Origin of the sequence: Streptomyces sp. NBC_01216, assembly GCF_035994945.1 — a bacterium.
In the GTDB taxonomy this organism is placed as follows: domain Bacteria; phylum Actinomycetota; class Actinomycetes; order Streptomycetales; family Streptomycetaceae; genus Streptomyces.
In genome coordinates, this window is the sequence record NZ_CP108677.1 from 3,943,323 (window position 1) to 4,056,224 (window position 112,902).

General features: G+C 71.6%; 104 protein-coding genes and 3 rRNA genes (2 of these 107 running past the window's edge). 63 read left to right on the plus strand and 44 right to left on the minus strand.

Translation table 11 applies throughout. From position 1 onward, the window contains the following. The 3 genes from hpt to folE form a co-directional block, all read left to right on the plus strand. A protein-coding gene (gene hpt, locus OG393_RS17385; RefSeq protein WP_132917781.1) for a hypoxanthine phosphoribosyltransferase crosses the window boundary here: on the plus strand, positions 1–376 show its 3' portion. 164 nt of this gene lie to the left of the window's left edge; the window shows 376 of its 540 coding nt (coding positions 165–540); its start codon lies beyond the left edge, outside the window; its stop codon occupies positions 374–376. Between the two features lie 159 nt (positions 377–535). Then, complete coding sequence (ftsH, locus tag OG393_RS17390; protein ID WP_327375567.1) at positions 536–2,566, plus strand: ATP-dependent zinc metalloprotease FtsH; 2,031 nt, start codon at positions 536–538, stop codon at positions 2,564–2,566. A gap of 85 nt (positions 2,567–2,651) precedes the next feature. Continuing rightward, complete coding sequence (folE, locus tag OG393_RS17395) at positions 2,652–3,257, plus strand: GTP cyclohydrolase I FolE (protein ID WP_327375568.1); 606 nt, start codon at positions 2,652–2,654, stop codon at positions 3,255–3,257. An 87-nt stretch (positions 3,258–3,344) separates the two neighbouring features. On the opposite strand, the gene OG393_RS17400 is transcribed toward folE, so the two are convergent. The 6 genes from OG393_RS17400 to OG393_RS17425 all read right to left on the minus strand — a co-directional run bounded on the left by OG393_RS17400 (position 3,345) and on the right by OG393_RS17425 (position 8,416). Next, positions 3,345–3,827, minus strand: a complete 483-nt coding sequence (locus tag OG393_RS17400; protein WP_327375569.1) for a DUF3180 domain-containing protein — start codon at positions 3,825–3,827, stop codon at positions 3,345–3,347. A gap of 72 nt (positions 3,828–3,899) precedes the next feature. After that, complete coding sequence (gene folK / locus OG393_RS17405; RefSeq protein ID WP_327375570.1) at positions 3,900–4,499, minus strand: 2-amino-4-hydroxy-6-hydroxymethyldihydropteridine diphosphokinase; 600 nt, start codon at positions 4,497–4,499, stop codon at positions 3,900–3,902. Continuing rightward, positions 4,496–4,855: a dihydroneopterin aldolase gene (gene folB, locus OG393_RS17410; RefSeq protein WP_327375571.1), complete on the minus strand. Its 360-nt coding sequence runs from the start codon at positions 4,853–4,855 to the stop codon at positions 4,496–4,498. The genes folK and folB overlap by 4 nt, the downstream gene beginning before the upstream one ends. A gap of 204 nt (positions 4,856–5,059) precedes the next feature. Next, positions 5,060–5,518, minus strand: coding sequence for a nuclear transport factor 2 family protein (locus OG393_RS17415; protein ID WP_327375572.1), 459 nt, complete (start codon positions 5,516–5,518; stop codon positions 5,060–5,062). Continuing rightward, positions 5,515–6,375: a dihydropteroate synthase gene (folP, locus tag OG393_RS17420; protein WP_327375573.1), complete on the minus strand. Its 861-nt coding sequence runs from the start codon at positions 6,373–6,375 to the stop codon at positions 5,515–5,517. Before folP ends, OG393_RS17415 begins: the two co-directional genes overlap by 4 nt. Positions 6,376–6,559: 184 nt before the next feature. Continuing rightward, positions 6,560–8,416, minus strand: a complete 1,857-nt coding sequence (locus OG393_RS17425) for a phosphatidylglycerol lysyltransferase domain-containing protein (RefSeq protein WP_327375574.1) — start codon at positions 8,414–8,416, stop codon at positions 6,560–6,562. A gap of 169 nt (positions 8,417–8,585) precedes the next feature. Between OG393_RS17425 and OG393_RS17430 the strand changes: the two genes are divergently transcribed. After that, a complete protein-coding gene (locus OG393_RS17430) occupies positions 8,586–9,698 on the plus strand; it encodes an alpha/beta hydrolase (RefSeq protein ID WP_327375575.1) in 1,113 nt (370 codons plus the stop codon). On the opposite strand, the gene OG393_RS17435 is transcribed toward OG393_RS17430, so the two are convergent. Beyond that, positions 9,685–10,803: an ABC transporter ATP-binding protein gene (locus tag OG393_RS17435; protein ID WP_327375576.1), complete on the minus strand. Its 1,119-nt coding sequence runs from the start codon at positions 10,801–10,803 to the stop codon at positions 9,685–9,687. The genes OG393_RS17430 and OG393_RS17435 overlap by 14 nt on opposite strands. A gap of 141 nt (positions 10,804–10,944) precedes the next feature. Here OG393_RS17435 and OG393_RS17440 point away from each other — a divergent pair, with 141 nt between their 5' ends. The 4 genes from OG393_RS17440 (at position 10,945) to OG393_RS17455 (ending at position 14,392) form a co-directional block, all read left to right on the plus strand. Next, positions 10,945–11,631, plus strand: a complete 687-nt coding sequence (locus OG393_RS17440; RefSeq protein ID WP_327375577.1) for an ABC transporter permease — start codon at positions 10,945–10,947, stop codon at positions 11,629–11,631. Between the two features lies 1 nt (position 11,632). Next, positions 11,633–12,295, plus strand: coding sequence for an ABC transporter permease (locus OG393_RS17445; protein ID WP_327375578.1), 663 nt, complete (start codon positions 11,633–11,635; stop codon positions 12,293–12,295). A 31-nt stretch (positions 12,296–12,326) separates the two neighbouring features. After that, complete coding sequence (locus OG393_RS17450) at positions 12,327–13,289, plus strand: ABC transporter substrate-binding protein (protein ID WP_327375579.1); 963 nt, start codon at positions 12,327–12,329, stop codon at positions 13,287–13,289. Positions 13,290–13,408: 119 nt separating this feature from the next. After that, entirely contained in the window at positions 13,409–14,392 is a 984-nt protein-coding gene (locus OG393_RS17455; protein ID WP_327375580.1) for a hypothetical protein, read from the plus strand. Positions 14,393–14,473: 81 nt separating this feature from the next. Here OG393_RS17455 and OG393_RS17460 read toward each other — a convergent pair whose 3' ends face one another. Both OG393_RS17460 and OG393_RS17465 read right to left on the minus strand, forming a co-directional pair. Further along, complete coding sequence (locus OG393_RS17460; RefSeq protein ID WP_327375581.1) at positions 14,474–15,616, minus strand: NADH-quinone oxidoreductase subunit D; 1,143 nt, start codon at positions 15,614–15,616, stop codon at positions 14,474–14,476. Positions 15,617–15,788: 172 nt separating this feature from the next. After that, entirely contained in the window at positions 15,789–16,901 is a 1,113-nt protein-coding gene (locus OG393_RS17465) for an SAM-dependent methyltransferase (RefSeq protein ID WP_327375582.1), read from the minus strand. Between the two features lie 97 nt (positions 16,902–16,998). Here OG393_RS17465 and OG393_RS17470 point away from each other — a divergent pair, with 97 nt between their 5' ends. Both OG393_RS17470 and OG393_RS17475 read left to right on the plus strand, forming a co-directional pair. Then, positions 16,999–18,204, plus strand: coding sequence for a sensor histidine kinase (locus OG393_RS17470; RefSeq protein ID WP_327375583.1), 1,206 nt, complete (start codon positions 16,999–17,001; stop codon positions 18,202–18,204). Positions 18,205–18,223: 19 nt separating this feature from the next. Next, a complete protein-coding gene (locus OG393_RS17475) occupies positions 18,224–18,898 on the plus strand; it encodes a response regulator transcription factor (RefSeq protein WP_327375584.1) in 675 nt (224 codons plus the stop codon). 65 nt (positions 18,899–18,963) lie between these two features. On the opposite strand, the gene OG393_RS17480 is transcribed toward OG393_RS17475, so the two are convergent. Both OG393_RS17480 and OG393_RS17485 read right to left on the minus strand, forming a co-directional pair. Continuing rightward, a complete protein-coding gene (locus OG393_RS17480; protein ID WP_327375585.1) occupies positions 18,964–20,052 on the minus strand; it encodes a DUF5937 family protein in 1,089 nt (362 codons plus the stop codon). 115 nt (positions 20,053–20,167) lie between these two features. Further along, positions 20,168–21,349 carry a threonine aldolase family protein gene (locus tag OG393_RS17485; RefSeq protein WP_327375586.1) on the minus strand — a complete coding sequence of 394 codons (1,182 nt, stop codon included), beginning with the start codon at positions 21,347–21,349 and terminating at the stop codon, positions 20,168–20,170. Between the two features lie 124 nt (positions 21,350–21,473). Here OG393_RS17485 and OG393_RS17490 point away from each other — a divergent pair, with 124 nt between their 5' ends. The 10 genes from OG393_RS17490 to OG393_RS17535 all read left to right on the plus strand — a co-directional run bounded on the left by OG393_RS17490 (position 21,474) and on the right by OG393_RS17535 (position 29,596). After that, entirely contained in the window at positions 21,474–22,385 is a 912-nt protein-coding gene (locus tag OG393_RS17490; RefSeq protein ID WP_327375587.1) for a Rossmann-like and DUF2520 domain-containing protein, read from the plus strand. Then, on the plus strand, positions 22,382–23,425 hold the full coding sequence (panC, locus tag OG393_RS17495) for a pantoate--beta-alanine ligase (RefSeq protein ID WP_327375589.1): 1,044 nt from the start codon (positions 22,382–22,384) through the stop codon (positions 23,423–23,425). The genes OG393_RS17490 and panC overlap by 4 nt, the downstream gene beginning before the upstream one ends. Continuing rightward, the gene (locus OG393_RS17500) at positions 23,422–25,128 is read left to right on the plus strand and encodes an L-aspartate oxidase (protein ID WP_327375590.1); all 1,707 of its coding nucleotides are present in this window, start codon (positions 23,422–23,424) and stop codon (positions 25,126–25,128) included. The genes panC and OG393_RS17500 overlap by 4 nt, the downstream gene beginning before the upstream one ends. A gap of 3 nt (positions 25,129–25,131) precedes the next feature. Next, positions 25,132–26,172, plus strand: coding sequence for a carboxylating nicotinate-nucleotide diphosphorylase (gene nadC, locus OG393_RS17505; protein ID WP_327375591.1), 1,041 nt, complete (start codon positions 25,132–25,134; stop codon positions 26,170–26,172). Continuing rightward, entirely contained in the window at positions 26,172–26,978 is an 807-nt protein-coding gene (locus tag OG393_RS17510; RefSeq protein ID WP_327375592.1) for a type III pantothenate kinase, read from the plus strand. Before nadC ends, OG393_RS17510 begins: the two co-directional genes overlap by 1 nt. 182 nt (positions 26,979–27,160) lie before the next feature. Further along, positions 27,161–27,742 (plus strand): hypothetical protein, encoded by a 582-nt coding sequence (locus OG393_RS17515; protein ID WP_327378462.1) that lies wholly within the window; start codon positions 27,161–27,163, stop codon positions 27,740–27,742. Between the two features lie 87 nt (positions 27,743–27,829). Further along, complete coding sequence (locus tag OG393_RS17520; RefSeq protein WP_327375593.1) at positions 27,830–28,012, plus strand: hypothetical protein; 183 nt, start codon at positions 27,830–27,832, stop codon at positions 28,010–28,012. Between the two features lie 132 nt (positions 28,013–28,144). Next, complete coding sequence (locus tag OG393_RS17525; RefSeq protein WP_327375594.1) at positions 28,145–28,567, plus strand: BlaI/MecI/CopY family transcriptional regulator; 423 nt, start codon at positions 28,145–28,147, stop codon at positions 28,565–28,567. A 9-nt stretch (positions 28,568–28,576) separates the two neighbouring features. Continuing rightward, the gene (locus OG393_RS17530; RefSeq protein ID WP_327375595.1) at positions 28,577–29,116 is read left to right on the plus strand and encodes an amino-acid N-acetyltransferase; all 540 of its coding nucleotides are present in this window, start codon (positions 28,577–28,579) and stop codon (positions 29,114–29,116) included. Positions 29,117–29,260: 144 nt separating this feature from the next. Continuing rightward, positions 29,261–29,596 carry a histone-like nucleoid-structuring protein Lsr2 gene (locus OG393_RS17535; RefSeq protein ID WP_327375596.1) on the plus strand — a complete coding sequence of 112 codons (336 nt, stop codon included), beginning with the start codon at positions 29,261–29,263 and terminating at the stop codon, positions 29,594–29,596. Here OG393_RS17535 and OG393_RS17540 read toward each other — a convergent pair. Continuing rightward, complete coding sequence (locus OG393_RS17540; RefSeq protein ID WP_327375597.1) at positions 29,575–30,171, minus strand: SCO3374 family protein; 597 nt, start codon at positions 30,169–30,171, stop codon at positions 29,575–29,577. The genes OG393_RS17535 and OG393_RS17540 overlap by 22 nt on opposite strands. 462 nt (positions 30,172–30,633) lie before the next feature. On the opposite strand from OG393_RS17540, the gene OG393_RS17545 reads away from it, so the two are divergent. Next, the gene (locus OG393_RS17545) at positions 30,634–33,159 is read left to right on the plus strand and encodes an ATP-dependent Clp protease ATP-binding subunit (protein WP_327375598.1); all 2,526 of its coding nucleotides are present in this window, start codon (positions 30,634–30,636) and stop codon (positions 33,157–33,159) included. Positions 33,160–33,255: 96 nt separating this feature from the next. Here OG393_RS17545 and OG393_RS17550 read toward each other — a convergent pair whose 3' ends face one another. After that, positions 33,256–36,195 (minus strand): NACHT domain-containing protein, encoded by a 2,940-nt coding sequence (locus tag OG393_RS17550; RefSeq protein WP_327375599.1) that lies wholly within the window; start codon positions 36,193–36,195, stop codon positions 33,256–33,258. Next, a complete protein-coding gene (locus OG393_RS17555; RefSeq protein WP_327375600.1) occupies positions 36,192–36,533 on the minus strand; it encodes a trypco2 family protein in 342 nt (113 codons plus the stop codon). The genes OG393_RS17550 and OG393_RS17555 overlap by 4 nt, the downstream gene beginning before the upstream one ends. A 565-nt stretch (positions 36,534–37,098) precedes the next feature. Here OG393_RS17555 and OG393_RS17560 point away from each other — a divergent pair. Further along, a complete protein-coding gene (locus tag OG393_RS17560; RefSeq protein ID WP_327375601.1) occupies positions 37,099–37,788 on the plus strand; it encodes a M23 family metallopeptidase in 690 nt (229 codons plus the stop codon). A 17-nt stretch (positions 37,789–37,805) separates the two neighbouring features. On the opposite strand, the gene OG393_RS17565 is transcribed toward OG393_RS17560, so the two are convergent. After that, the gene (locus OG393_RS17565; RefSeq protein WP_327375602.1) at positions 37,806–38,360 is read right to left on the minus strand and encodes a TetR/AcrR family transcriptional regulator; all 555 of its coding nucleotides are present in this window, start codon (positions 38,358–38,360) and stop codon (positions 37,806–37,808) included. A 119-nt stretch (positions 38,361–38,479) separates the two neighbouring features. On the opposite strand from OG393_RS17565, the gene OG393_RS17570 reads away from it, so the two are divergent. Then, positions 38,480–40,057 (plus strand): MDR family MFS transporter, encoded by a 1,578-nt coding sequence (locus OG393_RS17570; protein ID WP_327375603.1) that lies wholly within the window; start codon positions 38,480–38,482, stop codon positions 40,055–40,057. 168 nt (positions 40,058–40,225) lie between these two features. Here OG393_RS17570 and cseC read toward each other — a convergent pair whose 3' ends face one another. The 6 genes from cseC to OG393_RS17600 form a co-directional block, all read right to left on the minus strand. Then, positions 40,226–41,545: a two-component system sensor histidine kinase CseC gene (gene cseC / locus OG393_RS17575; RefSeq protein WP_327375605.1), complete on the minus strand. Its 1,320-nt coding sequence runs from the start codon at positions 41,543–41,545 to the stop codon at positions 40,226–40,228. Between the two features lie 16 nt (positions 41,546–41,561). Then, a complete protein-coding gene (gene cseB, locus OG393_RS17580; protein WP_327375606.1) occupies positions 41,562–42,266 on the minus strand; it encodes a two-component system response regulator CseB in 705 nt (234 codons plus the stop codon). 94 nt (positions 42,267–42,360) lie between these two features. After that, positions 42,361–43,062, minus strand: a complete 702-nt coding sequence (locus OG393_RS17585; protein ID WP_442817321.1) for a hypothetical protein — start codon at positions 43,060–43,062, stop codon at positions 42,361–42,363. Then, entirely contained in the window at positions 43,050–43,616 is a 567-nt protein-coding gene (locus OG393_RS17590) for a SigE family RNA polymerase sigma factor (RefSeq protein ID WP_327375607.1), read from the minus strand. Before OG393_RS17590 ends, OG393_RS17585 begins: the two co-directional genes overlap by 13 nt. A gap of 231 nt (positions 43,617–43,847) precedes the next feature. Continuing rightward, the gene (locus OG393_RS17595; RefSeq protein WP_327375608.1) at positions 43,848–44,792 is read right to left on the minus strand and encodes an A/G-specific adenine glycosylase; all 945 of its coding nucleotides are present in this window, start codon (positions 44,790–44,792) and stop codon (positions 43,848–43,850) included. A gap of 22 nt (positions 44,793–44,814) precedes the next feature. After that, positions 44,815–45,477 carry a phosphatase PAP2 family protein gene (locus OG393_RS17600; RefSeq protein WP_327375609.1) on the minus strand — a complete coding sequence of 221 codons (663 nt, stop codon included), beginning with the start codon at positions 45,475–45,477 and terminating at the stop codon, positions 44,815–44,817. A gap of 188 nt (positions 45,478–45,665) precedes the next feature. Between OG393_RS17600 and OG393_RS17605 the strand changes: the two genes are divergently transcribed. Further along, the gene (locus tag OG393_RS17605; RefSeq protein ID WP_327375610.1) at positions 45,666–46,493 is read left to right on the plus strand and encodes a hypothetical protein; all 828 of its coding nucleotides are present in this window, start codon (positions 45,666–45,668) and stop codon (positions 46,491–46,493) included. A gap of 109 nt (positions 46,494–46,602) precedes the next feature. Here OG393_RS17605 and disA read toward each other — a convergent pair whose 3' ends face one another. Together disA and radA are read right to left on the minus strand one after the other, a co-directional pair. After that, positions 46,603–47,727, minus strand: a complete 1,125-nt coding sequence (gene disA, locus OG393_RS17610) for a DNA integrity scanning diadenylate cyclase DisA (protein WP_327375611.1) — start codon at positions 47,725–47,727, stop codon at positions 46,603–46,605. A 226-nt stretch (positions 47,728–47,953) separates the two neighbouring features. Further along, positions 47,954–49,357, minus strand: coding sequence for a DNA repair protein RadA (gene radA, locus OG393_RS17615; RefSeq protein ID WP_327375612.1), 1,404 nt, complete (start codon positions 49,355–49,357; stop codon positions 47,954–47,956). A gap of 173 nt (positions 49,358–49,530) precedes the next feature. Between radA and OG393_RS17620 the strand changes: the two genes are divergently transcribed. Continuing rightward, positions 49,531–51,246, plus strand: coding sequence for a BACON domain-containing protein (locus tag OG393_RS17620; RefSeq protein WP_327375613.1), 1,716 nt, complete (start codon positions 49,531–49,533; stop codon positions 51,244–51,246). Between the two features lie 130 nt (positions 51,247–51,376). On the opposite strand, the gene OG393_RS17625 is transcribed toward OG393_RS17620, so the two are convergent. Continuing rightward, on the minus strand, positions 51,377–52,231 hold the full coding sequence (locus tag OG393_RS17625) for a hypothetical protein (protein ID WP_327375614.1): 855 nt from the start codon (positions 52,229–52,231) through the stop codon (positions 51,377–51,379). 40 nt (positions 52,232–52,271) lie between these two features. On the opposite strand from OG393_RS17625, the gene OG393_RS17630 reads away from it, so the two are divergent. The 4 genes from OG393_RS17630 to ilvD all read left to right on the plus strand — a co-directional run bounded on the left by OG393_RS17630 (position 52,272) and on the right by ilvD (position 56,848). After that, entirely contained in the window at positions 52,272–53,204 is a 933-nt protein-coding gene (locus OG393_RS17630) for a Ppx/GppA phosphatase family protein (protein ID WP_327375615.1), read from the plus strand. Positions 53,205–53,386: 182 nt separating this feature from the next. Further along, positions 53,387–54,223, plus strand: a complete 837-nt coding sequence (locus OG393_RS17635; RefSeq protein WP_327375616.1) for a sugar phosphate isomerase/epimerase family protein — start codon at positions 53,387–53,389, stop codon at positions 54,221–54,223. After that, positions 54,220–54,831, plus strand: a complete 612-nt coding sequence (locus OG393_RS17640) for a TetR/AcrR family transcriptional regulator (protein WP_327375617.1) — start codon at positions 54,220–54,222, stop codon at positions 54,829–54,831. Before OG393_RS17635 ends, OG393_RS17640 begins: the two co-directional genes overlap by 4 nt. 163 nt (positions 54,832–54,994) lie before the next feature. Continuing rightward, positions 54,995–56,848: a dihydroxy-acid dehydratase gene (ilvD, locus tag OG393_RS17645; protein WP_327375618.1), complete on the plus strand. Its 1,854-nt coding sequence runs from the start codon at positions 54,995–54,997 to the stop codon at positions 56,846–56,848. Positions 56,849–57,013: 165 nt separating this feature from the next. On the opposite strand, the gene OG393_RS17650 is transcribed toward ilvD, so the two are convergent. Next, on the minus strand, positions 57,014–59,167 hold the full coding sequence (locus tag OG393_RS17650) for a protein kinase domain-containing protein (RefSeq protein WP_327375619.1): 2,154 nt from the start codon (positions 59,165–59,167) through the stop codon (positions 57,014–57,016). A 200-nt stretch (positions 59,168–59,367) separates the two neighbouring features. On the opposite strand from OG393_RS17650, the gene OG393_RS17655 reads away from it, so the two are divergent. From OG393_RS17655 to proC, 7 genes are all read left to right on the plus strand, one after another. Continuing rightward, positions 59,368–59,631: an SH3 domain-containing protein gene (locus OG393_RS17655; protein WP_327378464.1), complete on the plus strand. Its 264-nt coding sequence runs from the start codon at positions 59,368–59,370 to the stop codon at positions 59,629–59,631. Positions 59,632–59,768: 137 nt separating this feature from the next. Then, on the plus strand, positions 59,769–60,302 hold the full coding sequence (locus OG393_RS17660) for a hypothetical protein (protein WP_327375620.1): 534 nt from the start codon (positions 59,769–59,771) through the stop codon (positions 60,300–60,302). 146 nt (positions 60,303–60,448) lie between these two features. Next, on the plus strand, positions 60,449–61,333 hold the full coding sequence (sigJ, locus tag OG393_RS17665) for an RNA polymerase sigma factor SigJ (RefSeq protein ID WP_327375621.1): 885 nt from the start codon (positions 60,449–60,451) through the stop codon (positions 61,331–61,333). Between the two features lie 168 nt (positions 61,334–61,501). Further along, positions 61,502–62,629: an NAD(P)/FAD-dependent oxidoreductase gene (locus OG393_RS17670; RefSeq protein WP_327375622.1), complete on the plus strand. Its 1,128-nt coding sequence runs from the start codon at positions 61,502–61,504 to the stop codon at positions 62,627–62,629. A 116-nt stretch (positions 62,630–62,745) separates the two neighbouring features. After that, positions 62,746–63,600, plus strand: coding sequence for an ABC transporter ATP-binding protein (locus tag OG393_RS17675; RefSeq protein WP_327375623.1), 855 nt, complete (start codon positions 62,746–62,748; stop codon positions 63,598–63,600). Then, the gene (locus OG393_RS17680) at positions 63,597–64,385 is read left to right on the plus strand and encodes an ABC transporter permease (RefSeq protein ID WP_327375624.1); all 789 of its coding nucleotides are present in this window, start codon (positions 63,597–63,599) and stop codon (positions 64,383–64,385) included. Before OG393_RS17675 ends, OG393_RS17680 begins: the two co-directional genes overlap by 4 nt. 88 nt (positions 64,386–64,473) lie before the next feature. Then, entirely contained in the window at positions 64,474–65,283 is an 810-nt protein-coding gene (proC, locus tag OG393_RS17685) for a pyrroline-5-carboxylate reductase (protein WP_327375625.1), read from the plus strand. Positions 65,284–65,304: 21 nt separating this feature from the next. Here the strand turns inward: proC and OG393_RS17690 are convergent, their stop codons facing one another. Further along, positions 65,305–65,898 (minus strand): cysteine hydrolase family protein, encoded by a 594-nt coding sequence (locus tag OG393_RS17690; RefSeq protein ID WP_327375626.1) that lies wholly within the window; start codon positions 65,896–65,898, stop codon positions 65,305–65,307. 81 nt (positions 65,899–65,979) lie between these two features. Between OG393_RS17690 and OG393_RS17695 the strand changes: the two genes are divergently transcribed. From OG393_RS17695 to OG393_RS17750, 12 genes are all read left to right on the plus strand, one after another. Beyond that, entirely contained in the window at positions 65,980–67,020 is a 1,041-nt protein-coding gene (locus OG393_RS17695; protein ID WP_442817423.1) for a GlxA family transcriptional regulator, read from the plus strand. A 676-nt stretch (positions 67,021–67,696) separates the two neighbouring features. Then, positions 67,697–69,222: ribosomal RNA gene (locus OG393_RS17700) — 16S ribosomal RNA — on the plus strand. A gap of 311 nt (positions 69,223–69,533) precedes the next feature. Further along, a 23S ribosomal RNA gene (locus tag OG393_RS17705) occupies positions 69,534–72,654 on the plus strand. Between the two features lie 80 nt (positions 72,655–72,734). Next, positions 72,735–72,851 (plus strand): 5S ribosomal RNA (gene rrf, locus OG393_RS17710). Together the 16S, 23S and 5S rRNA genes form the textbook arrangement of a ribosomal RNA operon. Positions 72,852–72,944: 93 nt before the next feature. Continuing rightward, on the plus strand, positions 72,945–73,589 hold the full coding sequence (locus OG393_RS17715; protein WP_327375628.1) for an HAD family hydrolase: 645 nt from the start codon (positions 72,945–72,947) through the stop codon (positions 73,587–73,589). 126 nt (positions 73,590–73,715) lie between these two features. Continuing rightward, entirely contained in the window at positions 73,716–74,921 is a 1,206-nt protein-coding gene (locus OG393_RS17720; RefSeq protein ID WP_327375629.1) for an MFS transporter, read from the plus strand. Then, entirely contained in the window at positions 74,890–76,068 is a 1,179-nt protein-coding gene (locus OG393_RS17725; protein ID WP_327375630.1) for an acetoin utilization protein AcuC, read from the plus strand. Before OG393_RS17720 ends, OG393_RS17725 begins: the two co-directional genes overlap by 32 nt. Before the next feature lie 127 nt (positions 76,069–76,195). Continuing rightward, on the plus strand, positions 76,196–77,011 hold the full coding sequence (locus OG393_RS17730; RefSeq protein WP_327375631.1) for a phosphatase: 816 nt from the start codon (positions 76,196–76,198) through the stop codon (positions 77,009–77,011). 128 nt (positions 77,012–77,139) lie between these two features. Further along, positions 77,140–77,349 carry a helix-turn-helix domain-containing protein gene (locus OG393_RS17735; RefSeq protein ID WP_187282723.1) on the plus strand — a complete coding sequence of 70 codons (210 nt, stop codon included), beginning with the start codon at positions 77,140–77,142 and terminating at the stop codon, positions 77,347–77,349. A 130-nt stretch (positions 77,350–77,479) separates the two neighbouring features. Then, positions 77,480–77,578: a 30S ribosomal protein bS22 gene (locus OG393_RS17740; protein ID WP_003948845.1), complete on the plus strand. Its 99-nt coding sequence runs from the start codon at positions 77,480–77,482 to the stop codon at positions 77,576–77,578. A gap of 218 nt (positions 77,579–77,796) precedes the next feature. Continuing rightward, positions 77,797–78,846 (plus strand): NAD-dependent epimerase/dehydratase family protein, encoded by a 1,050-nt coding sequence (locus OG393_RS17745; RefSeq protein WP_327375632.1) that lies wholly within the window; start codon positions 77,797–77,799, stop codon positions 78,844–78,846. Between the two features lie 15 nt (positions 78,847–78,861). Further along, the gene (locus OG393_RS17750; protein WP_327375633.1) at positions 78,862–79,887 is read left to right on the plus strand and encodes a lysophospholipid acyltransferase family protein; all 1,026 of its coding nucleotides are present in this window, start codon (positions 78,862–78,864) and stop codon (positions 79,885–79,887) included. Positions 79,888–80,034: 147 nt separating this feature from the next. On the opposite strand, the gene OG393_RS17755 is transcribed toward OG393_RS17750, so the two are convergent. The 3 genes from OG393_RS17755 to OG393_RS17765 form a co-directional block, all read right to left on the minus strand. After that, positions 80,035–81,231: a DUF5667 domain-containing protein gene (locus tag OG393_RS17755; protein WP_327375634.1), complete on the minus strand. Its 1,197-nt coding sequence runs from the start codon at positions 81,229–81,231 to the stop codon at positions 80,035–80,037. A 285-nt stretch (positions 81,232–81,516) separates the two neighbouring features. Continuing rightward, positions 81,517–82,308: an ECF subfamily RNA polymerase sigma factor, BldN family gene (locus tag OG393_RS17760; protein ID WP_327375635.1), complete on the minus strand. Its 792-nt coding sequence runs from the start codon at positions 82,306–82,308 to the stop codon at positions 81,517–81,519. Between the two features lie 460 nt (positions 82,309–82,768). Continuing rightward, complete coding sequence (locus OG393_RS17765) at positions 82,769–83,725, minus strand: HAD family hydrolase (protein ID WP_327375636.1); 957 nt, start codon at positions 83,723–83,725, stop codon at positions 82,769–82,771. 228 nt (positions 83,726–83,953) lie between these two features. Here OG393_RS17765 and OG393_RS17770 point away from each other — a divergent pair, with 228 nt between their 5' ends. From OG393_RS17770 to hemB, 6 genes are all read left to right on the plus strand, one after another. Further along, positions 83,954–84,238: a glutaredoxin family protein gene (locus tag OG393_RS17770; RefSeq protein ID WP_327375637.1), complete on the plus strand. Its 285-nt coding sequence runs from the start codon at positions 83,954–83,956 to the stop codon at positions 84,236–84,238. Positions 84,239–84,510: 272 nt separating this feature from the next. Beyond that, on the plus strand, positions 84,511–85,281 hold the full coding sequence (locus OG393_RS17775; RefSeq protein WP_327375638.1) for a redox-sensing transcriptional repressor Rex: 771 nt from the start codon (positions 84,511–84,513) through the stop codon (positions 85,279–85,281). Further along, on the plus strand, positions 85,278–86,648 hold the full coding sequence (locus tag OG393_RS17780) for a glutamyl-tRNA reductase (RefSeq protein WP_327375639.1): 1,371 nt from the start codon (positions 85,278–85,280) through the stop codon (positions 86,646–86,648). The genes OG393_RS17775 and OG393_RS17780 overlap by 4 nt, the downstream gene beginning before the upstream one ends. Further along, complete coding sequence (hemC, locus tag OG393_RS17785) at positions 86,645–87,631, plus strand: hydroxymethylbilane synthase (protein WP_327375640.1); 987 nt, start codon at positions 86,645–86,647, stop codon at positions 87,629–87,631. The genes OG393_RS17780 and hemC overlap by 4 nt, the downstream gene beginning before the upstream one ends. After that, the gene (locus OG393_RS17790; RefSeq protein ID WP_327375641.1) at positions 87,628–89,298 is read left to right on the plus strand and encodes a uroporphyrinogen-III synthase; all 1,671 of its coding nucleotides are present in this window, start codon (positions 87,628–87,630) and stop codon (positions 89,296–89,298) included. The genes hemC and OG393_RS17790 overlap by 4 nt, the downstream gene beginning before the upstream one ends. A 144-nt stretch (positions 89,299–89,442) precedes the next feature. Further along, positions 89,443–90,444 (plus strand): porphobilinogen synthase, encoded by a 1,002-nt coding sequence (gene hemB / locus OG393_RS17795; RefSeq protein ID WP_327375642.1) that lies wholly within the window; start codon positions 89,443–89,445, stop codon positions 90,442–90,444. On the opposite strand, the gene OG393_RS17800 is transcribed toward hemB, so the two are convergent. Further along, positions 90,428–91,033, minus strand: a complete 606-nt coding sequence (locus tag OG393_RS17800) for a hypothetical protein (protein ID WP_327375643.1) — start codon at positions 91,031–91,033, stop codon at positions 90,428–90,430. The two genes, hemB and OG393_RS17800, sit on opposite strands and share 17 nt — an antisense overlap. Positions 91,034–91,192: 159 nt before the next feature. Between OG393_RS17800 and OG393_RS17805 the strand changes: the two genes are divergently transcribed. After that, positions 91,193–91,462 (plus strand): DUF1876 domain-containing protein, encoded by a 270-nt coding sequence (locus tag OG393_RS17805; RefSeq protein WP_327375644.1) that lies wholly within the window; start codon positions 91,193–91,195, stop codon positions 91,460–91,462. 140 nt (positions 91,463–91,602) lie between these two features. Here the strand turns inward: OG393_RS17805 and argS are convergent, their stop codons facing one another. Continuing rightward, positions 91,603–93,372 (minus strand): arginine--tRNA ligase, encoded by a 1,770-nt coding sequence (gene argS, locus OG393_RS17810; protein WP_327375645.1) that lies wholly within the window; start codon positions 93,370–93,372, stop codon positions 91,603–91,605. Between the two features lie 200 nt (positions 93,373–93,572). On the opposite strand from argS, the gene lysS reads away from it, so the two are divergent. Next, a complete protein-coding gene (gene lysS / locus OG393_RS17815; RefSeq protein WP_327375646.1) occupies positions 93,573–95,297 on the plus strand; it encodes a lysine--tRNA ligase in 1,725 nt (574 codons plus the stop codon). A gap of 100 nt (positions 95,298–95,397) precedes the next feature. Here the strand turns inward: lysS and OG393_RS17820 are convergent, their stop codons facing one another. The 3 genes from OG393_RS17820 to OG393_RS17830 all read right to left on the minus strand — a co-directional run bounded on the left by OG393_RS17820 (position 95,398) and on the right by OG393_RS17830 (position 98,543). Beyond that, complete coding sequence (locus OG393_RS17820; protein ID WP_327375647.1) at positions 95,398–96,735, minus strand: DUF2637 domain-containing protein; 1,338 nt, start codon at positions 96,733–96,735, stop codon at positions 95,398–95,400. A gap of 131 nt (positions 96,736–96,866) precedes the next feature. Then, a complete protein-coding gene (locus OG393_RS17825; protein WP_327375648.1) occupies positions 96,867–97,595 on the minus strand; it encodes a DUF3558 domain-containing protein in 729 nt (242 codons plus the stop codon). Positions 97,596–97,691: 96 nt separating this feature from the next. Further along, positions 97,692–98,543 (minus strand): DUF3558 domain-containing protein, encoded by an 852-nt coding sequence (locus tag OG393_RS17830; RefSeq protein WP_327375649.1) that lies wholly within the window; start codon positions 98,541–98,543, stop codon positions 97,692–97,694. Positions 98,544–98,728: 185 nt separating this feature from the next. Here OG393_RS17830 and OG393_RS17835 point away from each other — a divergent pair, with 185 nt between their 5' ends. After that, positions 98,729–99,922 carry an RtcB family protein gene (locus OG393_RS17835; protein ID WP_327375650.1) on the plus strand — a complete coding sequence of 398 codons (1,194 nt, stop codon included), beginning with the start codon at positions 98,729–98,731 and terminating at the stop codon, positions 99,920–99,922. Between the two features lie 63 nt (positions 99,923–99,985). On the opposite strand, the gene OG393_RS17840 is transcribed toward OG393_RS17835, so the two are convergent. Both OG393_RS17840 and OG393_RS17845 read right to left on the minus strand, forming a co-directional pair. Then, positions 99,986–100,750, minus strand: coding sequence for an SDR family NAD(P)-dependent oxidoreductase (locus tag OG393_RS17840; RefSeq protein WP_327375651.1), 765 nt, complete (start codon positions 100,748–100,750; stop codon positions 99,986–99,988). Between the two features lie 65 nt (positions 100,751–100,815). Further along, positions 100,816–101,151, minus strand: coding sequence for a YnfA family protein (locus tag OG393_RS17845; protein ID WP_327375652.1), 336 nt, complete (start codon positions 101,149–101,151; stop codon positions 100,816–100,818). A gap of 75 nt (positions 101,152–101,226) precedes the next feature. Here OG393_RS17845 and OG393_RS17850 point away from each other — a divergent pair, with 75 nt between their 5' ends. After that, positions 101,227–101,712: a hypothetical protein gene (locus tag OG393_RS17850; protein ID WP_327375653.1), complete on the plus strand. Its 486-nt coding sequence runs from the start codon at positions 101,227–101,229 to the stop codon at positions 101,710–101,712. A 49-nt stretch (positions 101,713–101,761) separates the two neighbouring features. On the opposite strand, the gene OG393_RS17855 is transcribed toward OG393_RS17850, so the two are convergent. Next, complete coding sequence (locus OG393_RS17855) at positions 101,762–103,189, minus strand: FAD-dependent monooxygenase (protein ID WP_327375654.1); 1,428 nt, start codon at positions 103,187–103,189, stop codon at positions 101,762–101,764. A 118-nt stretch (positions 103,190–103,307) separates the two neighbouring features. On the opposite strand from OG393_RS17855, the gene OG393_RS17860 reads away from it, so the two are divergent. Beyond that, positions 103,308–103,868 (plus strand): TetR/AcrR family transcriptional regulator, encoded by a 561-nt coding sequence (locus OG393_RS17860; protein ID WP_327375655.1) that lies wholly within the window; start codon positions 103,308–103,310, stop codon positions 103,866–103,868. Positions 103,869–104,152: 284 nt separating this feature from the next. Here the strand turns inward: OG393_RS17860 and OG393_RS17865 are convergent, their stop codons facing one another. Further along, complete coding sequence (locus tag OG393_RS17865) at positions 104,153–104,890, minus strand: Mut7-C RNAse domain-containing protein (protein ID WP_327375656.1); 738 nt, start codon at positions 104,888–104,890, stop codon at positions 104,153–104,155. 146 nt (positions 104,891–105,036) lie between these two features. Between OG393_RS17865 and OG393_RS17870 the strand changes: the two genes are divergently transcribed. Next, the gene (locus OG393_RS17870) at positions 105,037–105,483 is read left to right on the plus strand and encodes a GNAT family N-acetyltransferase (protein WP_327375657.1); all 447 of its coding nucleotides are present in this window, start codon (positions 105,037–105,039) and stop codon (positions 105,481–105,483) included. 91 nt (positions 105,484–105,574) lie between these two features. Here the strand turns inward: OG393_RS17870 and OG393_RS17875 are convergent, their stop codons facing one another. Together OG393_RS17875 and OG393_RS17880 are read right to left on the minus strand one after the other, a co-directional pair. Next, complete coding sequence (locus OG393_RS17875; RefSeq protein WP_327375658.1) at positions 105,575–106,441, minus strand: DUF6597 domain-containing transcriptional factor; 867 nt, start codon at positions 106,439–106,441, stop codon at positions 105,575–105,577. 125 nt (positions 106,442–106,566) lie between these two features. Next, positions 106,567–106,815, minus strand: a complete 249-nt coding sequence (locus OG393_RS17880) for a hypothetical protein (protein ID WP_327375659.1) — start codon at positions 106,813–106,815, stop codon at positions 106,567–106,569. 188 nt (positions 106,816–107,003) lie between these two features. On the opposite strand from OG393_RS17880, the gene OG393_RS17885 reads away from it, so the two are divergent. Further along, positions 107,004–107,864, plus strand: a complete 861-nt coding sequence (locus OG393_RS17885; protein ID WP_327375660.1) for an ABC transporter substrate-binding protein — start codon at positions 107,004–107,006, stop codon at positions 107,862–107,864. A 391-nt stretch (positions 107,865–108,255) separates the two neighbouring features. Here the strand turns inward: OG393_RS17885 and OG393_RS17890 are convergent, their stop codons facing one another. Together OG393_RS17890 and OG393_RS17895 are read right to left on the minus strand one after the other, a co-directional pair. After that, positions 108,256–108,900 (minus strand): dihydrofolate reductase family protein, encoded by a 645-nt coding sequence (locus tag OG393_RS17890; RefSeq protein WP_327375661.1) that lies wholly within the window; start codon positions 108,898–108,900, stop codon positions 108,256–108,258. Between the two features lie 188 nt (positions 108,901–109,088). Then, on the minus strand, positions 109,089–109,517 hold the full coding sequence (locus OG393_RS17895; RefSeq protein WP_327378465.1) for a MerR family transcriptional regulator: 429 nt from the start codon (positions 109,515–109,517) through the stop codon (positions 109,089–109,091). Positions 109,518–110,046: 529 nt separating this feature from the next. Here OG393_RS17895 and OG393_RS17900 point away from each other — a divergent pair. Next, entirely contained in the window at positions 110,047–110,643 is a 597-nt protein-coding gene (locus tag OG393_RS17900; RefSeq protein WP_327375662.1) for a dihydrofolate reductase family protein, read from the plus strand. A 371-nt stretch (positions 110,644–111,014) separates the two neighbouring features. Here the strand turns inward: OG393_RS17900 and OG393_RS17905 are convergent, their stop codons facing one another. Further along, positions 111,015–111,701, minus strand: a complete 687-nt coding sequence (locus OG393_RS17905; protein WP_327375663.1) for a transferase — start codon at positions 111,699–111,701, stop codon at positions 111,015–111,017. Between the two features lie 99 nt (positions 111,702–111,800). Between OG393_RS17905 and OG393_RS17910 the strand changes: the two genes are divergently transcribed. Continuing rightward, positions 111,801–112,685: a glycosyltransferase family 2 protein gene (locus OG393_RS17910; RefSeq protein WP_327375664.1), complete on the plus strand. Its 885-nt coding sequence runs from the start codon at positions 111,801–111,803 to the stop codon at positions 112,683–112,685. Positions 112,686–112,701: 16 nt separating this feature from the next. Here the strand turns inward: OG393_RS17910 and OG393_RS17915 are convergent, their stop codons facing one another. Next, positions 112,702–112,902, minus strand: partial view of an NAD-dependent epimerase/dehydratase family protein gene (locus OG393_RS17915; RefSeq protein ID WP_327375665.1) — the 3' portion only. The gene runs 900 nt beyond the window's last position; only the last 201 of its 1,101 coding nucleotides appear in the window; the start codon falls outside the window, past its right edge — the gene reads right to left on this strand; it ends in the stop codon at positions 112,702–112,704.

Consider the following 112,902-nt stretch of genomic DNA (forward strand, 5'->3'; position numbering starts at 1 on the left):
GTCCACCCCCGTCACCATGGACTGGATGGCCGTCTCCTCCTACGGCGCCGGCACCCAGTCCTCCGGTGTCGTCCGGATCCTCAAGGACCTGGACACCGACATCAAGGGCAAGCACGTCCTGATCGTCGAGGACATCATCGACTCCGGCCTGACGCTGTCCTGGCTGCTGTCGAACCTCGGCTCGCGCGAACCGGCCTCCCTGGAGGTCTGCACCCTCCTGCGCAAGCCCGACGCCGCCAAGGTCGCCATCGACGTCAAATGGATCGGCTTCGACATCCCCAACGAGTTCGTCGTCGGATACGGCCTGGACTACGCCGAGAAGTACCGCAATCTCCCCTTCGTCGGCACCCTGGCCCCCCACGTCTACGGCGGCTGACACCCTCGGCATCCGGGGAACCAGCACCGCCTTCCCGCCGTTGGAGCAAGGGAAGGCGGCCGCCGGTCACGATGCTGGGGTACCGTCCGAAGAACAGCTTTTTCTCACAGCGGCATTTACCTACGGGCAGGAGGGACGGAGCGAACTCGCTCCGTATGGATGGACGTGAAGCGATACTTCCGTGGGCCGGTCATGTGGATCGTGCTGGCCGTCCTCGCCGTGGTCGTGCTGATGCAGGTCGTCGGCTCGTCCGAGGGCTACAAGACGGTGGACACCAGCAAGGTCGTCCAGGCCATCAACGACAAGCAGGCCAACCAGGTCAAACTGACGACCGGTGACGAGCAGGTCATCAAGGTCGAGCTGAAGAAGGACGCCGACAAGGACAAATACGGCGGCAGCACCAAGATCCAGGCCAGCTACATCGGTGACCAGGGTGCCAACCTGACCACCACGCTCCAGGAGCAGTCCGCGTCCGGCGCGCTGGACAAGGGCTACACCGTCTCCCCCGAGCGCCAGAGCCCGTTCCTGTCGATCCTGTTCTCGCTGCTGCCCTTCGTCCTCATCGTCCTCGTCTTCCTCTTCCTGATGAACCAGATGCAGGGCGGCGGCTCCCGAGTCATGAACTTCGGGAAGTCCAAGGCCAAGCTGATCACCAAGGACACCCCCAAGACGACCTTCGCCGACGTAGCCGGCTCCGACGAGGCCGTCGAGGAACTCCACGAGATCAAGGAATTCCTCCAGGAGCCCGCCAAATTCCAGGCGGTCGGCGCCAAGATCCCCAAGGGCGTGCTGCTCTACGGCCCGCCCGGAACCGGCAAGACCCTCCTCGCGCGCGCCGTCGCGGGCGAGGCCGGCGTGCCCTTCTACTCGATCTCCGGGTCCGACTTCGTCGAGATGTTCGTCGGCGTCGGCGCCTCCCGGGTCCGCGACCTCTTCGAGCAGGCCAAGGCGAACGCCCCGGCGATCGTCTTCGTCGACGAGATCGACGCCGTCGGACGCCACCGCGGCGCCGGACTCGGCGGCGGCCACGACGAGCGCGAGCAGACCCTCAACCAGCTCCTCGTGGAGATGGACGGCTTCGACGTCAAGGGCGGCGTCATCCTCATCGCGGCCACCAACCGGCCCGACATCCTCGACCCGGCGCTGCTCCGCCCCGGCCGTTTCGACCGGCAGATCGCCGTCGACCGTCCGGACATGCTGGGCCGGCTGGAGATCCTCAAGGTCCACCAGAAGGGCAAGCCGGTCGCGCCCGACGTCGACCTCGGCGCGGTCGCGCGGCGGACCCCCGGCTTCACCGGTGCCGATCTCTCCAACGTCCTGAACGAGGCGGCGCTCCTCACCGCCCGCTCGGACAAGAAGCTGATCGACAACCACTCGCTGGACGAGGCGATCGACCGTGTGGTCGCGGGCCCGCAGAAGCGGACCCGGATCATGTCGGACAAGGAGAAGAAGATCACCGCGTACCACGAGGGCGGTCACGCCCTGGTCGCCGCGGCCTCCCCGAACTCCGACCCGGTCCACAAGATCACCATCCTGTCCCGCGGCCGGGCCCTGGGCTACACCATGGTCCTCCCGGACGAGGACAAGTACTCCACCACCCGCAACGAGATGCTCGACCAGCTGGCCTACATGCTGGGCGGACGCGCGGCGGAGGAGCTCGTCTTCCACGACCCGACCACGGGCGCCGCGAACGACATCGAGAAGGCCACGACCACCGCCCGCGCGATGGTCACGCAGTACGGCATGACCGAGCGGCTCGGCGCCATCAAGTTCGGCGGCGACAACACCGAGCCGTTCCTCGGCCGCGAGATGGCGCACCAGCGCGACTACTCCGAGGAAGTCGCCGCACTGGTCGACGAAGAGGTCAAGAAGCTCATCGAGACCGCCCACAACGAAGCGTGGGAGATCCTCGTCGAGAATCGGGACGTCCTCGACAACCTCGTCCTCCAGCTCCTGGAGAGGGAGACGCTGGGCAAGGAGGAGATCGCCGAGATCTTCGCCCCCATCGTCAAGCGCCCGGCCCGCCCCGCGTGGACCGGTTCGGCCCGCCGGACGCCCTCCACGCGTCCGCCGGTGCTCTCCCCCAAGGAGCTGGCCCTGACGAACAGCGCCAACGGCAGCAACGGCGCGACCCCGGTCGACACCACCAAGGCGATCGAGGTCGCCCCGGAGGAGACCCCGGAGTCCTGACCCGGAATGGAAGCCGCGCCCCCCAGGTTTTAGCCTGTGGGGGCGCGGCATTTCGCGTACTCAGGGCATACGGAACGAGGCACAGATGACCGACCCGGTGACGCTGGACGGCGAGAGCACGATCGGCGAGTTCGACGAGAAGCGTGCTGAGAACGCCGTGCGGGAGCTCCTCATCGCGGTCGGCGAGGACCCGGACCGTGAGGGCCTCAAGGAGACGCCGGCGCGTGTCGCGCGCGCGTACCGGGAACTCCTGGCGGGGATGAGGCAGGACCCCGAGGACGTCCTCACGACGACGTTCGACCTGGGACACGACGAAATGGTGCTGGTGAAGGACATCGAACTGGTGTCGTTCTGCGAGCACCACCTGCTCCCGTTCCACGGAGTCGCCCACGTGGGCTACATCCCGGCGGACACGGGCAAGATCACCGGCCTTTCCAAGCTCGCCCGCCTCGTCGACGTCTTCGCGCGCCGTCCGCAGGTCCAGGAGCGGCTCACCACGCAGATCGCCGATTCGCTGATGCGTATCCTCGAAGCGCGGGGGGCGATCGTCGTGATCGAGGCCGAGCACATGTGCATGTCCGTGCGCGGCATCCGCAAGCCGGGGGCCAAGACGACGACCTCGGCGGTCCGCGGTCAGCTGCGTGACGCCACGACGCGCGCCGAGGCCATGGCCCTGATACTGACGCGTTAGGGCTGTCGGCGGCCTTCGGCCGGCAGCGCGCGCGCCAAGGGCCCGGGGTGTTGACCGGGCCCGGTCAACAGGCCATCCGACAGGCTCTCAGGCGGCCGGGGTGGGGCCCTTGGTGCCGTCGTCCTCGGGGAGTCTGCAGACCCGCTCCAGGAAGAGGGCCGCGGCGATGACGGCGGCCCCCGCCAGGACCGAGAAACCAGCGTAGATCGCCTGGTCCCGGCGCGCCGGGACGTCCAACGAGCCGAGCAGGAAGACGCCCACGCCGCCGTACATCCCGGCGACGAGGGCGGCGACGAGCGCGCTGGCCTGGCCGAAGACCACGGCGCGGGCCGCCATGAGCGGTTCCACGCCCTTGGCGCCCGGCCGGCGCTCGCGCTGGGCCCTCAGGCGGGACCGGAGGGACAGTGCCGTGGCCGACAGCACGGCGGCGATGGCCGCGAGCACGATGGGCGCGGCCAGAGGCACGCTCGGCAGGGTGCCCACGGAGTCCCAGAGCCTGGCACCGCCCCAGGAGAGGACTCCGGCCACGACGAAGAGTCCGGCGAGCACCTTGAGCCGCAGTTGTTTCACCGGGTGTCCTTCGCGTGGTCGGAGCCGTCGGGGCCGTCGTCTGTCTCTGATGATCTCCGATGAGACTAACGACTACTCGGGCAGACGGAGTTCCAGATCGGCGCGTGGCACGACACCCTCGCGGCCGAGGGAGGCGAGCAGTTCGGTGACGGAGCCGTGTCCGGGGATGCGTGCCTCGGGGTCCACGTCGTGCCAGGGGGCCAGGACGAAGGCACGCTGGTGGGCTCGTGGGTGGGGGAGGGTGAGCACGGGGTCGTCGGAGACGATGTCGGCGTAGGCCACGATGTCGACGTCGATGGTGCGGGCGCCCCAGCGCTCCTCGCGGACGCGGTGGAATGCCTCTTCGACGGCGTGGGCCCGCTCCAGCAGGGAGGAGGGCGGCAGGGTGGTCTTCACGAGGGCGACCGCGTTGAAGTACGAGGGCTGGGAACCGGGCTCGACGCCCCAGGGCTCCGTCTCGTAGACCGGGGAGACGGCTTTGACCCGGACCCCGGGGGTGTCCTCGAGGGCGTCCACGGCGCCCTGGAGGGTCTCCAGCCGGTTGCCGAGGTTCGCGCCGAGGGCGATGACGGCCCATTTGGGGTTGGAGAGGGTGATGTCGGCCGCGTCGACGGCCTCGACGACGGACGCCGGTACGGGCTGCACGGTGGGATCGCTGTGCGTGGCTTTCATACTCGGCTCCGGGTGATGGTGATGGTGACGTCGTCGAAGGGGACCGTGATGGGCGCGTCGGGCTTGTGGACGACGACTTCGACCTCCTGGACGCCGTGGTGCTTGAGGCACTGCTGGGCGATGCGCTCGGCGAGCGTCTCGATGAGGTCCACCGGCTCGCCCTGCACCACGTCGACGACCTCTTCGGCGACGACGCCGTAGTGGACGGTCTTGGTCAGGTCGTCCTCGGCGGCCGCGGGACGGGTGTCCAGGCCGAGGGTGAGGTCCACGATGAAGGTCTGGCCTTCCTCGCGTTCCTTGGGGAAGACGCCGTGGTGTCCTCGGGCCTTGAGGCCGCGCAGCGCGACACGGTCCACGGGGGTTCCTCCTGCTGTCGTAGTTCCGGGGGCCACGCAGCCGGGATGCGGACGGCCGGGTGTCCTCGTTCGAATCTACCTGCGGGCACCGACAGCTCTTGCCCGTGGGGGGCGCGAGACAGGGGCCACACCGGTCGGGTGCGGCCCCTACCCAGGCCAGGGGGTTCCAATCCCCCCGGCCACCCGAAAGGAGCAGGGCTTCGGTCAGGCGTGGGGTTCCTCGTCGTCGTCCTCGCCGGATTCGGCGAGGACGGGGGAGCCGTGGTGGGACCAGAGCTTCCATCCGTCGGATGTGCGACGGAACACGTTGGTGGCGACGACCAGCTGGCCGACGAGGGGGCCGAGCTCGGCGCCGTCCTCGGCCGGGCCGCCGCTGAGGATGTTCTCGGTGCAGGTGGCGACGGCGATGTCGGCGCTGAGGGCGACCTTCACATCGGTGAGGAAGAACTGGATGTACTCGGTGTTCGCCATGATCAGGGCGTAGGAGCGGAGCACGTCGCCGCGGCCCGTGAGGACGGGCCAGCCGGGATGGACACAACTGACGGAGGTGCTCCCGTCGTCGAGCCAGAGGTCGGAGATCTCCTCGAAGTCGCCGCGCTCCAGCGCTTCGTAGAAGGCGGTGTTGGCGGCTTGGACGGCCTCGGTGTCGGTCCGGTGGGTCACGCGGCTCCTTCGACGGCTCGGGCGACCCGGACGGCGTCGGCGGTGGCTCTGACCTCGTGGACGCGGACCGCCCAGGCGCCTTCGTGGGCGGCGATGGCGGAGACGGCGGCCGTGGCGGCGTCCCGTTCGCGGGCGGGCGGGGGGGTGGTGCCCTCGCGGGCGAGGACGTGTCCGAGGAAGCGCTTGCGGGACGCGGCGACGAGGAGCGGGCGGCCGAGGGCGCGGAGCCGGGGGAGGTGGGCCACGAGGGCGAGATCGTGGGGGGCGAGCTTGGCGAAGCCGAGGCCGGGGTCGAGGACGATCCGCTCGGGGGCGACACCGCCCTCGACGACGGCTTCCAGACGGTGGCGCAGTTCGGTGAGGACCTCGGTGACGACGTCGTCGTAGACGGCGAGGCTGTTCATGTCCCGGCTGAAGCCGCGCCAGTGCATGACGACGAAGGGGACTTCGGCGGCGGCGACGGCGGGGACCATGCCGGGGTCGGCGAGTCCGCCGCTGACGTCGTTGACGAGGGTGGCGCCGGCGGCGACGGCCGCGTGGGCGACCGAGGCGCGCATGGTGTCGACGGAGACGGTGACGCCTTCGGCGGCGAGGCCACGCACGACGGGCACGACACGGCGGAGTTCTTCCTCCTCGTCGACCCGGGTGGCGCCGGGGCGGGTGGACTCGCCGCCGACGTCGACGAGGTCGGCGCCTTCGTCGACGAGGTGGAGGCCGTGTTTGACGGCGGCGGTGGTGTCGAACCAGCGTCCGCCGTCGGAGAAGGAGTCCGGTGTCACGTTCACGACTCCCATGACCGCGCAGCGGTCCCACTCCGGCAGGCCCCGGGCCGTGCCCCGTCCGCTCAGCGTACTCATGGGTCCAGCCTAAGGGCTGTCCCGTGCTCCCCGGCGGGCGTCGGCCGGGCTCTTACGTCCGGGCTCTTCGTCCGGGACCCCTCGGTGGTGGCTCGCGGGGGTGGCGCCGACGCGGCGCCGGAGGGCACGGCCCGGTGCGGTCGTGCCGGGACGCGCGGTGGCGTCCCGGCCGGAGGAGGCGAGATCAGGCGGCGTGGGCCGTGTGGCGGTCGCCGGTGACGGCGCCGGTGTCGATGACGTGGGGGCAGGGGCGCGTGGCGGCGGTACGCCGGGAGAGGGGGAGGGGCGTGCGGAGGTTCACGAAGCCCTCGGCCTGCAGGGCGGCGAGACCGATGCGGGGGAGGTCGCGGCTCTTGCGGTAGACGACGAACCGGGGTTCCCAGTGGGGCCGGAACTTGGCGTTGAACTTGTAGAGGGACTCGATCTGGAACCAGCGGGAGAGGAAGACGAGGAGTCCGCGCCACAGACGCAGGACGGGTCCGGCGCCGATCTTCTCGCCACGGGCCAGCGCCGAGCGGAACATGGCGAAGTTGAGGGAGACGCGGGTGATGCCGAGGCGGGGGGATTCCTGGAGGGCGGCGACGATGAGGAGTTCGTTCATGCCGGGGTCGGCGGACCGGTCGCGCCGCATGAGTTCGAGGGACATGCCGTCGGGGCCCCAGGGGACGAAGTGGATGACGGCCTTGAGGTCGCCGTGGGAGTCGTCCGCCTCGTCCGGCCGGTCGGGGTCGTGCCGGTGGGCGGTGGCGATGACGGCGTCGCCGTCGGCGGCGTCGCCGATGCGGCCGAGGGCCATCGAGAAGCCGCGCTCGGTGTCGGTGCCGCGCCAGTCGGCGGCGGCCTGGCGGATCTGTTCGAGTTCGGTGTCGGAGAGGTCGCGGACGCGGCGGACCCGGGTGGTGTAGCCGTTGCGCTGGATCCGTTTCACCATCTGGCGGACGTTGCGCATGGCGCGGCCGGTGAGGGAGAAGCCGGCGACGTCCACGATGGCCTCGTCGCCGAGTTCGAGCGCGTCGAGACCGGTCTCGCGGGTCCAGACCTCGCCGCCGGTCTCCGAGCAGCCCATGACGGCGGGGGTCCAGGAGTGGGCCTTGGCTTCGTCCATGAAACGTTCGATGGCGCCGGGCCATGCCTCGACGTCGCCGATGGGGTCGCCGCCGGCGAGCATGACTCCGGAGACGACGCGGTAGCAGACGGCGGCCTTCCCGCTGGGGGAGAAGACGACGCTCTTGTCGCGGCGAAGGGCGAAGTGGCCGAGTGAGTCGCGGCCGCCGTGCGTGTCGAGCAGGGCGCGCAGGCGGGTCTCGTCGTGCGGGGTGAGGCGGGCCGCGGGGTGTTCGGGCCGGAGGGCGAGGTAGATGGTGGTGAGCGCGGTGAGCATGCCGAGGGCGCCGAGTGAGTAGCCGACGGTCCAGTCGACGTCACCGGTGTATCCGACGGGACCTTCGATGCCGAGGAGTCCGCAGAGGACGTGCTCGAGGCGCTCGGTGAGGCCGGGGTCGCCGAGGGTGCGGCGGGGGTGGGCGCTCACGATGACGAGGCCGAGGCCGAGGGAGCCGGCGCCCATGAGGACGAAGTTGGCGACGGCGCGCCAGCGGCTGCGCGGGTCGGGGAGGGCGGCGAACTCGCCCCGGTGGCGCAGCAGAAGCGCGAGGAGGGCGAGGGAGAGGAGGACGCCGAGGACGGAGTGCCGCCAGGCGAACTGGGCGACGGCGCCGAGGGGCAGGAGGACGACGGCGGCTCGCCAGGCGCGGCGCTTGTTGCGTTTGAGGCCGTGGGCGAGGAGGAGGAGCAGGACGCCGGCGCTGAGGGAGAGGGCCGCGGAGAGCGGCCCGAGGGTGCCGGGGAGGATCTCGGCGAAGGCGTGCATCCGGCTGGTGCGGAACCGGGGGAAGACGCCGGCCGCGATGTCGATCAGGCCGATGAACGAGCAGGCGGTCCCGACGAGGGAGGGGACTTTCTCGGGGCGGGGTCCTCGGAGGATTCGGCGTATCCGAACCGGAACCGATCGTGATTTGTCCCCATCTACCGTGACAGACATCGCTTCCCGTGCTTCCCGTGGCTTCGCGAGGGTTTCCTGAACGCGGCGGGCCGGGCGGGTGGGTCGTGCGGCGGGCCTGCCGGAGGTCGTGCGCCTTCTAGGACGGCGCCGCGGGACGGCGGGTTCATCCGCGTACGGGAAATTCTCACGGAAGAAGCTCAAAGGACTCATGGGTCTCACCAGCAACGTTGTTCTGGGTTCGGCGGCCGTGCTGGCCGTGGTGCTGTTCGCCCTGACGGTCCGGTGGTGGCCGCGGCTGGCACGCGGAGGCCCGCGAGCGGTTCTGGGGCGGGTGGGGATGCTGCTCGCGACGCAGCTGGCGCTGTTCGTCGCGGTCGGTCTGGCCGCGAACAAGTCCTTTCTCTTCTACGGCTCCTGGGCGGACCTGCTCGGCTGGGAGCGGCAGCCGGGTGTGGTGGTGGACCACTCGGCGGGTTCGCGGCGGGTCAGTGTCGTGGGGACGCGGGGGGTGGACGTGCCGGGGGGCGGCCGTCCCGCGGTGGGCGGGCAGATACAGGAGGTGGTGGTGGCGGGGGAGAAGTCGGGGATCGCCTCTCCGGCGTTCGTGTACCTGCCGCCGGAGTACTTCCAGGAGGGGTACGCGCGGAGCCGCTTCCCCGTGGTGGTGGTCCTGACGGGGTACCCCGGGACGGCGGAGAACCTGCTGAAGGGCCTGCGGTATCCGCAGACGGCGTCCGGGCTGGCGAAGGACGGCAAGACGCAGCCGATGGTGCTGGTGATGCTGCGTCCGACGGTGGCACCGCCGCGGGACACGGAGTGCGTGGACGTGCCTGGGGGCCCGCGGACGGAGACCTTCTTCGCCGAGGACCTGCCGGCGGCGGTGTCGGAGACGTACCGGGTGGGGACGGGAGCACGGAACTGGGGAGTGATGGGGAACTCGACCGGCGGGTACTGCGCGCTGAAGCTCGCGCTGCACCATCCGGACCGGTTCGCGGCGGGTGCGGGGCTCTCGGCCTACTACCGGGCGGCGGAGGACCTCACGACGGGCGACCTGTTCCACGGCGACGAGGCGGCGCGTAGGCGATCGGACCTGTTGTGGAGCCTCGGGCACCTGCGGCAGGGGAGGTCGTCGTTCCTGGTGACGACGTCGAAGCGGGGTGAGGGGAATCTGAAGGGGACGCTGGACTTCGTCGCGAAGGTGAGGACACCGGCACGGGTCTCCTCGATCACGCTGAACAGCGGCGGCCACAACTTCAACACCTGGCGTCGGGAGATCCCGCCGGCGCTGGAGTGGATGAGCGGTCGGCTCAGCGCCGGCTGAGAGGGTCCTCGGCGGGCCGGCCGGGTGCGGCGGCGGGGCCGTCGGGCGAGGTCGGGCCGGCGGGGCGCGGCTGGGCGCGTCGGAGTGCGCGGTGCACGCCGGCCGGGGTGAGGACGCCCGCGTACCGTCCGCCGTCGGCGGGGTCGGTGACGGGGAGCCGGCCGGTGTCGCCGCGGAGCAGGACGGCCAGCGCGTCCTTGAGGGTGGTGCCGAGGGGGACGGCCGCGGGGCCGGTGCCGTCGCGGCCGGTGGGCCGGTCGTCGGCGTCGAGGACGACCGCGCCGGGGGCGGCGGGCGCCGTGGTGTTCCCGTCGGCGCGCAGGACGGGGGCCTCTTCGAGGTCGGCGCGGTCGACGGTGGTGACGGACAGTCGTTTGAGACTGCGGTCGGAGCCGACGAAATCGGCGACGTAGGGCGTGGCGGGGGCGCCGAGGACGGTGGCCGGCGTGTCGAACTGCTCGATGGTGCCGTGCCCGTAGACGGCGATGCGGTCGCCGAGACGGACGGCCTCGTCGAGGTCGTGGGTGACGAGGAGGACGGTCTTGCGGACCTGGGACTGGAGGCGCAGGAACTCGTTCTGGAGGTGCTCGCGGACGACGGGGTCGACGGCACCGAACGGTTCGTCCATGAGGAGGACGGGCGGGTCGGCGGCCAGAGCGCGGGCCACGCCGACGCGTTGGCGTTGTCCGCCGGAGAGCTGCTCCGGGTAGCGGTCGCCGTACTTCCTGGGGTCGAGCCCGACGAGGTCGAGGAGCTCGGCGGCTCGGGCGCGGGCCTCGGCCCGGGGGGTGCCGAGCAGGTGGGGGACGGTGGCGGTGTTGTCGAGGACCGTCTTGTGGGGAAAGAGGCCGACCTGCTGGATGACGTAGCCGATGCGGCGTCGCAGCCGGACGGGGTCGGTGGTGGCTATGTCCTCGCCGTCGAGGAACACGCGGCCCTCGGTGGGTTCGATGAGGCGGTTGACCATCTTCATGGTGGTGGTCTTGCCGCAGCCGGACGGGCCGACGAGCGTGATGAGTTCACCCTCGGCCACCTCGAAGGAGAGGTCGTCGACGGCGGTGGTGCCGTCCGCGTACCGCTTGGTGACGTGTTCGAACCGGATCATGGTTCACCATTGTGGCCTCTTCCGTCCGGTCGTGGCGAAGGGCGTGCCGCCGTGGGGGCGGGACGCTTCGGGGATTGTCGGTGTCGGAGGCTAGGGTCGGGGTCATACGTTCGTTCGGGACCAGCGTGACGGGGGAGGCTCATGGCTGCGGCGAACTGTCTGGTGTCGAACGACTGGATCTGCGGGGAGTACCTGCGGACCCGTGGCACGGAGCTGACGGAGGCGACGCTTCAGCACGTGGGCATCACCGTCGTGTCGGTGGTGCTCGGGCTGTGCGCGGCCTTTCCGCTGGCGCTGCTCGCGCGGGCCCGGCCGCGGCTCGCGGGACCGGTGCTGGGGCTGACGACGCTTCTCTACACCGTTCCGTCGCTGGCGATGTTCTCGCTGTTGCTGCCGTTCTTCGGGTTGTCGACGGCCCTGGTGGTGACGGGGCTGGTGCTGTATTCGCTGACGATCCTCGTGCGGAGTGTCCTGGCCGGACTCGACGCCGTGCCCGCGGAGGCGCGGGAGGCCGCGCGGGGGATGGGATACGGCGCGGGGCGGATGCTGTGGGAGGTCGAACTGCCGCTGGCGTTGCCCGCGTTGATGGCCGGAGTGCGGATGGCGACGGTCTCCACGATCGCGTTGACGACGGTCGGGTCGATCGTGGGGCGCGGCGGTCTCGGCAATCTCATCGAGGACGCGCTGCCCACGTTCTTCAAGGCGCAGGTACTGGCGGCCTCGGTGCTGTGCGTGCTGCTCGCCGTCGTCGCGGACCTGCTGCTGCTGGGGGTGCAGCGGCTGCTGACGCCGTGGACCCGGATACGCGCCGGCGCGGGAGGCGGGTGACGTGGGGGTGCTGACGGATGCCTGGGGCTGGCTGAACACCGGGGCCAACTGGTCCGGTGAGGGCGGAGTGTGGCACCGGCTGGGCGAGCACGTGTACGTGAGCGGGGTGGCGCTGGCGCTGGCCTGTGCGCTGGCCTTGCCGCTCGGGCTGTTCCTCGGGCACCTGGGCCGGGGTGGCGCGGTCGCCATCAACGTCTCCAACGCGGGGCGGGCGGTGCCCGTCTTCGCCGTGCTGGCCCTGTTCATGGTGTCGCCGCTGCGCAACGCCGGGTACGTGCCGACCGTGATCGCGCTGGTGCTCTTCGCGGTGCCGCCGTTGCTGACCCACGCCTATGTGGGCGTGCGGGAGGTGGACCGTGCGGTGGTCGAGGCCGCGCGGGGGATGGGGATGTCGGGCGGTCAGCTCTTCCGGGGGGTGGAGCTGCCGCTGGCCCGTCCGATGCTGATGGCCGGGCTGCGCTCGGCGGCGGTGCAGGTGGTGGCGACGGCGACCATCGCCGCGATGGTCGGTCAGGGCGGCCTCGGCCGGATCATCACCGCCGGGTTCAACACGTACGACACGCCTCAGGTGGTCGCGGGCGCGCTGCTCGTGGCGGTGTTGGCCCTCCTGGTGGAGGCGCTGCTGGTGGGGGCGGACAGACTGCTGGGGCGCAAGGCCCCGTGACGACCGGAACGACGAAGGAAAGGGTGATCTCGTGAGCAGGACCTCGCGCATCGCGGGTGCGGTGCTGGGCGTGACGGCGCTGACCGTCTCGCTCGCCGCGTGCGGCGGCGACAGTCTGGAGGAGGGCGGCACCGGAGGGTCGGGCGAGAAGGGCTCGCTCGTCGTCGGCGCCGCCGCGTTCACCGAGTCGAAGGTGCTGGCGGAGCTGTACGCGCAGGTGCTGGAGGACGCCGGATACTCGGCGAGCATCACCACGGTGAAGAACCGTGAGCTGTACGAGCCGTCGCTGGAGAAGGGCGAGATCGACATCGTCCCGGAATACGCGGCGACGATCGCGGAATTCCTCAATGCCAAGGTGAACGGGCCGAAGGCACCGGAGGAGAAGCCGGTCGCCTCCGGTGACGCCGCCGCCACCGTGGCGGAGCTGAGGAAGCTGGCCGAGCCGCGCGGGCTGAAGGTGCTCGCGTTCGGCGAGGCGGTCGATCAGAACGCCTTCGCGGTGTCGAAGGAATTCGCCGAGAAGAACAAGCTGACGAGTCTTTCGGATCTCGGCCTGGCGAAGCTGAAGGTGAGGATCGCGGCCGGTGACGAATGCGAGGTCCGGCCTTTCTGCGCGCCCGGCCTGAGGAAGACGTACGGGATCGACGTCGCCGGGATCGACCCCAAGGGCGTCGGGACGCCGCAGTCCAAGCAGGCGGTGAAGGACGGCGTGGACCAGCTGGTGCTGACCACTACGACGGACGCGACGGTGGAGAGTTTCGGACTGGTCTTCCTGACCGACGACAAGAAGCTCCAGAACGCCGACAACGTGCTGCCGGTGGTGCACGCGAAGGATGCCGGATCTCCTGAGATAGCCACCGCTCTGGACAAGGTCACCAAGGCGCTGACGACGGCGGATCTCGCCGAACTGAACCGCAAGGTGGACGCGGAGCGGGCGAAGCCCGAGGACGTCGCGAAGGCGTATCTGGAGGCGAAGGGGCTGATCGGGAAGTAGCGGTCCGGTGAGGGGAGTAGGTCCGGCCCCGGGCGCGTTCGGGACCGGGGGCGAGAAGTGGCCAAGAGATTGCCGGGCCTGCCCCCCACACGGCGCCTACGCACGGTAAATTTCAGGCCATGCCACGTGGACGCCACCGCCATTCACCTCCTCTGCACAAGCTTCTGCCGCCTTCCGCGGTCGCCGGAGCGTCGGTCGTCTGTGCCGCGGGCGCCTGGTTGCTCGCCGATCCCGTGGCGCTGCGGGTGCTCGTCGCCGCCGCGGCGGGCGCCGCGGTCGTCGGCGCCGTCATGATGCGCAGCTGGGACCGCGGTGCCGGCCGCCAGGTCGCCGAGCTGGCCCGGGCGCGGACCGCGGACCAGTGGAAGACCGAGGAACGGATAGCCGAGCTCGAGTCCGACATCGAGGAGTCCCGCGAGCTGCGCGCCAAGCTCGACGCGAAGCTGCGCGCGAAGCGGGTCGAGCTCGCCGGGCTGCGCAACGAGCACGCCGAACTGCTGCGCCGTTACGCCACCGCCGAGACCGAGCGGGCCAGTGCCCTGGAGGGCCGCCGCCGGCTCGCCCTGGAGACGTCGTCCCCCGCGAAGGAGCTGCCGGCCGCCGGAGCCACGCCGACGCCGGCCGCGTACCGTCAGGCAGCCGAGGCGCTGCGCGGCCTGACCCGCAACGCCGCCGCCCAGCAGGCCCGACGGACCGCCGAGGCGGCCCGCAGCCGCGATCTGGCCGAGCGTGCCCGGGAGACGGAGGAGCCGCAGGGGAAGCACGCGGCGGTCGCCGGGACCGAGCCCCAGGCTCGTCCGTCGATCGCCGCCGTACCTCCCGTGCGGGCGATTCCGGCCGCGGCCGCGATCGTCCCCTATGCCCGCCGTCCGGCCCCGCGCCCCGAGGGAGGCTTCGACTTCTTCGGCATGCAGAAGGCGACGGCCGCGATCGAGGCCGTCCAGGACGCGGACCTGGCCGACGTGGTCGGCGAGGAGGCGCTGGCCGACGCCGCGCGCCCCGGGCCCGAGCGGCGGGCCATCGGTCAGGTCATCGACCTGACCGCGCACGACGAGACCGAGCAGATCGACGTGGCCCGGCTGCGCGGAGCCGTCAGCTCCTGAGCTTCCGGGCCGGGACCGACGCGGCCCGCTCCGGACCCCGGCGCCGGACCGGGCGCCCGGCGGGCCGGCACGCCCGCCGCGTTACTTGTCGATGTCGCCGACGACGAAGAAGAGCGATCCCAGGATCGCCACCATGTCGGAGACCAGCGTGCCGGGCAGCAGTTCGGTCAGCGCCTGGATGTTGTTGAACGAAGCCGAGCGCAGCTTGAGGCGGTACGGGGTCTTCTCGCCCTTGGAGACCAGGTAGTAGCCGTTGACGCCCAGGGGGTTCTCGGTCCAGGCGTACGTGTGGCCCTCGGGCGCCTTGAGCACCTTCGGCAGCCGCTGGTTGATCGGCCCCTGGGGGAGACCGCCGAGCCGGTCGAGACAGGCGTCCGCGAGATCGAGCGAGTTGTGGGTCTGGTCCAGCAGGCACTCGAAGCGGGCGAGGCAGTCGCCCTCCTCACGGGTGACGACCCGCAGCGTGTCCCGGAGCTCCCCGTACGCCAGGTACGGCTCGTCCCGCCGCAGGTCGAAGTCGACTCCCGAAGCACGGGCGATGGGCCCCGAGACGCCGTAGGCGTGAACGGCCTCCCGGCTCAGCACTCCGACGCCCCGGGTCCGGCCGCGGAAGATCTCGTTGCCGAGGACGAGCCGGTCGTACACGTCCATCCGCGAGCGGACGTCGGCGACGGCCTCCCGGGCCCGGCCGAGCCATCCGGCCGGCAGGTCCTCCTTGAGACCGCCGACCCGGTTGAACATGTAGTGCATCCGGCCGCCGGACACCTCCTCCATCACCGCCTGGAGTTCCTCACGCTCCCGGAAGGCGTGGAAGACCGGGGTGATGCCGCCCAGCTCCAGCGGGTACGAGCCCAGGAACATCAGGTGGTTCAGCACCCGGTTCAGTTCGGCGAGCAGCGTGCGGGTCCACACGGCGCGCTCGGGAACCTCCATGCCGAGCATCCGCTCGACGGCCATCACGACCCCGAGCTCGTTGGAGAAGGCCGACAGCCAGTCGTGGCGGTTGGCGAGCATGATGATCTGCCGGTAGTCGCGGGCCTCGAAGAGCTTCTCGGCGCCGCGGTGCATGTAGCCGATCACGGGCTCGGCCTGCCGGATGACCTCGCCGTCCAGCACCAGCCGGAGGCGGAGCACGCCATGGGTCGAGGGATGCTGCGGCCCGATGTTCAGCACCATGTCGGTGCTCTCCGCCGCCCCGCCGATTCCGACCGTCGTCTCCGTCATGGGGACAGTATCCCTGCACCGCCCCCGGGCCGTCGGCGGCGTCCGCACTCCGTCACCCGCCCACCGCCCCCGGGCCCCGCCCGCCCGCCGGGGGCACCCCCCGGCGGGCGGTCCCTGCCGAGCGGCACGGCACGGCGCCCCACCTCCGGGCCGGAGCGCCGTGCCGCGCCGGTCAGGGCAACCGGACCGCTGTCTCCGTGATCCTCCGGGTCAGCCACAGGAAGTCCCCGAGGCCGCCCCGGGCGGTCAGTTCGGCGGCCTCGCCCGCCGTGGCGAGCGCCCGCACATAGGCCGCCGGATCGCTCGACGCCAGGGCGAGCGGGGGCCGCCCGCCGTACACCCCCAGCCGTCCGAGCGCCTCGCGCTGCGTGAGCAGTTCCCCGGCGGGGAGCGACGGCCGCCCGCCGCCGGCCACTTCGCCAGGCGCGGCCGGACCGTGCGTACCGGAGAGCCCCCCGTCCTCCGCCCCCGAGCGGGGGAGTTCGGCCCCCGGGCCACCGCCCGCCGCCGCGCAGGCGTCCATCGCCACGTGGGACGTCAGGTCGCACGACCCGTCCGGCACCGGCGCGACCTCCCGCCCGGCCCGGAAGCCCGTCAGCGTGCCGAAGGGCGGCCGGGCGGCCCGTACGTGCCCGTAATCCACCGCCACCGCCGTCCCCGCCGCCATCGACCCCACCGCGCGCGCCCACGCCTCGTCCCGCGGGCGCCCGATCTCCGCGCGCCCGCCCGGCTCACGCAGCGGCCACCACCGCTCCAGCCAGCGCGCGTCCGGACCCGTCACGGGCCCGCCCAGCCGCTCGGTGCCGTCGGCGCTGACCTCCACATAGCGCGCGGTCCCCGTCTCGTCGGCCTGCGCCACGTCCACCGGTACGTTGTCCAGCCACTCGTTGGCGAAGAGCAGCCCCCGCAGCCCCCGCGGCATCCGGTCCGTCCACCGCACGCGCGGGTCGAGCCCGGCGGGCCGGGTCGCGCGCTCGACCGCGTAGGGGCGCACCGTGAGTCCCGCGGGCACGGCGGCCAGCACCCCCGCGACCAGCTCCCCGCGCCCCGCGCCCACGTCGACCAGCGCGACCTCCTCCGTCCCCAGTTCCCCGGCGACCTCCGTCAGCAGCCTCGCCACCGCCGCGGCGAAGAGCGCGGAGGCGTGCACCGAGGTACGGAAGTGCCCGACCGGGCCCTCGGGGCGCAGGAAGAAGCCGCCCGGCCCGTACAGCGCCCGCTCGGTGGCCTCCCGCCACCGCGGCCACCCCTCGCGCTCCCGCCACTGACACGTCTCATCCGTCACGGACCCCAGTCTCCACCTTGCGGAGTACGGCCTTCAGGTCAAGGATCGGCCCCACGGTTGACCCCTGCACCTATCCGCCTTCCCTACGCTGGGGCACGTGCAGCGCCTCTACGACTTCATCCGCAGACACCCGACGGGCGTCGACGGCTTCTGGGCCGTCGTCCTCTTCGGGTTCTCCATGCTGTGGGTGGGCTCGACCTACCCGGCGGTCCACCAGCCCGTCGCCTACGGTCTGGTCGCCGCGCTGCTGTGCCTGGTCGTGGCGCTCCGCCGGCGCGCGCCGGAGAGGATGCTGGTCCTCACGGTCCTGCTGGGCGTCGCCCAGCTCGTCTTCGGGCTGGTGCCCTTCCTCGCCGACTTCGCGATGCTGGTGATCATCTACACGGTCGCGGCGCACGACGGGCCGCGCTGGGCCTCGCGCCTGGCGCTCGCCGGCGGGCTCGGCGCCGCGACGCTCTTCCAGCTGCGCTGGCCCGGCCCGGAGGACATCGAATCGGTCACGTCCCGGGTCTTCTTCACCGTCATCATGACGGTGCCGTTCGCCCTGGCCTGGGTCCTCGGCGACTCACTGCGCACCCGCCGCGCCTATTTCGCGCAGCTGGAGGAACGCGCCTCCCGCCTGGAACAGGAGCGCGAGGCACAGGCCAAGGTCGCCGTGGCCGCCGAGCGCGCCCGGATCGCCCGTGAACTGCACGACGTCGTCGCCCACAACGTCTCGGTGATGGTCGTGCAGGCCGACGGCGCCGCCTACGTCCTCGACGCCTCGCCCGACCAGGCCAAGCAGGCGCTGGAGACCATCTCCTCCACCGGCCGTCAGGCACTGGCGGAGATGCGCCGGCTGCTCGGCATCCTGCGCACGGGCGAGCACCAGGAGGCGGGGGAGTACGTGCCGCAGCCCGACGTCGGGCAGATCGAGGACCTGGTCGAGACGGTCCGCGGGGCCGGGCTCACCGTCGACTTCCGGGTCGAGGGGACACCGCGCCCGCTGCCCAGCGGCGTCGAGCTGACCGCCTACCGGATCGTCCAGGAAGCCCTCACCAACACCCGCAAGCACGGCGGCCCGGACGCCGGGGCGAGCGTCCGCCTGGTGTACTTCGACGACGGTCTCGGACTGCTCGTCGAGGACGACGGGCGGGGCGCGGCCCACGAGATGTACGAGGACGGGGGCGCCGACGGCCGGGGTCACGGCCTCATCGGCATGCGGGAGCGGGTCGGCATGGTCGGCGGCACCCTGGACGCGGGTCCGCGTCCCGGCGGAGGCTTCCGCATCAGCGCCCTGCTCCCCCTCAAGACCGCCCACTAGAACGCCGCGAAGGAACCCCATGTCCATCCGTGTGATGCTCGTCGACGACCAGGTGCTGTTGCGCACCGGATTCCGCATGGTGCTCGCCGCCCAGCCGGACATGGAGGTCGTCGCCGAGGCGGGCGACGGCGTGGAGGCGCTGGAGGCTCTGCGCGCCACGGCCGTGGACGTCGTGCTGATGGACGTCCGGATGCCCCGGCTGGACGGGGTGGAGGCGACCCGCCGGATCTGCTCCCAGCCCGACCCGCCCAAGGTGCTGATCCTGACCACCTTCGACCTCGACGAGTACGCGTTCTCCGGCCTCAAGGCCGGCGCGAGCGGCTTCATGCTGAAGGACGTGCCGCCGGGCGAGCTGCTCGCCGCGATCCGTGCCGTGCGCAGCGGGGACGCCGTCGTGGCTCCCTCGACCACACGCCGACTGCTCGACCGCTTCTCGCCGATGCTGCCGAGCGCCGGCCACGACCCCGGGCACCGGGAGCTCGACCGGCTCACCGGCCGGGAGCGCGAGGTGATGCTGCTGGTCGCGCAGGGACTGTCGAACGGCGAGATCGCGGCGCGGCTGGTGCTGTCGGAGGCCACGGTGAAGACCCACGTCGGCCGCATCCTGACCAAGCTGGGCCTGCGTGACCGGGTGCAGGTCGTGGTCCTGGCGTACGAGACGGGCCTGGTGCGGGCGGGCGGTGGCGGGCGGTAGGGCGTGTTGCGGAATTGGTTCAGTCCGCCCGGAGGGCGGGGGCCGGGGGCCGGGGAGGGGCCCGCTCAACGCAGGACGCCGTCGAGGAAGTCGGTGCCCAGGCGGGCGACGACGGGGACGTCCAGCTGGTGCAGGACGTACCGGCCGCGACGCTGGGTGGTGAGCAGCCCGGCCTTCCTGAGGACGGCGAGGTGGCGGGAGACCTCGGGCGCAGTGATGCCGTACGCGTCGGCCAGCTCGCCCGTCGTGTAGGAGCCGCGGGCCAGGCTGCGGCAGATGCGCATCCGCATCGGGTGGGCGACGGCCTCCAGGCGGAGTTTGACCGTCTCGACGGGGGTGGCGCCGCCGAGGTCGCGGGTGGGGACGGGGTACTGGACGACGGGCTGCCAGCCCGGCGCGTGCAGCACGACCAGGTGCGGCCAGCCGAAGGCGGTCGGCAGGAACGTCACGCCCGAGCCCTGGGCGGTGGTGTGGCCCTGGAGCAGCTTGTCGACGACGATCCGTGACCCGTGCTCGTCCTCCTCCAGGCTCATCGCGGGGGAGGCGGCGGTGACCGCCTCGGCCAGGCTCCTGCGGCGCAGGAGCTCGGTCTTGTGGCGGGCGTCGGCGGCGAGCTGGACGCGCACCCTGCGCCAGGTGTCGGCGAAGAACGCCTGGTCGCAGTCCTCCAGCAGACGGCGGACCCAGGCGCGCGTGCCGGCCGGGTCGGCGAGCATCCGCTCCACGAAGGCGGCCTGGCGGGGGCCGCGGGCGGCGGCCAGGTCCAGGGCGCGCCGCCGCATCCGGGCGTCCACGAGCGGAGAGGGAGCGCCGTTGGCGTAGCGGCTGGCGCAGGAGATCTCCAGCGCCGAGGACACGTAGGTCTCGTCTTCCATCCGGTCGAGGTCGTCCAGTTCCTCCGCGAGCGTCTCGCGGGGCCGGGGCGGCAGCAGGATGTCGGACCGGGTGGCGCGCCACATGAAGTCCGCCTCGTGGAGCCGGTCGGCGAGCTCGGGCTTCAGCGCGGCGGTGGTGGCGGTGGTCCACGCGTGCAGCCGGGAGTGGTGGGCGGGCTCCGCGAGCGCGTGCAGCGCCGCGCCGAGTTCGGCCAGTGGCGAGGGGCAGAAGGAGATCCGCTCGTGCGGCAGTCCGGTGATGTCGATGGTCACGCTCACCTCCCCATGGTGCGGGAGGACGCGGGGCGGCCCGCGCCCGTTTGACGCGCGCCGTCAATCCACCGGCCGCCCGGCGGGCAGTCGGCCTCGCCGCGCCCGGCTGCCCACCGGGCGGTCAGGGCAGGTGGGACAGGAAGGCGGCGACCGCCTCGCGGACGTCGGCCTCCGTCCAGGCCAGGCCCGGCGCGGCGACCGTCACCTCCGTCGCCGCGACCCCCGGCGGCCCGCCCGCCCCCGGGGAGAACCAGCGGCGGAACAGGACCGTGTCCGAGGTCTCCGCCAGGGAGACCGAGGCGGCGGTCAGGGTCTCCGGGTCGTACGGCAACCAGACCCGGAACTGATGGGTGTGCGGTGTCTCGGGATGCACCCGGAACCAGGGCACCCCGGCCTCCTCGAAGCCCGCCCGCAGTCCCTCCGCCACCACGCGCGCGTGGGCCACGTACGAGGGCAGCCGCGGCAGCTCCAGGGCCAGGCCGCGCAGTGCGCTCAGCGCCGTCGGGAACTGCTGGAAGAGCAGGCCGCCATAGCGGTGGAGCCATACCCGGGCCTCCTCCACCAGGTCCTCGGGACCCGCGAGCGCGGCCCCGGACAGTCCGCCCAGCGATTTGTAGAAGGACACGTACACGCTGTCGGCGAGCCCCGCGATCTCCGGCAGGCCCCGGCCGAAGTGCGGGGCGCACTCCCAGAGCCGCGCGCCGTCGAAGTGCACCACCGCGTCGCGCTCCCGCGCGGCGTCCACCACGTCCACCAGCTCGGCCCAGGTGGGCAGCGTGAACCCGGCGTCCCGCAGCGGCAGCTCCAGCATCAGCGTCCCGAACGGCTCCGGGTGGTCGCGCACCTCCCGCGCGGTCGGCGTCCGTGGCTCGTCCGTGGGGTGCGTGGTGCGCAGTCCCGTGACCGCGCCCAGCGCGCCGTTCTCGTGTACCTCCGGATGGGCGAGCGGGTGCAGGGCGACCACCGGACTGCCGGTACGCCCCGCCCAGCAGCGCAGGGCCACCTGCTGGGCCATCGTGCCGGTGGGGAGGAAGACGGCCGCGGGGAAGCCCAGCAGCTCGGCCACCCGCCGTTCCAGCTCGGCGACCGGTCCGCCACCGTAGCTGTCGACCAGCTCGTGCGGGTCGGTGAACGCGGTTCCGCGCCCGGCCAGTTCCGCCAGCCGGCCGAGGCTTTCGCCGACCGTCGACTCCACCGGGGTGGTCCACAGCTTGCGGCGTGCCGCGGACCACGCCGCCGCCCTGCGCCGTCGTACGTCCGGCTCCGGCTCGTTCATCTCGTCCCTCTCGCCCGCCTCGTCCATGACCTGATCATCACAGCGTCGCCCACACCCTGTGGACAGGCCACGAGCGGCGCGAAACGCTGGCGTAGCATGACCAGAAATCGTCCGGTACCCCCCGCGGACTGGAACGGAAGGCCGTAGCCGCGTGAACCCAGCAGCAGAACCCCGAGCGGAGGACCGACCCGCCCGGCTCGGTGTCGGAGTCGTCGGAGCGGGCCGGGTGGGCCCTGCCCTCGCCGCCGCGCTCCAGCTCGCCGGGCACCGTCCCGTCGCCGTCTCCGCGGTCTCCGACGTCTCGCTGCGCCGGGCCGCGGAGCTGCTGCCGGACGTGCCGGTCGTGCCGCCCGCGCAGGTGCTCGAGCGAGCCGACCTCGTCCTGCTGACCGTCCCCGACGACGCCCTGCCGGGCCTCGTCGAGGGCCTCGCCGACACCGGAGCCGTACGCCCCGGCCAGCTCCTGGTACACACCTCCGGGCGGTACGGGACGCGGGTCCTGGACCCCGCCCGCCGGGCCGGGGCACTGCCCTTGGCGCTCCACCCCGCCATGACCTTCACCGGGACCTCGGTCGACATCCAGCGTCTGGCCGGATGCTCGTTCGGTGTCACCGCCCCCGTGGAACTGCGGCTGGCCGCCGAGGCACTGGTCATCGAGATGGGCGGCGAGCCCGAGTGGATCGAGGAGGAGGCCCGTCCGCTCTACCACGCGGCGCTCGCCCTCGGCGCGAACCACCTGGTCACCCTGGTCGCCCAGTCGATGGACCTGCTCCGTACGGCCGGGGTCGCCGCTCCCGACCGGATGCTGGGCCCCCTGCTGGGCGCCGCCCTGGACAACGCCCTGCGCTCCGGCGACGCGGCCCTGACCGGTCCGGTCGCCCGCGGTGACGCCGGCACGGTCGCCGCGCACGTCGCCGAACTGCGCAAACACGCCCCGGGCACCGTCTCCGGCTATCTCGCGATGGCCCGCGGCACCGCCGACCGGGCGCTCGCGCACGGCCTGCTCAAGCCCGAGCTGGCCGAGGATCTGCTGGACGTGCTCGCCGAGGGGGAAGACCGATGACGACCACCCCGTCCGACCCGGCTCCGGCCGGCCTCGCCCCGGCCCCGGGGCTCACGCCGGTGCGCACCGCCGCCGCGCTGCACGCGCTGCCCGACGGCGGCCGACGTGCCGTCGTCATGACGATGGGCGCCCTCCACGACGGGCACGCCGCCCTCGTCCGCAGCGCCCGCGCGCACGTCGGGCCCGACGGGTTCGTCGTCGTGACCGTCTTCGTCAACCCGCTCCAGTTCGGGGCGGGCGAGGACCTCGACCGCTACCCGCGCACCCTCGACGCCGACCTCGGGATCGCCCGCGCGGCCGGTGCCGACGCCGTCTTCGCGCCCTCGGCCGACGAGGTCTACCCCGGTGGCGAGCCGCAGGTCCGGATCAGCGCCGGGCCCATGGGCGAGCGACTCGAAGGCGCCTCCCGGCCCGGTCACTTCGACGGCATGCTGACCGTCGTGGCCAAGCTGCTCCACCTGACCCGCCCCGACGTGGCCTTCTTCGGCCGGAAGGACGCCCAGCAGCTGGCCCTCGTCCGCCGGATGGCCCGCGACCTGGACTTCCCGGTCGAGATCGTCGGCGTACCCACCGTCCGCGAGGACGACGGTCTGGCCCTGTCCAGCCGCAACCGCTACCTCTCGGCCGCCGAGCGCCGCACCGCCCTGGCCCTGTCCCGCGCGCTGTTCGCCGCCGGCGACCGACTCGCCGCCCAGCAGGCGCTGCGCGCGCGTGCGGCCTCGCTGCCCGCCTCGGAGACCCGCGCCGAGGCGCTGTCCCGGCTCGGCGAGGCCCGCGCCGCCGCGGACACCCACGCCGTGGCCCAGGCGACCGAGTGCGGCGGTGCCGACGCCGTACGGGCGGCGGCCCGCTCCGTCCTCGACGACGCGGCCAAGGCGGAACCGCCGCTGGCCCTCGACTACCTGGCCCTGGTCGACCCGGCCGACTTCACCGAGGTCGCCGACGACCACGCCGGCGAGGCGATCCTCGCCGTCGCCGCGCGCGTCGGGAGTACACGGCTGATCGACAACATCCCGCTGACCTTCGGAGCCACCAAGTGACCGGAATACGGCTGCACGCGCCCGCCCCGGGCTGGTCCATCGACGCCGACGTCGTCGTGGTCGGCTCCGGCGTCGCGGGACTGACCGCCGCCCTGCGCTGCGCCGCCGCCGGGCTGCGCACGGTCGTCGTCACCAAGGCCCGTCTGGACGACGGTTCCACTCGCTGGGCCCAGGGCGGCATCGCCGCCGCCCTCGGCGAGGGCGACACGCCGGATCAGCACCTGGACGACACCCTCGTCGCCGGCGCCGGCCTGTGCGACGAGGACGCGGTCCGGCTCCTGGTCACCGACGGCCCCGACGCCGTGCGCCGGCTGATCGACACCGGCGCCGACTTCGACAAGGCCGCCGACGGCACGATCGCGCTGACCCGCGAGGGCGGGCACCACCGGCGCCGGATCGCGCACGCCGGCGGCGACGCCACCGGCGCTGAGATCTCCCGGGCGCTCGTCGAGGCGGTGCGCGCCGACTCCGTGCGCATCATCGAGAACGCCCTGGTCCTGGACCTGCTGACGGACGCCGAGGGGCGTACGGCGGGGGTCACCCTCCACGTCATGGGGGAGGGGCAGCACGACGGCGTCGGCGCGGTCCACGCCCCTGCCGTGGTCCTGGCCACCGGCGGCATGGGGCAGGTCTTCTCCGCCACCACCAATCCGGCCGTCTCCACCGGCGACGGTGTGGCGCTCGCCCTGCGCGCCGGGGCGGAGATCTCCGACCTGGAGTTCGTCCAGTTCCACCCCACGGTGCTCTTCCTGGGCGCCGACTCCGAGGGACAGCAGCCGCTGGTGTCCGAGGCGGTACGCGGCGAGGGCGCCCATCTGGTCGACGCGGACAGCGTCCGCTTCATGCTCGGACAGCACGAGCTGGCCGAGCTCGCGCCCCGCGACATCGTCGCCAAGGCGATCATGCGCAGGATGCGGGAGCGGGGCACCGAGCACATGTACCTCGACGCCCGCCACTTCGGCGCCGAGATGTGGGAGCACCGTTTCCCCACGATCCTGGCCGCCTGCCGCGCCCACGGCATCGACCCGGTCACCGAGCCGGTCCCGGTCGCCCCGGCGGCGCACTACGCCTCCGGCGGCGTGCGCACCGACCTGTCGGGCCGGACCACCGTCCCCGGCCTGTACGCGTGCGGCGAGGTGGCCTGTACGGGCGTCCACGGCGCCAACCGGCTCGCCTCGAACTCGCTCCTGGAGGGCCTGGTCTTCGCCGAGCGCATCGCGCGCGACGTCACCGCGCTCGCCGCGCGGACCGCGGGCACTCCGGTGCCGCATCCCGCTCCGGTGACCCTTCCGCTGCCCGACCCGGGCGCCCGGACCCGTATCCAGCGGATCATGACCGAGGGCGCAGGGGTGCTGCGCTCCGCGCGGAGCCTGGCGGGCGCCGCCGGCGGGCTGGACGCCCTGCACGCCGAGGCGATGGCCGCGGCGGCGGGGGAACACGACGAACGCAAGGCGTCCGAGCCGGGCGTCGAGGCATGGGAGACCACCAACCTGCTCTGCGTGGCCCGGGTGCTGGTCGCGGCGGCGCGCCGCCGCGAGGAAACCCGTGGCTGTCACTGGCGCGAGGACCACCCGGAGCGCGACGACACGGTCTGGCGCCGGCACCTCGTGGTCCGCCTCGAACCGGACCGGACGCTCGACATCCGCTCCACCGAGACCCATGACTTTCCCCCCACCGCCGACGACGCACCCAGGGAGCCGTAAACCGTGAGCACGCCGAGCACGCCCGAAGAAGCACGTCCGCAGCCCGTGGACGTCCCCCTCATCCAGATCGGCGGGTCCGGCACGGCCGAGGCGGCTGCCGACGGCTGTGGTGACGGCTGCGGTTGCGCCGACGAGGTGTACGAGTGCGGCCTCGACCCGGCCCTCGCCCAGCTGCTCGCGGACGCCGGGCTCGACCCGGTCCAGGTCGAGGACATCGCCCACCTGGCCATCGAGGAGGACCTCGACGGCGGGGTGGACGTGACGACCGTGGCGACCGTCCCCGAGGACGCGGTGGCCACCGCCGACTTCACCGCGCGCGAGGCGGGCGTGGTGGCCGGTCTGCGGGTCGCCGAGGCGATCCTTTCCATCGTCTGCACGGACACCTTCGAGGTCGAGCGGCACGTCGAGGACGGCGAGCGGGTCGAGGCCGGCCGGACGCTGCTGTCGGTCACCACGCGCACCCGCGACCTGCTCACCGGAGAGCGCAGCGCCCTCAACCTGCTGTGCCGCCTGTCCGGCATCGCCACCGCGACGCGCGCCTGGGCGGACGCCCTGGAGGGCACCGGGGCCCGGGTCCGCGACACCCGTAAGACCACGCCGGGCCTGCGTGCCCTGGAGAAGTACGCGGTGCGCTGCGGCGGCGGCGTCAACCACCGCATGTCGCTCTCCGACGCGGCCCTGGTCAAGGACAACCACGTGGTCGCCGCCGGTGGCGTGGCCGAGGCGTTCAAGGCCGTGCGCGAGCTGTTCCCCGGGCTGCCCATCGAGGTCGAGGTCGACACCCTGCACCAGGTCCGCGAGGTCCTGGACGCCGGCGCCGACCTGATCCTGCTGGACAACTTCACGCCGCTGGAGACCGAGGAGGCCGTGGCGCTGGTCGCGGGCCGCGCCGTGCTGGAGTCCTCCGGGCGCCTGACGCTGGACAACGCCGCGGCGTACGCGGCGACCGGAGTGGACTTCCTCGCGGTGGGCGGGCTCACCCACTCGTCCCCGATCCTCGACATCGGCCTCGACCTGCGCGACGCCTCCGAGGCGGCCGCCTGATGCTCCTCACCATCGACGTCGGCAACACGCACACCGTCCTCGGCCTGTTCGACGGCGAGGACATCGTCGAGCACTGGCGGATCTCGACGGACCCGAGCCGGACGGCCGACGAGATGGCGGTCCTGCTCCAGGGCCTGATGGGGATGCACCCCCTGCTGGGCATGGAGCTCGGCGACGGCATCGAGGGCATCTCGATCTGCGCCACCGTCCCCTCGGTCCTGCACGAGCTGCGCGAGGTGACGCGCCGCTACTACGGCGACGTGCCGGCCGTCCTGGTGGAGCCGGGCGTCAAGACCGGGGTGCCGATCCTCACCGACAACCCCAAGGAGGTCGGCGCGGACCGCATCATCAACGCGGTCGGTGCCGTCGAGCTCTACGGCGGTCCGGCGATCGTGGTCGACTTCGGCACGGCGACGACGTACGACGCGATCACCGCTCGCGGGGAGTACGCCGGCGGTGCCATCGCCCCGGGCATCGAGATCTCGGTCGAGGCGCTGGGGGTCCGGGGTGCGATGCTCCGCAAGATCGAGCTGGCCCGGCCGCGCAGCGTGATCGGCAAGAACACGGTCGAGGCCATGCAGTCGGGCATCGTCTTCGGCTACGTCGGCCAGGTCGACGGTGTGGTGTCGCGGATGAAGCGCGAGCTGGTCGGCCGGGACGGCGACCCCTCGGACGTCACGGTGATCGCGACGGGCGGTCTCGCCCCGATGGTCCTCGGCGACTCGCAGGAGATCGACGAGCACGAGCCCTGGCTGACTCTGATCGGCCTGCGCCTCGTCTACGAGCGGAACGTCTCGCGCCTGTAGCCGCCGGCGGGCGGCGGCACGGGCCGCCGCCCCGGGTCCGCGGTGTACCGCCTCGCCCGCTCCGCCCGTCACCGCCCGGGAAGTCGACCCGGCGCCGCGCCCGGCGTGATCAATAAGGTAGAAATTGTCCGATTAGCGCGTATCGTCGCACCATGCCCACGCCATACGGATCCCGTGGCGGCATGGCGTTCAGTGCGGACGAGCTGCGTGTGCTCCGACGCGCCCTCGCCACCGCCCTCAGCCCTGCCCCCCTCCAGGACGAGGACGTCCGGGACTGCCTGCGTCTCGCCGAATCAGTGGACGACGCGGTCCGCGAGGCGGGCAGGCTGCGCGCCTTCCTCCTCGCCGACCTGGCCCGCTACCGCGAGGCCCTGCCGGGCTCGCTCGGCGGCTACCTGGTGCTGCTCCAGGACGCCCTGGAGGCCGGCTACGACCCCGACGCCGACGACCTCGCCGCCCTGCGCGCCCTGCGCGGCAATCCCCGCGCCGCCACCCTCCTGGAGCGCTGTCGGACCCTCGCGGAGCGCTCGGTGCGCGCCCGGCTGGCCCGCGTCTGCCAGGCGGGCGCCACCGCGGCTCCCGCTCCCCGCGCCCGGCTGCTCGCTCTGGCCGGCGGGCGCGCCGCCGACGAGCCCAAGCCCACGCCCGGCGGCCCGAAGCCGCCCGCGCCGGGCGAGCGTCCGGTACCCAAGCCCTCGGAGGTCTTCCCGCCGCGCCGCCGGCCCGTGCCGCCGCCCCCGCCCGAAGAACGCGCCGCCGGCTGAGAGCCTGCCGGGTGGCCTCTGGCCGGACGGCCCCTCACGGAGGGCCCGGGGCGCCGTCCGGGGATGCGCCTGGCTACTCTGGACGTCATGGACTACGTATCCGCGCTCCTGCCCCCCGTCGTGATGGCCGCGTTCTTCGTCGGTCTCGTGGTCACGATCGTCAAGAGCCAGGGCGGACCCAACAAGGCCAAGGAGGACGCGGCCGTCGACGCCGCCCTCACGCGGGCCGAGTCCGCCCGTCAGGCGGACGGCGCCGCCGCCGGCTCGTAGGACCCGCCGGCCCCACGTACTACAGCAGCCAGTACACGGACGTACGGTCGATTTCAGGCCGTACGTCCTTTTTGTTGGGCTTCCCGCCTCGATAAACGACTCATTCCCGGCATCGCGCACTAGGGTGGCCCTGTGCCCCGTCAATTGGGAGACCTGGAAGACGCCGTCATGACGCGCGTCTGGCAATGGAACCGCCCGGTGACCGTCCGGGAAGTCCTGGAGGATCTCCAGCAGGAACGGTCCATCGCCTACACCACCGTCATGACCGTAATGGACAATCTCCATCAGAAGGGCTGGGTGCGCAGGGAAGTCGAAGGGCGCGCCTATCGATATACCGCGGTCTCCACCCGCGCCGCCTACTCGGCCGCGCTGATGAACGAAGCCTGGTCGAAGAGCGACAACCCCGCCGCGGCGCTCGTCGCCTTCTTCGGCATGATGTCGTCCGAACAGCGCGAGGCGCTCGGCGACGCGATCCGCATCGTCGGCCACAACGCCCCCGAATCCGTCCCCCCGCCCGCGGAGGGCGCCGGTGGGGCGGGGAGCGAGGGGCGATAGCGTCCCCCCATGGCGTCCCCCGCACCCGAATCCGTTCCTGCCCGCAGAACCGTCACCGTACGCCGAGCCCGCACCGGTGATGTCGCCGCCGTCCGCCGACTCGTCGACCCGTACGTGGGCCGGGGCATCCTGCTCGACAAAGCCACCGTGACGCTTTACGAGGACATCCAGGAGTTCTGGGTCGCCGAGCGCGACGAGGACGCGGTCGTCGTCGGCTGCGGCGCGCTCCACGTGATGTGGGAAGACCTCGCCGAAGTGCGCACGCTCGCGGTCGATCCCGAGTTCAGGGGCGCCGGTGTCGGTCATCTGGTGCTCGACAAGTTGCTGCACACCGCCCGGTGGCTGGGGGTGCGCCGGGTATTCTGCCTGACCTTCGAAGTCGGCTTCTTCGCGAAGCACGGCTTCGTCGAGATCGGTGAGACTCCGGTCGACGGAGATGTCTACAGCGAGCTCCTGCGTTCCTATGACGAGGGTGTCGCCGAGTTCCTCGGTCTCGAACGAGTGAAGCCGAACACCCTGGGCAACAGCCGGATGCTTCTGCACCTGTGACCGTAACGAACGGACGGAGCCCTATGTCCGAATCGCGTATGTTTCCCGCGTTGCCGGGCATCTGAACCTCTGCCGGGGGTTTGTGTTTTTCCGGGAAAAGCGGTTTCCTTTCCGCGTACTGCATTTTCGATGAAAGGAAATCCGGTGGCACAGAAGGTTCAGGTCCTTCTTGTCGATGACCTCGACGGTGTCGAGGCGGACGAGACCGTGACGTTCGCGCTGGACGGCAAGACCTACGAGATCGACCTCACCACCGCCAACGCGGACAAGCTCCGTGGCCTGCTCGAGCCGTACACCAAGAGCGGCCGGCGTACCGGCGGCCGCGGTGCCGGTGCGCGCGGCAAGGGCCGGGTCGCCGCCGGCGGCAGCCCGGACACCGCGAAGATCCGCGCGTGGGCCAAGGAGAACGGCTACAACGTGAACGACCGCGGCCGTGTGCCCGCCGAGATCAAGGCGGCCTACGAGGACGCGAACCGCTGAGGCGTCAGCTGCTGGGCGTCCGGTCCGCCGGTACGCGCGCTCAGCAGCCGCACCCGATGGCAGGCCGCGGCGGCGGCGGCCACGAGGCGCGCGAGACAGGGGGCGCCCGCACCGCCCCGGGCGACCGCCTGCAGGGCCGGGAGCGAGGACTCCACCTCGCGTCCGGGCTCGGGGGCGCGCAGCCACACCGCGGCGCCCGGTGTGCCGGAACCGCTCCATCCCGGGGGAACGGGGGCGGTCATCCGGCCGCCCGCGCCCAGCGCGGCGAGATCCAGCGAGATCCCGCCCCATTCCAGCCAGTCGAGCAACCCCGGCAGTTCCTCCGCGCTCCCCGCCGCCACCAGGAGCCGCATCCGCCGCCCCATGAGGGCCACCGGCCCGACGGCGGTTCCGGCCCTGCGCAGCACGGCACGACCCGCCGCCGTGGGCATCTCCAGGACGTCGAAGCGCAGCCCGGTCACCAGCTGTGCCGGCTGTCCCGTCCCGTGCGTCGTGGCCCAGCCGAGCTCGTGCTCGTACCACCGGGCCAGACCGCCGTCGAGCGGTGAGCGGGGAGGCGGGACGGTGAAGGACATGTCAGGGAAACGCCCGCGCACGGCTCCTGGTTACGCCCGCCGTGACCCGGTGTCCTCGCTCGGGTGCACGGAGTGTCCGCGATGAGGGCCTACGGGCGCATTCGAGAGCGCATGGATGTTCGCCCTTAGCGGAGGGAACCGGGGTGTGCCGCATGGACTGTCGGTGCTTACGGGTAAGACATTCCTAGTGGGAAGGGGCGACTCGCGGGCTTTGGCGTCTCACGTTCGCCATCGGCGTACAGATGGCACGGGTAACTGCTTGGCCTGCGGGAACATCGTCTCGCACCATCGGGTTGGAGCATTTGTCGGTTGTTCGGCAGCAGGTCTCCCCGCTTGAGAGGGGGTGATCCGGACGGATGTCGGCAGTTGGAATGAGCGGTCCCCGCTTGCGGGACTAAGCTGCGGAAGGACAGGGAGGGGATCGACCCCTAACTGACTGACCGCTCTGAGGAGCGATTAACGATGTTCGAGAGGTTCACCGACCGCGCGCGGCGGGTTGTCGTCCTGGCTCAGGAAGAAGCCCGGATGCTCAACCACAACTACATCGGCACCGAGCACATCCTCCTGGGCCTTATCCACGAGGGTGAGGGTGTCGCCGCTAAGGCCCTGGAGAGCCTCGGGATTTCGCTCGAGGCGGTCCGACAGCAGGTGGAGGAGATCATCGGTCAGGGGCAGCAGGCCCCGTCCGGGCACATCCCCTTCACCCCTCGTGCCAAGAAGGTCCTGGAGCTGTCGCTCCGCGAGGCCCTCCAGCTCGGCCACAACTACATCGGCACCGAGCACATTCTGCTCGGCCTGATCCGCGAGGGCGAGGGCGTCGCCGCCCAGGTCCTCGTGAAGCTGGGCGCCGATCTCAACCGGGTGCGGCAGCAGGTCATCCAGCTGCTCTCCGGCTACCAGGGCAAGGAAGCCGCCACGGCCGGCGGTCCTGCCGAGGGCACCCCCTCGACGTCCCTGGTCCTCGACCAGTTCGGCCGGAACCTCACCCAGGCCGCTCGCGAGTCCAAGCTCGACCCCGTCATCGGGCGCGAGAAGGAGATCGAGCGGGTCATGCAGGTGCTGTCCCGCCGCACCAAGAACAACCCGGTGCTCATCGGCGAGCCCGGCGTCGGCAAGACCGCCGTCGTCGAGGGACTGGCGCAGGCCATCGTCAAGGGCGAGGTGCCCGAGACCCTCAAGGACAAGCACCTCTACACCCTGGATCTCGGCGCACTGGTCGCCGGCTCCCGCTACCGCGGTGACTTCGAGGAGCGCCTGAAGAAGGTGCTCAAGGAGATCCGCACCCGCGGCGACATCATCCTGTTCATCGACGAGCTCCACACCCTCGTGGGTGCGGGCGCCGCCGAGGGCGCGATCGACGCCGCCAGCATCCTCAAGCCGATGCTGGCCCGCGGTGAGCTCCAGACCATCGGTGCCACCACGCTCGACGAGTACCGCAAGTACCTGGAGAAGGACGCGGCCCTCGAGCGCCGCTTCCAGCCCATCCAGGTCGCCGAGCCGTCGCTGCCGCACACGATCGAGATCCTCAAGGGTCTCCGCGACCGCTACGAGGCCCACCACCGGGTCTCCATCACGGACGAGGCCCTCGTCCAGGCCGCGACCCTGGCCGACCGGTACATCTCGGACCGCTTCCTGCCGGACAAGGCGATCGACCTGATCGACGAGGCCGGTTCCCGGATGCGTATCCGCCGGATGACCGCGCCGCCGGACCTCCGCGAGTTCGACGAGAAGATCGCCGGCGTGCGCCGGGACAAGGAGTCCGCGATCGACTCCCAGGACTTCGAGAAGGCGGCTTCCCTCCGCGACAAGGAGAAGCAGCTGCTGGCGGCGAAGGCCAAGCGGGAGAAGGAGTGGAAGGCCGGCGACATGGACGTCGTCGCCGAGGTCGACGGCGAGCTGATCGCCGAGGTCCTCGCGACCGCCACCGGCATCCCGGTCTTCAAGCTGACCGAGGAGGAGTCCTCGCGGCTGCTCCGCATGGAGGACGAGCTCCACAAGCGCGTCATCGGCCAGAAGGACGCGGTCCGCGGTCTGTCGAAGGCGATCCGCCGTACGCGCGCCGGTCTGAAGGACCCGAAGCGCCCCGGTGGCTCGTTCATCTTCGCCGGCCCGTCCGGTGTCGGTAAGACCGAGCTGTCCAAGGCGCTCGCCGAATTCCTCTTCGGTGACGAGGACGCGATGATCTCCCTCGACATGTCGGAGTTCAGCGAGAAGCACACGGTGTCCCGCCTCTTCGGTTCCCCGCCGGGATACGTGGGCTACGAGGAGGGCGGCCAGCTCACCGAGAAGGTGCGCCGTAAGCCGTTCTCCGTGGTCCTCTTCGACGAGGTCGAGAAGGCCCACCCCGATATCTTCAATTCCCTTCTCCAGATCCTGGAGGACGGTCGTCTGACCGACTCCCAGGGCCGGGTCGTGGACTTCAAGAACACGGTCATCATCATGACGACCAACCTCGGGACCCGGGACATCTCGAAGGGCTTCAACCTCGGCTTCGCCGCCCAGGGCGACACGAAGTCCAACTACGAGCGGATGAAGGCCAAGGTCAGCGACGAGCTGAAGCAGCACTTCCGGCCGGAGTTCCTCAACCGTGTGGACGACGTCATCGTCTTCCCGCAGCTCACCCAGGACGACATCCTCCAGATCGTCGACCTGATGATCGGCCGGGTCGACGAGCGTCTGAAGGACCGGGACATGGGCCTCGAGCTCTCCCAGCCCGCGAAGGAACTGCTCGCGAAGAAGGGCTACGACCCCGTTCTGGGCGCCCGGCCGCTGCGCCGGACGATCCAGCGCGAGATCGAGGACTCGCTCTCGGAGAAGATCCTCTTCGGCGAGCTGCGACCCGGTCACATCGTGGTGGTGGACACCGAGGGCGAGGGCGAGGAGAAGACCTTCACCTTCCGCGGCGAGGAAAAGTCGGCGCTGCCCGACGTCCCCCCGATCGAGCAGGCGACCGGCGGAGCCGGCCCGAACCTCTCGAAGGACGCGTGACACCGCGCTGAGCGGCTGAAGGGGCTGCCCCGGACCGGTACGGAGACGTACGGGCCGGGGCAGCCCCTTTTTCCGTTTCCGCGCCCCGTCAGGCGCTCAGGGCTTCAGCACGAGCCGGTCGCCGAGCGGCTTGCGGCCCAGGAGCAGCCCCCGGGGAACGCCCTCGACCGTCAGCCGCAGGCCGGGCAGGTCGTGCAGCGGCGCCAGGTCCAGCCGCGGGCCGTCCCGGAGAGGGTGGCGCAGGGTGAGGTCGTTCAGCCGTGGCAGCCCCGCCACCGTCCTCAGATCGGAGGGCAGCACCCGTACGGAGTCCAGGACGAGGGTCTCCAGACGGTCCAGCCGGGCGAGCCCCGCGAGGTCCGTCAGCCGCGCACAGCGCTGGAGGGCGAGCGTGTCCAGACCGCCCGCGAACGGGGCGAGCGGCGCGAGGCAGGTCAGCCAGGGATTGTCGGCGATGGTGAGGCCGCGCAGCGGATGACCCGCGAGACACGCCGTGATCTCGTCCAGGGGCAGCTCGTCCTGGAGGATCAGGTCGGGGGCGTGCCGGAGCAGCGGCAACTGGGCAAGCTGGTCCCGGTCCCTGACGAAGAGCGCCATGCCGTCCAGCGGGATGCGGGTCAGCACCTCGCGCGCGTACGCCTCGGCGGGGAAGCGGGGCCAGTTGAAGGCCAGGGCCACGGCGTTGTCCGGGTGGGCGTAGGCGCGTGCGTAGGGGACGGCGTCCGCGCCGCCGATCTCGCACACGAGCTGCAGCGCGAGGCGCGCGGTGTCCCGGGCCGGCGTCCCGGGTCCGGGAAGCAGAGCCAGCGCGAAGGGCCCCAGCCGGGCCAGCTGGACCAGTTGGGCGGTGCTGCGGGGTGGCAGCACGGACGCCACCGCCGTCCGCACCCGCGCGTGCAGGGACTCCGAGAGCCAGGCCGCGTGCTGGGTGGCGAGCGCGGCCAGGACGTACAGGGTGGCCTTGTGGTCACGGTTCCGGGTGGCGGAGCCCGCGGCGAGCAGCCCCGAGACCAGCACCGGAAGTTCGCGCCGGGAGCAGTGGCCCGCAGCCAGCAACAGCACGTCGTGCCACTGCTGTTCGTGGGTGTGGCGCAGCAGCTCGGACAGCAGGTCGTCCTCGACGAACTCCTTGGCGGCCAGGAAGTCCTGGAAGGTGCGGTGGGTGAACTGGTAGACGTCTTCGGTGCGTTCCTGGAGCAGGCCGGTGCGGTTGAGCAGATGGGTGAGGACCTCCTCGGGCGTGCCCTGTTCCGCGACCCGCGGCATGCCCGGCAGCGCCCGGGCCACCTGGTGCAGCGCCTGGTTCCGGGTGAACTCGGTCTGGCCGCCGCGCACCAGCCACGCCGCCAGCCGCTGGAGGAGTTGCCGGTGCTCCTCCACGGACATGCGGATGCCGTCGGGGGCGTCGATCCGGCGGCGTTTGTCGCGGGTACCGAGGAGGAGCGCGAGGGCCGATTCGTACAGGGCCCAGCGGGACTCGGGCAGGAAGCCGTCGCGTAACCGGTGCAGCGCGCAGATCACGGCGCACAGCAGGGGGGTGCGAGCGAGGTCCGCGAGGGTGGGGTTGTGCCCGAACTGTCGGGCGAGATCGTGTTCGAGGGCGTCGAGGTCGTCGTGCCCCCGCCCGTCCCCGTCGTCGAGCCCGGCCGCTCGGTGCCAGGCGGTGACGAAGGACCGGATGTCGTCGTCCCGCATGGGCAGGAGGGTGACTTCCTCGAAACCCTCGGAATCCAGCCAGTCCGGCGGGACGGCCAGGGGGCGTACGGTCGCGAGGCAGCGGGTGCGCGGCCAGCGGGCGAGCAGACCGGACAGCCAGGCGTGCGCGGCCTCCCGGTCCTCCCGCGGCACCTCGTCGAGCCCGTCGACCAGCAGCAGGGCCCGGCCCGCCGCCAGGACGCGACCGGCCCAGCCGTCGGGTGCGGGATCGACCATCAGGCCCGCGACGGCGGGGATTCCGGCGGGGGTGGGGAAGGCGGAGCCGCGGGCCCGCAGGGTGCGCAGCGGGACGACGAAGGGGACGAGCCCGTTCAGCCCGGCGAGCCGCGGTCCGAGGGTGCCGGCCGCCGCGTGCGCGGCCAGCCACCAGACGAGCGTCGTCTTCCCGGCGCCCGCGTCGCCCCGGAGCAGCACCCGAGGGCGCGCCGCGAGCAGCTCGTCGACGCGCTGCGGGCCGGCGCCGCCGTCGGCCGCGGGCGACGTGGCCTCCAGGGAGAGGTAGGCGGTGTCCAGATCCCATTCGGCGGCGCGCCGGCCGAGCTCGTCGAGTCCGAAGATCCGGGTGCGGCCGTAGGCGGCGCGGAGGGCCTCGGCGTAGTCCTGCTCATAGCGGGAGTCCGCGCCGGTGTGCCGGCCGCGGAGGTGCGGGGCGGGTGGCGGCGTACCGGTCGCGCGGAGGAAGGCGGCGCGGAAGTCGTCGTCGGCGACGATCGCGCCGAGCGGGACGCACTCGACGCGGCGGTGGCCCCGGCCGCGCGGGACCTCCTTGACGATGCCCAGCAGGGCCTCGTCGGTGAAGACCGGTGCCCCGGACAGCCCCGCCAGGGGTGAGGTGCCGTCGGCGCGTTCGGCCGCCGGAGACCGGTCGAGTTCGAGGACCATGGTCCGGCGGATGAGCCCGGCCAGTGGGAGGACGGTGCCCGTGTACTGGTCGCACTCCAGCCGGTGCCCTCCGTCGTAGCGCTGGATTCGGGGGAAGCCGAGGATCTCGCATCCGGGCAGCGGGCGTTCGGTGGCGAGGGTGCCGAGGCGGACGGTCGTGGCGGAGTTCCCCAGGGTGGCCACGAGCCCCGGGATGAGACTCTCCGGTGCCTGGAGCAGCGCGGCGTCGAGTTGCCGGTCCGACCAGATCACCCGGCAGGGGAACGGTTCGCGGCGGCCGGGTACGGACACCAGGGCGGGGTGACCGGTGTCCGGCACATGGGCGCAGGTCAGGACGGTGTCGTCGGTGAGGAGTACCCCGCTGCCCTGCTGTCCGGAGTGCGGGGAGCGGACGGCGACCACGCCCCGCCCCGGGAGACGCGTGGGTGGGGGCGTCATCGGGCAACGGGCCCGGCACCCGCGTCCCCGAAGCCGGAGGTGTCGCCGAGGTCCTCGTGCCCGACGAGCCAGGAGTCGCCGGTGGCCGCGTCGCGGGGCTTGAGGGTGAAGGAGACACGGTGGGTCTCGCCCCGGCTGCGGGACGCGTCCGCGCCGGTCTCGGCCACCCACGCCTTGACCTTGGCCCCGCCCTTCATTTCCCTGCGTAGTTCGATGCTGAACTCCATCTGGATGTCGCCCACTTCGAAGGCGACGGGCCGTCCGGTGGCGCGGGCGGCGGCCTCCACGAGCTGGTCGCGTACGGACTCGATGGCGTCGGCGAGTTCGATGTCGGTCATGATCCGGAACGTACCGGGAGGAGGCGGCGGCGGGGGCCGGAGGAGCCGGATCGTGATGTGGAGGGGGCCCGGGAAGGGGTGGGAGGCCACCGGGAGGCGTGCCCGCGGTGTCCGCCAGGCCGTCGGCGCGCCCGTGAACGCGCCGCGGAGGGCCGTGTTCGCGTGACCCAGGTCGCAATCGGGACTGCGGTGCCGTGACAAGGCGCACAGGCGTTTCGTGGGGTACTAGACGGAATAGTGGCGATGTTTCCGGCTGATTCAGGATGTTTCGGGGCATCGCGGTGGGGCTTTGGTCCCGTGGGGTCCCGAGCCGGAGGAGGGGCCGCCTCTCGGGCCCATCGGGACAGGGGCGACATGCAGGTAAACCGATTCTCTTGTGCCGGTTTGTCCGATTTCGAGAGTCGGTTTCGTGGGGCGTCAAGGGTGGGGCGCGCGGGGAGATCGCTACGACGCGATGTCGTAGATGGGGTGTTTGAGGCGAGATGGGTGCCCGGGTTACCAAGGGATGGCCAGCCCGGCGCACCTCCTGCGTCGGGTCCCGTACTGCCCGGAGGTTTCCCCCCGTATGTCGAAGCGCGTCATGAACCCCACCCGCATCACCGCCGCCGCCCTCGCCGCCGCCGGCCTGGGAGCGTCGCTGGTCGCCGGAGCCGGGTCCGCCTTCGCCGCCGAGGGCAAGGCCGCCATCGCGTCCGCCCCGGCCGGTGTGTCCGCCGCCGTCACCGCCCAGGCCGAGGCCCAGGCGAAGGTCGCCGCGCAGGTCAAGGCCGCGCAGGCCAAGGCCGCCGCGGTGAAGGCCGCGGCCAAGAAGGCCCCGGTCGCCGCGAAGAAGGCTCCCTCCTGGGTGAAGCCGGTCAGCTCCTACGCCCTGACCGCCAGCTTCAACCAGGGCGGCGCCATGTGGGCCCACAAGCACTCCGGCCAGGACTTCGCCGTTCCGGTCGGCACCCCCGTCAAGGCCGCCGCCGCGGGCACCGTCGTGAAGGCCGGCCCCTACGGCGGCGGCGACGGCCCGGCGTACGGCAACGCCATCGTCGTCAAGCACGCCAACGGCAAGTACTCGCAGTACGCGCACCTGTCGAAGATCAACGTGCACATCGGCCAGAAGGTCGGCGCCGGCCAGAAGATCGCGCTGTCGGGCAACACCGGCAACTCCTCCGGCCCGCACCTCCACTTCGAGATCCGCACCACCCCGAACTACGGCTCCGCGCTCAACCCGGCCGCGTTCCTGCGCTCCGTCGGCGTCAGCATCTGACCCGGACGGGAGCTCCGTCAGGCGTGATGCGCCTGAGTGACGAGATCGAGGGCGACCTCGAGGACGGCCGCGTGCTTCTCCTCGGGGTCGCCCTCGATCGTCTGCAGGAAGAACATGCCCGCGTGCATGGTGAACAGCGCGCTGACGCAGCGGACCCGGTCGGTCATGGCGAAGCCGGGCTCCTGGATCAGCTCGCTGAGGCTGATCATGCGCTCCTTGAACGTCAGGCCGATGCTCAGCTCGCGCACCGTCGCCTGGTTCTCCTGCATGAAGCGGAACAGGGGGGCCGCGTCGGCGAGCGCCGCCTGGTAGCGGCGCAAGGTCTCCTGTTTCGTCTCCAGGGTGCGCGGCTGCTCCTGCGCCCAGGCGATCAGTTCGTCGATGGGCCGGGTGAGGTCGTGGAAGATCCCGATCAGGATGTCTTCCTTGGTCTTGAAGTGGTAGTAGAGCGCCGCCTTGGTGACGTCCAGCCGTTCGGCGATCTCGCGCAGCGACGTCTTCTCGTAGCCCTGCTCGGCGAAGAGTTCCAGGGCCACGTCCTGGATGCGCTGGCGGGTGTTGCCTCTGACCATGGTCTTCTCCCACACCCTTTTACTTACTTGACGCCCGGCTAGCTGCCGTTCTACCGTCCCCAGTCTAGTAACTAGCCGGGCGGCAAGTAAGCGTCTGAAGGTGTGGGGAAGCAGGGGACATGTCGACGAGCGAGTCTGTGAAGACGGCCGGGGAGGGTGGGGCGGCGAAGCAGCCGCGCAGCGTGCGCGTGGTCCTGCTCGCACTGATGATCGCGATGCTGCTCGCGATGCTGGACAACATGATCATCGGCACGGCCATGCCGACGATCGTCGGCGAACTGGGGGGCCTGGAACACCTCTCCTGGGTCGTCACCGCCTACACCCTGGCCACCGCCGCCTCCACCCCGATCTGGGGCAAGCTCGGCGACATGTACGGCCGCAAGGGTGTCTTCCTCACCTCGATCGTGCTCTTCCTCATCGGATCGGCACTCAGCGGCACGGCGCAGGACATGGGCCAGCTCATCGGCTTCCGCGCCGTCCAGGGACTGGGTGCCGGCGGCCTGATGGTCGGCGTCATGGCGATCATCGGCGACCTGATCCCGCCCCGAGAGCGCGGCAAGTACCAGGGCATGATCGCCGGCGTGATGGCCCTCGCCATGATCGGCGGACCGCTCGTCGGAGGCTCCATCACCGACCACTGGGGCTGGCGCTGGTCCTTCTACATCAACCTGCCGCTGGGCGCGGTCGCCCTCGCGATGGTCACGGCCGTACTCCACCTGCCCCGCAAGGAACGCGGCGCCGGCACCCGGATCGACTTCCTCGGCGCCGCGCTGCTCACCGTCGGCATCACCTCGATCGTGCTCGTCACCACCTGGGGCGGCACCGAGTACGCCTGGGGTTCGGCCACGATCGTCGGCCTCGCGGCCACCGGTGTCGTCGCGCTCGGCGCCTTCCTCGCGGTCGAGACCCGGGTGAGCGACCCGATCATGCCGCTGCACATCTTCCGCAGCCGCAACTTCACCCTCATGTCGGTGATCGGCTTCCTCACCGGTTTCGTGATGTTCGGCGCGGTGCTCTTCCTGCCGCTCTTCCAGCAGTCCGTGCAGGGCGCCTCCGCCACCAACTCCGGTCTGCTGCTCCTGCCGATGCTGCTGTCGATGATGGTCGTCTCGCTGATCTCCGGCCGGGTCACCACCATGAGCGGCAGGTACAAGATCTTCCCCATCCTGGGCACCGCGCTGATGGTGACCGGCCTGTTCCTGCTGGCCCGGATGGACACCGGCACCAGTCGCCTCACCTCGGGGGTCTACATGGCGGTGCTCGGCGCCGGCATGGGCTTCCTGATGCAGATCACGATGCTCGTGGCACAGAACAGCGTCGAGCTCAAGGACATGGGCGTCGCCTCCTCCTCGACCACCCTGTTCCGGACGCTCGGCTCGTCCTTCGGCGTCGCGATCATGGGCGCGCTCTTCACCGGCCGCGTGCAGGACGAGATGGCCGCCCGCGGCGGCTCGGACCTGACCGAGCGGTCGGCCCAGCTCGACGCGGCCGGCCTGGCCGAGCTGCCGGACGCGCTGCGCGAGGCGTACCAGCACGCGGTGGCCGCGGGCACCCACTCGGCCTTCCTGGTCGGCTCGGCGGTCGCGGTCCTCGGCTTCGTGCTGTCCTTCCTGGTCAAGGAGGTGGCGCTGCGCGGGACGGGCCCGTCCGCGAAGCCGGCCGACGGCGACGGCGCCAAGGTCGCCGAGCCCGTCTGACCTCCCCGCCCGCGCGGCCGAAGGCCCCCGGGAAACGCCCGCCGCGGTGTCTTCCGGGGGCCTTCGGCACCTGCCGGGCCGCGCGCGTCACGCACGCCGATCCGCCGCCGGCGGGACCCCCGCGCCGTGCCCGGACGCCTCGGCTGTCCGGCCGACCGCCCGGTCCCCTCAGTCCGGCAATTTGATCATCGGGAAGCTGCCGGTGTTCGTCGGCGCGTGGTCCGGGAGCCAGAGCACCGCGACCGCGCCGCCCGGCATCTCCGAGGGCGCCCCGGAGGGCGCGGCGTTGCGAAAGGTCAGCCGGGCGCCGAGGACCCGCGCCTGGCCCGCCGCGATCGTCAGGCCCAGCCCGTGCCCCTGGCCGGCGCGGTCGCTCGCCCCGGTACGGAAGCGGCTCGGGCCCTCGCGCAGCAGCGCCTCGGGAAAGCCCGGTCCATGGTCGCGTATCCGCACGACCCGGCCCTCGACCGTCACCTCGACCGGCGTCCCCCCGTGCTTGGCGGCGTTCGCCAGCAGATTGCCCAGGATCCTCTCCAGCCGGCGCGGGTCGGTGTTCACCCAGGACTCGTGGACGACCCGGACGGCCACGTCCGGGTCGAGCGACCGCACGCGGCGCTCGACGAACTCGCCGAGCGCGATCTCCTGCAGCTCGGCCCGTTCCGAGGCACTGTCCAGCCGGGCCACCTCCAGTACGTCCTCGACCAGCGTGCGCATGGCCTGCGCCCGGTCCCGTACGAGCTCCGTCGGACGTCCCGGCGGCAGCAGTTCGGCCGCCGTCAGCAAGCCCGTCACCGGGGTCCGCAGCTCGTGCGCGATGTCCGCCGTGACCCGGCGCTCGGCCTCGATCCGTTCGTTCAGGGCGTCGGTGAGACCGTCCACGGCGCGGGCCAGCTCGTCGGTCTCGTCGCGGACGACCCCGCCGATCGCCTCCCGGACCCGGACGTCCGTATTGCCCTGCGCCACCTTCCCGGCCGCCGCCGCGGCCTTGCGCAGCCGGCGCGAGAGCTGACCGCCGATGAGCACGCCGAGCGCGCAGCCGCCGAAGACCACGGACACCGAGCCGATGATCAGGGCACGGTCGAGATCCTTCATGATCGCCGCGCTGCGGTCGGCGAAGGGCAGGTGCAGCGAGAGCACGTCCCCGTTGGCCAGCGGCACGGCCGCCCAGACGTCGGGCGGTCCGCCGTGGCCGTGCTCCTGCACGTACGTGCCGCGCCGCTGGTCCCGCATGAGCTGGTCCAGCTCGCGCGGCAGCGCCGGGTCGTTGATCTTGGTGCCGAAGCGCGGCTCCTTGGGCTTGGAACCCTCGTAGAGCCGCTGGGCGAAGAGCAGCCGTTCCATCTGGACCTCGCGCGCGTTGTCCAGCATCGAGACGCGCGCGGAGTTGTGGACCACCAGGCTGAGAGCCACCGCGACGAGCGCGCCGACCGACGCGATCGCGACCGAGATCTTCCAGCGGACGCCCGTGCGCAGGGGGAGTCGCCTCATCCGTTCATCCCCCGGGTCATCCCTTGAGCTTGTAACCGAAGCCGCGGACCGTCTCGATCCGGTCCTGGCCGATCTTGGCGCGCAGCCGCTGCACATGGACGTCCACGACCCGGGTATCACCGCCCCAGCCGTAGTCCCAGACCCGCTCCAGCAGCTTGTCCCGCGACAGGACGGTGCCCGGCGCGGAGGAGAACTCCAGCAGCAGGCGCATCTCCGTCGGGGTCAGCGCCACCGGAGCACCGTCCCTGCGGACCTCCATCCCCTCGGTGTCCACCTCCAGCCCGCCGAAGACCAGCACCCCGCCCACCGGCTCCTCGGCACGCCCCGCCTCCCCGCCGGCCGGGCCGCCGGCGTGTCCGAAGCGGCGCAGCACCGCGCGGATCCGGGCGACCAGTACGGACCCGTCGAAGGGCTTGGTGACGTAGTCGTCCGCACCGGCCTCCAGACCCAGGACGACGTCGATGCTGTCGGCGCGCGCCGACAGCATGATCACCGGAACGTTCGACTCGTCGCGGATGCGGCGGCACAGGCTGACACCGTCCATGCCCGGCAGCATCACGTCGAGCAGCGCGATGTCCGGCCGGTCGGCCCGGAAGGCGTCCAGACCGGAGAGCCCGTCGGGCATGGCGGTGACCGCGAAGCCGTCGCGTTCCAGCGCGAGCTGGGTGGCTTCGCGGATGACGTCGTCGTCCTCGACGAACAGCACATGGGTCTCGGCCATCGGGCGCCCTTTCCGTTCTTCCCCTGCGGCGGACGGTACCGGCACCCCTGTCGGCGTCGCGTCCACCGGTGCCGGGTTCCGTATCGCCCCGGCGTCAGCCGGCGGGGGCGGGGGCGACACCGTCGATGCCGCCCTCACCGACCACGTGGCTGTAGTCGTTGTGCACCCAGTCGTGCTGGGTGAACTTGTTCCCCGCCCAGCGGTACGTGATCACGTCCTCGCCCGAGGGGTACGCCACCGGGTCGCCCTCGGCGTACACCTGCTTGGTCACGATCAGGTCCCCCCGGTCGATTGTGGCGTAGACGGCGGCGTCCTCGGCCATGAAGACGTTCTTGTACGCCTTGTCCTCCTCGCGGTACACGTACGTCCCGATGCCGACGGCGTCACCGCAGGTCATCACGTTGACCACGACATCGGGCGAGCTGCCGCCGGTGAGGTTCCCGTAGGAGGTGTCCACCGGGTAGGCGTCCGCCACGCAGGGCTTCAGGTCGTCCTTCAGCCGGTCGCCGATCGTCGGGTCGGCCTTCAGGAGCGCGATCGGGTCGACCCGCTCGGCGGGCCGCTGCCCGGCGGAGGCCGACGGTGAGGCGGCCGGAGCCGCCGAGGACACCTCGTCCGCGCGCGCGGCGCCCTCGTCGCGGGAGCCCGTGCCGCCGGTCGAGCACGAGGTCACGAACAGCCCGACGGCGACGAGCCCGGCCAGTGCCGAGGTGCTCGCCGCCCCGTGGAACCCGTACGACGGGCCGTCGCCGGACCCGTCGTCGTCATCACCCTGTCTGGCACCTAGGCCGCGCACCGGTCCCGCCCCCGTTCGTCGCGTCGTCCGGTCGGACGCTCCTCGGCACGCGCGCCCTGGTCGACGCCGCGGCTCTCCAGTTCCTGACGCAGTCGGGCCAGTGCGCGGTGGAGCGTGCTCTTCACCGTACCCGTCGACATACCGAGCGCCGCCGCGGTCTCCTCCGTGCTCATCTGCTCCCAGTGGCGCAGGACGACGACACTGCGCTGCTTGGGCGCGAGGACCTTGAGGATGTCCATGAGGAGCGCCCGGTCGGCGTGCTGCTCGGTGGCGTCGTCGACGCTCGCGTCGGGCAGCTGCTCGGTGGGCACCTCGTCGAGCTTGCGGGCCCGCCACCACTCCGTACGCGTGTTGATCATGACGCGGCGCAGGTAGGCGTCGGCGAGCGACTTGTCGGCGATCCCGTCCCAGCGGCCGTAGGTGCGGGCGAGCGCGGTCTGGAGCAGGTCCTGGGCGTCGACCGGGTCGGGCACCAGCCGTCGGGCACTGCGCAGCAGCGCGTCCTGCCTGGTGCGGACGTACTCCTCGAAGTCGAGCACCTCGCCGTGCGCCATCGCCAACCGCCTCCGATCCCCGTGACCAGCACTGCTTCCGTGTACGTCGAGGACGCTACGGAGCGGTTGTCACGAGGCTGTGCGCGGCGGCCGTCGGCGGACGCACGGCTGTCCATCGGTTGTGTAACGGCCGGCAGGACCGGCGGGCGTTCAGGGCCTCTCGGATGACCTCCGACCGGCCGAAGGCCACCCGAGAGGCAGAGCCTGTCGGTCGAAGGCCCCGGCAGGCCCTCAGGCCAGTGGCAGGCGGTAGTGGGCGTCGTCCAGCGGCTCGACCAGTCCGTCGGCGACCAGACCGTCCAGGGCACGGGCCCGCTGCACCGGGTCGTGCCAGACCGCGTCCAGGGCCGCCCGAGGGACCGCTTCGGACGACTCCCGCAGGACCGCCAGCAGCTTCCCGCGGACCTGGCGGTCGGTGCCCGCGTAGCTCTGGCCGCGCCGCGGCGGGCCGTCGTGCGCCGGCTTTCCCGACAGCCGCCAGACGCACCGCGCCGCGATCGGGCACCGGCCGCAGTCCTCGTTCTTCGCCGTGCACACGAGGGCGCCCAGCTCCATGGAGGCCGCCGCCCAGCGTGCCGCCCGCGTCTCGTCCAGCGGCAGCAGTTCACGCGCCAGCCGCCGCTCGGCCGCCGTGGTCGCGTTCGGCGGGTACTGGACGCCGGCCGCGGCCCGTGCGAAGACCCGGCGGACGTTGGTGTCCAGGACCGCGTGCCGCTGCCCGTACGCGAACGAGGCCACCGCCGCCGCCGTGTACTCCCCGATCCCGGGCAGCGCCAGGAGCTGTCCGTGCTCGCTGGGTACGTCGCCGCCGTGCCGTTCCGTTATGGCCACGGCCGCCCCGTGCAGGCGCAGCGCGCGCCGGGGATAGCCGAGCCTGCCCCAGGCGCGGACCGCCTCGCCCGGAGCCTCGGCGGCCAGGTCTGCCGGGCGGGGCCAGCGCGCGAGCCACTGCTCGTACACCGGCAGCACCCGGACCACCGGCGTCTGCTGGAGCATGAACTCGCTGACCATCACGCCCCACGCGCCCGCCTCGGGGCGGCGCCAGGGCAGGTCACGGGCGTGCCGGTCGAACCACGCGAGGACGGGCCCGTGCAGTTCGTCGGGCGCCGGGGCGGGCACAGCGGCGGGGCCGTCGGAGGAGACGGGGGGCGGCGAGGAGGCATCGATGGAAGTCATGGCGTTCTTGATCCTGGCACGTTCAGCGTGCGCCGTGGCGCACGCCCTCGGGGCGCGCGGAGGCGTGCTGGCGCGGGCCGCGCCCCGCGCACCACTGTGCCGCGCCGTTGTCGCTGGAGCGGGCCGTGTCCACCAGTGCCCGGACGGGGCGCGTCGCCGCCCTGACGACCAGGTAGGCGACCGCCCCGCCGAGCAGCAGTCCGACCGTCACGTCGTGTGGGTAGTGGACGCCGACGAAGACCCGGGAGAAGGCCATGAGGAGTGCCATCGGCACGGTCAGCCGGGCCATCCCGTGCCAGGACAGGGCGAGGGCGACGGCCGCGGCGCCCGCGATCGCCGAGTGGTTGCTGGGGAAGGACCAGTCGCCGTGGGGCGGGCAGGGCACGAGCGAGGAGGCCGCGCCGGCCACCGCCCGGCATGGCCGCTCCTCGTCCACCAGCGACTTGAGCGACTCGCTCACCACATAGCCGAAGGCGGTCGCGAGCGGGGCGAGCAGCGCGAGGGCCATCGCCCCGCTCGTCATCGTCCTGGCACGCCACCAGCCGGCGAGGAACAGCACGCCGAAGAGCAGCAGTCCGGCCTCGGTCCACACCTCTGCGAGCTGCTGGAACCAGTGGGGTGTGGAGTGGGCGAAGTCCGTGACGTCGCGATAGAGGTCGCCCGAGAGATCGGCAAGGTTGTTCATGAGGAGAGACGCTAACCGGAGTCCGGCCCCCGGCGTCCCCGGGGGAAGGGAGAGGGGGTCCCGACGGCGCCCGGCCGGCACCGCGGAGTGCCCAACCCCGGGCTCAGGGTGTGATCATCGGCAAAACTTGGCGCCTGGGGCGGCGGGTAGGGCGGGAGTCGGCGCCGATCTCTCGTAAGGTTCGTGGCGTGGGATCACTGCGCAATCCGGTCGGGCCGCTTCCCTCCTCCATCTACTGGCGACGGAGGGCGGTCGCGTTGTGCCTCATCGTCCTGCTCGCCTTGCTCGGTCTGTGGGCCGTCACCTCCGGTGGCGGCGGCGGGAAGAAGCCGGACGACGGCGTCAACGGGGCTTCCCCGGCGCCCTCCATCACACCCGGACCGTCTGGCTCCGGTACGGCGATCAGTGAACAGCCGGGCGGACGCGACGAGTCGGGCGACTCCGGCGGCGGTACCGGCGGAGCCTCCGGGGGCGGTACCGACGGCGGTACCGGCGACGGCGCCGCGACAGGGGGCGGCGGCAAGAACGGCGGCAAGAACGGCGACACGGACGGCGGGGGCGCCGACGGGGGTGCCGGCGCCCCCGCGGGACAGCGGGTCCCGGCCGATTCCCCGCTTCCGAACTGCGCTCCGGGAGCACTCCAGTTGACGCTCAAGAGCACCAAGCTGTCCTACGGGCCAGGAGAGAAGCCCGGCTTCCGGCTCGTCGTCAGGAACGCCTCGGCCACCGACTGCAAGGCCGATTTCGGACCCCGGAGCGCGGTACTGAAGATCAGCGACGAAGAGGGGGACGCGGTCTGGTCCTCGCGGGACTGCCCGCGACCGGGCGACCCCGTCCTGCTCCGCGTCCCGGCGCGCACCTCGATCACCCACGCCGTCGCCTGGGACCGCGCCCGGAGCGCGCCGCAGTGCGCCGCCACTCCCGCGGGGCCGGTGGACCCGGGTACGTACCTGGCCGAGGCGACGCTGCCCGGGACCAAGGTGTCCCCGGCCTCCTTCACGCTGGCGAAGGACTGACGCGCCGGCGGGGGCCGGACGTCGCGGGCGCACGGAAGGGGCGGTACGGGACTCCCGCACCGCCCCTTCCGCGTGCCCGCGCCCGGCCGTCCGGAGACCGGACCGGAGGTCAGACGTACCGCTCCAGGATCGAGGACTCGGCGAGCCGGGAGAGGCCCTCACGGACGCTGCGGGCCCGGGCCTCGCCGACGCCGTCGACGGTCTGCAGGTCGTCGACGCTGGCCGCCAGCAGCTTCTGGAGCCCGCCGAAGTGCTCCACGAGCCGTTCGATGATGGCTCCCGGCAGTCGCGGGACCTTGGCCAGCAGCCGGTAGCCGCGTGGCGAGACGGCGGAGTCGAGCGTCTCGGGGGAGCCGCTGTAGCCCAGCGCCCGCGCCACGATGGCGAGTTCGAGCAGCTCGGCGTGGCTGAGCGCGTCCAGTTCGGTCAGCGCCTCACTCACCGTGCGCGAGCGCTTGGCGGTCGGCTCCGGCACGTAGTCGCGGATGACCAGCTCGCGCTCGGGCTCGACGCCCGCGATCAGCTCGTCGAGCTGGAGGGAGAGGAGACGGCCGTCGGTGCCGAGTTCGACCACGTACTCGGCGATCTCGGTGGCGATCCTGCGGACCATCTCCAGGCGCTGGGCGACCGCGGTGACGTCCCGCACGGTCACCAGGTCCTCGATCTCCAGGGCGGAGAGGGTGCCCGCGACCTCGTCCAGGCGGAGCTTGTACCGCTCCAGCGTCGCGAGGGCCTGGTTGGCGCGCGAGAGGATCGCGGCCGACTCCTCCAGGACCCGGCGCTCGCCGTTGACGTAGAGGGCGATCAGGCGCATGGACTGCGAGACCGAGACGACCGGGAAGTTGCACTGCCGGGAGACGCGGTCCGCCGTGCGGTGCCGGGTGCCGGTCTCCTCGGTCGGGATGGACGCGTCCGGGACCAGCTGCACACCGGCCCGCAGGATCTTGGTGATGTCCTTGTCGAGGATGAGCGCGCCGTCGAGCTTGCACAGCTCGCGCAACCGGGTCGCGGTGAACTCGACGTCCAGCACGAAACCGCCGGTGCACATGGATTCCACCGTCTTGTCCATGCCGAGGACGAGCAGCCCGCCGGTGTTGCCCCGGAGGATCCGCTCAAGACCGTCGCGCAGGGCGGTGCCGGGGGCGACGGCGCTGAGTGACGCGCGCATGAGCGCTTCGTTGCCGGAGCCCGCGCCGGACTTTCCGGGAGCTGCTGCCCCGTCCTTGGCTGCCACTGCACTCCTCTGGCTCGTACGGTTGGGCGAGACCAGGGCAAAGTCTAGCGACACCGGCCCGTGCCGAGTTCGCGCACCGGTGACGGGCAACGTCGCCCCGCGGCCCCGGCCTGGCGTGCCGGGAACCCCCACCCGCCCGTTTCACCCCGTTATGAACCCTCGGTGCCTCGTCGTGACCACCGTCCCCGGGGTGTTGACACCGCTTTGTACCGGCGTCGCCTCTCCGCTACCCCTCGGCTTCCTTCGCGGCCGGGGTCCGGCGGCTCCGCGGCAGCACCCGAAGCGCCTCCCCCACGTCCGCCACCTCCGTCACCTTCATGCCCGCCGGGACCTTTCCGGGGTCGGCCGGGACCAGGGCGTGGGTGAATCCGAGGCGGTGGGCCTCGGCGAGCCGGCGCTGGACGCCGGTGACCCGGCGGATCTCGCCCGCCAGCCCGACCTCGCCGATCGCGACGAGGTTCTTCGGCAGCGGGACGTCGCTGGCCGCGGAGGCCAGGGCGAGGGCGACGGCCAGGTCGGCGGCCGGCTCGGAGAGCTTCACGCCGCCCACCGTGGCGCTGTAGATGTCGCGCTTGCCGAGCGCGCTGATCCGGCCGCGCTGCTCCAGCACGGCCAGCATCATCGACACCCGGGAGGTCTCCAGGCCCGAGGTCGTGCGGCGGGGCGAGGGGATCTGGGAGTCGACCGTGAGAGCCTGCACCTCGGCCACGAGCGGCCGGCGGCCCTCCAGCGTCACGGTCAGGCAGGTGCCGGGCACGGCCACGTCCCGCCGGGTCAGGAACAGGCCCGAGGGGTCGGTCAGGCCCGTGATCCCCTCGTCGTGCAGTTCGAAGCAGCCGACCTCGTCCGTCGCCCCGTAGCGGTTCTTCACGCCGCGGACCAGGCGCAGGCGGGCGTGCCGGTCGCCCTCGAAGCTCAGCACCACGTCGACCAGGTGCTCCAGGAGCCGGGGCCCGGCGATGGCGCCGTCCTTGGTGACGTGGCCCACCAGCAGCGTGGACATGCCCCGCTCCTTGGAGGCCCGGATCAGCGCGCCCGCGACCTCGCGGACCTGGGCCATGCCGCCCGGGGCCCCGTCGATCTCGGGGGAGGCCACCGTCTGTACCGAGTCCATGATCAGCAGCGAGGGTTTGACCGCGTCGAGATGGCCGAGCACGGCCGACAGGTCGGTCTCGGCCGCCAGGTACAGATGGTCGCTCAGCGCGTTGATCCGGTCGGCGCGCAGCCGGACCTGGCTCGCGGACTCCTCGCCGGTGACGTACAGGGTGCGGTGTTCGTCGGACGCGGCCTTCGCGGCCACGTCCAGGAGCAGGGTGGACTTGCCGACCCCCGGCTCCCCGGCGAGCAGCACGACCGCGCCGGGTACCAGGCCGCCCCCGAGGACACGGTCCAGCTCGTCGACGCCCGTGGAACGCGCGGTGGCCTGCCGTCCGTCGACCTGGGCGATGGGGAGGGCGGCGGTGGACACGCGGCCGGCGGCTGTCGTGCGGACGGCGGGCGCGCCGTACTCCTCGACCGTCCCCCATGCCTGGCACTCGGGGCAACGGCCGAGCCATTTGGCGGTCGTCCAGCCGCACTCGGTGCAGCGGTAGGACGGCCTGTCCTTGGCGGATCTCGTACGGGCAGCCATGCACCGAACCGTAGCGGGCCCCACCGACAACGCGGTCCGAGCCGGGCTCAGGGCCCGCCGCACCCGTCGGATTGACATACTCGTGTCCCCTTTTGAGGGATACGTTCACCCGTAAGGGTTAAAACTGTTCAAGCGGCGCGGGGAGGCGTGCCCGCCCTGCCTACGGTCGGTCCGTGACGAGCAGCAGGCTGGATCCCTCGACCCGCACCACCGGCGCACACCGGGCGCATCGCCGCGCGCCGTCCCACGCCGCGGGCTCCGGCGCCCGCTCCGGGCACACCCTCAGCCACCACCCGCCCGCCCGTCACGAGGCTCATCTGGACGGTCTGTTCACCTACTGCCTCTCCGTGCTCTGCGACCACGACACCGCCGCCGCCGTCCTCGGCGACGTCCTCGCCCTCGCCGAACGCCACCGGGGCCGCTGCCCGGACGACGAGGCGGGACGCCGGACCTGGCTCTACGCGCTGGCCCGCTGGGCCTGTCTGCGCAGCCTCGACGAACGCCGGCACAAACGGCACGGCGCGCACACCGGCCGTCCCGCCGAGACGCCGCCCCGGGTCTCCGAGGAGACCGCCGAGGAACACCGCGCCGAACTGGCACGGCTCGCCTGGCCCGAGGCAGCCGGCACCACACCCGAGCAGCGCGAGGCGCTGGAGCTCGCCGTCCGCCACGGTCTCGGCCCCCGCGAGGTCGCCGCCGTGCTCTCGCTCGATCAGCTCGCCGCACGGGAGCTGCTGTCCTCCGCGGCCTGCGAGGTCGAGCGGACCCGGGCCGCCCTCGCCGTCGTCGAGACCGGAGCCTGCCCCACGGTCGCCCGGCTCACCGGCGACCACCAGGTGCGGCTCTCCGCGACCCTGCGCGCCGAGCTCGTCCGGCACGTCGACGACTGCCCCCTGTGCCGGCGGGCCGCCGAGCGGGCCGGCGCCGGCGGCCCCTGGCCGGGCACGCCCGTCGCCTCCCCGGCCCGCCTCCCGCTGGTCGAGGCGCCCCGGGCGGCGGTCCACGTCGCCATGCTGCACGCGCCCCGCACGCGGGCCACCGCGCCGCGGTTCGGCGCGACCGGATTCCCGATGGACCCCAAGGACCACGCGGCCCGGCGGGACCGGATGCGCGCCCGCGCGGTGACCACCACCGTCGTGGCCGCCGTGGTGGCCGCCCCGGTCCTCGCGCTGTGGGCCTCGTACCGCGGCACCCCCGAGGGGGAGGCGGTGGCCGGCACCCCGGCCACGGCGCGCGAGGCGGAGGCGGCGTCGACCGGTGTGGACGGCGCACCGGACGACCACTACGAGAGCGCCGGGAACGCCCGCACCACCCCGGACGCGCGCTCCACCGGCGGCGGGTCCCCGGACGTCTCGGTCGAGCTGGTCAGTGCAGGCGAGGGGACGGAGCCGAGCCGGCCGGGGCAGCCGGGACCGGGCAGGCTCGCCGTCACCGCGCGGGGCGACGGCACCACCACCCTGCTCACCCTCACCAACTCCGGCGGCTCGCCCGCCACGTGGTCGCTGTGGACGGACGCCCCCTGGCTCTTCGTGAGCCGCGCCTCCGGCACGCTGGCGCCCGGGGAGTCCGTGACCGTCCGGATCGCCGTCGACCACACGCGCGAACCCGCGGGCGCCTGGTCCGCCCGGGTCGGCGTGAAGCCCTCGGGAGCCATGCTGCGGATCACCGGCCACGGCACGCGGACCGCGCCTCCGGCGACCGAGGAGCCCGCGCCGACCACGGACCCGACGAGTCCGCCCCCGGCCACCGAGGAGCCCCCTCCGGCGACGGAGGAACCGTCGCCGACCACGGACCCGACGAGTCCGCCCCCGGTCACCGAGGAGCCGTCGCCGAGCGGCGAGCCCACCTCGTCGGCCGACCCGGACACCCCGGACGAGTCCCGGCCGTGAGCTGAGCCTGAGAGCCCGTCGGGTGGGCCTCTGAGACACGCCGCCGGGAGCCGGGGGGCCGGCGCGGCGACGGCCCGTGCGGTCCGGTGACGCATGCCGCGCCGCCCGGACCGTCAGCCCCGGGCGGGCGTCACGCCGGGTCCGCGGGGTGCGGTGCCACCAGCGGAAGCTGCGCCGCGAGCCGGGCCTCGCACAGCCCCGCCAGGACGTCGTACGCCTCCTTGCCCATCATCTCCGTGAGCTCGGGCCGGTACGTGACGTACACCGGCTCCCCGGCTCCGTGCGCCGAGGTCGCCGAGGTGCACCACCAGTGCAGGTCGTGGCCGCCCGGCCCCCAGCCGCGCCGGTCGTACTCGCCGATCGACACCTGGAGGACCCGAGTGTCGTCCGGCCGGTCGATCCAGTCGTACGTGCGCCGGACCGGGAGCTGCCAGCAGACGTCGGGCTTCGTCTCCAGCGGCTCCCGGCCCTCCTTGAGGGCCAGGATGTGCAGGGAGCAGCCCGCGCCGCCCGCGAAGCCCGGACGGTTCTGGAAGATGCAGGAGCCCTCCCAGCGCCGGGTCTGGCGGTCGCCGTCCTCGTCGAGCTGGGTCCAGCCCGTCGCCGTCCCGACCTCGTGGAACTGCCACAGTTCGGGTGTGAGCCGGTCCACGAACGAGGCGACCCGCTTCTCGTCGTCCTCGTCGGAGAAATGGGCCCCCAGCGTGCAGCAGCCGTCGTCGGCCCGGCCCGCCTGGATGCCCTGGCAGCCGCTGCCGAAGACACAGGTCCAGCGCGAGGTGAGCCAGGTCAGGTCGCAGCGGTAGACCTGCTCGTCGTCCGCCGGGTCCGGGAACTCGACCCAGGCGCGTGGGAAGTCCAGGCCCTTCTCGTCCGGCTCGGAGCCCCGTCCCCGCCTCCCGGTCTTCCGGGGAGCCTCCGGGGCGTGCGTGGCGCCGGGGCCGCCACTGTCTTTGCCCGGCTTCGCCTTTTTCGTCTTTGGCACAGGACAAGCGTATGCGCGCGGGCGCAGTAGCGTTCCGCCCATGAGACTCGGAGTCCTCGACGTCGGTTCGAACACAGTGCACCTGCTGGTGGTGGACGCCCACCCCGGCGCCCGTCCGCTGCCCGCCCACTCCCACAAGGCGGAGCTGCGGCTCGCCGAGCTGCTCGACGAGCGGGGCGCCATCGCCGCCGCCGGCGTCGAGCGGCTCATCGCCACGGTCGGCGACGGTCTCCAGGCCGCCGAGGACAAGGGGTGCGAGGAGGTGCTTCCGTTCGCGACCTCCGCGGTACGCGAGGCGACCAACGCCGACGCGGTCCTGGCCCGCGTCAAGGAACGCACCGGGATCGACCTCCAGGTCCTCACCGGCGAGGAGGAGGCCCGCCTCACCTTCCTCGCGGCCCGCCGCTGGTTCGGCTGGTCGGCCGGCAAGCTGCTGCTCCTCGACATCGGCGGCGGTTCGCTGGAGATCGCGTACGGCATCGACGAGGAGCCGGACGCGGCGGTCTCGCTGCCGCTGGGCGCGGGGCGGCTCACCGCCGGCTGGCTGCCCGGCGATCCGGCCGACCCGGCGGACGTACGGGCGCTGCGCCGTCACGTGCGGGCCCAGATCGCCCGCACCGTGGGCGAGTTCAGTCGCTTCGGCAAGCCGGACCACGTGGTGGCCACCTCCAAGACGTTCAAACAGCTGGCCCGGCTGGCCGGCTCGCCCGGCTCCGGGGACGGCCTCTACGTCCAGCGGAACCTGACCCGGAGGTCCTTGGAGGAGTGGGTGCCGAAACTCGCCGGGATGACGGCCGAGCAGCGGGCCGGGCTTCCCGGCGTCTCGGAGGGCCGCGCGCCGCAGCTCCTCGCGGGCGCGCTCGTGGCCGAGGGCGCGATGGACCTGTTCGGCGTCGACCGCCTGGAGATCTGTCCCTGGGCGCTGCGCGAGGGTGTCATCCTGCGCCGCCTGGACCACCTTCCGGAGGAGTAGACCGCGCCCGCCGCGCGGCACCACACCCGGCGAGGCACGGCGCCGCCGGCCGGGCCCGGAGACGGCGCGGGCCGCACCACGCCGGCCGGGCCGGGCCGACCGGCCTCCGCCCATGCCCGGTGTGCCCGGCAGTGACGGGAACCACCTCCGCACGCCCCGGCACGCCCCGTACGCTGTCCTTCGTGGCAGAACCAGTGGTGCGCGTCCCGGATGCGAAGGTCGCCCTGTCGACCGCCTCGGTCTATCCGGAGTCGACGGCGACGGCCTTCGAGATCGCCGCGCGCCTCGGCTACGACGGCGTCGAGGTCATGGTGTGGACCGACCCCGTCAGCCAGGACGTCGAGGCCCTGCGCCGGCTCTCGGACTACCACGGCGTCCCGGTCCTCGCCGTTCACGCGCCCTGCCTCCTCATCACCCAGCGGGTCTGGTCCACCGACCCGTGGACCAAGCTCCAGCGGGCGCGCGCCGCGGCCGAGAAGCTCGGAGCCTCCACCGTCGTCGTGCACCCCCCGTTCCGGTGGCAGCGCCAGTACGCGCGGGACTTCGTCTCGGGTATCTGGCGGATGGCCCACGAGACGGACGTCCGGTTCGCCGTCGAGAACATGTATCCGTGGCGGTACAAGGACCGCGAGGTGCTCGCGTACGCCCCCGAGTGGGACGTCACCAAGGACGACTACCGCCACTTCACGATCGATCTCTCGCACACCGCGACCGCGCGCACCGACGCCCTGTCGATGATCGACCGCATGGGCGACCGCCTCGGGCACGTCCATCTCGCGGACGGGCGGGGGTCCGCCAAGGACGAGCACCTCGTCCCGGGCCGCGGCACCCAGCCCTGTGCCCAACTGCTGGAACGTCTGGCGGCCGGCGGCTTCGACGGCCACGTGGTCATCGAGGTCAACACCCGTCGTGCGATGTCCGCGGCGGAGCGCGAGGCCGATCTGGCGGAGGCCCTCGCCTTCACCCGGCTGCACCTCGCGTCGGCGCCCGCCCGCCCGACCCGGGTGCCCCGCCGATGACCGGCCCGGCTCCGCGCAGGCGCGGCCGGCCCTCCCGTGCCGACGAGGAGAGCGGCCCGGGGGCCCGGGAGCGCATCCTGGAGGCGGCCCGCGCGCAGTTCGCCGACAAGGGCTACGACAGGACCTCGGTCCGCGGCATCGCGAAGGCGGCCGGGGTGGACGCGGCGCTCGTCCACCACTACTTCGGCACCAAGGACGAGGTCTTCGCCGCGGCGATCGAGGTCTCCATGGAACCGGCGACGGTCGTCGCGTCCGTCCTGGGCCAGGGCACCGACGGCATCGGGGAGCGGCTGGCCCGCTACTTCATCGACGTCTGGGAGAACCCGAGGACCCGGGCTCCGCTCGTCGCCGTCATCCGTTCCGCGCTGACCCACGAGGCGGCGGCCAGGGTCCTGCGCGGCTTCGTCCTGCGCCGCGTGCTGGAGCGGGTGGCGGCCGACCTCGACGTGCCGAACCCGAAGTTCCGGGCTGAGCTCGCCGCCTCGCACATGGTCGGCATCGCGGTGATGCGCTACGTCCTCCAGGTCGAACCCCTCGCCTCGGCCGACCCTGAGGAGATCGTGGCCATGGTCGCCCCGACACTGCAGCGGTACCTCACGGAGACCTGACCGCTCCGGCCGGCCCCTCGGCCATCCGTCCGGGGACCGATGAGGGCCCGGACGGATGACCGAAAGCTGAACAGCACGTCCGCCATACGGACACGCTGTCCAGATCTTGGAGCGTCGGCGTAGGCTCGGGACGAGTAGACCCATCACTGAGGAGCGAGCGACGATGCCCGAGCTGAGGTCCCGCACTGTCACCCACGGCCGCAACATGGCGGGCGCACGCGCCCTGATGCGCGCTTCCGGTGTACCGGGCGCGGACATCGGGCGGAAGCCGATCATCGCCGTGGCCAACTCCTTCACGGAGTTCGTGCCCGGTCACACCCACCTCCAGCCGGTCGGCCGCATCGTCTCCGAGGCGATCACCGCCGCCGGCGGCATCGCCCGCGAGTTCAACACGATCGCCGTCGACGACGGCATCGCCATGGGTCACGGCGGCATGCTGTACAGCCTGCCCTCCCGCGACCTGATCGCCGACAGCGTGGAGTACATGGTCGAGGCGCACTGCGCCGACGCCCTGATCTGCATCTCCAACTGCGACAAGATCACCCCCGGCATGCTGATGGCCGCGCTGCGGCTCGACATCCCGACGGTCTTCGTCTCCGGCGGCCCGATGGAGGCCGGCAAGGCCACCCTCGTCGACGGCACCGTCCGTACGCTCGACCTGGTCGACGCGATCTCCGACGCGGTCAACGACAAGGTCTCGGACGAGGACATCCTCCGCATCGAGGAGAACGCCTGTCCGACCTGCGGCTCCTGTTCCGGCATGTTCACCGCCAACTCGATGAACTGCCTGACCGAGGCCATCGGCCTCTCCCTGCCCGGCAACGGCTCCGTCCTCGCCACCCACACCGCACGCAGGGCGCTGTACGAGAACGCGGCCCGCACGGTCGTCGACATCACCCGCCGCTACTACGACGAGGACGACGCCTCGGTCCTGCCGCGCAACATCGCCACCCGCGCGGCCTTCGAGAACGCGATGGCCCTCGACATCGCCATGGGCGGGTCCACCAACACGATCCTCCACCTGCTCGCCGCCGCCCAGGAGGCCGAGCTGGACTACGGCCTGTCCGACATGGACGAGGTCTCGCGCCGGGTGCCGTGCCTGGCCAAGGTCGCGCCGAACGTGGCGCCCGGCGGCACGTACTACATGGAGGACGTGCACCGCGCCGGCGGCATCCCCGCCATCCTCGGCGAGCTGTACCGGGCCGGCCTGCTCAACGAGGACGTCCGTGCCGTCCACTCGCCGAGCATCAAGGAGTGGCTGGAGACCTGGGACGTGCGGGGCGGCTCCCCCTCCGAGGAGGCCGTCGAGCTGTGGCACGCGGCCCCCGGCTGCGTCCGCTCGGCCACCGCCTTCTCCCAGTCCGAGCGCTGGGGCACCCTCGACACGGACGCGGCCGGCGGCTGCATCCGCGACGCGGCCCACGCCTACTCGAAGGACGGCGGACTCGCCGTCCTGCGCGGAAACCTCGCCGTCGACGGCTGCGTCGTGAAGACGGCCGGCGTCGACGAGTCGATCTGGACCTTCGAGGGCCCGGCGGTCGTCTGCGAGTCGCAGGAGGAGGCCGTCGAGAAGATCCTCAACAAGCGGGTCAAGGACGGCGACGTGGTCGTCATCCGCTACGAGGGTCCGCGGGGCGGCCCCGGCATGCAGGAGATGCTCTACCCGACCTCCTTCCTGAAGGGCCGGGGCCTGGGCAAGACCTGCGCACTGGTCACCGACGGACGTTTCTCCGGCGGTACCTCGGGCCTGTCCATCGGCCACGCCTCGCCCGAGGCCGCCGCGGGCGGCACGATCGCCCTGGTCGAGGACGGCGACCGGATCCGCATCGACATCCCGAGCCGTTCGATCGAACTGCTGGTCACGGACGACGTCCTGGCCGCCCGACGGGAGGCGCTGGGCGGCGTATACGCCCCGCGGAACCGCGAGCGCAAGGTCTCGGCGGCGCTGCGGGCGTACGCGGCGATGGCGACGAGCGCCGACAAGGGCGCGGTGCGCGACGTGACCCGGCTCGGCTGACCCCTCGACGGACGGGCCGTCCGTGCCGACGCCCGCGGCCCGGACGGACAGTCCGGCCGACCGTCTCCCCGACGTCGGGACGCCTCCGTCCGCGGACGCGTCACCGGGGTCCCGCGTGCGTGCCGGCAGGCCGCCGGACCCCGCCACCGGGGTCCGGACCGCACGTCACCAGGTCCCCGGGCTGCGTCCGTCCACCGCGAACACCGAACCGTCCGGCGCGGTCGCGAAGACCCGGCCGTCGGCGACGACCGGCGCGGGCACGGTGGTCGCGTAGCCGAGACGGCCGTCCCGCAGCCGGGGCCGGGTCTGTCCCAGCAGCGTGCCGCGCGCGGTGTCGACGGCGATCAGCCGTCCGTCGGAGGCGGAGACGTAGAGGCGGTCGTCCGCGGCGACGACAGGGGCCGAGACGTTCTTCGCGGAGGTCTCCAGCGCCCAGAGTGTCGGGTCCTCCGCCGGCCCGGAACCCCCGGTGTCGACGGCGGTGAGCCGGCCGGCGGCGTCCAGCAGGTAGACCGTGTCGCCGCGCAGCGCCGCCCTCGGCTCGTCCATCGGGTAGGGCAGGGTGACGCGGCGGGCGGAACGCGTCGCGGGGTCGTAGCGCACCACGGCGTCGGTGCGCGACCGGCGGTCGGCGGACCTGAGGTACAGCACACCGTCCGGCCCGGTGCCCAGCGGCATGAGGTCCCCGTCCAGCCGGCGCAGCCAGGCGATCTCGCCGGTCTCCGGGCGCAGGCCGCCGACCAGGGTCCGGCTCCCGTCGGCCGAGTTCTCGAAGACGGGCAGCAGACCGGTCCCGGGCGTGTACGGGCCGAAGCGCGGAGCCGTGAGTCCGGGCAGCCGGTGGTTCCAGCGCTGCCGTCCCGTGGCCGCGTCGACGGCCCGCACCGTGCCCGCGCCGCTCAGGCTCAGGACCGTGTCGCCCGCCGGCCGCAGCGCGGCGCCGCTCGGGTCTTCGCCCGTCGTCCAGCCCGGGGCGCCGTTCGCGTCGTACGTGCGCAGACCGCGCCCGGCCGAGACGACGCCGAGCAGGCCGGCGGAGAGCGGACCGGGCGCGGAGAGGTCTTCGTCGGCGCCGTCCGGCCGCGTCCACAGCACCCGTCCGGTCGAGGGATCGATCCGGGTGACGCCGATGCCCCGGCCGGAGCAGTAGAGGGCTCCGGCGGCGTAGCCGCAGGCGGGCGCGGCGGTGTCGCCGTCCTTGTCGAGCGGGGTCTGCCAGCCGGCGAAGGCCGTGGCCACCTCGGCCGGGTGCGCTCCGGGCGCCGGCGCGTCCACGCCGCCGCGCCCGAATCCGTACATGGCCAGTCCGGCGGCCGTGCCGCCGGCCGCGACGAGCAGGGCCGTGGCCGTGAGCGCCCAGCGGGGCACCCGGCGCCGGCCGCGACCGGTGGCGGTCACCCGGACCGGTGTGTCGGCGTCCCAGTGGCCCGGATTCACGGCCGGGGGGAGCGTCAGCGGCCGACGCTGGGAAGGGATGAACGCCGCCGCCTCGTAGGACGGCGGCAGCAGCGCCGCCATGATCTCCGCGGGACTCGGACGGTCGGCGGGCTCCTTGGCGAGGCAGCGCGCCACGAGCGGCGAGAGGTCGGCCGGGACCCCCGTGAGGTCCGGCTCGTCGTGCACGACCTGGTAGGCCACGACGTACGGGCTGTCGGAGTCGAACGGGCCGTGCCCCGTCGCCGCGTGCACCAGCACGGAGCCCAGCGCGAACACGTCCGCCGCGGGCCCCACTTCGCGGGGCCGCTGGAACTGCTCGGGCGCCATGAAGGGCGGCGACCCGATCAACTTGCCCGTCTCCGTGCGCAGGTCACTGTCCAGCGGCCTGGAGATACCGAAGTCGATCACCTTGGGGCCGGTGTCGGTGAGCAGCACGTTGCTCGGCTTGAGGTCCCGGTGGACCACGCCCGCCCGGTGGATGTCGCGCAGCGCCTCCGCGAGCCCCGCCGTCAGCCGGCGCAGTTCCGCGGGGGAGAGGGCACCGTTGTGCCGCACCTGGTCGGCGAGCGTGGGGCCGGGGACGTACAGCGTCGCCATCCAGGGGCGTACGTCGTCGGGGTCGGCGTCCACGACGGGCGCGGTGAACGCTCCGCTCACCTTCCGCGCGGCGGCGACCTCCTGCCGGAACCTGGCCCTGAACTCCGGATCCGCGGCGTGCGGGCCGTGGACGACCTTGACCGCGAGCCGCAGGCCGGAGGCGGACGTGGCCAGATGGACCACTCCCATGCCACCCGCGCCGAGGCGGGCCTGGAGGCGGTACTCGCCCGCGTACTCCGGTCCTTCCGCTTCCCTGTCGGCGCCGGTACCGCGCAACGGCGGCATCGCCCCACCCCCGTGTGGTTCCCCGTCGAAATTCGCGCGCGTGCGCGACGCACGGAGCCTAGTCCATGGTGGGGGCGATGACGGTGGGGCTTGCTAGCCTGCGCGTCGCGGAGAGTCAATGTCAGCGGAACGCTCGCGTTCCCGCGGGGGAGGAAACCATGGCTGTCGAGGAGACGAACACCGCGGCGAGAGCGGAACGCATGGCCGCCACGGGTGTGGCGCGCTACCCGGTCGCTCCCGGATACCGGCTCAACGTCCGCTCCGGGCCGGGGACGCACTACGCCATCGTGCGGACGCTGGCGGTCGGGGTGAGCGTGCCCGTCTACTGCCAGAAGCCGGGCGAGTGGGTCTCCGGCCCCTACGGCACCTCGAACATCTGGGACAACATCGCCGCCGGTGAGTTCGTCTCGGACGCCTATGTGAGGACCGGCAGCGACGGCTACGTCGCGGCGCGCTGCGGCTGACGGCGCGCGGAAGGCACGGCACCCGCGGGGTGGTCGGGCGCGACCCGGCAGGGCCCGCGCGGACACGGGGAGCGACCGACCGGTCACCCGACGCGGCGGCCGGCCCGTTTCCGCGCCACCCGGGGATAATCGATCCCGTGAGCGACGACGACCAGACCGAGAAGCCCGGCACCCCCCAGGGCGCCGCCGGGTCCAGCCCCGCCGGACCGCAGCCCGAGGCGATCCGCTTCTTCGGCACGACGTGGGTCGCGCACGACGGCGGTTACGGGCTGCGCCGTGCCGGTGTGGTCGTCGGCTCCCTCGTCGCCGCGGCGGCCGGCTGCCTCGTGCTGCGGTTCGCGTACCAGGGGCTGGAGATCGCCGACGTCGGCGGTTTCGTCGACACCCTCGTGATCGTCATGTTCGCGGTCTGCAGTGCCCTCGCCTTCCGCAAGACCTGGGAGGGCTTCGTCCGCCGCCCCGCCGACCCGGCCCGCGAGGACTCGCTGCGGGGCCTCAAGGCGATCGGCTTCATCGGATCGCTGCTCGCCTACTTCCTCCGCGGCTTCGTCGAGGCGCCCGGCGAGAAGCTGCGGCGCGCGGAGTACGAGGCGGCCCGCGCTCAGTACGAGAAGCGCCGCGGCGCCCGCACGGGAAACCCGGCGGCACGCAAGAAGCCCCGCCGCCGCTGACGGGACCGGGGTGACCGCGGGCCGAGGCGCCCTGGCAGACTGACCGGACCGGGACCCGCCCGCCGTACACCGGGTGCCGGAGGGCCGATCCGGCCGGCGGCTCGTCCGGCGGGCCCGCCGGACGACGAACGGGGAGGGGTGCCGCGATGGCGGACCACGCCGTGTTCGAAAGGCATCGCCGACGCCTGTGGGGCATCGCATACCGCATCACGTCCTCCGTCTCCGACACGGAGGACGTCCTCCAGGACGCCTGGCTCCGCTGGCAGGCGTTGCCGGACGACCGGGCCCTCGAGCCCCGCGCCTACCTGACGACCGTGGTCAGCCGTATCTGCTACGACCGGCTGACCTCGGCCCGCGCACGCCGGGAGACCTACGTCGGCCCCTGGCTCCCCGAACCGCTGGTGGCCGCCCGGGAGCCCGCGCCCGGTCCCGAGGAACACGCCGCCCTCGACGAATCGGTCGGCTTCGCCCTGCTCACCGTCCTCGAACGTCTCACGCCCGCCGAACGCACCGCCTTCGTCCTGCACGACGTCTTCGAGGTTCCCTTCCCCGAGGTCGCCGAGGCCGTCGGCCGCACTCCGGACGCCGTGCGCGCGCTCGCCTCCCGGGCCCGCCGCCGGGTCAGGGACGAGAGGCCCCGGCAGACCGTCGACCGGGCCGAGCACCGCCGCACGGTCGAGGCGTTCCTGGCCGCCGTCACCGCCGGTGACCTGGACACCCTCGTCGCGACGCTCGATCCCGACGTCGTCTGGCGTTCGGACGGCGGGGGCGCGGTCGGCGTGGCCCGCGTGCCCGTCCTGGGCAGCGAGAAGGTCGCCCGCTTCGCGGGGGGCCTCGTCCGCGGCCTCGACCCGGCCGGCACGCGGGTGGAGGTCCTGGACGTCAACGGTGCTCCCGGCATCGTGTTCGCCGATCCGGCGAGTGCCCGGGCCGCCGTCCTCGCCTTCACCGTCCACGCGGGCCGGATCACCGGCATCGACTGTGTCGTCAACCCCGACAAGCTCCGCCACCTCGGCCTTCTTCCCGTCTGACGGACGTCCGCCGGCGACCGGGTATCCACCCCCCGCCCCGGCCCCGCCCCGACCGGCGCGGGCCGTGACGCGTCTTCCGCGGCGGGCGGACGCCGCACTTCGCGGGCCGCCCCTCCGGCCGGCCGCGGGCGCATGTCACAGGACGCGGGGCCGTGTCGTCCCCTTGGCATGAAGACGACACCGAACCACCGCACCGCGACCCGTGTTCTCGTCCTGGGCGCCGGTTACGCCGGTCTGATGGCCGCCCTCCGCCTGGCGCCGCACACCCGGGTCACCCTCGTCGACCCGGCCGACCGGTTCACCGAACGTGTCCGGCTCCACGAGCGGGCCGCCGGGCGCCCCGACGTGACCCACCCTCTGGCGGCCTTCCTGCGCGGCACCGGCATCACGCACGTCACCGCCAGGGCCGCCGTGCTCGACCCGGCCGCCCGTCTCGTGACCACCGACGACGGCCGCGGCCTGCCCTACGACCGCCTCGTCTACGCCCTCGGCAGCCGCACCCTCCTGCCGGCGGGCGCGGATGCGCGGGACACCCGCGCGTACACCGCCGAGTCCGCCGCCGGACTCCACAAGCACCTCCGGGACCGCCCCGGTTCCGTCGCCGTCGTAGGCGGCGGCCTGACCGGCGTGGAGATGGCCGCCGAACTCGCCGAGACCTACGGCGCCGGGGGCACCCCGGTCAGCCTGCTCACCGCCGGTGCCGTCGGCGAGGGCCTCTCCACGCGTGGCGCCGGCCACGTCCGTTCGGTCCTGCGGGCCCGCGGCGTCCGGATCAGCGAAGGCCATCGCGTCGCCCACCCCGACGAGGTCGCGGCGGACGTCGTCGTCTGGGCCGCCTCCCTCGCCCCGCGCACGGGGCTCGCCCGGGACGCCGGCCTCCCGCTCGCGCCCTCGGGCCGGATCGCCGTCGACGCCCGGCTGCGTTCGCCCGCCCACCCGGAGATCTACGTGCCCGGCGACGCGGGCGCCGCCGCCACCGAGGCGGCCGGACCGCTCCGGATGGCCTGTGCCACCGCGCTGCCGACCGGTGCCCACGCGGCGATGTCGATCATCAGGGAGCTGCGCGGGGAGGAGCCGGAGGCGCTGCGGTTCGGCTATGTCCTCCAGTGCCTCAGCCTCGGGCGGAGCGACGGACTGGTCCAGTTCGTGCGCCCGGACGACTCGCCGCGGGCCCGGACGCTGACCGGTCGCGCCGCCGCCTTCGCCAAGGAACAGGTGGTCCGCTCGACCGTCCGAGCCCTCCGTACGGCATCGCGCCGTCCCTCCCTGGTCGGTCTGATCCCCGGCATCGGCTGAACGGCGCCCGGCGCCCGTGAGGGCTCGCGGCCGGGCGCCGGGCGCCGGACACGGACTCCGCCCGGGGTCCGGTCGGCCGCTTGACGGCCCGGACCCCCGGGCGCATTATTCACCGCATGATGAATTATTCCGAGGGTGCTCCGCCGGACGCGATCGCCGCCCGCGGCCTCACCGTCGTCCGAGGCGACCGCACCGTCCTGCGCGGCATCGACTTCACGGTGCCGCCCGGCCGGATCACCGGCCTCCTCGGACCGTCCGGCTGCGGCAAGTCCACCCTCATGCGGGCGGTCGTCGGCACCCAGGCCAAGGTCGTCGGCACACTCGACGTCCTCGGCCGGCCGGCCGGGGACGCCGCACTGCGCTCCCGCATCGGCTACGTCACCCAGGCGCCGTCCGTCTACGACGATCTGACCGTCCGTCAGAACCTCGACTACTTCGCCGCCGTCCTCCTCCCCGGCCGCGCCCGCCGCGAGGATCGCCGCACGGCCGTCGAGCGCGCCCTGCGGGACGTCGATCTCGGCTCCCACGCCGACTCGCTCGCCGGACGCCTCTCCGGCGGCCAGCGCAGCCGGGTCTCCCTCGCCGTCGCCCTCCTCGGCACCCCGGAACTGCTCGTCCTCGACGAGCCGACCGTCGGCCTCGACCCGGTCCTGCGCCGCGACCTGTGGAACCTCTTCCACCGCATCGCCGCCGACCGCGGCACCGCGATCCTCGTCTCCTCCCACGTGATGGACGAGGCCGAACGCTGCCACCGGCTGCTCCTCATGCGCGAGGGCGAGATCCTCGCCGACGACACCCCCGAGGCGCTGCGCCGCCGCAACGACACCGCGACCGTCGAGGACGCCTTCCTGCGCCTGGTCGACGCCGCCGACGCCCGCGCCCGGAACGGGGAAGCGGGACACGAACAGGACCAGGGTCGTGAGCACGACCCGGACCGCACCACCCCGCCCGCCGAGGAGATCCAGCGATGAACGCCCGCACGTCGCCCGCCACCGCCACCCCGCGACCGCGTACCGGACCCTCCCTGTTCCGTACCCTGGCCACCGCCGGACGCGTCCTGCGCCAGCTGCGCCACGACCCGCGCTCGATCGCCCTGATGATCCTCGTCCCGTGCGTGATGCTCTTCCTGCTCCGCTACGTCTTCGACGGCAGTCCGCGGACCTTCGACAACATCGGAGCCTCGCTCCTCGGCATCTTCCCGCTGATCACCATGTTCCTGGTGACCTCGATCGCCACCCTGCGCGAACGCACCTCCGGCACGCTGGAACGCCTGCTCGCCATGCCGCTGGCCAAGGGCGATCTCATCGCCGGCTACGCGCTCGCCTTCGGGCTCCTCGCCGTCGTCCAGTCGGCCCTCGCCACCGGCCTGGCCCTGTGGGCCCTCGGCCTCGACGTCGTCGGCTCGCCCTGGCTCCTGCTCCTGGTCGCCCTCCTCGACGCGCTCCTCGGCACCGCCCTCGGCCTGTTCGTCTCGGCCTTCGCCGCCTCCGAGTTCCAGGCCGTCCAGTTCATGCCGGCCGTGATCTTCCCGCAGCTGCTGCTGTGCGGACTGTTCACCCCGCGCGACCGGATGCAGCCGGTACTCGAAGGCGTCTCCGACGCACTGCCGATGTCCTACGCCGTGGACGGCATGAACGAAGTGCTCCGCAACACCGACGTCACCGCCGTCTTCGTCCGCGACGCCCTCGTGGTCGCCGGCTGCGCCCTGCTCGTGCTCGCCCTCGGGGCGGCCACCCTCCGCCGCCGGACCCCATGACCGCCCCTCGGACACCCGCACCGCCCCCACCGCGGGCGGTGCGAGGATGGCCGCAGCACGTACCCCCTCCGGCGAGGTGAACAGAGCCATGACCCAGACCGTCGCAGTCCTCGGCACCGGCAAGATCGGTGAAGCGCTCCTCAGCGGCATGATCCGGGCCGGCTGGCGTCCCGGCAACGTGCTGGTCACCACCCGGCGCGCCGAACGAGCCGAGGAACTGCGCGCCCGCTACGGCGTCGAGGCCGTCACCAACGCCGAGGCGGCCAAGCGCGCCGACACCCTCATCCTCGCCGTGAAGCCCCAGGACATGGGCCGTCTCCTCGACGAACTCGCCCCCCACACCGCCGCGGACCGGCTGGTCATCAGCGCCGCCGCCGGCATTCCCACCTCCTTCATCGAGGAACGCCTCGCCGACGGCACCCCCGTCGTCCGCGTCATGCCCAACACCCCCGTCCTCGTCGACGAGGGCATGTCCGTCATCTCCGGAGGCAGTCACGCCACCTCCGACCATCTGGCGCACGCCGAGGAGATCTTCGGCGGGGTCGGCAAGACCCTGCGGGTCCCGGAGTCCCAGCAGGACGCCGCCACCGCGCTCTCCGGCTCCGGGCCCGCCTACTTCTACTTCCTCGTGGAGGCCATGACCGACGCCGGCATCCTCCTGGGCCTGCCCCGGGCCCAGGCCCACGACCTCATCGTGCAGGCCGCCATCGGCGCCGCCGTGATGCTCCGCGACAGCGGCGAACACCCGGTCAAGCTGCGCGAGGCCGTCACCTCGCCCGCCGGCACCACCATCAGCGCCATCCGCGAGCTGGAGAACCACGGCGTACGGGCCGCCCTGATCGCCGCCCTGGAGGCCGCCCGCGACCGCAGCCGCGAACTCGCCTCCGGCAACGGCTGACCGACCGCGTCCCCGCCGGGGTCACCGCACCCCGGCGGACGCCCCCTCCACCACGTCCCGCGTGGTCACCACCTCGGCGAACGATCCCCCGTGCAGGTTGACCGCCGTGGCCCGGGTGAGCTCCTCGGCGCTCACCGACCAGCCGAACGGACCGGTCAGGTCGAAGGTGTGCATCGCGTCGAGCGGGAAGACCACCCGGTAGCCCAGGTTCCCGCCCATCCGGGCGGTCGTCTCGTTGCACATGTTCGTCTGGATCCCCACGATCACGATCTGCCCGATCCCGGCCTCCCTCAGCCAGGTGTCCAGACTCGGCTCCCCGTAGAACGCCGAGTTCACCGACTTCGTCACCAGCAGTTCGGGACCCCGTCCCTTCCCCCGCCGCACCTCCACGAAATCCTGGAAGTCGTTGCCCCCGTGGCCCCGTCGCAACGGCGACCGAGGCTGCTCCGAGTCGTGCCGCACGAACACCACGGGCCGCCCCGTCTCCTGCCACAGATCGATCAGGGCCGCGATGTTCCCCTCGGCGTCGGGGTTGTCCCGCCTGCCCCAGTACTCCTCCTCGAAGCCCTTCTGCACATCGACGACGACCAACGCTGCGTTCTCCGAGACATCCATGCCGACGATGCTGCCGGGAGCCACACGCCACTCCCAGAGGCGAGAAAGTCAGCGATCGATGATTTACTGCCACACATGTCGATGGCAGCCCGGGAACCGCAGCGCATCGCCCTGATCACCTTCCCGGGCATCCGCGCCTTCGACGTCTCGGTCGTCACCGAGGTGTGGGGAAGCGAACGGGACTCCCCGGCCCTCCCGCCCTTCGAGCTCCGGAGGGTCGCCTCCGATCCGGACGTCCCCATCCCGCTGCGCGGCGGCCTGACCCTCACCCCGGACCGCGCGCTCGACTGGCTCCCCCGCGCCGACCTCGTCCTCGTCCCCGGTATCGAGGACGCCGACGCCGACGTCCCCGCGCCCGTGCTCGACGCCCTCCGCCGCGCCCACACCGCCGGAACCCCGGTCGCCTCGCTGTGCGCCGGCGCCTTCGTCCTCGCGCGAGCGGGCCTCCTGGACGGTCGCCGGGCCGTCACCCACTGGAACCTCGCCGCGACGCTCGCGGCCCGTCACCCGACGGTCGCCGTGGAGGCCGACGCCCTCTTCATCGAGGACTCCGGTGTCTGGACCTCGGCCGGCACCGCCGCGGGCATCGACCTCTGCCTCCACCTGGTACGCACCGCCCACGGCGCCGAGGCCGCCGCCGCCATCGCCCGCTCCATGGTCACCGCGCCCTTCCGTACGGGGACGCAGGCCCAGTTCATCGAGCACCCCACCCCGCGCGCCGACCGCGACGCCGACGCACTGGCGGATGTCCGCGCCCATGTGCTGGCGCACCTCGACGCACCGCACACCGTCGCGAGCCTCGCCGCCCGCGCGGGGATGTCCCCGCGCAGCTTCGCCCGCCACTTCCAGGCCACCACCGGCACCACCCCCCTGCACTGGCTCATCGGCAGACGGGTCGCCGCCGCGCAGAAGCTTTTGGAACGCACCGACCACCCCTTGCCCGAAGTGGCCCGCCGCGCGGGGTTCGGCAGCGAGGTCACGATGCGCCAGCACTTCGCCACCCACCTCGCCACCAGTCCGCGCGACTACCGCAACGCCTTCCGCCGCCCGTCCGGTCGGCCGGACGGGGAAGGACACGTGCCCGCGGCCGTACCGCGAGAGGGACCCACGGAGCGGGGTTGACACGGGATTGCCCGATCCGTAATGTTCTCCGAGCTGTCCGACGTGAGCACCGACTCCGGTCGGCCCCGGACAGTCATTCCGCAAGAACCACTTCAAGCTGACGACGCCTCGTCGCGCCGTTCTGCTTTCCGTGCGTATTTGCGAAATGAGGAATCCGCGTTCGAAGGATGTGAGCGCGACGCCCCGATTAGCGTCGGTGGCAGGGAATCCGCTAAAGTCTCACTCGTCGGAACTGCCCAACAGCAGTGATGACAAACCCCTCTGACTGGGAATCAGGCCCGAAAGGATCTGATAGAGTCGGAAACGCCGGAAGGGCCCGGAGCGAAAGCGAACGGGACCGGAAAGCACCGAGGAAATCGGACCGGGAAGGTCTGGTAGAGTCGGAAACGCAAGACCGAAGGGAAAATGCCCGGAGGAAAGCCCGAGAGGGTGAGTACGAAGGAAGCGTCCGTTCCTTGAGAACTCAACAGCGTGCCAAAAATCAACGCCAGATTAGTTGATACCCCGTCCATCTTCGGATGGTCGTGGTTCCTTTGAAAGTCCTGTCGGCCCTTGTGGTGGGCAGGCGACATACACAGCGAGGACGCTGTGAACGACCGGTCTTATTCCGACTGGTCGTTCCGCTCTCGTGATGTGTGCACCCGCGGCCCTTCATCGGGCATTGGTCGGGTAAACATTCACGGAGAGTTTGATCCTGGCTCAGGACGAACGCTGGCGGCGTGCTTAACACATGCAAGTCGAACGATGAAGCCCTTCGGGGTGGATTAGTGGCGAACGGGTGAGTAACACGTGGGCAATCTGCCCTTCACTCTGGGACAAGCCCTGGAAACGGGGTCTAATACCGGATAATACCGGCTTCCGCATGGGGGTTGGTTGAAAGCTCCGGCGGTGAAGGATGAGCCCGCGGCCTATCAGCTTGTTGGTGGGGTAATGGCCTACCAAGGCGACGACGGGTAGCCGGCCTGAGAGGGCGACCGGCCACACTGGGACTGAGACACGGCCCAGACTCCTACGGGAGGCAGCAGTGGGGAATATTGCACAATGGGCGAAAGCCTGATGCAGCGACGCCGCGTGAGGGATGACGGCCTTCGGGTTGTAAACCTCTTTCAGCAGGGAAGAAGCGAAAGTGACGGTACCTGCAGAAGAAGCGCCGGCTAACTACGTGCCAGCAGCCGCGGTAATACGTAGGGCGCAAGCGTTGTCCGGAATTATTGGGCGTAAAGAGCTCGTAGGCGGCTTGTCACGTCGGGTGTGAAAGCCCGGGGCTTAACCCCGGGTCTGCATTCGATACGGGCAGGCTAGAGTGTGGTAGGGGAGATCGGAATTCCTGGTGTAGCGGTGAAATGCGCAGATATCAGGAGGAACACCGGTGGCGAAGGCGGATCTCTGGGCCATTACTGACGCTGAGGAGCGAAAGCGTGGGGAGCGAACAGGATTAGATACCCTGGTAGTCCACGCCGTAAACGTTGGGAACTAGGTGTTGGCGACATTCCACGTCGTCGGTGCCGCAGCTAACGCATTAAGTTCCCCGCCTGGGGAGTACGGCCGCAAGGCTAAAACTCAAAGGAATTGACGGGGGCCCGCACAAGCAGCGGAGCATGTGGCTTAATTCGACGCAACGCGAAGAACCTTACCAAGGCTTGACATATACCGGAAAGCATTAGAGATAGTGCCCCCCTTGTGGTCGGTATACAGGTGGTGCATGGCTGTCGTCAGCTCGTGTCGTGAGATGTTGGGTTAAGTCCCGCAACGAGCGCAACCCTTGTCCTGTGTTGCCAGCATGCCCTTCGGGGTGATGGGGACTCACAGGAGACCGCCGGGGTCAACTCGGAGGAAGGTGGGGACGACGTCAAGTCATCATGCCCCTTATGTCTTGGGCTGCACACGTGCTACAATGGCCGGTACAAAGAGCTGCGATGCCGTGAGGCGGAGCGAATCTCAAAAAGCCGGTCTCAGTTCGGATTGGGGTCTGCAACTCGACCCCATGAAGTCGGAGTTGCTAGTAATCGCAGATCAGCATTGCTGCGGTGAATACGTTCCCGGGCCTTGTACACACCGCCCGTCACGTCACGAAAGTCGGTAACACCCGAAGCCGGTGGCCCAACCCCTTGTGGGAGGGAGCTGTCGAAGGTGGGACTGGCGATTGGGACGAAGTCGTAACAAGGTAGCCGTACCGGAAGGTGCGGCTGGATCACCTCCTTTCTAAGGAGCACTTCTTACCAGGCTTGCCTGGTCAAGGGGCCAGTACACCGGCGAGTGTCCGGTGCTGGTTGCTCAAGGGTGGAACGTTGATTAGTTGGCGTGAGAGTCCTGTGGGACCACTAGTACTGCTTCGGCGTGGAACGTGGATCTTGTTCGGGAGGCTCGCGCTTGGCACGTTGTTGGGTGTCTGAGGGTGCGGCCGTGAGGTCGTTGCCTTCGTGATGCCGGCCCCAGTGAACCTGTTGCTTGTCGACGGGGTGATGGGTGGCTGGTCGTTGCTTGAGAACTACACAGTGGACGCGAGCATCTGTGGCCAAGTTTTTAAGGGCGCACGGTGGATGCCTTGGTACCAGGAACCGATGAAGGACGTGGGAGGCCACGATAGTCCCCGGGGAGCCGTCAACCAGGCTTTGATCCGGGGGTTTCCGAATGGGGAAACCCGGCAGTCGTCATGGGCTGTCACCCATGCCTGAACACATAGGGCATGTGGAGGGAACGAGGGGAAGTGAAACATCTCAGTACCCTCAGGAAGAGAAAACAACCGTGATTCCGGGAGTAGTGGCGAGCGAAACCGGATGAGGCCAAACCGTATGCGTGTGATACCCGGCAGGGGTTGCGCATGCGGGGTTGTGGGATCTCTCTTTCACAGTCTGCCGGCTGTGAGGCGAGTCAGAAACCGTTGATGTAGGCGAAGGACATGCGAAAGGTCCGGCGTAGAGGGTAAGACCCCCGTAGCTGAAACATTGACGGCTCGTTTGAGAGACACCCAAGTAGCACGGGGCCCGAGAAATCCCGTGTGAATCTGGCGGGACCACCCGTTAAGCCTAAATATTCCCTGGTGACCGATAGCGGATAGTACCGTGAGGGAATGGTGAAAAGTACCGCGGGAGCGGAGTGAAATAGTACCTGAAACCGTGTGCCTACAAGCCGTGGGAGCGTCGCATGCAAGCTTGCTTGTATGTCGTGACTGCGTGCCTTTTGAAGAATGAGCCTGCGAGTTTGCGGTGTGTTGCGAGGTTAACCCGTGTGGGGAAGCCGTAGCGAAAGCGAGTCCGAATAGGGCGTTTGAGTAGCACGCTCAAGACCCGAAGCGGAGTGATCTAGCCATGGGCAGGTTGAAGCGGAGGTAAGACTTCGTGGAGGACCGAACCCACCAGGGTTGAAAACCTGGGGGATGACCTGTGGTTAGGGGTGAAAGGCCAATCAAACTCCGTGATAGCTGGTTCTCCCCGAAATGCATTTAGGTGCAGCGTCGTGTGTTTCTTGCCGGAGGTAGAGCACTGGATAGGCGATGGGCCCTACCGGGTTACTGACCTTAGCCAAACTCCGAATGCCGGTAAGTGAGAGCGCGGCAGTGAGACTGTGGGGGATAAGCTCCATGGTCGAGAGGGAAACAGCCCAGAGCATCGACTAAGGCCCCTAAGCGTACGCTAAGTGGGAAAGGATGTGGAGTCGCAGAGACAACCAGGAGGTTGGCTTAGAAGCAGCCACCCTTGAAAGAGTGCGTAATAGCTCACTGGTCAAGTGATTCCGCGCCGACAATGTAGCGGGGCTCAAGCGTACCGCCGAAGTCGTGTCATTGCAGTATGTACCCCCAACGGGGACTGTGATGGGTAGGGGAGCGTCGTGTGCCGGGTGAAGCAGCCGCGGAAGCGAGTTGTGGACGGTTCACGAGTGAGAATGCAGGCATGAGTAGCGATACACACGTGAGAAACGTGTGCGCCGATTGACTAAGGGTTCCTGGGTCAAGCTGATCTGCCCAGGGTAAGTCGGGACCTAAGGCGAGGCCGACAGGCGTAGTCGATGGACAACCGGTTGATATTCCGGTACCCGCTTTGAAACGCCCAGTATCGAGCCCATTGATGCTAAGGCCGTGAAGCCGTCCTGGATCCTTCGGGTGAAGGGAAGTGGTGGAGCCGCTGATCCAAGGTGGTAGTAGGTAAGCGATGGGGTGACGCAGGAAGGTAGTCCAGCCCGGGCGGTGGTTGTCCCGGGGTAAGGGTGTAGGCCGTGTGATAGGTAAATCCGTCGCACGTTAAGGCTGAGACCTGATGCCGAGCCGATTGTGGTGAAGTGGATGATCCTATGCTGTCGAGAAAAGCCTCTAGCGAGTTTCATGGCGGCCCGTACCCTAAACCGACTCAGGTGGTCAGGTAGAGAATACCGAGGCGTTCGGGTGAACTATGGTTAAGGAACTCGGCAAAATGCCCCCGTAACTTCGGGAGAAGGGGGCCATGTCTGGTGATGAGTCTTGCACTCTGAGCTGGGTGTGGCCGCAGAGACCAGCGAGAAGCGACTGTTTACTAAAAACACAGGTCCGTGCGAAGCCGTAAGGCGATGTATACGGACTGACGCCTGCCCGGTGCTGGAACGTTAAGGGGACCGGTTAGTGATCTTTCGGGGTTGCGAAGCTGAGAACTTAAGCGCCAGTAAACGGCGGTGGTAACTATAACCATCCTAAGGTAGCGAAATTCCTTGTCGGGTAAGTTCCGACCTGCACGAATGGCGTAACGACTTCTCGACTGTCTCAACCATAGGCCCGGTGAAATTGCACTACGAGTAAAGATGCTCGTTTCGCGCAGCAGGACGGAAAGACCCCGGGACCTTTACTACAGTTTGATATTGGTGTTCGGTTCGGCTTGTGTAGGATAGGTGGGAGACTTTGAAGCTGTGACGCCAGTCATGGTGGAGTCGCCGTTGAAATACCACTCTGGTCGTGCTGGATGTCTAACCTCGGTCCGTGATCCGGATCAGGGACAGTGTCTGATGGGTAGTTTAACTGGGGCGGTTGCCTCCCAAAGAGTAACGGAGGCGCCCAAAGGTTCCCTCAGCCTGGTTGGCAATCAGGTGTTGAGTGTAAGTGCACAAGGGAGCTTGACTGTGAGACCGACGGGTCGAGCAGGGACGAAAGTCGGGACTAGTGATCCGGCGGTGGCTTGTGGAAGCGCCGTCGCTCAACGGATAAAAGGTACCCCGGGGATAACAGGCTGATCTTCCCCAAGAGTCCATATCGACGGGATGGTTTGGCACCTCGATGTCGGCTCGTCGCATCCTGGGGCTGGAGTCGGTCCCAAGGGTTGGGCTGTTCGCCCATTAAAGCGGTACGCGAGCTGGGTTTAGAACGTCGTGAGACAGTTCGGTCCCTATCCGCTGTGCGCGTAGGAATATTGAGAAGGGCTGTCCCTAGTACGAGAGGACCGGGACGGACGAACCTCTGGTGTGCCAGTTGTCCTGCCAAGGGCATGGCTGGTTGGCTACGTTCGGGAGGGATAACCGCTGAAAGCATCTAAGCGGGAAGCCTGCTTCGAGATGAGTATTCCCACCTCCTTGAGAGGGTAAGGCTCCCAGTAGACGACTGGGTTGATAGGCCGGATGTGGAAGCCCAGTAATGGGTGGAGCTGACCGGTACTAATAGGCCGAGGGCTTGTCCTCAGTTGCTCGCGTCCACTGTGTTAGTTCTGAAGTAACGAACTCGCCTTTTTGCTGGCTGGAGTTTGTTTTCTTCATAGTGTTTCGGTGGTCATAGCGTTAGGGAAACGCCCGGTTACATTCCGAACCCGGAAGCTAAGCCTTTCAGCGCCGATGGTACTGCAGGGGGGACCCTGTGGGAGAGTAGGACGCCGCCGAACAATTTTTAGCCTCAGTCCCCGGACCTCGTGTCCCGGGGACTGAGGCATTTTCGCGTTCAGGACACGGTTCACGACTCTTCTACGCTGGATTCCATGCGCTACGAACTGGTCCTCTTCGACAACGACGGTGTCCTCGTCGACAGCGAGCCGATCTCCAACACGATCCTCGCCGGCTACCTCACCGAGCTGGGGCACCCCACCTCGTACGAGGACTCACTGCGCGACTACATGGGCTCCGCGACGCACCGCATCCACGACCTCGTCCGGGAACGAACCGGTCAGACCCTGCCCGCCGACTTCGACGAGACCTTCCACGCACGCGTGTTCGCCGCCTTCGAGCGGGACCTGCGGCCCGTCGCCGGAGCGGCCGACGTGCTCGGGCGACTCGCCGCGGACGGTGTGCCGTACTGCCTGGCTTCCTCCGGAAGCCATCAGCGCATCCGCGTCGGGCACCGGAAGACCGGACTGGACACCTGGTTCCGGGACGACACCATCTTCAGCTCACAGGACGTGGGCCGCGGCAAGCCGGCGCCGGACCTGTTCCTGCACGCCGCCGCACGGATGGGCGTCCCGCCCGAGCGGTGCGTGGTGATCGAGGACAGCCGGCTCGGCGTCCAGGCCGCGCGGGCCGCCGGCATGGACGTGTACGGCTTCACCGCCATGACCCGCCCCGAGCAGCTCGCCGACGCCGACGGCCACTTCGACGACATGCGGGACCTTCTGCGGCTGCTCGGCTGACCCCCCGGGGCCGCCGACCACCGCCGGACCCTCCCCGGATGCGGCAGGCCCCGGCGAGGACAGGCCCCGGAATGGGCAGGTGATCCATCTACCCATGGGTACTCCCGGGACCTACGCTGTGCCGCCATGACGGATGCGCGGTTGCGGCGTGGGCGGGGAGCTCTGGCGGTCGGCTTCTTCGTGCAGGGGGTGACCTTCGCGCTGCTGGTGACACGGATACCGGCGATCCAGGACCGGTACGGGATATCGGACGCACTCCTGCCGGTGTTCCTGGCCGCCGTGCCGATCCTGGCCGGTGTGGCCAGCGTCGGCACCGAGAAGCTGGTCACCCGGGTGTCGCCGGGGGTGGTGCTGCGAGCGGCGCAGCCGGTGGTCCTGCTGGCGCTGCTAGGGGTGGGCGCCGGCCACGAGATGTGGCACGCCGCCGTCGCGCTGGGGAGCTTCGGCCTCGCGGTCGGCGCGCTGGACGCGTCGATGAACATGCTGGGCGTGAGCCTCCAGCGGGCGTACGGGCGGAGCATCATGCTCGGCTTCCACGCGGCGTACAGCCTGGGCGGGATCGCGGGGGCCTCGCTGGCCTGGGCGGGGGCGCACTGGGGCCTGCCGCTGGTCGTCTCGTATCTGCCCGTGGTGGCCGTCGCGCTGCCCGCCGTGCTGATCGCCGGCCGCTGGTACGTCGCGGGGGGAGAGGAACGGCCGGAGGAACCGCGGCCGGGGAAGGGCGCCGGGAGCGGTGTCGCCTTCAGGCTGCTGCTGCCGCTGTGCCTCGTGATGACCTTCGCGTACATCGGGGACTCCACGGTCTCCAACTGGAGCGCGAAGTACCTCCAGGACGTGCTCGGCGGCTCAGAGGAGCTGGCGACCGTGCCCTACAACGCCTACATGGTCACCACGCTGCTCGGACGGGCCGTGGGCGACCTCGGAGTGCGTCGGCTCGGTGCCGTGACGGTGGTGCGCTGCGGGGCCGTCCTGGCGGCGCTGGGCTTCGCCGTGGTCGCCGCGGCGCCGGGAGCGTGGACCGGGATGGCCGGCTTCACCGTCCTCGGGCTCGGCCTGAGCGTGATCGTGCCGCAGACCTTCGCGGCGGCCGGGCGGCTCTTCCCGGGGTCGAGCGACACCGCCGTCGCACGGCTGAACGTCTTCAACTACGTCGGCTTCCTCATCGGCTCTCCCCTGGTCGGAGCGCTCGGGGACACCTGGAACTACCGGGGGGCGATGCTGGTGCCGATGCTCCTCGTGCTCGTGACGGTGGTGTACGCCACGTCGTTCGGTTCTCAACCGGCCCGATACGGTGGCGGGCATGAGCGGCCGCGCACTGTTGATGTGGGATGAAGCTGTCACGGGCTACGACTTCGGGCCCCGGCATCCGATGGACCCGGTCCGGCTCGCACTGACCATGGGGTTGGTGCGGGCGTACGGGCTGGACCGAGCGGTGGACGTGGTCGCGGCCAGGCCGGCCGGGGCGTCGACGCTGCGGCTCGTGCACCGCGAGGACTACGTGGCCGCCGTGCGAGCCGCCTCGGCCGACCCGAAGGCCGCCGACCTGTCCTACGGACTGGGCACCGAGGACGATCCGGCGTTCACCGGGATGCACGAGGTGTCCGCGCTGATCGCCGGGCAGTCGGTGGGGGCCGCGGAGGCGCTGTGGCGGGGCGAGGCATCGCACGCCGTCAACTTCTCGGGCGGTCTGCACCACGCGATGCCGGGCAGCGCGTCCGGGTTCTGCATCTACAACGACGCCGCGCTGGCGATCGCCCGGCTGCTGGAGCTCGGCGCGGAGCGGGTCGCGTACGTGGACGTGGACGTGCACCACGGAGACGGGGTGCAGGCGGCGTTCTGGGAGGACCCGAGGGTCCTGACCGTCTCGTTGCACGAGCACCCGCGGACGCTGTTCCCTCAGACGGGCTGGCCGGAGGAGACGGGCGCGGCGGGGCGCGGCGAGGGCTCGGCGGTGAACGTGGCGCTGCCGGCGGGGACCGGCGACGCGGGATGGCTGCGGGCCTTCCACGCCGTGGTGCCGGAACTTCTGGCGGACTTCCGCCCGCAGGTGCTGGTGACGCAGCACGGGGCCGACACCCACTTCGAGGACCCGCTGGCGCACCTGGCGGTGTCGCTGGACGCCCAACGGGCGGTGCAGGAAGCGTGCCACGAGCTGGCGCACGCCCATGCCGACGGGGGGAAGTGGCTGGCGCTGGGCGGCGGCGGGTACGCGGTGGTGGACGTCGTGCCGCGGTCGTGGACGCATCTGGTAGGGATCGCCGCGCACGCCCCGGTCGAACCCGCGTCCATGATCCCGTCCTCGTGGCACGACGAGGTGTACGCGCGGACGCGGCAGCCGGGGCCGGCGCGGATGACGGACGGCCGGTGGCCGGTGGCATGGCGGGACTGGGAAGAGGGCTACGACCCGGCCGACCGGTTGGACCAGGCCGTGCTCGCCACCCGGCGGGCCGCGTTCCCGCTGCGCGGGCTGCTGCCGTAGGGCGACGCGCGGCCGGCAGCGCGAGGACGGCGGCCGTCCGAAGGCGGCGGCGGTCGGATTACGCCGACCGTGCGTTCTCGGCGGGCTTTCCGCCCGGCGGCGTTCTCGCTCGGGCAGCATCGACAGCGTGCTGAGTACCGGGGCGCTGCGGGCGCATCTGTTGGCGGCGGGACTGGCGGGAACGGTGGCGACGCCCCGGGAAGCGAGCCTGCGCAGCTACCGGCTCTTCGCCGCGCGGGATCCGCGGGTGATGCTGGGGCTCGATCCCGACCGGGGCTGGGGCGAGACGGAGCTGTTACGGCTCATGGCCGACCGGTGCGGTGTGTCCGGGGACCCGTCGTACCGGTCGGGACCCGACGCCATCGATCCCGAGCGGACACTGAGCGGGCTGGACGCGTTCGCCGAACGGTTGGCGGAGGCGGCGGCCCGGCGGGCCCCCGTGTTGTTCGGGACGGGCCATCCGCACCGGTTGCTCGGCTTCTACGCAGCACTCGCGGACGCTTTGTCGGCGGCGGGATGCCCTGTCCTCACACCGGCGCAGGGGCGATGTGTCGACATAACGACCCGGTTCGGTCTACGCACGTACCTCCTCGACTACGTACGCGGTGTCGCGTTGGTGCGGGAACCCGCTCTGCCGGGTACCGGGCGTGAGACGGGGGCGCATTCGCACTCCCCGCTGCCGGTCCGGGCCGCGCTGGAGGGTGCGGTGGAGGGCGGCTGGCCGCTTCCGGAGCTCGTGGTCGGGGACCACGGCTGGGTCTGCGGGGCAGGTCAGCTGGGTTTCGAGGCGATCGGCCTGGCCGACACGGACGATCCGGCGCTGTTCGTCGGGGAGGCGGAGGGGCGGGTGTCGGTGGCCGTTCCGCTCGATGACGCGGTCCGGGCCGATTACTACCGTCCGCTGACGCGCTATGTACTCAATCGAGCGAGTCTGTCACGGTAAACGGCCGGTGGCTGCTCCTCTTCCCCACTCGTACCACCCGCCCCTAGTCTGGAGCGTGAGCGCACAGCGACGCAGGGTCACCGGAGGGGAAGCCGGTGGGCGTCGTGTGCGGAAGGTACAGGTGGGTCATGGCTGCTGGCGATCGGCCTCTCAACGAGGTCAAGTTTCTGACCGTGGCGGAAGTCGCCGCGGTGATGCGAGTGTCGAAGATGACGGTGTACCGCCTGGTGCACAGTGGTCATCTGCCGGCGATCCGGGTGGGCAGGTCCTTCCGGGTCCCGGAACAGGCGGTTCACGAGTACCTGAGGGAGTCCTTCGTGGGGGTGGAGACCGCGTAGCGAGCGCGCGGCAGGGAGTCTCCTCGCCCTCGGATTACAAGCTCAGCGCTCGGGCCGGTAGGCTAGGCCGACGTAGGTCGTGTGGGCCCAGACGCCCCGCACCAGTGAAGAGAAGTGAGCGAGGGTAGTCGTGGGCTCTGTTATCAAGAAGCGGCGCAAGCGGATGGCCAAGAAGAAGCACCGCAAGCTGCTCAAGCGCACGCGCGTTCAGCGTCGCAACAAGAAGTAGGCGACAGCGCGAACGACGTCTGTTTGTGCGTCGGGCGTGGCCCCCCACCGTCTTCGGTGGGGGGCCACGCTCTTTTCCGTCCCGGGATCGCGGCGGCTTTTCCGGCCGGGTTCCACCCGGTTGCCCACGGCGGTCATCACAGCGCAACAACAAGGCGCTACGGTGGCGCACAGGCCCCCCGGGAGCGTCGGGGGAGAGACCGACGGAAGGCGCTGATCTTGGGCAAGGTCGTGCTCGTCACCGGTGCGGCCCGGCATCTCGGAGGCCGTTTCGTCCGGCGTGTGCAGCGGGACCCGGAGGTCGACCGGGTGGTCGCCGTGGACGCGGTCGCGCCGGCCCATGACCTCGCCGGCGCGGATTTCGTGCGGGCCGACATCCGGCAGCCGGCCATCGCCAAGGTCCTCGCCGAGCACGACGTGGACACGGTCGTCCACATGGACGTCACCGGTACGGCGCTGGGCGCCGGTGGACGTACGTCGGTCAAGGAGACCAACGTCATCGGCACGATGCAGCTCCTGGGCGCCTGCCAGAAGTCGCCGCGGATCAAGCGTCTGGTGATCAAGTCCAGTACGAGCGTGTACGGCTCGGCGCCCCGCGATCCGGCCGTCTTCACCGAGACCACCCCGCCCAAGTCGCTGCCGAGCGGGGGATTCGCCAAGGACGCCGTCGAAGTCGAGGGGTACGTACGGGGCTTCGCGCGACGCCGCCCGGACGTCGCGGTGTGCGTGCTGAGGTTCGCGAACATCCTCGGGCCGCGGGTGGACTCCCCGCTGGGCGAGTACCTGTCGCTGCCCGTCCTGCCGACCGTCCTCGGTTACGACCCCCGGCTCCAGTTCGTCCACGAGGACGACGTGGTGGACGTGCTGCACCTGGGCGCGAAGGAACCGCGGCGGGCGACGCTGAACAGCGGCACCTTCAACGTGGCGGGCGACGGTGTGCTGCTGCTCTCGCAGTGCGCCCGGCGCCTGGGGCGGCCGACGGTCCCGGTGCTGCTGCCCGCCGTCACCTGGGTCGGCTCCGCGCTGCGGACGGTCGGTGTCACGGACTTCTCGCCCGAGCAGATCCGTCTCCTCACGCACGGCCGGGTCGTGTCCACCGTCCAGATGCGCGAGACGCTCGGCTTCGCGCCCCGCTTCACCACCGCCGAGACCTTCGCGGACTTCGCGGCGAGCCGTGGGCCGGGACTGCTGCCGCCGGAGCGGCTGGCCGGCGCGGTGGACCGGGTCGCGGGCCGGCTCACCCACTCCCCTGTACAGAGCGGCGACTAAGGAGCCCACGTAACGATGGCGGACGCCAAGGTCATTCCGTTCGACGACGACCGCTCACGGGCCCGGCGCCCGCGGCCGCCCCGGGCAGGCCGGGAGGCGGCCGTGCGTGCCCTGACGGCCCGGCAGGGCACGGAGGAGACACCGCGGGCCGCCGCGGCCCCTCAGGAGCCCGCCGAGGCGCCTTCCGGGTGTGCCGGGCGCGGCGACTGGGAGCGGCGACTCGCCGGCGGTCTGGCGTTCCTGCGGCGGCGCGTGACGGGCGACTACGAGGTCGACGAGTTCGGCTACGACGAGGAGCTCACCGACCAGGTCCTGATGTCGCTGGTCCGCCCCTTGTACGAGAAGTACTTCCGGGTGGAGGTGAAGGGCGTCGAGAACATCCCCGCGAAGGGCGGGGCCCTGGTGGTCGCCAACCATTCCGGTGTGTTGCCGCTGGACGGCCTGATGATGCAGGTCGCCGTCCACGACCACCACCCGGCGGGGCGGCATCTGCGGCTGCTCGCCGCTGATCTGGTCTTCATGCTGCCGGTGGTCAACGAACTGGCCCGCAAGGCCGGGCACACGCTGGCGTGCGCGGAGGACGCGGAGCGGCTGCTGCGGGACGGTGAGATCGTGGGCGTGATGCCGGAGGGTTTCAAGGGCATCGGGAAGCCGTTCGCCGAGCGGTACAAGCTCCAGCGCTTCGGCCGGGGCGGCTTCGTCTCGACGGCCTTGCGCGCCGGGGTGCCGATCGTGCCGTGCTCGATCGTGGGGGCCGAGGAGACCTTCCCGATGATCGGCAACTCCCGGACTCTGGCGCGGGTCCTCGGAGTGCCCTATTTCCCGATCACGCCGACGTTCCCTTGGCTGGGCCCGCTGGGGGCCGTGCCCCTGCCCACCAAGTGGACGATCCAGTTCGGTGAGCCGATCATGACGGACGGCCATCCGCCGGAGGCGGCGGACGACCCGATGCTGATGTTCAACCTGACCGACCAGGTGCGGGAACAGATCCAGCACACGCTCTACAAGCTGCTGGTGCAGCGCCGGTCCGTCTTCTTCTGAAGCCGGGGTCTTCGAGGCGGAGGTACGGCCGGGCCGTGCCGGGGCTTCGGCGGAGCGAGCCGGACCGCCGGGTCGGCCGGAGGCCCGGCCTGCCGAGGGGGCGCCTCCCGAGAGGAGGCGCCCCCTGTGCGTGCCGCTGTTCCCGGATCAGGGGACGTCGTCGCTGTCGATGCCCAGCCCGGGGAGCAGGCCCGGCAGCAGCGGAGGGATCGTCACGTCCGGTAGGGGCGACGGGGACTGGTTGCCCGAGGGGCTCGTCGGCGTGCCGGGGGCCGAGGGCTTCAGCAGACCGCCGGTGCTGCCGCCGAGCAGTCCGCCGTCCTCCGGGGTGCCGGTGTCCGAGCCGGACGGATCGGGCTGGGTCGAACCGGTGCCCGAGGGGGGAGCGGTGGAGGAGGACGCCGGGCGGGGCGTCCGGGAGTCCGGGCCGCCTTGGCCTGAGCCCGGGTCCTCGGTGCCGGCGACGTCCTTGTCCAGGGTGCGCGGGAGCATGCCCTGGAGGGGTTCGACGTCCTCGTCTATGGCGACGAAGACGTCGTTCACCTGCTCGCCGACGTCCGCGAGCTGGAGGGGCAGGCGGGTGCGCAGGCCGTTCCAGGTGTCGCGGTGGGACTGGGCGAAGGAGTTCAGCCGGGCCATCGGGGCGATGGTGCCGTCCTTCTGGTACGCGAGGCGCAGCAGACGGTGGCCCTCGGTGGCGTCGTGCTTCATGCCGCCCAGGGCGCGACGGATCTCGGCGAGCGACTCGTGGTCCAGGTCTCCGGCGCGGCCCCGCTCCATCAGTCTGCGGGCCTCGCTGAGACGCGTCGACGCCTGGTCCAGGTAGATCCCGCCGCGGTCGGCATCGTCGTCGGCCATCCCGAGCTTGATGTCCTCCATGCCCCGCTTCAGCCCGTAGAGCGAGTCGCCGGGCAGCGCGTCCGAGCTGGCGGCCGCCACGCCGCTGAAGGCGCCCGCGGCCACACCGACCGTGAGGCCGCCCGCCGCGATGCCCTTCGACCATCGGGAGCGCGGGCGCAGTTTGCGGAGCGGGGAGGCCCGGTGGGTCCCCCGTCCGCCCGCTGTCCGCTGTTCCGGCACCGCGGGGCCCGCGCCCGCGGTGCCTTCCGCGAGCATCGCTTCCATGGCGGCGACGAGCTGTGCCCGTTGCACCACCTTGACCTCGGGGTCCATCTCCGGCCGCGGCAGTTCGCCGAGGCCGTTCGCCAGGGCCAGCAGCCTCCCCTGTTCGGCCGGTTCGGCCGAAGGCTGGGGCTGCTCGGCCGCCGTGGCCTCGGACGTCCGGTCTTCCCAGGCCTGGGCGAAGGCGTTCGCCCGCCGGTGCGCCGATACGTTCGCGATCACTGGCGGCACCTCCTCTCGTCATGACGGTCGACTCCCCTTGGTGTCCGGAAGGTTGCACACCTTGCGCACATCCACACGAAAGAGTGAGTGGCTGCGGGCATGGCGTGACCACAGGGAGCCTGCATTCCGCACAACGAGCGGCGCGGCACTTGGGTTACGCGCGAAAGATGATCGGACCAGTGCGTCATCGAGGCGTCACCGACTGTGAGTTGGACGGGGGCCGTGGGGGCGTGGGGGAAGGGACAGCGGGGCGGCGGGCCGGCGCGTGTGGGGGGCGCGAGCCGTTCAGCGGGCGTCGTCCGGGAGCAGCCGTGCCAGGGTGCGCACGGCCCGGTACTGGAGGGTCTTGATCGCGCCCTCGTTCTTGCCCATGACCCGGGCGGTCTCGGCGACCGAGAGCCCTTGGAGGAAGCGCAGTGTCACGCACTCCTGCTGCTGGGGGTTGAGGCGGCGGACGGCGTCGAGGAGCGCGGCGTTGGAGAGGGACTCCAGGACGGAGTCCTCCGGGCTGCGCTCGACCTCGTTGGCGTCGAGCATCTCCCCGGTGGTCACCTCCAGCCGGAACCGGCTCGACTTGAAGTGGTCGGCGACCAGGTTGCGGGCGATGGTGACCAGCCAGGCGCCGAAGTCGCGGCCCTGCCAGGTGAAGGTGGAGATGCGGCGCAGGGCGCGCAGGAACGTCTCGCTGGTGAGGTCCTCCGCCGTCGCCTTCCCTCCGACGCGGTAGTAGATGTAGCGGTAGACGGTGTCGCTGTACTGGTCGTAGAGGCGGCCGAATGCCTCGGCCTCTCCGGCCTGGGCGCGTTCGACCAGGTCCATCATGCGCGCGCTGTCGCTGTCGGCGCTGGGGCGGCGGGCGGCGGTCGAGGTTCCGCTGCCGCCGCGGCTGCCGCGTCTTCCGACGGCGGCACCGCCGTCGGCCAGGGCATAGCAGGGACCGGCGGGTGCCGGTGCGGCGAAGGCAAAGGCGGGGACAGGGACGGCGTACGCGGTGGGGACGAAGCCGCGCAAGTGGTCGAGGACCGTTGCGCGCAGCGTAGCCAGGCCCGAGGCGTCAACCCCGACGTGTGGGTACACGGGACTCCCAGAGGCAGAGCTTCCATCACGTGCAGTGCGGGACCGTTCACTCATGGTGGCGAAGTGGGGGTCCGTTGTGCGTCTGAGGAGAATAACGCTTCGTACAGGCAGCGCTACACCCAGTTGCTCAAATCACCGATTACGTCGCTTCTGTTACCGCTTGAAGGCGCATCGGGTAGCAGTTGGTGACCAGTTGTTGATCGAACTGCTTCCGAGTGTGACTACATGCACGCTCTGTTGTGCTCATGTGGGAGGTGTGCGAGTGATCGCGCCCGCTGCTGGGTAGGCGGCCGCGAATGGCCGCCCGTCTCCCTGCGCGGGGGTGTTCGACCACGGACGGGTGAGCCGCCCGGGTCCGGGGTTGTCGCGATCGGTCTCAGCCGAAACGTATCGGCGGTCGGTCCCGCGACAGGGCGGGTCGTCCGGGCCGCCGCCCGGGACGCCCGCGGTGGCGGGACCGTCAGCGGCGGCGGCGGTGCAGGGCGACCGCGGCGGCCGTGCCTCCGGCCAGCGCGCCGACACCCGCCGCGGCGGGGATGCCGACCTTGGCGGCCTTGCGGCCCGTCCGGTAGTCGCGCAGCCGCCATTCGCGGGACTTGGCGTGCTTGCGCAGCTTGGTGTCGGGGTTGATGGCGTAGGGGTGGCCGACCAGCGAGAGCATCGGGATGTCGTTGTGCGAGTCGCTGTACGCCGCGCAGCGGGCGAGGTCGAGGCTCTCGGCGGCGGCCAGCGCGCGCACCGCCTCCGCCTTGGCGGGGCCGTGCAGCGGCTCGCCGACCAGTCGGCCGGTGTAGACGCCGTCGACCGACTCGGCGACCGTGCCGAGCGCGCCGGTCAGGCCGAGGCGACGGGCGATGATCGTGGCGGTCTCCACCGGGGCGGCCGTGACCAGCCAGACCTTCTGCCCGGCGTCCAGGTGGGCCTGGGCGAGCGCGCGGGTGCCGGGCCAGATCCGGTCGGCCATGTACTCGTCGTAGATCTCCTCGCCGATCGACATCAGCTCGGCGACCCGGTGGCCCTTGACGATGGACAGGGCGCTGTCCCGGGCGTCCTGCATGTGCTCCGGGTCCTCGACGCCGGCGAGCCGGAACCATGCCTGCTGCCAGGCGAACCGGGCCAGTTCGCGACGCTGGAAGAACTTCCGCTTGTACAGGCCGCGGCCGAAGTGGAAGATCGCGGCGCCCTGCATGACGGTGTTGTCGAGGTCGAAGAAGGCGGCGGCGAGGGAGTCGCCGACGACCGGGAACTCGGGCTCGGCGGGCTTTCCCTCCGCCGCGGCGTCGGCCGCCGCTCCCTCCCGCTCGCGTTCCAGCTGGAGGGAGGCCTTCCGCGCTGCCTCGGCAGCGGCCTCGCCTGCCAGGACGCTGCGCGCGGTGGCGGAGCGCCTACGGGGGGTGAGCCATCCCAGAGCGGCCATGTCGTGAGCATAGCCAGTCTGTTCGGGACTTCCGGACTCGTGAGGATGCCAAGGCGTGAACACTCCGGGACTCTCCTGTTAAAGGGACGGCGAAGGAGCAAGGAGGAGCAAGCCGGACAGACGTGGCGTGCGGGCCGGGGAGTGCCCGCGGGAGTGGACCGGCGTGGCGCGCGTGTCGCGGTCGCGATGCCGGCACAGGGGGGCGCGGCGGCGGATTCCCGGCGCAGAATGGACGGCATGCTGGGACGGACGAAGAAGAAGGACGCCTCCGCGGCCACGCGGACCGTGACGCTGATCGGAAAGCCGGGTTGTCATCTCTGTGACGACGCCCGCGCCGTCGTCGAGGCGGTCTGCGCCGAGACCGGGGCGCGCTGGGAGGAGAAGGACATCACCCAGGACCCCGCTCTCCATCAGGCGTACTGGGAGCAGATCCCGGTGGTGCTGATCGACGGCGAGCAGCACACCTTCTGGCGGGTGGACGCCGGACGGCTGCGCCGTGAACTCGGCGGGTGACCGGAAGAGGGCTACCATCGTGGACGTTTTGTTGACTTTCGGGGGCGGAGTCGTGAGGAGAGTGTGCGGTTTTGCCCCCTTCAGGAGCTCAACGGGCTGACCCGGCGAACGGTTCCGTTCCGAAGGGAACCGGCCGCGTGACCCCGGTCACTTTGGCCGGACAAAACGGACACCATCTTTGTGCACGCGTTCACAAAGGCATAGCCTGCAGTGGACGGGGCGGTCCTGGGACATCTGGCCGCCTACAGCCCCGCTCATCCCGCAGGAGCACCGTGGCAACTGGCCGAACTCACCGACCGGCGACCCGCAGCCGAGGAATTCCCGAGGCCACCGTCGCCCGGCTTCCGCTGTATCTGCGTGCGCTCACCGCACTGTCGGAGCGCTCCGTACCCACGGTCTCCTCCGAGGAACTCGCAGCCGCCGCGGGGGTCAACTCCGCCAAGCTGCGCAAGGACTTCAGCTACCTGGGCTCGTACGGTACGCGCGGCGTCGGCTACGACGTCGAGTACCTCGTGTACCAGATCTCCCGCGAGCTCGGTCTGACGCAGGACTGGCCCGTCGTCATCGTCGGTATCGGCAACCTCGGCGCGGCCCTCGCCAATTACGGCGGGTTCGCCTCCCGCGGCTTCCGAGTCGCCGCGCTGATCGACGCCGACCCCGCCATGGCGGGCAAGCCGGTCGCCGGCATCCCGGTGCAGCACAGCGACGAACTCGAGAAGATCATCGAGGACAACGGCGTCTCCATCGGCGTCATCGCCACCCCGGCGGGCGCCGCCCAGCCGGTCTGCGACCGTCTCGTCGCCGCCGGTGTCACCTCCATCCTGAACTTCGCCCCGACCGTGCTCTCCGTGCCCGAAGGCGTGGACGTGCGCAAGGTCGACCTCTCCATCGAGCTGCAGATCCTGGCCTTCCACGAGCAGCGCAAGGCCGGCGAGGAAAGCGGCGCGGCCGAGGCCGCCGTACCCCCCGCCACGCGAGGCGAGGCCGCCGCGGCGAGCCGCAAGGGACCCGACGGGGACATCCCCGCCGTGATGCCGGCATGAGCCTCCTCGTCGTCGGCCTCAGTCACCGCAGCGCTCCGGTCAGCGTCCTGGAGCGGGCCTCGCTCACCGGGGACACCCGGGCCAAGCTCCTGCAGGACACCCTCGCCGCCGAACCGGCCGCCGAGGGCGCCGTCCTGGCCACCTGCAACCGCATCGAGCTCTACGCCGACGTGGACAAGTTCCACGCCGGTGTCGCCGAGCTGTCCACGCTCCTCGCGCAGCACAGCGGAGTCGGGCTGGAAGAGCTGACCCCCTACCTCTACGTCCACTACGAGGACCGGGCCGTCCACCACCTGTTCTCGGTGGCCTGCGGACTGGACTCGATGGTCGTCGGGGAGGGCCAGGTCCTCGCCCAGATCAAGGACGCCCTCGCGCTCGGCCAGGAGCTGCACACCGCCGGCCGGCTCCTCAACGACCTGTTCCAGCAGGCCCTGCGCGTCGGCAAGCGCGCCCACAGCGAGACCGGGATCGACCGCGCCGGGCAGTCGCTCGTCACCTTCGGCCTGGAGCAGCTCGCCGGGGGCGCCGACGTCGACGCCTGGGCCCGGGGCAAGCGGGCGCTGGTCATCGGCGCCGGCTCGATGTCCTCGCTGGCCGCCGCGACGCTCGCGCGCGCCGGTGTCGCCGAGATCGCCGTCGCCAACCGGACCGAGGCCCGCGCCGAGCGCCTCGCGCAGATCCTCACCGAACCCGGTGCCGTCCTCGGCAGAGGCGCCGGCACGGCCGCTCGCGCGGCCGGCATGGCGGACCTCGGCGACGAACTGACACGTGCCGACATCGTGATCTCCTGCACCGGAGCGACCGGACTCGTGCTGACCGCCGAGTCCGTCGAGACCGCCATGCGGGGCCGCACGGCCCCCCTGGCACTGCTCGACCTCGCCATGCCCCGTGACATCGACGCCGCCGTGCACCGTACGCCGGGCGTGCGGCTCGTCGACATCGAGTCGCTGGCAGAGGCGTCCGCCGACGCCCCGATGGCCGCCGATGTGGACCAGGTCCGGTCCATCGTCTCCGACGAGGTGGCCGCCTTCGGCGCCGCCCAGCGCGCCGCGCACATCACGCCGACCGTGGTCGCCCTGCGCACCATGGCCGCCGACCTCGTCGCCGGAGAGGTGGCCCGGCTGGAGGGCCGGCTGCCCGACCTCGACGACAGGCAGCGCGCCGAGATCACCCAGACCGTGCGCCGGGTGGTCGACAAACTCCTGCACGCGCCGACCGTGCGGGTCAAGCAGCTGGCCAGCGAGCCCGGCGGTGCCGGGTACGCCGACGCGCTGCGGACACTCTTCGACCTCGACCCGGAGACGGTCGCCTCCGTCTCCCGGGCCGACCTGAATGACGCCGACGTCAAGAACCGAGGGCGAGTATGACCGAGAGGGCACTGAGGCTCGGGACCAGGCGCAGCAAGCTCGCCATGGCCCAGTCCGGACAGGTGGCCGACGCCGTCCGGCAGCTGACCGGCCGACCCGTCGAGCTCGTGGAGATCACGACGTACGGGGACACCTCCCGGGAGCACCTCGCACAGATCGGCGGCACCGGTGTGTTCGTCGCCGCGCTGCGCGACGCGCTCCTGGCCGGTGAGGTGGACTTCGCCGTCCACTCACTGAAGGACCTGCCGACCGCGCTGCACCCCGGGCTGTCCCTCGCCGCGATCCCGCGGCGCGAGGACCCGCGTGACGTGCTGATCGCGCGCGAGGGGCTGACGCTGGACCGGCTGCCGAAGGGCGCGCGGATCGGCACCGGTTCGCCGCGCCGCACGGCCCAGCTGAACGCCTACGCGCGCAGCAACGGGCTGACCATCGAGACCGTGCCGATCCGCGGGAACATCGACACCCGCGTCGGATACGTGCACAAGGGCGAGCTGGACGCGGTGGTCCTCGCCGCGGCCGGCCTCCACCGCATCGGCAACACGGAGGAGCTCACCGGCTCCCTGTCGCTCGACTTCCTGTCGGTCGACTCCGTCCTGCCCGCCCCCGGCCAGGGGGCACTGGCGATCGAGTGCGCGGCGTCCGACGCCGGCCTCGTCGCCCTGCTCGCCGGACTCGACGACCCGCACACCCGGGCCGCCGTGACCGCCGAGCGTTCCCTGCTCGCCGCCTTGGAGGCCGGCTGCTCCGCACCCGTGGGTGCGTTGGCCGACCTGCCGGCCGAGGATTCCGGCCGCGGGCAGATTGTCACCGAAATGCGCCTGCGCGGCGTCGTCGGCACCACCGACGGCTCGACGCTGGTGCAGCTGTCCACCACCGGACCCGTACCCGCGTCGCACGACGAGGCGATGGCGCTCGGACGCGAACTCGCGGACGAGATGCTCGCCAAGGGTGCGGCCGGTCTTATGGGGGAGCGAGCACTTTGAGCCCCACCAGCCCCACCACCAGCCATGTGCCCTCGGCCTTCCCCGGCCATGGGAGCGTCACCTTCCTCGGTGCCGGACCGGGCGATCCCGGACTCCTTACGCTCAGGGCCGTCGAGGCCCTGGCCGGAGCGGATGTCCTGATCGCCGAACCGGAGGTGCTCGAGGTCGTCCGCTGCCATGCCCGCACGGGCGTGAGCACGCCTGAGTTGACGATTGTCGACGAGGCGTCAACAACCGCCGGTGTCCCCGTGTTGAGGGATGCGACCAATCTTGTCATGGAGGCCGCGCGGGGCGGCAAGCGGGTCGTGCGCGCGGTGACCGGCGACCCCGGTCTCGACGGGGACGCGGGCCGGGAGATGCTCGCCTGCGCCGCGGAGGGCATTCCCTTCGAGGTCGTGCCCGGGGTCGCCGCGGCGGTGGGCGTGCCCGCGTACGCCGGTGTGCCGCTGCGGGACGCGCAGGGCACCGACGTACGTTTCGTGGACGCCCGGACCGCCGACGACCGCTGCTGGAGCGAGGTCGGCGCCTCGGACGGGACCGTGGTCGTCTCCACCTCGCTGGACGCGGTGGCCGCGGCGGCCGGAGAGCTGGTGGCGGCCGGCCGTAAGCCGGACACCCCGCTCACCGTGACCGTCGGCGGCACGACGACCCGGCAGCGGACCTGGACCGCGACGCTCGGCACGATCGCGCAGGTCTTCAAGCAGGGCAAGGTGCTCCCCTCGCCGGAGGGCCACCGGCATGTCATAGCCGTGGTCGGCGAGCGCAGTGCCCCGGCGCAGCGCGACCAGCTGGCGTGGTTCGAGTCGAAGCCGCTGTTCGGCTGGCGGGTGCTCGTGCCGCGCACCAAGGAGCAGGCCGCGTCGCTCTCCGACCAGTTGCGCAGTTACGGTGCCGTGCCGCACGAGGTGCCGACGATCGCCGTCGAGCCGCCGCGGACACCGCAGCAGATGGAACGTGCCGTCAAGGGCCTGGTGACCGGCCGGTACGAGTGGATCGCCTTCACGTCGGTCAACGCGGTGAAGGCGGTGCGGGAGAAGTTCGAGGAGTACGGGCTCGACGCACGGGCCTTCGCCGGGATCAAGGTCGCGGCGGTGGGCGAACAGACGGCCGCGGCGCTGGTCGACTTCGGCGTGAAGCCGGACCTGGTGCCGAGCGGCGAGCAGTCCGCCGCGGGCCTCCTGGAGGACTGGCCGCCCTACGACCCGGTCTTCGACCCGATCGACCGGGTCTTCCTGCCGCGGGCGGACATCGCGACGGAGACCCTGGTCGCGGGCCTGATCGAACTCGGGTGGGAGGTCGACGACGTGACCGCCTACCGGACCGTCCGGGCGTCGCCGCCGCCCGCGGACACGCGTGAGGCGATCAAGGGCGGCGGTTTCGACGCGGTGCTCTTCACGTCCTCGTCCACCGTGCGGAATCTGGTGGGCATCGCGGGCAAGCCGCACAACGTCACCGTCATCGCCTGTATCGGGCCGGCGACGGCCAAGACGGCCGAGGAGCACGGGCTGCGGGTCGACGTGCTGTCGCCGGAGCCGTCCGTGCACAAGCTCGCCGAGGCGCTGGCCGACTTCGGTGCCCGGCGCCGGGAGGCGGCGCTGGAGGCCGGGGACCCGGTGACGCGACCGAGCGAGCGCAGGCCCGGGTCGCGCAGGCGCCGGACCACGTAGCACCCGACGCACGCGGCGCGGGACCCCGTCGGGGTCCCGCGCCGCGTCCGCGGGGCGCCGTCCCGCGTTCCGGTGACGGTCGCCGCCGCCGGGGCAACACGGTGTCGGTAAGTACACCGTTCGCACGGGCGTAGCCTCGGGCGTATGAACTCGTACGGATCCTTTCCCGGGGCGCGGCCGAGGCGGCTGCGGACGACTCCCGCCATGCGGCGGATGGTGGCCGAGACGCGCCTGAGCGCGGCCGATCTGATCCTTCCCGCGTTCGTGCGGGAGGGCATCGCCGAACCCGTGCCGATCGCCGCGATGCCGGGGGTCGTGCAGCACACCCGGGACACGCTGCGGAAGGCCGCCGTGGAGGCGGTGGAGGCCGGGGTCTCCGGGATCATGCTGTTCGGCGTGCCGGAGGACGCGAAGAAGGACGCGGCCGGCTCGGCGGGTACCGACCCGGACGGGATTCTCCAGGTCGCGATCCGCGACGTCCGGGCCGAGGTCGGCGAGGACCTGGTCGTGATGTCGGACCTCTGTCTCGACGAGTACACCGACCACGGGCACTGCGGGGTCCTGGACGGGAACGGCCGCGTCGACAACGACGCCACGCTGGAACGGTACGCCGAGATGGCCCAGGTCCAGGCGGACGCCGGCGTCCACGTGGTGGGCCCCTCCGGGATGATGGACGGCCAGGTCGGGGTGATCCGCGACGCGCTGGACACCATCGGCAAGGAGGACGTGTCGATCCTCGCGTACACGGCGAAGTACTCCTCGGCCTTCTACGGCCCCTTCCGCGAGGCCGTGGGCTCCTCGCTCACCGGGGACCGCAAGACCTACCAGCAGGACCCCGCGAACCTGCGGGAGTCCCTGCGGGAGCTGGCGCTGGACCTCCAGGAGGGCGCCGACATGGTCATGGTGAAGCCCGCCGGACCGTACCTCGACGTGCTGGCCAAGGTCGCCGATGCGGTGGACGTGCCGGTCGCGGCCTACCAGATCAGCGGAGAGTACGCGATGGTGGAGGCGGCGGCCGAGAAGGGCTGGATCGACCGCGACAAGGCCGTCCTCGAGACGCTGACCGGAATCAGGCGCGCGGGAGCACGGATGATCCTGACCTACTGGGCGACGGAGGCCGCGCGGCGGCTCAGCCGCGAGGTCTGACGGCATCACGCGCGGCGCCCGGCAGCGACTCGCCCCGGTCGTCCCGCGCGACGGGCCGCAGCAGACCCCGACGGGGGCGGAACCTCAGGACGGTTCCGTCCCCGTCGTCGTCGTGCGCCGTCAGGACGTGCGCGAGCCTGCCGTCCTCGCCGCGGTGGTGGTACCGGGCGAGGACTCCGCCTTCGGTGCCGCCGTCCAACGGGCTGGTGCTGAGGCCGCGCGGGCGCCCTTCCCGCAGCACGGACACCCGGTCGAAGGTGTAGCGGCCGGGCGGGCCGGCGGTGATGAGAGAGCCGATCGCCGAGCCGAGGGACCGCTGGTTCACGGGATCCGCGGAGAACGCCAGATGGGCCTCCGCGCTCGTCCAGTGGGCGACGTTGAGGATCGTGCGGCCGTCCGAGCCCGCCAGACAGTACCGGGAGAGGAACGCCTCCGGCAGCGGCGCCTCGGCCCAGGCGTCGACGACTCCGTCGATGACCGCGCGCTGGTGCGCGGCGTCCTCCACGCGCCATTCCGAGATCAGGACGAGCCCGGCGTCCGGGCGGCCGAACTCGGGGAAGCCGAGCGATTCCACTAAAACGTTAGTCATGACTAACAGTTTCGGGGGTCCGATGCTTTCCGTGCAAGCGGTTTGACGGAAGGTGACCACCCTGCTCGTCCCGTTCGTCCGTCCGCCGCTCCGTCGCGCACCGGTTGGTGGGGAGCGACGGAGCGGCGCACCCTGGTAGTACCGCTGGAGGTGGTCCTCATGGAGACACTCGTCGGATGGCACGTCGACATGGAATTCAAGGAAGAAGGCAGCCGCACGCAGGCGGCTGCCCTGGTGCGGCTGGGTGACGGCACCGAGTTCCGCGCCCGCGGCAGCGCGCACCGCCACCCCTCCGACCCGGAGCAGCTCCGGGTGGGCGAGGAGATAGCGGGAGCGCGCGCGCTGATGGATCTCGCCTCGCAACTGCTCCAGAAGGCGCACACGGAGATCGACGAGGCGTCGGGCCGGATGTCACATCCCCTGCACTGACCGCACTCGCTGCCGACCGGGCCGCCGCGCTGGGGGCACGGGCCCCGGTCAGTCCCGCTCCGGTTCCGGGTGCCGGGACCGGAGGCGGGACAAGGGGGAAGCCGGAACGTCCTCCGAAGCCGGAACGTCCTCCGTCGACGTCAGAGACGCTCGGGGGTCCGGATGCCCAGCAGGGCCATGCCCTGGTGGAGGGTGCGGGCGGTCAGGTCGCACAGGAAGAGGCGGTTCTCCGCGACGTCCTTCGGCGGCTCGGGCTTGATGACCGGGCACTGGTCGTAGAACGTCGTGTAGAGCGACGCCAGCTGGTAGAGGTACGCCGCCAGCTTGTGCGGGGCGTGGTCCGCCGCCGCCTCGTGGACCAGCTCGCCGAAGGTGTCCAGGTGGAGTCCGAGGGCGCGCTCCGCCGGCGCCAGCGCGAGCTCCGGGTGGGCGAGCGGCGCACGGTCGCCCGCCTTGCCGAAGATCGACCTGATCCGCGCGTACGCGTACTGGAGGTAGACCGAGGTGTCGCCGTTGAGCGAGACCATCTGGTCCAGGTCGAACTTGTAGTCGCGCGCGGCGGAGGTCGACAGGTCGGCGTACTTCACCGCTCCGATGCCCACGTACCGGCCGTTCTCCAGGATCTCCGTCTCGCTCAGGCCCACCTTCTCGGCCTTCTCGCGGACGACGGCGGTCGCCCGGTCCACGGCCTCGTCCAGCAGGTCGACCAGCCTGACCGTCTCGCCCTCACGGGTCTTGAACGGCTTGCCGTCCTTGCCGAGCACCGTGCCGAAGGCCAGCTGCACGGCCTTGACCTCGTCGTTCAGCCAGCCGGCCCGGCGCGCGGTCTCGAAGACCATCTTGAAGTGCAGGGACTGGCGGGCGTCGACGACGTACAGCAGGGTCGTGGCCCCGAGGTTCCGTACCCGGTCACGGATGGCGGACAGGTCGGTCGCCGCGTACCCGAAGCCGCCGTCGGACTTCTGGACGATGAGCGGGGTCGGGTTGCCGTCGGGGCCCTTGACGTCGTCGAAGAAGACGCACAGCGCGCCCTCGGAGCGGACCGCGACCCCGGACTCCTCCAGAATCCGGCAGGTCTCCGCGAGCATGTCGTTGTAGCCGGACTCGCCGACGACGTCGGGGTCCCGGACGTCCATGTCGAGCTTGTCGAAGACCGAGTAGAAGTAGATCTTCGACTCGTCCACGAACCGCTGCCACAGTGCCAGCGTCTCCGGGTCGCCGGCCTGGAGGTCGACCACCCGGGCCCGCGCCCGGGTCTTGAACTCCTCGTCGGAGTCGAAGAGCGCGCGCGAGGCCTTGTAGAGCCGGTTCAGGCTGGACATGGCCTCCTCGCCGGAGACCTCTTCCCGCGAGCCGTGGTCCAGCTCGTGCGGGTGCTCGATCAGGTACTGGATGAGCATGCCGAACTGGGTGCCCCAGTCGCCGATGTGGTGGCGCCGGACGACCTTCTCGCCGGTGAACTCGAGGATCTCGACCATCGCGGCGCCGATCACGGCGGACCGCAGGTGGCCGACGTGCATCTCCTTGGCGACGTTGGGCTGCGCGTAGTCGATGACCGTGGTGCCGGCGGTCTCGGCGAACGGCACGCCGAGGCGCTCGTCGGCCGCGCGGGCGGCGAGGGTCCGCACGATCGCCTCGTCGGTGACCGTGATGTTCAGGAAGCCGGGGCCGGAGACCTCGATCTCCTTCAGCACGTCGTTCGCCGGGATGCCGTCGACGACCCGCGTCGCCAGCTCACGCGGGTTGCCCTTGAATCGCTTGGCGAGGGCCAGGATGCCGTTGGCCTGGAAGTCGGCCCGGTCGCTTCGTCGCAGCAGCGGGTCGGCGGACCCGGCCTCCGGCAGGGCTGCCGAGAGACCCTCCGCGAGGCGCTGCTGCACGGTCGAAGCGAGGGAAGGGACCGAGGCCATGAGCTTCCGTTCCTGTCGGTGGTGTGCCGGTTCCTGTGGGTGGTTCCGGTGGGCTGAATTTCGCTTGTCAAGTGTCCCATGGGAGAGCAACGTCTTTTCCCCGGCTGTGGACAACCCCGGAGCGGGTCCCGTCGTCTGGGAGAATGGCCGGCGTAAGGCTGTAAGGCTCCGAGAGAATTCAGGAAGAGGACGTACCGACCGTGGCTCAGAGCAGCACCGAGACCGACTGGGTCTCCCGTTTCGCGGACGAGGTCATCGCCGAGTCGGAGCGACGTGCGCCTGGCAAACCGGTCGTCGTCGCCTCCGGGCTCTCCCCCTCCGGGCCCATCCACCTGGGCAACCTCCGCGAGGTCATGACCCCGCACCTGGTCGCCGACGAGGTCCGGCGCCGTGGGCGCGAGGTCCGGCACCTGATCTCCTGGGACGACTACGACCGGTTCCGCAAGGTGCCGAACGGCGTCGAGGGCGTGGACGAGTCCTGGGCCGAGCACATCGGCAAGCCGCTGACCTCCGTCCCCGCCCCGGCCGGTTCGGCACACCCGAACTGGGCCGAGCACTTCAAGGCCGCCATGGTCGAGGCACTGGCCGAACTCGGCGTCGAGTACGACCCGATCAGCCAGACCGAGCAGTACACGGCGGGCGTCTACCGCGAGCAGATCCTGCACGCGATGCGGCACCGCGGGGACATCGACGCGATCCTCGACCAGTACCGGACCAAGAAGTCCCCGGCGAAGAAGTCGCAGAAGCCGGTCGACGAGGCGGAGCTGGAGGCGGAGGAGGGCTCGGGCGCGGCGAGCGAGGACGACGGCTCCGGCGGCACCGGCGGCTACTTCCCGTACAAGCCCTACTGCGGGCGGTGCGAGAAGGACCTGACCACCGTCGCGTCCTACGACGACGACACCACGGAACTGGCCTACACCTGCGCGGCCTGCGGTTTCGCCGAGACCGTCAAGCTGAGCGAGTTCAACCGCGGCAAGCTGGTCTGGAAGGTCGACTGGCCGATGCGCTGGGCGTACGAGGGCGTCGTCTTCGAGCCCTCCGGCGTCGACCACTCCTCGCCCGGCTCGTCCTTCGTCGTCGGCGGCCAGATCGTGCGGCAGGTCTTCGACGGCGTGCAGCCGATCGGCCCGATGTACGCCTTCGTCGGCATCAGCGGCATGGCCAAGATGTCCTCGTCGCGCGGCGGGGTGCCCACCCCGGCCGACGCGCTGAAGATCATGGAGGCGCCGCTGCTGCGCTGGCTGTACGCGCGCCGCAAGCCCAACCAGTCCTTCAAGATCGCCTTCGACCAGGAGATCCAGCGGCTCTACGACGAGTGGGACAAGCTGGAGGCCAGGGTCCAGGACGGCACGGTGCTTCCCGCCGACGCCGCCGCGTACGCCCGCGCGGCCCGCACGGCCGCCGGTGAACTGCCGCGCACCACGCGCCCGCTGCCGTACCGGACGCTGGCGTCGGTCATGGACATCACCGGCGGGAACGACGAGCAGACCCTGCGGATCCTGACCGAACTGGACCCGGACAACCCGGTCACCGCCCTGGACGAGTGCCGGCCCCGGCTCGACCGCGCCGAGAACTGGATCACCACCCAGGTTCCCGCCGACCAGCGCACGATCGTCCGCGACGAGGCGGACGCCGAGCTCCTCGGCTCCCTCGACGACGAGGGACGCGAGTCGCTGCGCCTGCTCCTGGCGGGCCTGGACACCCACTGGTCGCTCGACGGCCTGACCACGCTTGTCTACGGTGTCCCGAAGGTCATGGCCGGGCTCGACCCCGCCGCCAAGCCCACCCCGGAACTGAAGGCCGCCCAGCGCGCGTTCTTCGCCCTGCTCTACCGGCTCCTGGTGAGCCGTGAGACGGGTCCGCGTCTGCCCACGCTGCTGCTCGCCGTCGGCGCCGAGCGCGTGCGCAAGCTGCTCGGCGCCTAGGCCGGCGCGTTCAGGCGGGGAAAAGCCCCCGTCCGGGCCTCTCGGGTCCGGGCGGGGGCTTCATTCCGTGTCGGAGAGCCTGGCGGGTGGCGGACAGCCCCTACGGGATGTGGTTCTCCGCCATCTCCTGCTCGATACGGTGGCGCAACTGGGGCGTCAGCTCCCGCAGGATCGACGCGCTGCGCGGGTGCTTGACCCCGTACATGTCACTCAGCCATATGTCGAGCTGCTCGGCGTTCGGGAAGTCCTGACGCTCCTCGACGTAGTCCCACATGGCCTTGTAGGCGGCCTCGGAGAAGTCGTCGGCCGGCGGCTCCGGCTCGACGTACTCCGGGTACGCCTCGAACCGCCCGGGTCCCCGCTCCTGACGCGACCCCGGGACGGGCAGGTCCTCCGGGCCCTGCGGCACCGCGACCGGTGTGGGCTCCAGGCCCTCCACGTACTGGGGGTCGAAGGCGCCCTCGTGCGCCTCGGGCGGCAGCTGTTGCGCCTGGAACCACGGGCTGTCGTGGTTCGGCGGCAGTTGCGGGTCCTCGGCCTGGCCCTGCGGGTCCCGGCCCTGGACCGGGGCGGGTGCCTGGCCCTGGATCGCCACACTGCCCGGCGGCAGGTCCTGGACGGCGGCCTGGAGGTGCCGGGGCGGCTGGGCGGCGTTCAACGGCTGGGCCTGGAGGCCCTGGGGCAGGCCCTGCCGGCCCGCGAGAGCCGACGCGGGCTCGGGCGGTGCGGGCTGCGGGGGCAGCAGTGCCGGCTCCACGCCCGCCGCGGCGAGTCCGGCCGCCGCCGTCTCCGCGAGCGGGACGCCGTACTTCGCCAGTCGCAGCGGCATCAGCGCCTCCACCGGCGCCTTGCGGCGCCAGGCGCGGCCGAAGCGGGCCTGAAGCCGCGCCTGGTAGATCAGCCGGTCCTGCTCCAGCTTGATCACCTGCTCGTAGGAGCGCAGCTCCCACAGCTTCATCCGGCGCCACAGCCGGAAGGTGGGTATCGGAGACAGCAGCCAACGGGTGAGGCGGACGCCCTCCATGTGCTTGTCGGCCGTGATGTCCGCGATCCGGCCCACGGCGTGCCGGGCCGCCTCCACCGCGACCACGAACAGGACCGGGATCACCGCGTGCATGCCGACGCCGAGCGGGTCCGGCCAGGCGGCGGCGCCGTTGAAGGCGATCGTCGCCGCCGTCAGCACCCACGCCGTCTGGCGGAGCAGCGGGAACGGGATCCGGACCCACGTCAGCAGCAGGTCCAGCGCGAGCAGCACGCAGATGCCGGCGTCGATGCCGATGGGGAAGAAGTACGAGAAGTCGCCGAAGCCCTTCTCGACGGCGAGCTCGCGCACGGCGGCGTACGAACCCGCGAAACCGATCCCGGCGATGATCACCGCACCGGCGACGACCAAGCCGACCAGTATCTTGTGCGTGCGTGTCAGCTGCACCGCGGCCACCCGCGCCCCCTCCCGTCATGGACATCCAGCGGGCACAGCGTGGCACACGCGTGCGAAGCCCGGCCTCCGGGGGAGGGACAGGCTCCGCATCTCTGTGGCGTTTTCGGTGTTTTTCGTACCGGATGACCGCTCTAGTTGGCGGCGGCGACCGCCGCGACGGCCTCCTTGGCGGCCTTCACCGCGCTGTCCATGAAGGCGTCGTCGCCGGGGGTGGAAGCGCCCGCGTAGCCGGTGCCGTTGTAGGTGAGCAGGACCAGGACGTTGCCGGTGCGCGCCACGACGGAGGCGTACTTGAAGTCCTCGTCCGTCTTGCGCAGGTCGTAGGCGACGGTCTGCGCCTCGTCCCCGATGCCGGGGGCGTCGGTGGTGCGCACCTTCTTGGCGCCCTCGGTCGCCTCCAGCTTCGCGACCTCCTTGGCGAGGTTCTGCTGCGCGCGCTCCTGGCCGCTGCCGAGTGAGGCGTCGGATTCGTAGCGGTAGAGGGACACGTCGAGCCAGCGGTACTGGGACCCCTTCGTGCCCTTGTCCTGGAGACCGTTCCACGAGCAGCCGCCGCGGCTCGAGGTGTCGCTGGAGGTGGCCTGCGTGCCGTTCTTCGCCTTCGCCTTGGGCACCAGGGCGGCGGTGGTCTTGGCGGAGACCGTCTTGCACACGTCGGGGAGCTTCGCGAACTTGGCCGGTTCGACCGTCCTCGTCGACTGCGTGGGCAGAGGAGTGGCGGAGGCGGCGGCCTTGCCCTTGTCCGGCGACGCCCCGGAACCCTCGCCGTCCGAGTCCGAGGAGCAGCCGGCGACGACGAGCATCACCGGGACGGCTGCGCAGGCGAGTATGCGGGTGAGTCGCGAGGCTGATCGGTGCATGGTTCCTTCAGTCACTTGTCGTACGGTCCGGCCGGCGGCCACGGTACGCCGACACGGTACGGGGTCGGGCCGCGCTCACGAAGCGGGCCGGGGCGGCTACTCCTCCAGCCGGTCGACCAGCAGGCGGGCCAGGTTCCGGGCCTTTTCCTGCAGCTCCGCGCTGTCGGGGGCGTCGGTCGCACCGGCCGTCTGGGCCAGGTACTCGACCGTCACGATCACGTTGGATGTGCGGAAGACCACGCTCACGGTGCGGCGTCGGCCGTTGGAGGCGTCGGTGGTGAGCGTGTCGTCGAGGAAGGCGACCTCGCCGAGGCCGTCGAGGGTGCGCGGCTCCAGGCCGGTCGTCGGGGCAGGGGCCTGGGGCGGGGCGACCGTGCCCGAAGGGGGCTGGGGCGCGGTGGTGTGGCCGGGCGGCGGGGTGGCGGACCCGTCCGGGGGCCGCGGCGTCCGCGGGGAGCCCGAGCCCTCCGGGGAGACCGGGGCGCCGGGGGACCGCTGGGCCTGCGGGAGGTTCGCCGCGGCCTGCTTGCGGGCGAACACCTCCTGTGCGCGGACGTCGTCGCTGACGGCGGGGTCGTACGAGACGACCCGCTCGATGTCGAGGGCCAGCCGGTGCGAGGCGTCGGGCGTGTCGGCCTTCCAGGAGCAGCCCACGCGGCGGTCGCTGTCGTACGTGACGGAGGCGGTGCCGCGGTACGCCTTGTCGCGTTCCTGGTCGGGCAGTTCGGCGGCGCCGGGGAGCAGGTCCTGGAGCGCGGCCCGGGACACGGAACCGCACGGTTCGAAGAGGGTGCGGTAGCGGCCGGGCTGGGCGACCGGGGCTGCGGGCCCGGCCTTGGAGTCCGTCGTCGTGACGTCGGTTCCGCTGCCGGAGGAGCATCCGGTGAGCCCCAGGGCGAGCACCGCCGAGACCGCTGTCAGACCGGGTACGTACGCCTGTCGCTGCACGCTCGCAGGCTCCCTTCTCCCGGCTTCCGCCGAGGACTCCCCCGAAAAACCGATTGCCGCCGGACGTCGGCCGCTGGACACAATGTGTATCGCACGCGCCGCCGTGGCTGCCGGTCGGTCGTCACGTGTACGGGCTTTGGTGCCGGATATTGCTTTTTCAGTCTTTTCGGGGGAATCGGTAAGTTATGTCGTACGTGGAGATGCCGGGTGCGCAGGTGCCCATCCGGATGTGGGCCGACCCTTCGACCGTGGACGACGGCGCGATGCGGCAGCTCCGGAACGTGGCCACGCTGCCCTGGATCAAGGGCCTCGCCGTCATGCCGGACGTGCACTACGGCAGGGGCGCGACGGTCGGATCGGTCATCGCGATGAGCGGGGCGGTGTGTCCGGCCGCGGTCGGTGTCGACATCGGCTGCGGCATGTCCGCGGTGAAGACCTCGCTTACGGAGAACGACCTGCCGGGCGATCTGTCGCGGCTGCGGTCCAAGATCGAGCAGGCGATTCCGGTGGGGCGCGCCATGCACCGCGAGGAGGTGGACCCGACCCGGCTGTACGGTTTCCCGACCCAGGGCTGGGGCGACTTCTGGTCCCGCTTCGACGGGGTCGCGGACGCGGTCAAGTTCCGTCGGGAGCGGGCGGCCCTCCAGATGGGAACGCTGGGAAGCGGCAACCACTTCTGCGAGTTCTGCGTCGATTCGGAGGGCGCGGTGTGGCTCATGCTGCACTCCGGGTCGCGCAACATCGGCAAGGAACTCGCCGAGCACCACATCGGCGAGGCGGGGAAGCTCCCGCACAACCAGGGGCTGGTCGACCGTGATCTCGCGGTCTTCGTCGCGGACACCCCGCAGATGGCGGCGTACCGCAACGACCTCTTCTGGGCGCAGGAGTACGCCCGGTACAACCGCGCGGTCATGATGGCGCTCTTCCAGGAGGTCGTCCGCCGGGAGTTCCGCAAGGCCCGGGTGACCTTCGACCAGGTGATCTCCTGTCACCACAACTATGTGGCGGAGGAGCGGTACGACGGCATGGACCTGCTGGTCACGCGCAAGGGCGCGATCCGGGCGGGGGCCGGCGACCTCGGGATCATCCCGGGCTCGATGGGGACCGGCTCGTACATCGTGAAGGGTCTCGGCAGCGTGGCGTCCTTCAACTCCGCGTCGCACGGCGCCGGCCGGAAGATGAGCCGCAGTGCGGCGAAGCGGCGCTTCTCGACACGGGACCTGGAGGAGCAGACGCGCGGTGTGGAGTGCCGCAAGGACTCCGGCGTGGTGGACGAGATCCCGGGTGCCTACAAGTCGATCGAGCAGGTCGTCGATCAGCAGCGGGACCTGGTCGAGGTGGTCGCGAAGCTGAAGCAGGTCATCTGCGTGAAGGGCTGAGCGCGCCTTTGCCGCGGCGGACGGGTGAGGGTCCCGGCACCTCGGTGCCGGGACCCTCCGCCGTCACAGCTCGCGGTGGACCTTGGTGTTGGATGCCTGGGCGCGGGGGCGGACGACCAGGAGGTCGATGTTGACGTGCGGGGGACGGGTGACGGCCCAGGTGACGGTGTCGGCGACGTCGTCGGCGGTGAGGGGCTCGGCCACGCCCGCGTAGACCTTGGCGGCCTTCTCGGTGTCGCCGCGGAAGCGGGTGGTCGCGAACTCCTCCGTCTTCACCATGCCCGGCGCGACCTCGATGACGCGGACCGGTGTGCCGACGATCTCCAGGCGGAGGGTCTCGGCGAGGACCCGGGCGCCGTTCTTGGCGGCGACGTAGCCGCCGCCGCCCTCGTAGGTGGAGTGGCCGGCCGTGGAGGAGACGACGACGACCGTGCCGTCGCCGCTCGCGGTGAGGGCGGGCAGCAGGGCCTGGGTGACGTGGAGGGTGCCGAGGACGTTGACCTCGTACATCCGGCGCCAGTCCTCGGGGTCGCCGGTGGCGACGGGGTCGGCGCCGAGCGCCCCTCCGGCGTTGTTGACGAGTACGGCGACGGTGCGGAACGCCGTGGCGAAGGTGGTCACGGCCTGGCGGTCGGTGACGTCCAGGGCGTAGGCGGTGGCCTGGTGGCCCGCTTCGTTGATCTCGGCCGCGAGAGCCTCGACGCGGTCCTTGCGGCGGGCGGTGAGCACCACGCGGTAACCCGCGGCCGCGAGTTGCCGGGCGGTGGCGGCGCCGATGCCGCCGCTCGCTCCGGTGACGACGGCGATGGGGGTACCGGCGGCAGTCATGACGTGCTCCTCGCGCATGTGGTCGATTTCGTCGATCGCGTGGTCAGGATAGGCGGCGGTGCCGTTCAGCGGGCCCGTGGGGCGTACATGATCACGGCCGTGCCCGCGAGGCAGATCAGCGCCCCGGTGACGTCCCAGCGGTCGGGGCGGTAGCCGTCGGCGACCATGCCCCAGGCGATCGAGCCGGCGACGAACACGCCTCCGTAGGCGGCGAGGATCCGCCCGAAGGCCGCGTCGGGCTGGAGGGTGGCGGCGTATCCGTAGGCGCCGAGGGCGATCACCCCGCCGCCGATCCAGGCCCAGCCCCGGTGCTCGCGGACGCCCTGCCAGACGAGCCAGGCGCCGCCGATCTCGAAGAGGGCGGCGAGGGTGAACAGGGAGACGGAGCGGACGATCTGCATGAGGGCAGGGTGCCACGGGACACGCTGACTGACTGGTAGTCAGAAGATAAGCGGATCAATGGGTATCTTCAGGACATGAGTGCGATGCGCAAGGCCCTGCTCGGTGTGGCCCTGATGTCCTCGGTGGTGGCCGGTGTGAGCGGTACCGCGCGTGCCGACGGGTCCACGGTGGCCGGGCCGGAGGCGGATCTGGCCCATCACGGCTACGCCACCCTCTGGGAGGGCCGGCTCGGGCTCCGGGTGTTCAGCCGGAACCACGGTTCCTCGGACGTGTCCCAGGCGACCGTGCGCTTCGCCTTCTCGGTGGCACCGGCCGCCGGGCAGGAGCTGCCGCCGGCCTGTCTGCGCGGCGGTGAGCGCGTGGTGGTCTGCCGGACGGGTGAACTGCGGGCCGCCGGGCCGGTCGGCGAGCTGGCCTTCGAACTACGCACGTCGGGCTCCCCGGAAGAGGTGACCGTGGAGATCGACACCGCCTGGAGCGACGGCGTCACCGACCCCGATCCGGAGAACGACCACCATCGCGTGCTCGTGCTGGCGACCGGCGACGCGTACGTCTTCTGACGGGGGCCCTGGCGCGTCCCCCGCCCGCTCGCCGGCACCCGACAGGATCTCAGTCTCGGCCGTCCGTGCGGCCGGCCCAGCCGACGTAGCCGTCCGGGCGGACCAGGAGCACCGTGCGGCGGGCGGGATCGGCCCAGGTCGCCCGCACCAGCCGGGCGGCCGACGCCGGGGAGGCGGGCATGGGCGGGGTGGCGCCCTCGGGGGCGACCAGGACGAACTCGCCCCTGCGCAGGAGTGCGTAGAGCCTGCCTTCGCACAGGGCCAGGTCCGGGACGCGCCGGCCCACGGGGCGGCGCCCGCCAGGCCCCGGGGGGTAGGCGATGCCGAGGCCGCTGATCATGCCGATGGCCCTGTCGGAGGCGGGTCGGACGGAGTCGAGTGCGCGGGTGGCGAAGGCCCGGACGGCGCGCTGGAAGGGGCCGTGGGCCATCGCGAGCCGGACGATGGCGCCGCTGCTGCGCAGCACCATGGCGCCCACGGGGTGCCGCTCGGAGTGGTAGCTGTCGAGGAGTTCCTCGGGGTCGGAGGCGTCCCCGCGTAGGACGGCGGCGAGCTTCCAGGAGAGGTTGGCCGCGTCCTGGAGGCCGGTGTTCATGCCCTGGCCTCCGGCGGGGGAGTGGACGTGTGCGGCGTCCCCGGCGAGGAAGACCCGGCCCGAGCGGTAGGCGGGGGCCTGCCGTTCGTCGCTGTGGAAGCGGGAGATCCAGCGCGCGTCGTGCATGCCGTAGTCGCTGCCGAGGGCGCACCGGGTGATCTCGCGGACCTCGTCGAGGTCGACGGGCTCGCTGTCGGGGACCTGGCGGGTGCGGTTCCAGCCCATCACGCGGTACCAGCCGTCGCCGTAGGGGGCGAGGAAGGCGAAGGCGTCCCCGGCGCCGGCGACCGTGAGCACCCCTCGCGGTTCCTCGGTGAGCCGGACGTCGGCCAGCACGATGGAGCGGATCACCGAGACGCCGGGGAAGGGGAGCCCGAGGGCGTTCCGTACGGCGCTGTGCACGCCGTCGGTGCCGACCAGATAGCGGGCGCGCAGGGTCAGGGGCGTGCCGCCGGGGGCGGTGAGGCCGGCGGTGACGGTGTCGGAGTCCTGGTGCAGCGCGGTCAGCTCGGTCTCGTGGCGGAACTCGACGCCCGTGGACCGCGCACGGCGTTCGAGGAGTCGCTCGACCTCGTACTGCGGGGTGATCAGGAGGTGGGCGAACCGGGAGGGCAGCCGGGCCAGGTCGAGGGAGAGGCCGCCGAAGAGGCGCATCCGGGTGAGCGGGGTGCCCGTGGCGACCAGCTCGTCCGCGAGGCCGCGGGCGTCCAGTTGCTCCAGGGTGCGGGCGTGCACGCCGAAGGCGCGGGTCAGGTTGCTGATCCCGGGTGCCCGGCGCTCGGCCAGGGTGACCCGCAGGCCGGCCGCGGCGAGGTCGCCGGCCAGCAGCATTCCGGTGGGGCCCGCGCCCACCACGAGGACGTCCGTGTCCAGCCGGTTCATCGCTGTCTCCCGTCGATGCGTCCATCCCTGTTGCCAACACCCGTTGGTCAACGCTTGTTGGCAACGGTAGGACGGCTCGCGCTGGCATGTCAACATCCGTTGGCCTACAGTTGTTGTCATGACGACCGCACGCCGCTCCGACGCCACCCGCGCCGCGATCCTCGAAGCCGCCCGCGAGCGATTCGCCTCCGACGGCTACGAGCGCGCCACCATCCGGGCCATCGCCCGCGACGCCGGGATCGATCCGTCGATGGTGATGCGGTACTACGGCAACAAGGAGGGCCTGTTCGCCGCCGCGTCCGAGATCGAGCTGGACCTTCCCCCGCTCGACGCCGTGCCCGCGCACCAGGTCGGCGCCGTACTCGTCACGCACTTCCTCGACCGCTGGGAACGGGACGACGTGCTCACCGGCATGCTGCGGGTCGGTGTCACCAATGCCGCCGGCGCCGAACGGATGCGGGACGTCTTCGCCCAGCAGCTCGGCCCCGTCGCGCGTGGCGTCTGCCCGGACCCCGCCGACGCCCCCCGGCGTGCCGCGCTCGCCGCCTCGCAGATCCTCGGCATGGCGCTCGCCCGCTACGTGCTGCGCCTCCCCCCGGCCGTGGAGATGCCCCGCGAGGACGTCATCGCCTGGCTCGGCCCGACCGTCCAGCGCTATCTGACCGCCGAGCGTCCGTAGCCGGCCACGCCCGCCACCGGGGCGGGCGCGGAACGCCGACGACCTGGCGGCGGGTCCTCGTGGCCGCGGTGCCCGAGCGGACGGCCGAACTCGGCGCCTTCCGGCGCCGGCTCAACGCGGCACGGCGCACCGTGTTCGACGCCTCCAGTGACGTCGAGGTCGCCCTGCTCCCGGCTCACCGGCATCGCCTGCTCATCACCCCAACGCGCCGGACCGTCGAACTCGGTGCCCCGCGGGTCGAGCGGCTGCGCCAGGGCGGACTCGACCGACGGCGCTCGGGCCGTTCAGCGGGCGGGCGCGCCGCCGAACTCGCGCAGCGCGTCGCTGACGATCTCCTCCAGCCGGGCGTGGTGGGCACCCCGCCAGTACACCCGCTCGCACTCCGTGCAGCGCGCGAAGACGTCGTAGGTCTTCTCCGTGCCGCGCTCCAGCCGCTCGCGCACCGAGTCCTTGTCGGCGCTGGTGAGCCGCCCGTTGCAGGCCGTGCAGCGGGTCCACGGCTCCAGGGCCGGCGCGAACCGTTCCAGCACGTCGCGGAGCTGGTCGTCCGGCCGGTCGCTGTACACGTAGGCGCCGGCCCACAGTTCCCGGCGGCGCAGCAGACCCCGGTCCCGGGAGAGCATCACCCGCCGTTCGCTCGCGGAGAGGGCCGCCAGCGCCGGGTCGCCGAGGTCCTCGCTCTGGTACGCCGCGTCGATCCCGAGCAGACGCAAACGTCGTGCCAGGGTGCCGAGATGGACGTCCAGCAGGAACCGGAGCGGGGCGCCGGGCACCGGCTGGGGGCGTGCGACGCCCTCCACCTCGACCGTCTCGCCCGCCGCCGGAACATGCGACACCGGCACCGGCCGCCCGTCGACGAGCAGCCGTCCCGCCTCGGTGAGCGGAACGCCCAGTGACTCCACGACATGCCCGAGCGTCGAGACGCCATCGGTCGTCACGGTGGTACGGCCCGTGCGCCGCCCGGCAGAGACGAACAGTCCCAGGGCCGGGGCGAAACTGATCTGGATCTCCGGTCCGTTCACGGGGACAGGATGTCACCGCGGCCCGCCCGGCTGCCACGTCTTTCGTTCCCGTGGACGCGCCGCCCCGCCCCCTTCCCTCCGCCCGCCCTGCTCTCACCGCCCGACCGGCCCGCGCACCCGCGCGGGCGTGCGCTAACGTCCGGGCCATGAAGATCATCGACCTCGCGCACGACGATCCGCGCCTGGAGTCCGACCTGCTCCCCGTCCTGCGGGAGCTGCGGCCCCACCTCACGGCCGCACTCTTCCGCGAGGTCCTGGAGCGGGGCCGCACCCAGGGCCTGCGCTTCACCGCCGCCTTCGCGGACGACGGACGCTGCGTCGGTGCCGCCGGCTGGCGGATCGTCGACAACACCAGCTCGATCCGCAAGCTCTACGTCGACGACCTGGTCACCGCCGGCACCGCCCGCTCCGGCGGCGTCGGCCGTGGCCTCCTCGGGCATCTGGAACGGCACGCGCGAGAGGCGGGCTGCCGCGAGCTCAGCCTGGACTCCGGCACCCACCGCACCGGCGCCCACCGCTTCTACCTGCGAGAACGCCTGGACATCGTCGCCTTCCACTTCTCGAGGGAACTGCCGTCCCCCGACGGGCCCTGACTCCGGCGGCACCCGAACCCCACGGCCCCCGACGGCCGAACGGCCCCCGGTACCGTCGAGCCCCGCACGGCCGAGCCCGGTACCGCCGAGCTCAGGATCCCGACGCGCGGCGGCTGTAGGCCGTCGGGGGCACCCCGACCGTCGCCGTGAAGTCCCTGACGAGATGCGCCTGATCGCTGTACCCGAGGTCGGCCGCCAGCCCGGCCCAGTCGGGTGGGCCAGGGCGCTCCTCCGACGCGGCGCGCTCCAGGGCCTCGTGGATGCGGTAACGCAGGATGACCCACTTCGGGCCGACACCCACGTGGTCCGCGAAGAGACGCTGCAGTGAACGGGCGGACATCCCGGCCACGGCGGCCAGCTCCGAGACCCGGCGCACCGTGCGGTCCTCGCGGACCAGGCCGACCAGCGCCATGGCACGCTCGGCCGCGGGGTCGGGAGAGGGCCCGTGGGCCAGCAGGAAGGCGTCGAGCGCGGCCACTCGCGCGCGGTCGGTGTCCGGGTCCAGTACGGCCGCCACGACGTCGGGGCCCGCCTCCGCGAACACCTCGCCCAGGGGGACCCGGAGGCCCGTCCACCGTGACACCGGCCACGCGGGCGCGAACGGACGGAAGCCCGCCGGCCGGAACTGCACCCCGCAGACGCGGCCCACCCCCGTGAGCTCCTGGGTGAAGAGTCCCAGCCCGACCCCGGACACCTCCGCTCGGGACACCTTCCCCCGGGACTCCGGCCCGCCGGTCTCGTCCGCGTCTCCGTAGCGCTGGAAGACGACGTTCACGGACGGATGCGGGACGACATGGCTCGCGTACGGCTCGGCCAGGTCCCAGTCGATCAGCCAGTAGTGCTCCAGGTACGGGCGCAGCTCCTCGGCCGGCTCGTGCCGGCGGAAGTGGACGCGTGCCATCAGCGCGGCGGCGTCGACGATGCCCCGGGTGTCACGGCGCGGTCCGGCGGAGGGCATGCCGACGATGGTAAGGGCTCGCCGGAGAGGAAACCGCAGGTCCTCGCCGCGCCGGACCGGGCTGCGGCGGGCGACCGGCGCGACCGGTTCGAGACGGAGACCGGTGAGGCCGCCGGCCGCCGGGGTCACCTCGGGCGGCCCGCCGAGCCCGGCGAGAGACGGGAGACGACCTCCCCGAAGGCGTCCTCCTCGGCGGCGGTGAGGGACACCGACTCCTGGGGGTGCCAGATCCGTTCCAGAGGTGTCTCCGCCCGCGCGCGGCGGGCGCGGGCCCGCCGGCGCAGGGCCAGTGCCCACACCGTCGCCGAGGCCGCGGAGAGGCCGATGAGGGTGATCACACGAGGGTCCGAGACCGGGCCGGGTAGGGACGGCATGGCTGACTCCGGGGCGCGAAGGCCGTGAGGGCCGCGCGCTCCGGCTGACGGCGCGCACGCGCGGCGCTGACCCTTCCGATTGTCCCTCCTCCGGGCGGCGCGGGACAGGGGCGGAGGCCCTCTTGTGCGACGTGGCGAACCGTTCCAAGGTGGCGGGGGTGGGGAACCGGCCGGGAGGGAGCAGCCGCATGCCGGACGCGGGGGCGTGGGGATTCACGGACGACAGAGGCGTGGAGGTGACGTCGGCGCGCCGGCCGGAGCGGGTCGTGGCGTACGTACGGGCCGGGGCCGCGCTGCGGGACCTGGGGGTGACGCCCGCCGCGGTGTACGGATCGGGCCACGACGGCTCGGTGCTGGACCCGGTCAAGGCCGGGGACCTGGAGGCGACCGGGGTCGCGTACCTCGGGCCGGGGCGGACCCTGGACGAGGAGATCCTGCGGGCGCTGCGGCCGGACCTCCTCGTGGACGTGACATACGACGGGAAGCGCGCCTACGCGCTGGACGAGGCCGTCGCCGACCGGCTCGGGGTGCCGACGGCCGTGCTCTCCGTCGGCGGCGAACAGTCCCTCGCGGCGATCGTCGGCCGTTTCGGGGAGCTGGGGGCCGCGCTGCGGGACGCGGACTCCGCGACACCGGTCGCGTCCGCCGCGACCGGTCCGGGGGTCGTCGAGGTGTCCGAGGCGGCCCTCGCCTCGGCGGCGGGGAGCACGAGCGCTTCCGTGCTCGCCCTGTCCGGGGCGGGACCCGACCAGGTTCATCTGGCCCGCCCGCGGGCGTGGCCGGAGCTGGCCCGGCTGCTCGACCTCGGCGTCCGCCTCCTCGACCCGGGCCCCGGTCCGGGCGCCAACTGGCTCACCACCGAATGGGAGTACGCCGCCGGGCTGGCACCGGATCTCATCCTCTTCGACAGCCGCTCCAACGCCGTCCGGCCCGAGGTGGCGGTGTCCGCGGGCGACGCGCGGGTGGCACCGTGGAACCCGGAGACCCCACCCAGCCCCGTGGCCTACGGCCGCTTCTTCCGGGACGTCGCTGCGGCGCTGCCGGCCTGACGGACGCCCGCGCGGACACCGTCGGCCCGCCCGACCCGGTCCGTTCCTCTCCCGGCGGGCCCTCCCCGCCCGCCTGGTCCCGCCCTGGTCCGTCTACGGCGACTTCAAGGGGCCGTCGGCGGTCACCCGGTGTTCGTCCAGCACAACCGGCGCGTCGGCGCCCTCGTCCGGGTGATCTGCCTGGCCCTGCTGGTGTTCTGCCTGATCGAGCGGCAGGTACGGCGGGCGCTGGCGCGATGGAGACGGCGCGTCGCCCGGGATCCACCCGGGCCGCCGCCGAGCGCGGCCCACGGGCCGGATGATCCTGCATCACCTCGGTGAGTTCCGGCTACGCGTCCGCGGAGCCACCGACCCGCCCTGACGGAGCCCGCGCCGGCCAGCCGGTCCGGCCTCACTTCCGCCAGAACAGGTGGTGCGTCACGCCGCTCGGGCTGGGCACGACGTCCTGGTGGAACCGGTCGCGCAGCTCGTCGGGGGACTCCCACAGCCGGGCCCCGGAGCCGAGCCTCGTCGGCGCGACCGCCACATGCATGGTGTCGAGGAGGTCGGCCTCGAGGAACTGCCGGATGACCGTGGCCCCACCGCCAAGCCGGACGTCCTGCCCCTGCGCTGCCTCCTTCGCCTGGGCGAGCACCGCGGCCGGGTCGCCGTCGACGAAGTGGAAGGTGGTGTCGGAGAGCGTGAACGACGGGCGCTTGTGGTGCGTCATGACGAACACCGGCGTGTGGAAAGGGGGTTTGTCGCCCCACCATCCCTGCCACTCGTGGTCCTGCCAGGGCCCGCGCTGCGGCCCGAACTTGTTGCGGCCCATGATCTCGGCGCCGATGTTGCAGGCGTAGTCCCGTGTGAAGTAGTCGTCCAGACCCCGGCCACCGGGTTCGGAACGTTTGACGGGCGGGTGGTCGGTGGCAAAGGCCCAGGCGAGCAAGCTCCCCGGATCGGCATGGCCGAACGGCTTCTCGAGGCTCTGGCCCTCGCCGGCGCCGAACCCGTCGCTCGAGACGGTGAAGTTCTGGACCCGCAGCAGCTGGCTCATACCGCTCCTCCTGCTTCGCACTTTCTGAGCACCTGACGAACCGTAGACGGCCGGGCCGGGAAGGCTCATCGCCGCATCGCGCAGTTCTCATCGAGCTCCCGCAGCCGCGCGCAGGGCGACGTCTTTCCCGTGCCGGACGCCGCCCGACCACGATCCCCAGCCGAATCAGCGACCCGCGCAAAAGGTTCCTAGTGCCGCGGTCGTACCGCCTCGCGCGCGCCGGACCCGCTCCCCAGGCTCTCCCGGAGCGAACCGGCGAACTCCTCCGCCTGCGTCAGCTGGGCGCGGAGTGCCTCGACCCGCTCCGTGGCGGCCTGCTCGTAGACCCGCACCCGCGCGACCAGGACGGCCCGTTCGGCGGGCGGGAGCTCCCCGTCCGTGCCCGGGCGGTCCGCGCCCAGCCGGTCCACGGCCGTCAGCAGGTCCCGGGCCTCCTCGGTGGTGAAGCCGAGCGGCTTCATCCGGCGGACCACCAGCAGACGGGAGACGTCGGCCTCGGTGTAGAGCGGGAACCCGCCCTCCGACCGGGCGGAGGGGACGACCAGGCCGGCGTCCTCGTAGTGGCGGATGGTGCGCAGCGACAGTTCGGTGCGTGCCGCCACCTCGCCGATCTGCATGGGCTCACCGGGGATGTGCCGCCGGCGCACGCCGACCCCGAGGTTCGTCCCCGGCCTTCTGCCCAGACCCCGGCCGTAGTTCTCGAAGCCCTGTCCCGGGCCCGCTCCCGTCCGTGCTCCTCGGTCCCTGCCCAGGTCTCTGCCCACGGCGTCCGTCCTCTCCTCGCGACTGCGGCGGGGCTGACACCCGCGCATTACATACCATTCGTCATAACTTCATCACTTATCAGCGTAGGAAAGGCGGCGAAACGCGGTCGACGGGTCACCCGGCGGGTCCCGGCGGGCCACTTCGCGGCTTTCGCCGTCTCCCGGCCGCCTCCGTCGCTCGCGGCACGCCCGCCGCCCTCGGACCCGTCCGACCCGCGCACCGTCGCCGCCGTACGGGGGTGCCCCGGTCCCGCGGCACGCGTCGATCGCTCAGGTGTGTCCCAGGTCATGTGTCCGGCGGCTCCGTGGGCGATGAGTTTCCGGTGGGAGGGGGGTCTTCCGTCCGTACACCGCAACGGAAACCGAGAGTGGAGAAAGTCCCATGCGCATCGTCATCAGCGAGTTCATCAGCCTCGACGGCGTCGTGCAGGCCCCCGGCGGGGCGGAGGAGGACCGTGAGGGCGGATTCACCCACGGCGGCTGGACCCACCCGTTCTTCGACGCGGAGGTGGTCGGCGGGGCGTTCGACGAGGCGATGAGCACGGCCGACGCGCTGCTGTTCGGGCGCCGCACGTGGAAGACGATGGCGGAGGCGTGGCCGGCGCGGGCCGGTGACCCGTTCGCCGACCGGATGAACGGCATCAGGAAGTACGTCGTGTCGGAGACGCTCGGTCACGCCGATCTGACGTGGGACAACAGCACACTCATCGCCGGCGACGAGGCCGTCGCCCGGATCCGGGAACTGCGCGGGGCCGAGGGCGGAGACCTGCTCGTGATGGGCAGCCCCACCCTCGTCCGCGCCCTGCTGGGCGAGGGCCTCGTCGACGAACTGCGGCTCATGATCATGCCGGTGCTGCTGGGCGGCGGTAAGTCGATCTTTCCCGCCGACGGCGGGCTGCGCACGCTCGAACTGGTCTCGTCCGTCAGCAGCGGCGCCGGTGTGCAGGTGTGCACCTACCGCCGGACCGCCGACGCGTGATCCGGGCGGGCCGCGTCGCGGCCGGGGGCGTCAGAGCCTGTCGGGCCCGGCCGTCACGGCGGAGTGGCACCCGCCGTCGACGGCGGAGGGCGTCAGGCCGCCCGGGTCAGGGCCACACCAGGCAGTACGGCTGGTGCCCGGCCTCGTGCAGACGTACCGAGAAGTCCTGCCACTCGTGCAGCAACTGGCGGGGGCGGTGGGGTGACCTGCGACTTTGCCGCGAAACCGCTAAGGACCAGGGAAAACTACGCTTGGTAGTTCTCACTGGTCCGCGGTGTTTTCCGGCGCGTTGTGCCCTGGTTGTGCCCTGGTTGTGCCCGCTGGGATGGAGCCCTGAGCCTTGCGCGCGGTGGCGGTGGCGGTGAAGGAAGTCATCGGCGTTGGCGTCTGACGTGGACGTCTGCGGTGTGTGGCGCGTTGACAGTGTGGTGAGCCGGGATGGCGCGGGCGGCGAGAGTGACGCCGCTGACAATGCGGCAGCAGCGGCCGACTGCGATGCCGGGGCCGAGGCTGATGTTGCTGCCGGTCTGTACGCGGTCGCCGATGAGGGCGCCGAACTGCGGCGTGCCGCAGCGGTAGAGGCCCTCGGGGGTGCGCAGGATGATGTCGCGTTCCGGGCGGCGCAGGTCGGGGCTCCACATGCTGATGGCGGCGACGGTGACGCCGGCGGACAGGTGGGCGTCGGCGCCGACGAGCGTGCGGTTGACGCCGATGCGGTGGCCGAGGACGGAGCCGTGGCCGATGAACGTCTTGGTCACCTCGCAGTTGAAGCCGATCGAGACATCGGCGCAGAGCACGGAGCCGGCTCGCACGGTGGAGAACTCCCAGACCTGGACGCGGGGCCCGATGATCACGTCGTCGCCGATGATCGCTGTGCGGTGGATCCGGGCGGTGGGGTGGATGCGATGCGGGACGTGGTCGAGAGCCTGGTGGTGCAGGTTGTCCCAGTCGGCGAGGAAGTCGGCGAGCTCGTACTCCGCGAGGTGGCTGTAGGGGGTGCGGTGCAGGTCGTGGTCGGCGCGGACGGTGAGGTAGTCGCCCAGCTTGATCGTCGGCATGGCGGAGCCTCTCTTGAACGAGTGGTGACGGGCGAGGGACGTGCGGGTGAAGGACTACGATCGCGGGCACCGCCGCCGAGCAAGCTGGGAGTGGCCGCTGTGTCTGAGCCGCGTGTGGGTGTGGTCGTGGTGACCATGGGCAACCGGCCTGCCGAGGTCGAGGCGCTTCTGGCTTCGGTGGCCAAGCAGGACACGCCACCCGATCGGATCGTGATCGTCGGCAATGGCACGCCGCTGCCCGACTTCCCGGGTCTGCCCGGCGAGGTCACGGTCCTGGAGCTGGAAGAGAACCTGGGCTGCCCAGGCGGCCGGAACGTCGGCATCGCCCGACTGCGCGCCTTCGGTGACATTGACGTCGTGATCGAACTCGACGACGACGGGCTGCTCGTCCAGACCGAGGTGTTCGACCAGGTGCGGCGCCAGTTCGCTGCCGATCCCCGCCTCGGCATCGTGGGCTTTCGCGTCGCCGACGAGCACGGCGAGACGCAGTCGCGGCATGTCCCGCGCCCCGGCGGGCGAGATCCGATGCGCCGGGGTCTGGTGACCGGATTCCTCGGTGGTGGGCACGCGTTCTCGATGCGGATGCTGAACGAGATCGGCGACTGGCCGGCGGATTTCTTCTTCACCCACGAGGAGACCGATCTGGCCTGGCGGGCCCTGGACGCGGACTGGAAGATTCTTTACGAGCCTGGCCTGTTGCTGCAGCACCCCAAGACCTCCCCAGCTCGCCATGCCGTCTACTACCGCTTTACCGCCCGCAACCGCGTCTGGCTGGCCCGGCGTCGCCTGCCGCTTCCGCTGGTCCCCGTGCACTTGGGCATCTGGACGCTGATCACCCTGCTGCGTACGCGATCACTGGGCGGGCTGCGGGCCTGGGCGGGCGGTTTCCTCGAAGGCTGGCGCACGTCGTGCGGCGAGCGGCGCCCGATGCGCTGGCGCACAGTGGTGCGCATGACCCGGCTCGGCCGCCCGCCTGTGATCTGACGCGGCCCGGATGACGTCACGCGGGTGCGGTCTGCCGCAGCCAGTCGGGGATCGCCTGTGGGGTGCGCTGAAGCCACGCGGTGTAGCGGGCGATTCCCTCCTCGACCGTGATCGCGGGCTGCCAGTCCAGCAGGTGCCGCATCCGGCCTATGGCCGCGTAGCCTCCCTGTGGGTCTCCCGGCGGCATCGGGGTCTCCATGAACTGAGTCCGCGGATA

Excerpts from the sequence above, each read along its gene's own strand:
- OG393_RS17860 (WP_327375655.1), top strand. The coding sequence starts at position 103,308 with ATGACGACCGCACGCCGCTCCGACGCCACCCGCGCCGCGATCCTCGAA.
- cseB (WP_327375606.1), bottom strand. The coding sequence starts at position 42,266 with ATGGCCGAGACCCATGTGCTGTTCGTCGAGGACGACGACGTCATCCGC.
- OG393_RS17885 (WP_327375660.1), top strand. The coding sequence starts at position 107,004 with ATGCCGGACGCGGGGGCGTGGGGATTCACGGACGACAGAGGCGTGGAG.
- OG393_RS17725 (WP_327375630.1), top strand. The coding sequence starts at position 74,890 with ATGAGCGGCCGCGCACTGTTGATGTGGGATGAAGCTGTCACGGGCTAC.
- OG393_RS17835 (WP_327375650.1), top strand. The coding sequence starts at position 98,729 with ATGTCGTACGTGGAGATGCCGGGTGCGCAGGTGCCCATCCGGATGTGG.
- OG393_RS17840 (WP_327375651.1), bottom strand. The coding sequence starts at position 100,750 with ATGACTGCCGCCGGTACCCCCATCGCCGTCGTCACCGGAGCGAGCGGC.
- OG393_RS17900 (WP_327375662.1), top strand. The coding sequence starts at position 110,047 with ATGCGCATCGTCATCAGCGAGTTCATCAGCCTCGACGGCGTCGTGCAG.
- OG393_RS17720 (WP_327375629.1), top strand. The coding sequence starts at position 73,716 with ATGACGGATGCGCGGTTGCGGCGTGGGCGGGGAGCTCTGGCGGTCGGC.
- OG393_RS17855 (WP_327375654.1), bottom strand. The coding sequence starts at position 103,189 with ATGAACCGGCTGGACACGGACGTCCTCGTGGTGGGCGCGGGCCCCACC.
- OG393_RS17550 (WP_327375599.1), bottom strand. The coding sequence starts at position 36,195 with ATGACGCCCCCACCCACGCGTCTCCCGGGGCGGGGCGTGGTCGCCGTC.
- ilvD (WP_327375618.1), top strand. The coding sequence starts at position 54,995 with ATGCCCGAGCTGAGGTCCCGCACTGTCACCCACGGCCGCAACATGGCG.
- OG393_RS17735 (WP_187282723.1), top strand. The coding sequence starts at position 77,140 with ATGGCTGCTGGCGATCGGCCTCTCAACGAGGTCAAGTTTCTGACCGTG.
- OG393_RS17570 (WP_327375603.1), top strand. The coding sequence starts at position 38,480 with ATGTCGACGAGCGAGTCTGTGAAGACGGCCGGGGAGGGTGGGGCGGCG.
- OG393_RS17690 (WP_327375626.1), bottom strand. The coding sequence starts at position 65,898 with ATGGATGTCTCGGAGAACGCAGCGTTGGTCGTCGTCGATGTGCAGAAG.
- radA (WP_327375612.1), bottom strand. The coding sequence starts at position 49,357 with ATGGCTGCCCGTACGAGATCCGCCAAGGACAGGCCGTCCTACCGCTGC.
- OG393_RS17430 (WP_327375575.1), top strand. The coding sequence starts at position 8,586 with ATGGGTCTCACCAGCAACGTTGTTCTGGGTTCGGCGGCCGTGCTGGCC.
- OG393_RS17510 (WP_327375592.1), top strand. The coding sequence starts at position 26,172 with ATGCTCCTCACCATCGACGTCGGCAACACGCACACCGTCCTCGGCCTG.
- OG393_RS17800 (WP_327375643.1), bottom strand. The coding sequence starts at position 91,033 with ATGACTAACGTTTTAGTGGAATCGCTCGGCTTCCCCGAGTTCGGCCGC.
- OG393_RS17895 (WP_327378465.1), bottom strand. The coding sequence starts at position 109,517 with ATGCAGATCGGCGAGGTGGCGGCACGCACCGAACTGTCGCTGCGCACC.
- OG393_RS17750 (WP_327375633.1), top strand. The coding sequence starts at position 78,862 with ATGGCGGACGCCAAGGTCATTCCGTTCGACGACGACCGCTCACGGGCC.
- OG393_RS17675 (WP_327375623.1), top strand. The coding sequence starts at position 62,746 with ATGATGAATTATTCCGAGGGTGCTCCGCCGGACGCGATCGCCGCCCGC.
- OG393_RS17805 (WP_327375644.1), top strand. The coding sequence starts at position 91,193 with ATGGAGACACTCGTCGGATGGCACGTCGACATGGAATTCAAGGAAGAA.
- OG393_RS17905 (WP_327375663.1), bottom strand. The coding sequence starts at position 111,701 with ATGCCGACGATCAAGCTGGGCGACTACCTCACCGTCCGCGCCGACCAC.
- OG393_RS17875 (WP_327375658.1), bottom strand. The coding sequence starts at position 106,441 with ATGCCCTCCGCCGGACCGCGCCGTGACACCCGGGGCATCGTCGACGCC.
- OG393_RS17440 (WP_327375577.1), top strand. The coding sequence starts at position 10,945 with ATGGCTGCGGCGAACTGTCTGGTGTCGAACGACTGGATCTGCGGGGAG.
- OG393_RS17565 (WP_327375602.1), bottom strand. The coding sequence starts at position 38,360 with ATGGTCAGAGGCAACACCCGCCAGCGCATCCAGGACGTGGCCCTGGAA.
- OG393_RS17460 (WP_327375581.1), bottom strand. The coding sequence starts at position 15,616 with ATGACGGAGACGACGGTCGGAATCGGCGGGGCGGCGGAGAGCACCGAC.
- OG393_RS17520 (WP_327375593.1), top strand. The coding sequence starts at position 27,830 with ATGGACTACGTATCCGCGCTCCTGCCCCCCGTCGTGATGGCCGCGTTC.
- OG393_RS17455 (WP_327375580.1), top strand. The coding sequence starts at position 13,409 with ATGCCACGTGGACGCCACCGCCATTCACCTCCTCTGCACAAGCTTCTG.
- OG393_RS17650 (WP_327375619.1), bottom strand. The coding sequence starts at position 59,167 with ATGCCGCCGTTGCGCGGTACCGGCGCCGACAGGGAAGCGGAAGGACCG.
- OG393_RS17595 (WP_327375608.1), bottom strand. The coding sequence starts at position 44,792 with ATGACTTCCATCGATGCCTCCTCGCCGCCCCCCGTCTCCTCCGACGGC.
- OG393_RS17880 (WP_327375659.1), bottom strand. The coding sequence starts at position 106,815 with ATGCCGTCCCTACCCGGCCCGGTCTCGGACCCTCGTGTGATCACCCTC.
- OG393_RS17780 (WP_327375639.1), top strand. The coding sequence starts at position 85,278 with ATGAGCCTCCTCGTCGTCGGCCTCAGTCACCGCAGCGCTCCGGTCAGC.
- OG393_RS17435 (WP_327375576.1), bottom strand. The coding sequence starts at position 10,803 with ATGATCCGGTTCGAACACGTCACCAAGCGGTACGCGGACGGCACCACC.
- OG393_RS17425 (WP_327375574.1), bottom strand. The coding sequence starts at position 8,416 with ATGTCTGTCACGGTAGATGGGGACAAATCACGATCGGTTCCGGTTCGG.
- argS (WP_327375645.1), bottom strand. The coding sequence starts at position 93,372 with ATGGCCTCGGTCCCTTCCCTCGCTTCGACCGTGCAGCAGCGCCTCGCG.
- OG393_RS17555 (WP_327375600.1), bottom strand. The coding sequence starts at position 36,533 with ATGACCGACATCGAACTCGCCGACGCCATCGAGTCCGTACGCGACCAG.
- OG393_RS17640 (WP_327375617.1), top strand. The coding sequence starts at position 54,220 with ATGACCGGCCCGGCTCCGCGCAGGCGCGGCCGGCCCTCCCGTGCCGAC.
- OG393_RS17600 (WP_327375609.1), bottom strand. The coding sequence starts at position 45,477 with ATGAACAACCTTGCCGATCTCTCGGGCGACCTCTATCGCGACGTCACG.
- folE (WP_327375568.1), top strand. The coding sequence starts at position 2,652 with ATGACCGACCCGGTGACGCTGGACGGCGAGAGCACGATCGGCGAGTTC.
- OG393_RS17825 (WP_327375648.1), bottom strand. The coding sequence starts at position 97,595 with ATGCACCGATCAGCCTCGCGACTCACCCGCATACTCGCCTGCGCAGCC.
- hemB (WP_327375642.1), top strand. The coding sequence starts at position 89,443 with ATGAACTCGTACGGATCCTTTCCCGGGGCGCGGCCGAGGCGGCTGCGG.
- OG393_RS17765 (WP_327375636.1), bottom strand. The coding sequence starts at position 83,725 with ATGGCCGCTCTGGGATGGCTCACCCCCCGTAGGCGCTCCGCCACCGCG.
- OG393_RS17485 (WP_327375586.1), bottom strand. The coding sequence starts at position 21,349 with ATGGACGAGGCGGGCGAGAGGGACGAGATGAACGAGCCGGAGCCGGAC.
- cseC (WP_327375605.1), bottom strand. The coding sequence starts at position 41,545 with ATGAGGCGACTCCCCCTGCGCACGGGCGTCCGCTGGAAGATCTCGGTC.
- OG393_RS17850 (WP_327375653.1), top strand. The coding sequence starts at position 101,227 with ATGAGTGCGATGCGCAAGGCCCTGCTCGGTGTGGCCCTGATGTCCTCG.
- panC (WP_327375589.1), top strand. The coding sequence starts at position 22,382 with ATGACGACCACCCCGTCCGACCCGGCTCCGGCCGGCCTCGCCCCGGCC.
- OG393_RS17655 (WP_327378464.1), top strand. The coding sequence starts at position 59,368 with ATGGCCGCCACGGGTGTGGCGCGCTACCCGGTCGCTCCCGGATACCGG.
- OG393_RS17695 (WP_442817423.1), top strand. The coding sequence starts at position 65,980 with ATGGCAGCCCGGGAACCGCAGCGCATCGCCCTGATCACCTTCCCGGGC.
- OG393_RS17590 (WP_327375607.1), bottom strand. The coding sequence starts at position 43,616 with ATGGCGCACGGCGAGGTGCTCGACTTCGAGGAGTACGTCCGCACCAGG.
- OG393_RS17530 (WP_327375595.1), top strand. The coding sequence starts at position 28,577 with ATGGCGTCCCCCGCACCCGAATCCGTTCCTGCCCGCAGAACCGTCACC.
- OG393_RS17845 (WP_327375652.1), bottom strand. The coding sequence starts at position 101,151 with ATGCAGATCGTCCGCTCCGTCTCCCTGTTCACCCTCGCCGCCCTCTTC.
- OG393_RS17540 (WP_327375597.1), bottom strand. The coding sequence starts at position 30,171 with ATGTCCTTCACCGTCCCGCCTCCCCGCTCACCGCTCGACGGCGGTCTG.
- sigJ (WP_327375621.1), top strand. The coding sequence starts at position 60,449 with ATGGCGGACCACGCCGTGTTCGAAAGGCATCGCCGACGCCTGTGGGGC.
- OG393_RS17670 (WP_327375622.1), top strand. The coding sequence starts at position 61,502 with ATGAAGACGACACCGAACCACCGCACCGCGACCCGTGTTCTCGTCCTG.
- OG393_RS17515 (WP_327378462.1), top strand. The coding sequence starts at position 27,161 with ATGGCGTTCAGTGCGGACGAGCTGCGTGTGCTCCGACGCGCCCTCGCC.
- hemC (WP_327375640.1), top strand. The coding sequence starts at position 86,645 with ATGACCGAGAGGGCACTGAGGCTCGGGACCAGGCGCAGCAAGCTCGCC.
- OG393_RS17475 (WP_327375584.1), top strand. The coding sequence starts at position 18,224 with ATGTCCATCCGTGTGATGCTCGTCGACGACCAGGTGCTGTTGCGCACC.
- OG393_RS17560 (WP_327375601.1), top strand. The coding sequence starts at position 37,099 with ATGTCGAAGCGCGTCATGAACCCCACCCGCATCACCGCCGCCGCCCTC.
- OG393_RS17715 (WP_327375628.1), top strand. The coding sequence starts at position 72,945 with ATGCGCTACGAACTGGTCCTCTTCGACAACGACGGTGTCCTCGTCGAC.
- OG393_RS17770 (WP_327375637.1), top strand. The coding sequence starts at position 83,954 with ATGGACGGCATGCTGGGACGGACGAAGAAGAAGGACGCCTCCGCGGCC.
- folK (WP_327375570.1), bottom strand. The coding sequence starts at position 4,499 with ATGAAAGCCACGCACAGCGATCCCACCGTGCAGCCCGTACCGGCGTCC.
- OG393_RS17890 (WP_327375661.1), bottom strand. The coding sequence starts at position 108,900 with ATGAGCCAGCTGCTGCGGGTCCAGAACTTCACCGTCTCGAGCGACGGG.
- ftsH (WP_327375567.1), top strand. The coding sequence starts at position 536 with ATGGACGTGAAGCGATACTTCCGTGGGCCGGTCATGTGGATCGTGCTG.
- OG393_RS17870 (WP_327375657.1), top strand. The coding sequence starts at position 105,037 with ATGAAGATCATCGACCTCGCGCACGACGATCCGCGCCTGGAGTCCGAC.
- OG393_RS17545 (WP_327375598.1), top strand. The coding sequence starts at position 30,634 with ATGTTCGAGAGGTTCACCGACCGCGCGCGGCGGGTTGTCGTCCTGGCT.
- folP (WP_327375573.1), bottom strand. The coding sequence starts at position 6,375 with ATGAGTACGCTGAGCGGACGGGGCACGGCCCGGGGCCTGCCGGAGTGG.
- proC (WP_327375625.1), top strand. The coding sequence starts at position 64,474 with ATGACCCAGACCGTCGCAGTCCTCGGCACCGGCAAGATCGGTGAAGCG.
- OG393_RS17630 (WP_327375615.1), top strand. The coding sequence starts at position 52,272 with ATGAGACTCGGAGTCCTCGACGTCGGTTCGAACACAGTGCACCTGCTG.
- OG393_RS17680 (WP_327375624.1), top strand. The coding sequence starts at position 63,597 with ATGAACGCCCGCACGTCGCCCGCCACCGCCACCCCGCGACCGCGTACC.